A 111,425-nucleotide genomic window follows, 5' to 3' on the forward strand; every position below is an offset into this window, starting at 1 on the left:
CAACTTCTCCATATCACTCTTCTTCACCCTCCTCACAGCCAAAATCCCAGCCTTCGCCAAGTAGTACTGAGCCACATCATCAATACCCTTCTGGCAGAACACCACAGTAGCACCAGCCTCCTTAATCTTCTCGATCTTCCTCCTCAAGATCTCTGTTTCCTCGTCTAGGAAGAGCTTGAGCTGATCAGGTGAAGTGATGTTAATCTTGGCTGTCCACTCAGGCTTTTCGATCTCCAGCGGGGCGTCAAGCAGAGCAATCTTCGCGTTCTCAACACGCTTAGGCATCGCGGGGTGCACAACCTCCTTGTCCAGGACAATTCCATGGACGAGAACCGTATCGAGGAGGCTTTCGCCTCTCTTCTTCTCGACCTTTATATCATCTAGGCTTACGTCATACTTACCGTCCTTCTTGGTAGCTACCTGCAGTGCCGCGTCGACAACCAGCTTCGCAAGATAATCCTTAAACTCGGCAACAACTTTGCTGGAAAGCGCCGTTTTAGCGACATTCTCAAGGATGTTTCTGTCGAGAGGATCAACCTTTTCAGCAATCGCGTCTACTGTGTTGAGAGCTTCGACGAGTGCTTTCTCAAAACCCTCAGTAATTATGCTCGGGTGAATATCCTGCTCGATAAGCTCCCCAGCATGAGTAAGCAGTAAGCCAGCCAAGACGACGACAGTGGTAGTACCGTCACCCACTTCATCGTCTTGCGCTTTGGCGACTTCTACGAGCATCTTAGCAGCGGGGTGCTGAACCTCCATCTCTTTCAGAATAGTTGCTCCGTCACCGGTGATCGTCGCATTCCCGAATGAGTCGACGAGTAGCTTATCCATTCCCCGTGGACCTAGCGAGCTTGCAAGAGCTTCAGCTATCACCCGTGCAGCGTAGATGTTCGCTCTGCGGGCATCTCGCCCAGTAGTTCTCTGGGTTCCCTCCTTAAGTATGAGGACGGGGATCTGGGAAACCGGCTGAGACATATCCGTTCGAGCCAACCAAATTATCGCTTCTATAAATTTTTTTCTCTGGGGCTCTCTCGCCGCTCTCTACGGCAGCTGAATGGGCAGGAGTAGCCTAAAAGCCCCTACGTACGGTACTACCACCGCAGCTTTCCCCACCATCTCCTCAGGCTTTGGCTGGTAGCTGTCCTCGTAAGCATTGGCATCGCCTTTCATCACGTAAGATCCGGCTAGAGTTTCGCCAAGCACCCTGTGGACAATGATTGTTCCCTGCTGGCTTCTGTAGAGTGCTATGTCGCCCGGAAGGTACTTGTCCTTTTTCACCACCACGACAATGTCTCCCACGTGGAGTGTAGGCTCCATAGACCAGCTCGACACGACGGCTAGCGGTACGATGTTCCACTGCTTCATCAAAGGTGCGAGCACTATTGCTGCTAGCAAAAGGATAGCTAGGGTCGCTATGAAGGGTAAAATGTCACTGCTGGGTTCACTTTTCGTGCGGAGCCGTTTTTCACCGTGTCCCACGCGGTGGCGGTAACGCGCCGAAACATATACTTCTCGCTAATGGGCACTAAGCATTTATAGGGCTTTAAATAACCCCTTTAAAAGAGGGGTGGGAGCATCGCCCGAGAACCTGTGTACGAGATACAGAACGTTGTGGCATCCGTTACCTTGAATCAGCGTTTAGACCTTGAAAAAATTGCTGAGAAAATCCCCCATGCCGAGTATAGCCCGGAACATCCCGGATCTCCGGATCCGGGATCCGAGAGTTTCCGGGGCTCGTGCTGAGGCTCACCAGGCCTAAGACTGCTACGCTAATATTCTCTAGTGGGAAGATGGTTTGTACTGGTGCTAAGTCAGAGGCAGAAGTCTACAAAGCCGTAAAAAGTATAGTTAAGCTATTGAAGCAGTACGGGATAGACATAAGGAACGAGCCGATAATAGAGATTCAGAACATTGTTGCCAGCGCTAACCTGAGAGCGAGCGTGGACCTAGAGAAAGCGGCATTCATGCTCGAGAACGCGATGTACGAGCCCGAGCAGTTCCCAGGTCTTATATACAGGATGAGAGAGCCTAAAGTCGTGTTGCTGATATTCTCCAGCGGCAAGGTGGTCTGCACTGGTGCAAAGAAGGAGGAAGAGGTTCGAGAGGCCGTCATGAAGGTATACAATACTCTGAAGGAGTACGGGGTGCTTCTTGAAGAGTAATCGGCGCGAAATTGTAATAATCCTTTATGTGGGAGCTTCAGTAGCTCGAGCTTGAGAGGTGATAGTTATCACGTTCATCGTGAGAGAAGCTCAGCGGGAGGATCTCTCCAAAGTAATTAAGATCAACAGGGAGGTTTTGCCGGAGAACTACCCACCTTTCTACTTCGAACTTCACCTGAACCAGTTCGGCAAAGCTTTCCTGGTCGCAGAAGAGAACGGTGAAGTGCTAGGCTACATCATGTGCAGAGTTGAGTACGATAACCTGTACACAAACCCGAGCAAGGTAGGGAAAAGAGGACACATAATCTCTTTAGCCGTGGTAGAGAGTGCGAGACGCCGGGGGATCGGCACTGCGCTGATGATCGAGGCTATGGAGAGTATGAAGAAGTTTTACGGCGCTGAGGAGTACTACTTAGAGGTAAGAGTCAGCAACGAGCCAGCGATTCGCCTATACAAGAAGCTCGGCTACAGCGTGATCAAGGTCATTCCCAACTACTACCTTGACGGCGAGGACGCCTACTTGATGGCTAGGCCTGCGTAATGCATAAAGAATTTATTATCCGCTACTCTTCAAGAGCTCCGAGGAGCTATGCCTATAAGGGACTCTGAGAAGCTTCAGCTCGCTCTAGACCACCACTTCCGGGTAAAGATTTGCAGGAGGTGTAATGCCCGCAACCCTTGGGATGCTGAGCGCTGCAGAAGGTGCAAGAGCAGAGACCTGCGGCCGAAAAGGTATAAGAAGTAACTGATGATCTTCTACCCACTCTACTCCGGCGAGCCCGGCCAGAAGTTGACCGCTGCTGGCACTCGCTTCTCACCCAGCCTATGTAGCGATTTTATCGTGAAAGATATGTGAAAATGCGGGCACATGTAGAGGTGGTAGGGCTAAGACTCAGGTGAGGGATCGTGCTCTATCTCTTATCGGTAAAGTACGATGGCAGGAGCGGCAAAACTAAGATGGTGTTCTACGATGATGAGAAAGAAACTCTAGTCGAGATACTTGACCGGTCTAACCACAAACCCTACCTTCTCACGGACCTCAGCCCGGAGGAGGTTGTTCAGAGGTATCCTGAGGTCGTACGTCATCGGGGTTTTTTCAGAATAGATATCGTAGAGAAGTACGATGCTCTCGAGGATAGACTCGTCTTAATGAGCAAGATCGAAGCGCAGGATCCCTTATCTATCGGAGGCTCTCCGCATAGCATTAGAGAGATTCTTAAGGGCCACGCTTGGGAGGCGAAGATTAAGTATCACCACTGCTACATTTACGATAGGAGCTTAATCCCCGGAATGCCTTACGAGATAGTTGACGGCGAACTTAAGCTTGTGAGAAAGCACGCTGACGAAAACCTGGCCCGGATCATCGAAGAGCTTTACTCGAAAGATAAAGTCTTGGCAGCAGAAGCGCTTGAGTGGGCTGAGGTGCTAAGTGCTCCTGTGCCGCGTATTAAGCGTGTGGCTGTAGACATAGAGGTTGAGTCTCCTAGGGACAGAGTCCCCAACGCCCAGGAAGCTAACTACAGGGTTATTGCTTTCTCGTACTGCGCGTCGGATGGACGGAAGGGTGTTTTTCTCCTGAAAAGAGAGGAAGGCTTGCAAGAAGAGGTGAAGGTAGATGGCGAAGTGGTTTTCTTCGATGACGAGAAGAGTCTTATTGAAGCCATTTTCAACCTCTTATCTTCGTATCCTTTAGTGATCACCTTCAATGGCGATAATTTCGACTTACCCTACCTTTACAACAGGGCGCTTAAGCTGGGAGTACCAGAGGAGAAGAACCCTATCGAGTGGTCTCCTAAGATGGAGTATGCAGGGTTGAAAAGGGGTTTACACATAGACTTGTACAAGTTTTTCACTAACCGCTCCATGAGAGTGTATGCCTTCGGAAACAAGTATCGGGAAGGGAGAACTCTAGACGAAATATCCACGGCGCTTCTCGGGAAAGGCAAGGTTCAGAGAGATTCTGCGATCGCTAGCATGAGTTATGGGAAGCTTGCGGAGTATAGCTTGCGAGACGCAGAGCTCACCTACGAGCTCACGGCATTCAACGATGATCTTGTAATCAACTTAATAGTCATGATGATGAGAATTTCTAAGCTTCCAATTGAGGATCTTACACGTCATAATATCTCGGCATGGATAAGAAACATGCTGTATTACGAGCACAGACAGAGGGGATGGCTGATCCCCAACCCTGAAGATATAGTGAGAAAGAAGGGCCAGGTCTCCACGAGAGCTATAATTAAAGGTAAGAAGTACATGGGAGCTATCGTCCTTAACCCCTTGCCGGGGGTTTACTTCAACGTCGTTGTCGTGGATTTCGCGAGCCTGTACCCTAGCGTGATCAAGACATGGAATCTCAGCTACGAGACTGTTAGATGCTCCCACGAGGATTGCAAGAGCAACAGTATACCCGGCACGACTCACTGGGTGTGCCGCCGCCGACGAGGCATGATGTCCAGCATAATCGGCATTCTCAGAGATCTCAGAGTATATGTTTTCAAGCGGCTAGCCAAAACCGCTGGCAGTCGCGAAGAGAGGCAGAAAGCGGAGGTTGTTCAATCCGCTCTGAAGGTTTTCCTCAACGCTAGCTATGGGGTATTCGGAGCCGATAGCTTCCCCCTCTACTGCCCACCTCTAGCAGAGAGCACGGCCGCGCTGGGCCGATACTCGATCCTGCGCACGATGGAGAAGGCAGTCTCGCTAGGTATCCCAGTGGTGTACGGCGACACAGACAGCCTGTTCCTCTGGAGCCCCTCCCCCCAGGCTGTCGAGGAGCTAGTTCAGTCTGTGCTCTCGGAGCTTCAGATCGACTTGAGCGTGGACAAAGAGTACGCGTGGGTGGTTTTCAGCAGGAGGAAGAAAAACTACCTTGGGATGCTGGCCGACGGGCAAGTCGACGTAAAGGGTCTTACCGGAAAGAAGAGGAATACTCCAGACTACGTGAAGGAGATTTTCAGGGAGGTTATCGAAGCTCTCTCCTCAGCCTCCGACGTTGCAGCATTTGAGAAAAGCGTTGACAAGGTTAAAGATATTCTCAGAGATTCGATAGACGATCTAAAGCGGGGGAAAGTTCCTCTTAACCTTCTCGCGTTTAAGGTGGCTCTCACTAAGCCTCTGTCGAGCTACACGAAGACCACACCGCAGCACGTGAAAGCTGCGAGGCTTCTAATCACCCACCTCAAGAAGCTTGGGATCGAGCGATCTATCGAAGTGGGGGATGTGATCAGCTACGTAAAGACGAGTGATAAAATGGGAGTGAAGCCTGTGGAGCTAGCTCGAATAGACGAGGTGGATCACGAGAAGTACATCGAAATAATCAGGACCACTTTGGAGCAGGTGCTCGAAGCGCTGGACATCCGCTTCGAAGAGCTACTGGAGAAATACTCGATTGAGTACTTCGCCGCTGCGCAAAGCTAGCCGAGAGCTGCTAGAATCTTCTTCTTTGCCTCCTCGAAGTCGGGTTCCGTTCCGGCGATAGGGACGCGGGTGAGCACATGCCTTATTGTTCCATCGTCGAATTCCACAAATACCTGGGGTATGTCGGCACCCCCGAGCTCATCTTTCTCTCCGTGCTTCATGAGAAAGATGTAGTCCTCTACTTTCTCCTCGAACCCGATACCCTTCTCGGCTGCTATATCCTGGCAGATTTTTTTGAGTTTGTCGTTGAAAGCTGCCCAAGGAGCTCCAACAAGTATCAGTTTTGTAGCTCGAGCCGTTGCCACCACCGCGGCAAGCAGCAAAGCACGGTAAATAAGCATTTAGCTGCCTAGTCTTCTTCGCGAAGCATATCGCTTATGCTCTTTACCTCCCCACCCTTCTTGTAGACTATTCTCGTCTCTAGCCTTATAGGCATACCTATCTCGTAGAAAACCCAGTACACCGTTTCAGCATTCAGCTTCCCCCTGATCCTGCCCGCGTGTATTAGCGCACCTAACCTCTCCCCCACCTTCTTTGCAGCCTCGCCATACTGCTTGACAGCTCTGTTGAACATCTCTCTCCCGTCATCCGTTAAACTGCTAGTGAACACTGTGAGGAAATCGATCTTCTTCTCCTGCTTCGGAGCGCTCTGTTGCAATGCCCGCCGCTGTAGCTCGAGGAGCATGCGCCGCTTAATAATCTCGATATCCTCGCTCATGCCACGTCACCGATAAAGTGATTAGCAGATACCTAGGAATTAAAATTGCCGGGCGCTCCAGGTCACCGCTCGAGAGGCTACGGAGGCCGCGATGAAAAGCCGGTAACCCGCGCCCGGCACAAGCGAAAAGGATAAACCCCTTCAAAACCAGCTGTTAGGCAGGGCCGGTAGCTCAGCAAGGTAGAGCGGCGGTCGAGCTGGCCGATGCTCCAGACCCGTAGGTCGGGGGTTCAAGTCCCTCCCGGCCCACCAAGCCAGATAGTTCCGTTTTCATGCTCTTTCTACGTAGGCCGAGAGTGTTCACAAGCCAGGGTCTTTTACGTGCCCATCCTAGTCTCCTAACTAGATAGATAGTGTCCAATATTCATCGCCGAGGTAATGAACGTTAGTTATAGCTTTACCTTTCATCATTTGAGGTATATTTTTCGACTCGACGAGCGCTACACCGATAGCTATCGGGCGACCTTTCTCCAGTTCTTTAACCACAACCTTGCCTCCTGTACTAAACTCCCCCTCTATCTTTCTGATACCAGGGGCCATCACGTCAGCCCCGTTGAGTATGCGGGAAACAGCTCCTGTGTCTACGTATACGCTTGGCAACTTGGGGCTCACGCCAGCTTTGTAGATGTAATATAAGGCGGGCAAAAGCCCGTGCACCTTATGTTCTAGCATCGCGGGGACTCCGTCCAGGAAGTACACCGCCTCTATATCGCCTTCGCGTATCTTTGCGACTTCAACCAGGTTGCACTTCTCGATAGCTTCCTTGTAGCTCTCGCCGAGCTCACTAAGCGCCTTCTCCGCTAGCTCTCTCCTGTCCCTCTTGCTGAGACTGTACCTGCTCGTAATCCTCAGCTTCGATTGGTGCGACACGTACTACACCCTCAACGGTGTAGTAGGTGATCACACCCTCCTTATCAACTATCGCCACTACCAGCTCTCTATCGCTCTCCAGAGCTCTCCTGTGCATCTCTTCGAAGTCGGAGAAGCTTATCTTGGATCCTTCGTGAAGTACCCTGACTAGGAATCTTCTTGCGCCGTCTTTCTTCTTCCAGTCTACCAAGAACTCGGATTTGGAGACACCCGGCATAACGACGAGTGCTCTGTTACGCAGATCCGTGTAGACGTTCAGCTTAATCCAGAAGTCAGGATCGTAAGAGCTGCCAACAGACAGAAGGTCTGAGAAGCTTAGCTTGCCTCCTTTCTCATCCTCGACTACAAGCAATCCTCTGTAGGTGAGGTACGCGGCCTCTATTAGGTCGAGCTGCAGCTCTGTCTCGCGAGAAAGTCCGTAGCCTCTCGCCGAGAGAAAGTCTATCGCGCTCTTGTCGGTAACTATAATTTTCTGGCCTCTGATCTTTCCCTGAAAGGGTCCTTGCACCTCGCCCGGAGAGCTGCCTCCTTCAGCATTACTCGAGCTCAGTTATACCACCCTTACACTTTCTGCGTTCTTGGGTGCTATTACCTCAGCTTTAAAGTCGAATTTCTTTCGGAACCACTCGCTCGTCAAGTAGCTTCGGAACTCAGCAATTTTACTACTCTCGCCGTGATTGAGTACCACTAGCCTGGGTGAGGGCTCCATTCGTCTTAAAAAGTTCTCCAACTGCCGCCTATCGCTGTGCCCCGAGAACCCTTCAAGCCTGTAGACCTGCATCTGTAGCTCTACTGTGGCAACGCGCCCTGTGTCTTCAACAAAGGAGAGTTTTCTCAACCCCTGCAAGATCTTTCTACCTAGAGTCCCCTCCGCCTGGTAGCTTACGAAGACGAGGCTGCTATTCGCGTCGCTTGCAAGCAGCCTGAGGTAGTCTAGCACAGGGCCGCCGGTGAGCATGCCTGAGGTTGCCAGAATTATGCTTGGGCGCTTGCTCACCACCTCCTCTCTCTCCTCTCCGCGTATCACGTGTACGTTCTCATACGTGAAGGGGCTCTCACCGCTGTAGACGAGCTTCCTGATCTCTGCGGATAAGTGCTCGGGAAACGCCATGTGCACCGCGGATACTTCGTCCACCATCCCCTCTATGAATATAGGCAGCTGGGGCAGAAGATTCTTCTTCATTAGGTTAATAAGCCCCACCAGGACTTCCTGTGCTCTACCGACTGCCAGAACCGGTATTAGAACAACCCCTCCTTTCTCGGCAGTATCTTTAACTATTTTAGCTAGATCGAGCAGCGAGTCCTCCTCGCTGGGGAGGACATCGTTCTTGCTTCCGTAGGTCGTCTCCATGATCAGTACTTCTGCGCGCGGGAACTTGCTGTGCGCCGGATCGAGGAGTAGAGTTCGTGCATACTTCATATCGCCCGTGTATACTACGTTCACGAGCCCCTCTCCAATGTGTAGGTGCGCCATGGCGGAGCCCAGTATGTGACCAGCTCTGTACAGGGTTAGCCGAACACCTGGAGCGATGTCGGTTACCTCCCCGTATGAGAGCGTGTAAGCGTTGAGAAGCACAGAGTTTACCTCCCGCATGGAGTAGAGTTCGCGCTTCCCCTCTCGGCTGGAGACCTTGATGTAATCCTCGTAGAGGAGCTTGATGAGGTGGAGCGTTGGCTCGGTCATGTACACGGGACCCTTGTAGCCGTACTTGTAGAGAAGGGGTAGGGCACCGCAGTGGTCTAAGTGGGCATGCGTAATAATCACCGCGTCCAGAGAGTCGACATCAAACTCCGGCAGGTCGAAGAGCGGAAGCTCATCTCTCTCGTTTGTCGGCTTGAGCCCAGCATCGAGGAGAATATTGGACTCGGGCGTCTGGACGAGGAGAGCGCTTCTGCCAACTTCCTGGAATGCTCCTAGGGCTACCAACCTGACACGGTCAATCTCAAAAAGCGGCTTCCTGTATATTCTATCTCCCAGCCTGTGCAGAATCTTTTTACGTTCCTCGGAGTTTGCTCTGTACAGGTCGCGAAGATCCTGGATAGTTCTACAGCGCACTGGCAAACTTCGCACAACTTTAGGGTACCAGAGAGTTTCGATGAATATCTCCTGAACCAGCGCTGGGTCAAGTTTCTCAGGTGCTAGGACTTCTATCTCAACTTCTCCCGTCACTTCGTTGAAGTGTATATCTCGTAGGCCGACCTCGCTAGGTATCTTCTGCTTGATGATTTCCCTCGTCTCTTTCTCCTCCCTTCTCAGCTCAGGATCTCCTCTGACGACCAGTCTCTTCTTTATGGCCTTGGCTATCTTCTTCACCAGCTCGCCATCGTTTTCCAGGAAAACCCTGGGGTTTCGAGTGTAGATGACTACTTTGGCTCCTTCGAAGTCTACTCCCACTATGCCAGCAGTGGGAGGGACGTTGCTAAAGATACCTTCACGTACTTCCTTGACTGCCTCCCAGATATCCTCCAACCTTGACACCTCAGAAAAGTGCTGATGAACTGCGAGTTTGCGAGTAGTTGCGTGGTAATATATCTTGCCTTATCTCTGAGTAAAGTACCTTATCCCTTCACTGCTTACTACTGCTATGTCCACTCCTTCACCACTACCAGGGTCTCTCGATAGCGCCGCTCGCACCGCTTTCGCAGCAAGCTCGACAGCTTCTTCGACGGAAATATTCTCGCGGTAACCGCTCTCGAGAACAGATATCGCGAAGGGGGAGCCAGAGCCTGAAGCGGTGAATTTCTCCCGGGTTACAGAGCCTAAAAGGTCAACTAAGTACAGAGATGGACCCTCGCTGTCAACACCGCCCACGAGCATCTCTACGGCCAGAATTGGTCTATAGCTGAAGAGAATCAGAGACGCTAGGTTCGCGATGCTCCTAATAGGCATGGGCTCACCCAGCACCGTGCTGTAGTACCGTGCTTCGGCTCGCAGCCGATCAACAAGCTGCTGGGCATCACCAACCGTGCCAGCTATCGTCACGGCTGCATGTCTATCCACTTCGAGTATCTTTCTCACATCCTTGCTCGCTATGTAGTACCCGCTTGTTGCTCTCTTGTCGGCAGCCAAAACTACGAAGCTAGGTCCCGCTAGCCCGATTGTTGTAGTACCTTTAAAGGGCTCAAATCTCTGCATAGCTGTTCTACGGATCGAATTGGGGGATGGGTGGATAAATACGCACTGCTGTACCGGGTTCCCCCCTGCTCTGCCGACCTCATGCTCTTCGCGGTTTTTCGGCGGCTCTAGCCGATGCTTCTGCACGCTTATTGAAAATTTTTCGAAGCTCTGGGCCTAACCTTTAATTTAAGCGTTAATTGATGGGCTAGACCTCGATAATACCAAATCATTTTAACTTCTTTCGCACTTATCAGCGTGGGCAGGATGGGTAGAAGGGCTCTCTCAATGGTCACAGAGCCTTTCGCGCGTAAAGGAGCTGTGTTTCAGCCCCTGCTCACCGGGAAATGTCTCTCATGTCAATTCTTCAATGTTTGCATAGGAACGATGCGTCCTTTAGTTAGCTACCGGGTTGTAGAGGTGAGAAAGCACTTCAACCTATGCCCTGCTCTCTCAGAGAGACTCCAGGTGGTTCTCGTGGAGGAGCTCCCCGTGAGGCTCGTCGTAGAGATCCCTTTTGTAGCTCCCGGCGCGGTAATCCAGTACAGGAAGCCGAACTGCCCCGATATTCCAGCCTGCGACACTGTAAGCGTTGGTGATGGGGAGAGAATAAGGCTTCTACAGGGCCTGCAGAGGATTCGCGAGAGATTGTGGCTTGTTGAAGCAGAGCTACTCGACCCTCCCTCTCCACGGCTCTGGCTACTCGCTAAGCAGAAGCTTCTCCGCCGCTCGAGCTAGCTTTCTCACTCTGGGACTGCGCTGCCTGAGCTTCATCTTCAGCCTTCCCGATCCTCTCCTCCTCTACTAGGCGGATGACTGTTATCCCGCTGAAGTATTTTTCAAGGTCCCTGATGAATCCGCTTAACAGGATGTGAGCGTTGCTGTAAGCAAAAATGGCTAGAGGAACCTTAATTTCCGCAGTATTGCCCTGCAAGCTTACCGATACCCGCTCGCGGGGTAATCCCCGGAACCATCTCCGCAACAGTTCTACTATCTTCTCGGAATCTTCGCGAAGTACCTTCCTAACTGCAAGCTTAGCTTTCACTTTCTTTCCTGCGTAAGGGTTGTTGAAGTCCACTGTTACTCTCCCAGCCCCCACCCTGATTATGCGTCCGCGTCGCCCCTCAATCTCAATCTCTTCTCCTACTCTCGGCACCACGCCTCTGCTGCTCAGCTCCTTAGCTGGGAGAATTATTACGTTTCTCGGATCTCTTTCTCCGAAGGCGTCACGCGGCTCGAGCACAATCTCCCTAGCTTCACCCTCTTTCATGCCGCTGAGAGCCTCCTCTATCGCTTGGAGCAATCTTCCCTCACCGAGTATTACCAGCTCAGGCTCGCTTTCGCCCGCAGCCTCTTCCCCCCTCTCGGAGCTCGTTGTAACGATTACCCTCTCACCGGTCTCTTCGAGCACGCTGAGCGTGTAGTCTACTAAGAGGAAGTCACCCTTCGCAGCGCCTTGCCCGCTCATTTCCGATCGCTTGTGCTTCTCTGACAATTACCTTTTTGTACTTTACTTCGGACGCTTCGCGCACCTGGTAGCGCGGGGGTGAAAGCATACTATTTATAGGAGCTGCAATCTCACAAGAAACAGCGGTTCTGGTGAGGTAGATGTCCAAAGACCACGTTGACGAGATTGAGTTGAAAGTACTGGAGGTTAGGCAGCACGAGGCAGGCAGGGGTAGGGTGCGCATTGATGAAGACGCAATGGAGCTGCTCGGCATAAGCGCCGGGGACGTCGTCGAGATCGAGGGTAAGCGCAAGACGGTTGCGATAGCTTGGCCTGGCTATGCCGAGGACAAGGGAAAGGAAGTTATCCGGATGGATGGCTGGACGAGGAAGAACGCTGGAGTGAGCATCGGCGATAAGGTGAAGGTTAGGAAGGCTGAGGTTAAGCCAGCCATCCTCGTGAGACTAGCACCAGCCTCTATGACTCTCGCTGTGGATGAAAACTTTGTAGCCTACGTGAAGAAAAGGCTTCTCGACCGACCCATAATCGAGGGTGATGTGATTCAAATTCCTGTTCTCGGCCAGGTGATACACTTCAACGTTGTTAGCATTAAGCCTAAGGGCGTAGTGGTAGTTACCGAGAAGACTCAGTTAAAGATTCTCGAAAGGCCGGTTGACCTTGGCAGGATTCCGAGAGTAACTTACGATGATATCGGCGACTTAGAGGAGGCGAAGCAGAAGATTCGGGAGATGGTCGAGCTGCCTCTGCGGCACCCAGAGCTATTCAAGAGGCTGGGCATCGACCCGCCTAAGGGTATTCTGCTCTATGGTCCACCGGGCACGGGTAAGACCCTCCTGGCTAAAGCCGTGGCGAACGAGACTGATGCGTACTTCATCGCCATCAACGGCCCCGAGATTATGAGCAAGTTCTACGGTGAGAGTGAGCAGCGGCTTAGAGAAATTTTCGAGGAAGCTAAGGAGCACGCGCCTGCGATTATCTTTATCGACGAGATTGATGCTATAGCGCCGAAACGTGAAGAAGTAACTGGTGAAGTTGAGAAAAGAGTCGTTGCACAGCTCCTAGCACTCATGGACGGGCTGGAAGCTCGAGGAGATGTGATAGTCATTGGGGCTACCAATAGGCCTAACGCGCTGGACCCCGCCCTGAGGAGGCCCGGGAGGTTCGACCGGGAGATTGAGATCGGGATTCCCGATAAGAGAGGGAGGCTTGAGATCCTGAAGGTGCACACTCGAAGCATGCCTTTAGCCAAAGACGTAGACCTGGAGAAGCTGGCCGAGATAACTCACGGCTACGTAGGAGCAGATCTAGCGGCCCTTTGCCGGGAGGCTGCCATGAAGGCTCTGAGGCGAGTGCTTCCCTTGCTCGACCTCGAGAGAGAGGAGATCCCTCTTGAGGTGCTCGAGACGATAGAGGTCAAGATGGAGGACTTCATGAGTGCATTCAGAGAGATTACCCCGAGTGCTCTCCGCGAGATCGAGGTGGAGGTTCCCACGGTTCGCTGGGACGATATCGGTGGGCTTGAGGATGTGAAGCAGCAGCTTAGAGAAGCGGTCGAGTGGCCGCTCAAACACCCTGAGGCTTACGAGCGCTTGGGCATCGACCCGCCTAAGGGTATTCTGCTCTATGGTCCACCGGGCACGGGTAAGACCCTCCTAGCCAAAGCCGTAGCCACGGAGAGCGAAGCAAACTTTGTCAGCATAAAAGGACCTGAGGTTTACAGCAAGTGGGTTGGCGAAAGCGAGAGAGCTATCAGGGAGCTATTCCGCAAAGCCAGGCAGGTTGCCCCCAGTGTCGTATTCATAGATGAGATAGATGCTCTTGCACCTGTTCGCGGGCTTGTCACAGCTGACTCTGGCGTCACAGAGCGCGTTGTTAGCCAGTTGTTGACGGAGATGGATGGTTTGGAGAGGCTTGAGGGTGTGGTGGTGATTGGTGCGACGAATCGTCCGGATATTTTGGATCCTGCTTTGCTCCGCCCCGGCCGTTTCGACCGCTTAATTTACGTGCCGCCGCCCGACGAGAAAGCTCGCTTCGAGATTTTGAAAGTTCACACGAGGAGAATGCCTCTCGCAGAAGACGTTAACCTCGCAGAACTAGCAAAACGCACAGAAGGCTACACAGGCGCGGACATAGAGCTGCTTGTCAGGGAGGCTGGGCTGCTAGCCCTCAGAGAGAGCATCAACGTCGACAAGGTGTACGCTCGCCACTTCGAGGAAGCTCTCAAAAGGGTTAAACCGTCCCTCACTCCAGATCTCATTAAATTCTACGAGACATGGAACGAGAGATTCAGAAGAGCTGCACGGCCACAGCTCACGGTTTCGGGTTTCTACGTGTGAAATGTATGTGCGAGATCTACTCAGTGATCCTTTACGAGCTGAAGAGAAACGGCGGCTCCATGAACGAGAAAGAGCTCTACGAAGCGGTTGCTAAGCGTCTAGAGGATTTCGAGATCGAGCTGACGCCCAGAGACTTAAACAAAGCTTTACTTGTGTTAGAAGCGCGCGGGTTGATCACAGTTGCCGTGTTAAAAAAGAATATGAGGATGGTTAAGCTACTTTCTGCATGAGGTGCTGTGGGGGTCAACCTCCGGGAGCTAGCAGAGCCTGTCACTACCGAGATACCTTTGGAGCAGCTTTCCGGCCGAGTCGTAGCTCTTGATGCTTATAACATGCTCTACCAGTTTCTAGCTACCATTAGGCAGAAAGACGGAACCCCGCTGATGGACTCTAAAGGAAATATCACAAGCCATCTCAACGGTCTTTTCTACCGGACCGCGAACTTCATCGAGCTCGGGATAAAGGTGGTCTACGTTTTCGATGGAAAACCTCCTGAGCTGAAAGCGAAAGAGCTTGAGAGAAGGTACAGGCTACGTGCCGAAGCAGAGCAAAAGTACTTGGAGGCTCTAGAGCGGGGAGAAGTTGAGGAAGCCCGCATTTACGCTCAGCAGGCTAGCAGGCTCACGACATCTATGGTCGAAGATGCTAAGAAGCTGCTATCATACATGGGAGTGCCGGTGGTTCAAGCCCCCAGCGAGGGAGAAGCGCAAGCAGCCTTCATGACTATTAAGGGTGATGCTTGGGCTGCGGGAAGCCAAGACTACGACTCTCTTCTATTCGGAGGGCGAAGGCTTGTTAGGAACCTCGGGATAACCGGGAAAAGGAAGCTTCCTAGGAAGGATGTCTACGTCGAGGTGAAGCCGGAGCTTATCGAGCTCGAGAAGCTACTCGGCGAGTACGGAATAACGAGAGAGCAGCTAGTCGTGATTGGGATCCTCGTGGGCACTGACTACGCGCCTGAAGGTGTTAAGGGTATCGGTGCTAAGAGAGCCTTGAAGCTTGTCAAGGAGCTGAAAACACCCGATAGAGTTTTCAAAGCTGTGGAGTGGACTCACGATGTACCTCCTGAGAAGATTTTAGAGTGGTTTCTCCATCCGGAGGTCACTAGCGAGTACCGGCTCGAGTGGAGAGAGCCCGATGGAGAGAAGATACACAAGCTCCTCGTTGATGAGCACGACTTCTCTCCTGAAAGAGTTGAGAACGCTGTTCAGCGTTTAGAGAAAGCCTTCAAAACGCACTTCCGTCAGACTTCTCTTGAAAGCTGGTTCACGTAGTATGGATAACCTCATCGCTGTCGATCGATTAGAGGCGAGAGGTCACCCCAACATCAGAGCTACTCACAAGTCCACGCTTGAAATAACGCGGGATCAAACCCTCACACTACGTGGCGACTGCATAATAGCTGTTGCAGCTACCAAGGCGGCCGCCGACCTCCATCCGCAGCTTAAGCAGGCGATAAGGTCAGGTGAGAGAATAACTCTCCTCTTTATCGCGGAGGAGCCGGGCTTGGTTGAAACCGTAACAGGGAGGGGGCACTCCGCGCTTACTTTAGAAGACTCAAAATCCATAGTGGTGAGGAGAAGCTCCTATGTCGATAGCCGAACAATAGCTGTTAACGCTGATAAAGCTGCCTGGAACATAGACCGAAAGCTTGTAGCTTACTTGAAGCAGCCTGATGCAACTCTCAAAGTGTACATAGTGGTGCATAGAGGCGAGTTCAGCCTCGACTTTATTCGCGAGCTTCACATGTGAAGCTTTAAGAAAAGTTGGCGCCCCGGCCGGGAGTTCCGCCGGTTTAAGTTCCCGGTTTCGAACCCGGGTTCTGCGGCTCGACAGGCCGCCACTCCAGGGGCTAGCCTTCCTGGACCACTAGACGACCGGGGCCCAGCTCCTTCTCAACTAGCGGTAGACTTATACTTTTCTTCGGGAAAGGCAGAAGTTGCGATGCATAAAAATAATTTATTTTTTATAATTATCAAAGTTAAATTGTAAAAATCATTTCAAAAAATAAAAAATTAACGAAAGCATTAAATTACATAAAGGTAAAACTTCATTCGTGACGTACTTTCTCTACCATGGTAGGGTAGTCTTCGACCTCCAATCGCGAAGTCCTTTTGCGAAAAATTCAAAAGAAACTAGGAGAAGGAGCAATGGGGCCCGTGGCTCAGCCAGGTAGAGCCGGTGCACCTAAAGCACCCGGCTGATAACCGGGGGGTCCCGGGTTCAAATCCCGGCGGGCCCACCATTGATATTTAACGAAATGTGCTCGTTCACTTGCAAGCAGGTTTAGAGCTCATTTAAGTTATCTAACTTCACCGTTTCAGCACAGCGACTGAACCAGAGACGACCCGCACCCAGCTGCCACGGTCGGCTTTTCAGCATGGGCTTGAGGCGCTTGCTGCGCTAAGAAGGAGAGGTTGGTGCGGGGGCCGGGATTCGAACCCGGGCAGGCCGACGCCAGCGGAGCTCTTATCCGCTGCGGATCCTAAGTTTGGGCCGTTTTCGCGACCGCCCCCTTTGTCCTAGCTCGGGCACCCCCGCACTTCGGGAGAATTTACCAGTAGAAGTTTAAATCTTCTCCGCTAGGTGTGAGGGGTGAGGCTAGACGCCTTCGATTCTCTTGATATACTCCTCTTCGTCGGTAACCGTGAGCTCTTGTCTTAAGCTCAGCTGTTGCTCGATTTTCCTCTGTCTTCTCACGAGCTTGGTTACGTACCCGGCTATCTGGTTTCGAAGAGTTTTTGAGGGTATTTCTGCCACCTGCATTAGAACCTCTTTATTGTGTTCAAAGTCGTCTGTGAATAGGTTCGCGTATCTCACGAGCATCTCCCTTGCCGTTCTTTTAACCAGCTTTATTCTTACATTACCCATGCTGAACCCGCTCTTCACGACAGCCTGATGGTAAATAAGTTTTCGCGAGGGACGAGCGTCTCTCGAAATACAATTTCTCTTTTGACCACACAGAGAGAGGATAACTTTTTTTATTCCTACTACTAAGTAGCTTGATGACGCAGAAGCCGTCTTCGAGAAGAAAAGACCATGAAATCCCTCTCGCTCCTTTGGACAGGATACTTCACCAGGCCGGAGCCGAGCGTGTCAGCGAAGAAGCGGCGATGGTGCTCAGAGACTTCCTGGAGAAGCTAGCACGAGAAATAGCTAGAGAGTCTGTAGAGGCCTCCAGACACGCCGAGAGGAAGACTGTCACAGAGGAGGATGTGAAGTTTGCTATAAGCAGGGTGCAGAGGGTTCTGTGCGCGAACCTCGAGATCGCGGCACTCACCCGTGAGAAGTAGCAGCCCAGAAACCGTGCTACGAAAAAGCTAAAAGGAGGGGCGGTGGTTCCCCACGCGGCCGGGGTAGCTCAGCCAGGTGGAGCATCCGGCTGTTAACCGAGTAGAGCGGGAGGAGACCGGAGGGTCCCGGGTTCAAATCCCGGCCCCGGCGCCACTTCCCTTCTTCACGCTTTTAACCTGTTTTTCGCAATAGAAGGTGTACTGCAGAGCTCTTCTTCCGATCTCTGGAGTGCTCGAGAGCTGTAGTACGTTTGTAGGATAGTTGAGTTATCCGGCGGTGTCAACGAATCACGAAATTTCTTGCGAAGCGCCGTGTTAGCTCCAGGTGAGAAGAAAGTGGAAAAGTGCGTGATAGCAGCTGCGCTAATAGTTCTGGCGCTCGCCCCGCTACTTGTTAATGCTGAAGCGCTCAAGTCGCCGGATTTCTACGCCAGAATCGATGTGCTGGTGACCACAGAGGAAATCGTGGAGATAGATTTCGGAGCCAAAAGCGATGTTCTCCTGGTCAGCGCAACCACCTTACCGGGTTTCACCTTGGAGCGTTTCGTGGCGGTTTTCGAGGGCGGTGCGCCAAAAGGGATCGTTCCAGTAGTGTACGATAAGAGGAGTGAAAACATGGGGGTGCTTGCCTCTCTCGTATCTTACACAGGTGAGATAAAACTATCCTCAAATGGGTACAACGGCACGTGTAAAGTCAGGTTAATCACTGTTCAGAGGAAAACGAGCTGGCAGGCTATCAGGGGGGACATCACGCTGGATACTTCGGAGTACAGGGGTGCAGGCTTCGATAACGTGGTGGTGAGAGTAACGATCGATAACTATGCTCCCTACATAGTGAAAGATGTTCTCGACCAGCAGGGCAACTCTCTCTTCAGCGTCGAATTTCAGAAAACTGTGGAGGCTAGCGCGGTGAAATTCGACTTAAAGCACGTGGAGCTTAAAGTCTCGAAGCTGGGCTTCGGGAAGTACACGGTGAAGCTTCAGAGAAACGAGGCTTTCGCGCTGCCCGGCGCGATGCTGGTTATCGAGGACTCCTATACCGAGTACACAGTGGCGCCTAAGTCCACGAAGGCTTTAACGCTTAAGAACAAGCTCGACTGGAAGCCTCTCGGCTGGATCATTGTCGCTTACAGCGTTGCGCCAGGACCTATGAGAGAGCCTCAGGTAAAGATTGAAGGAGATATCGTAGACCTTGCTGCGGAGAGAAGAGATCAGATAGACGTTAGAGGAGCCTCGTTGCTGATCCCACCTTTCCTGCTCCACTACTGGATAGAAGCTTACACGGTTTACGGCGCTACCGTGAAGATCACGAACTTAGGGCGGGACGATATCCGAATAATAGCTGTGCCCGTTTACTACCGCGAGGTGGGAGTGTGGACTCCAAGGGGCTTAGAGGTTTCAGTGAGCTCTAGGGATCTCGGCGACGCATACGCAGCGTTTATAGTCGTCCAGGTACCAAGTCTCGCGAGAATTACAAGCCTTACGCTTCCAAGCGGTCAAGTGTTGGAGAGGCTAGGGAACTACACTTCGGGGTGGGGCAGCGAGTGGCGGAGCATAGTGGTCGAGGAGCACGAGGCTGCGGTTCAGGTGAAGAATGGGGCGCAAGTCGAGGAGGGAACCTACTTCTTCAGCATCGAGTGGCCGACTCTGCTTGTGAAGCCCGTTGACTCCAAGAGAAGACCCGTCATCGGCGCTGAAGTCGTCGTGGAAGGACCCGTTAAGATAACCGCTGTGAGCGAGGCTGATGGAGCCGCTAGGGTTAAGCCCTACGCTCCAGGGGTTTACACGGTAGCTATTAACTACAGGGGCGCGAAAGTAGGCGAAGCCACGCTCGCTACGCTCACCGGCTCCGAGCTGCTCATACCGTGCTCGCTCTACGACCTACAGGTGAACGTCAAGACCGCGCTGAGCTCTCCCGTTTCCGGCGCAGTCGTATCCGTAGAGAGTCAGGGAGGCTTTAAGCAGGAGCTGGAGACCGACGACTCCGGAAAGGTGGTCTTCACTCAGCTTCCGGGCGGGACCTACACCGTAAGGGCAGAGTACAAGGGTGTTTCAGCCCAGCAAACGGTGAACTTAAATGCCGACGCGTCGGTGGACTTGAACCTCTGGATACTCTTCGAGCTCCCGCTGATAGGCCCGGTGACTGCCGCTACAGCAGCTGCTGCTGGAGCTGTTACAGCAGTGGTGGCTGGAGCGGCCTTCTCTAGAAGGCGAAGGGAGGTTGCCGAGATCGACATCGGCTGAAAGCGGAGCTGCATAGTATGTACGTAAAGAGCTTGTACTTACCTTTGCTCTGTTTTTCCCGCTCGCGCTCTAAACCTGAGGATGTGCTTCTTGCTCTTCAGAGGAAGGGTCTTCTCTCATTCTCTCTGAGAAGCCGTTGGGCGGGCTGCGAGACCTGGCGTGCCAGGACGCACTTCGGAGATGTTCTCATCACGCTTAACAATGAAGAGAAGCTTATAGTGGAGTCGGAGGAGAAGAAAGCTCTCGATTTTTTCCTAAAATCGTTTTTTCTAGAGGTTTCTGCCCTCTGTAGAGCGGAACCAGAGCTGGTGATAGTATTCCTAGGTGATCAACTCCTACCGGTTGGAGGAAGCAGGCTGGCGGCTTTTCTTTCTCGAGGAGCTCTTGGTGTGCTTGTTTTCGCGGCCGTGGTCACATGCCTCGAAGCTCCCCTCTCAGCCCTTGGCATACCTTTCCTGCTCTCGACCGCTCTCGCCTTCTCGATTTCTCTGCCCATTGCGCTGCTTCTGGGACCGGCTGTGGCCTTACGAGCGTTACCTAGGTGGAGGATGCCGCACGGCCAGCCCCTGAGGATAATTGTGGCGAAGCTGGTATCGCTAGATAGTGATGTCGAGCTCGCCGCCTCTTTCGCAAAGCTGAGTCTTGCCAAAAAACCTGGAGAGCTAACGCCCGATGCTGTGATCTCCGAGCTTGAGAGCTGGGGGGTACCGGTCAGGGGGGTTTCCGTTCTCGAGTTTCCCAGCCCTGCTGCACGCTTCTGCAACGGTGGCGAGTGCCCCGAGTTTTTCCTAACAACTTCCCGAAGGGTGCTAGCAGTCAGCTACAGCGCCCTAGGCGGATCAAAGGTGGTGCTCGGGGTAGATGCGCTTATCGACCTCGACCAGGATGAGGTGCATGCCGTAGTGGCGCACGAGCTGAGCCACATTAAGCACGGTGATTCTGCTACTCTTACCCTTGTGGCATCGCTTGTAGGGCTCCTCCTGCTAGCAGGCCTAGAGGTCTTGCTGCTTAACATACCGGCTCTTATAGCCGTTTTTCTTGCCGGAGTTTATGCGGTCACGCTGCTGTGGAGAGCTCTAGAACTCCGGGCGGACCTGGAGGCTGCCCTCAAGGCGGGGCGGGCGCCCCTGAGGAGAGCGTTAATTAAACTGGAATACCCTTCTCTAGCTAAGAGCTCCTCTCCTCATAGAAGAATTCTAAGTGTTTTCCTACCTACTGCGCACCCACCGGTGTGGCTTAGGCTCGCCGCGCTCGAGAAAGCCTGTCTTCAGAAGAACCTCTTTAGGGAGGCTTTGAAGATCATAGCTAGCTCGCTTTTCCTTGCGGTAGAGGCGCACGAGAGCTTGCCTAATCCGCCTAAGCGGGGTCTGCCGCTTTGCTGCAGCTGAGCAGAGAAGTTAAGCAGTATTACAATCGTAACTGTTTCTTAATCATCTTCTCAAGCCTCGGAACCGCTTTACTACAACCTCCCCACTTAGAGAGAGCGGGTGGCGGATGAGCGTCCGAGCTAATCTGCTGAAAGCTTTAGGAATTCTGGAGGATTTAGCGCTGAACGGCGGCTTGGAGGAGAAGCACAGAAAGCTGCTCCTCCAGGTGATTAAGCTCATCTCCGAGGTGCAAGACGAAGTTGTCAGCGCGAAAAGCAAGGTGCGCGACCTCACGTACACTCTCCGTGAGTTGAGCGAGCTCCTCGGCCTCGAGGTGAACCTTACGAATCCCAAGCTGGCTGTCGAGGACGATATCCTACAAGCTATTGAAAACAGCTCTATGGCTGAGCTGGAGCTGGAGGACGAGAGGGTAGTCGTCAAAAAGCTTATTTCAGCTCGAGCTGAGGCATAAGGGAGGTTGTTGTCCTGAATGCCGGGTGTGCCAGGGTTAAACTCTTTAAAACGCTCCAGAGATCCGGAGCACACACCACCTCGACCGCCTAGGGATGAAAAATTTGAAAAGCTTCTCGGGAAGGCGAGAGAGAAAGCTCTGCAATGGTCCCTCGCGACAGCTGTGCTAACTACAGCACCCGCGATGGTACTGCTCATCGCCGTGAAGACCGGCGCAGTGGCCCTGGAGCCGGGAGACTTGATCCTTCTCGGGATTATCCCTGCCCTGGCGGTTTTCGCATTTCTATCCATGTACACGCTGCTGAACATCTCTCTACCCTCTCTCCTAGAAGCCTACTCATTCAAGATCTACTCCCGTCTTGCTGAAGGAAGCGCTGCGCCGCAGCAAGCAGCGCTGCAGGCTCCTGCTCAGCGCCCACCCGTTCAGCGCTTGCCCAGCCCAGTGATTGCACCAGCTCCCGCTGTCGCACCGGCTCCCGCTCGCGCGCAGCCTTCGGGCCAGGCGAAAGCCGTAAAGCCTACGCCTATTACCCGCGAGGAGGGCGTCTTCGCTGCGCCGTCAACGCAACCCACGGCCACGCCGCATCCCGCTGCCTTCTCTCCGGCTTCTCTTTCTTCTCCAAGGTGCCCCAACTGCGGAAGGGAGCTACCCTACGGGGATTTACACCTCATATGCCCATTCTGCGGGGCGAGATTAAAGTAGCGAAAAGCGTTTTCGGCTACTTCTCTACTCTAGCTCCGCGCCGGGGATAGCCTCACCAGGAGAAGTAGCGCTAGTGCCCCCGATGCGAGTAGCACCGCTCTAGTGAGAGAGCTATCTTGCAGCTCACTTACGTCTATTCGCAGCCACACCTGGGTTGCCCCTTCTACACCGTACACGATAAGATAGTCGTTTGGGTTGCTCTCTCTTATCCTGTATAGGACGATAATGTTATCGAGCACGTTAAGGCTCGAGCCGGATATCTTGTCTCTAGCAGATTCACCGGCACTCGCTGTCAGATCAACGGGTACGATCCCGCTCGAGAAATTCACGACGGAGAATATGTGAGGGTGGGCGCCAACCAGGGAGTATCTTAAACCTTGAGAACTAAGCTCCTGGCTTGCGCTAGGGTCAACTATGTAGGCGTACACGAGGGCAGCGTCGAGGCCTTGAATCTTTAGAAGCGCTGCGGCGAAAGCATGTACATCTCCGCAGGGACCCGTAAGGTTTTCGAGGAAAGATGAGGGGCAGCGGACACCCCCTACCGTGCTCTCTGAGTACTTGAACCTTTCTAGAATCCACTGAATCACGCTCAGCAAGTAGTGTGCCGGTGTTTCAGCTCGGCTTCTCAGCTCCCACGAGATCCTCTCAACGTCCTCGAACTTCACCCTGCTAGAGTTGCATCTCCAAAACGAGTTTCGGGGCAGCCTTCCGCGCGCCTCCTCCCACGAAGCTCCAGCAGGCAGCTCGAACTTTGCTCTAAATGGAGGGGATAGGGTTCTCACCTTTTGCACTAACGTCAGGTTGAGGGACCCACTGAAAGATAGAGGTCCAGGATCAGCGTACTCGTTTCCTTCGGGATCAACCATCACCGAGTAGCTCGCCGGAACCCCGTTCACGTAGAGTTCGGCGGTCACCCTTTCCTGTACCCCCTCGAGGGTCGGGACTAGTATCATGTGCTTCGAGTATACGCTGCTGTCTACAACACCGCTACCGTAAGCGATGTACTGAATTCTGATCACGAAAGTCCTGCTACTGAGAGGCGCCATCAACCAGAGAGCCAGTGCTAGCAGCGCTAGGCTACGTCCACGCCAGCTCATCCCCCCTCCAGGTGAGAGGGGAGGGGGAAATATTAATCAGAGTTCTTCAAAACACAGGACGGCTGGAGATGTCGTCAAGGAAAGGATACATCACAAGGGTCTCGGGTCCCGTGGTTTTTGCAAAAGGAATCAGCGACATTAAGCTCGGAGAAGTGGTCTACGTAGGTGAGGAAGGACTTCTAGGAGAGGTTGTACGCATTTCCCAGGACTACTTTGCGATACAGGTTTACGAGGATACAAGTGGGATTCGCCCCAGAGAGCCGGTCACGGCTACCGGTAAGCTTCTAGTTGCTGAGCTAGGGCCGGGCCTCATGGGAATGGTGTTCGACGGCGTTCAGAGACCTCTCGAGGACATAAGGAGGCTAGTAGGAGACTTTGTGAGGAGAGGGGTCAAGGTGCCTTCCCTTTCTCGAAGCAAGAGGTGGCACTTTAAGCCCAGAGTTGCTCCAGGTGATAAAGTCGAGGCAGGTGATATCCTGGGTGTTGTGCAGGAGACTCCCTTGATTGAACATCGCGTGATGGTGCCTCCGGGACTCAGCGGCACTGTTAAGGAGGTTGCTCCTGAAGGTGACTACACTATTGAAGAGCCCGTTGTTTTCCTCGAAAGTGGTGGAGCGGCTGTCGAGCTGACAATGAGGCAGGAGTGGCCTGTGAGGCGTCCTCGCCCCTACAGGGAAAGGCTTTCAAGCGAGGTTCCCTTGCTGATCGGGCAGCGAATTATTGATACTTTCTTCCCAATCGCGAAGGGTGGGGCTGGCGCAATACCAGGAGGCTTCGGCACCGGGAAGACAGTAACTCTTCACAAAGTCTCGATGTACAGTGACTCGCAGATAGTTGTCTACATCGGCTGCGGGGAGAGGGGTAACGAGATCGCGGAAATGCTTAAAGAGTTTCCCGAGCTAGTAGATCCGAAATCAGGAAGACCTATTATCGAGCGCAGCATCATTATCGCGAATACTTCCAACATGCCGGTCTCCGCGAGGGAGGCCTCCATCTACATGGGTGTAACCATTGCGGAGTACTACAGGGATCAGGGCTACGACGTCACGCTGATTGCCGATTCAACAAGCAGGTGGGCGGAAGCTTTGAGGGAAATCGCTGGAAGGCTAGGAGAACTGCCGGTCGAGCGAGGTTACCCGGCCTATCTGCCCGACAAGATAGCGGAGTTCTACGAGAGGGGGGGTAGGGTTAAGGTGTTGGGGAGGCCCGAGCGAGAAGGCTCCGTTACCATTCTCGGGGCTGTGTCGCCTCCTGGGGGAGACTACAACGAGCCTGTGACTATTCATACCCTCCGCTTCGTCGGCACTATGTGGGCGCTGGACACGGAGCTCGCTTACAGGCGGCACTTCCCAGCAATCAACTGGCTAAGGAGCTTCAGCCAGTACGCAGATATTGTTGAGCGCTGGTGGGTGAAGAACGTTGCCCCGGACTTTCCGCAGTACAGGAGGAGAGCTTTGAGATTGCTCACAGTGGCTAGCGAAGTGGAAGCTATAGCGTCCGTTGTAGGTGAGGGTGCGCTTCCTGACGATCAAAGGCTGCTCCTGATAACTTCTGAAATACTAAAGGAGGGTTTCCTGAGGCAGACCGCGCTGTCGGGTGAGGACGTGTTCTGCAGGCCCGAGAAGCAGTACTTGCTGCTTAAGATGATGATAGACTTTTACGACCGAGCTTATGATCTCGTGCGGAAGAGAGTATCCGTGGAGGAGATCTTGAAGCTGCCTGAGATCTACGAGATGATGAGGGTGAAGGAGGATGAGAGGGGCATCGAGGCTGTGAAAGAGCTCTACGACAGAGTTATGAGTAGGCTTGAGGAGATTGCGAAGAGGCATGGCATCTCCTTTGAGGAGAGATCTGTAGAGGTGGTAGCCGGTGTCTAGCGTCTCCCTGATAAGTTTACTCGAGCAAATTCCCGGAAAAGTCTACAGAGGCGTAAGGGAGATTCGGGGCAGCTTGCTCGTTCTCGATGGTGTAGAGGAGGCGGCCTACGACGAAATAGTGAGAATTTACGGAAAGGACGGGCGCGAAAGGGTTGGAAGGGTTCTCGAGACGAGTATAGGAAGCGCGGTGATACAAGTTCTCGGTGATAGGGAGGGTCTGGAGACGGATACCATAGTGAAGCTGACTGGGTCGACTTTCAAAGTTAGGCTCTCGGAAGATGTTCTCGGCAGGATTTTCAACGGTCGCTTCGAGCCGCTGGACGGCTTACCTCCCATTGCGACTGGAGAGCTCCGAGATATCACGGGAGCGCCTATAAACCCGGTAGCTAGGGAGTATCCTCACGACTTCATACAGACAGGAGTCTCGGTAATTGACGGGCTATTCAGCCTTGTGAGAGGTCAGAAGCTCCCGATATTTAGTGTCTCGGGCCTCCCTCACAACCTACTGGCTGCTCAGATCGCACGCCAAGCAACTGTCCGCGGCGAGGGTGAGCAGTTCGCTGTAGTGTTCGCTGGAATCGGGTTGAGGAAAACAGAGGCCGAGTTCTTCATGGAGCAGTTCAGAGAGACAGGCGCCATTGAGAGGCTCACCGCGGTGATTAACCTCGCTGAAGACCCGGCTGTCGAGAGATTAATGACGCCTCGCATAGCGCTAACAGTAGCTGAGTACCTCGCTTTCGATCTAGGGATGCACGTGCTCGTCATAATGACGGATATGACCAACTACTGTGAAGCTCTCAGGGAGGTCAGCTCCGCGAGGGGCGAGATCCCCGGAAGGCTCGGATACCCAGGATACCTTTACAGCGACCTGGCATCGATGTACGAGAGGGCAGGAGTCATTAAAGGCCGAAAAGGCAGCATAACGCTCTTCCCCATACTCACCATGCCCGGAGGCGACCTCAGACACCCCATCCCGGACCTCACCGGCTACATCACTGAAGGCCAGATCTTCCTGAGCCAGGAGCTCTACAGCCAGGGTCTCTACCCACCGGTGAACATCTTACCCAGCTTAAGCAGGTTGATGAAAGCTGGCATAGGACCCGGGAAAACCAGAGAGGACCACAGGTATCTCGCAGACCAGCTGTACGATGCCTATTCGAGAGGTGTGAGAGCCCGCGACCTCGCGCGAGTTATCGGGGAGATAGGTCTCAGCGAGAGGATGAGAAGGTTCCTCAAGTTCGCTGAGGAGTTCGAGGCGAAGTTCGTGAACCAGGGATTCTACGAGAATAGGAGCGTCGAGGAGACGCTGGACAGGGGCTGGGAGGTCCTCTCCGTCCTACCTGAGGAAGAGCTTGTCAGGATACCTCAGAAGATCATCGAGAAGTACCACCCGAAGTACAGGAGTTGAGACCCATGCTGAGCGAGCTAAAGTTTCTCCCAGCCTCCAGAGGGGCTTTGCAGCTTTTAAGGAGGAGATTAGAGCTCGTGAAGAGGGGTAAAGATATTCTCCAGATGAGGAGGGATCAGCTCGCCAAGGAGCTTCTCTCGATCATGGAGTACCTACGCAAGCGCGCGGAAGCCGAGAGGGAGTTTTTCGAGGCTGCCCGCAGAGTATCGCTGCTCCGCGTGGTTAGGGGCGATTACGATTTCAAGTCCACAGCTTCTCTAGTGAAACCTCCCAAGATCGTCTTCGTGATAACTAGCTACCAGGGAGTACCCGTCCCTCAGGCGAGGATAGCTGAGAGGCCGGACTACTCGAAAGTAGCAGATCCTGAGTACCGCGAGGCTGTCGAGAAGTTATGGGGTGCTGTGGAGAAGCTCATAGAGGTTGCTAACAGTGAAGTAGCGGTAGAGAGAATTGGAGAGCAGTTATCCTATATAAACAGGGTTGTGAATAGCTTGGAGAAGAACACCATACCCGCGCTAACCGATGCTCTCCGGAGGATCGAGGAGAGGGTTATCGAAGAGGAGTTGGAGGACTTCGTCAGGATTAGATTGCTAGCGGGTGGTTGAACGCATGGAAGTGTATACTGCAGTAAGGGCTCACGGGCTGAAGGCGAGGCTGTTGACGAAGCAGGATTACGAAGCACTACTTAAGGGTGCTAGAAAGCTTTGGGATTTTCCGGACTATTCGCAGGTATCCGAGAAAGATCCGATCGAAATGAAGCTTGAGAAAGTTTACGCTGTATATGTTCGAAGAATGAATCTTCTTGCTAAATCGACTCCTACGCTTTTCGACTTTATACGCGCTCTACTAGATAGATTGGAAGTTGAGAACATTAAGATACAGATAAGGTACATTCTGGGTTTTCAGAGGCCTGTTATTTACTACCCCTACGGTCACTTTCTGGGACCTGCTAAGCTGAAATCACTCCACTCGGAGTCCTCCTTATGGCGGGAACTCTCGAACTCTCCCTTCAAGCTACCCGAGGATTTTTCCTTCAGAACTCAGCTTCCAGCGGAGAGGGAGGTTTTAGTCGACATGCTTTACCTCCGCTACTTATCAGATGAGATCAGGGGGTTGAAGATGACAAGGGATGCCCGCTCAGCTCTCGAAGATTTGCTATCTCTGGAATATACTCTAAGGTATGTGCTTTGGGAGAAAGCCTTGGGGGGAAGCACCACCAAGGAGATGCTAAAGGCTGTAGAGCTACCTCTTCAACTTTTGGAGGGCTTCCTAACCGAACTGAGGGCGAGATCCGTGTCGGATGTTATTGTTCACGGCATGAGGGAGGTCTTAAGGAAGGCTCGGGCAGAGGCTCTAAAATACCCTCTCGGCGCCGTCTACATATATATTTTCAACATCCTTGCGCTTGTAGAGGCTCAAAACATTGAGAAAATACTACTAGGTCAGGAGCTCGGACTCGCGGAAGAAGTCATAGACAGACATCTATATCTCTAGCTAAGGCACGCTATTTTCAAATCTTCCCGAGAATTAGTATGGCTACTAGGAGGCCGTAGATCGCTATTCCCTCCGCGAGTCCACCCATTATTAGTATCCAGGTGGCTAATCTAGGGTTCTCAGCTGCTGCAGCGAAGCCCGCTGTCGCTACTCCTCTAAGCGCTATTCCGGATGCGATAGTTGAGCTCGTAACAGCGATCGCAGCACTAAGCATTGCTATAGCGTCAGCTAGCCCTAACCCTCCTGCCGCTTCGGCTGAAGGAGACATCTTCTGTGCCGTTCTGATAGTTACTGCAGCGAAAACGCTCGCTGATGCTATCATTATTGCTACTCCGAAAGCTGCGAGAACAGCTGTTGCCAGGGTTCTTGGTTTTAGCATCATACGCCTTAATGTGACCCATTATCCAAAAATAATTTACTCTCTTCGCGAAGGTTCGTGCCTAAGGAGCTTTTCCAAAGCTTATGAGGGGCTTGAACTCCACTCCTTCTCCTTTGAAGAACTTGCTGGAGAACTCGTAGTAAGTAAGCCTTAGCGCCTGGATTCCGACAGCCAGCGCCTCGATGGCGAGAACTAGTAAGTTAGCAATAATCAAACTAGTTATCTCACCGAACATCGTGCTCATGCTCTCAGCTAGAATACCGAATGCCTCGTGAGCCATGGCGAACGCAGCTAACCTTATGTACGAAAGCGAGTTCGCCGGAAGGGCTATTATCATCTCTACAACTTCGGACACCGAATGCATGAGTTTCTCCTTCTCACCCTTGACCTCAGCTTCATAGACACCGAAAGCCATAACGGAGATCAGAGAGCACGCTATGCAGAGAAGCAGGGGCTTCAAGCTTGGATCCGAGAGAAGAGCTAAATCGAACCCGCTTGTAGCCAACCTGTAAGCTACGATGATTCCTGAAGCATAGAAGAGAATCCCCATTCCTCCCATCCCGCTGAATAGCGCTCCTAAGCGGTCGCCGTACATCAGGAGATTAACAACATTTAAGATCATTCCGAGAAGGAGCTGCGCTGCGCCAAACCACAGCGCGATTGCCACGATCTCGTAGACGTCGTGGACGGGACTTATCACGGGGTGGGCAAGAGGCTTCAGAAATACGACGAATCCATAGAGCAAACCGAAGGCTATGCTCGAAGCTCCTGCTAGCAGTGCTAACGCGCCAAGCGATGCAGCGCCTTCTTCAGTTATGCCTAGCAGCCTATAGCGGGTTTTCAGCAACCATGCGCCAAAAAGCGATAATAAAATCCCTTGACCTACATCTCCGAACATCATGCCGTACATGGCCGCGAAGAGTACTGTGAAGAACAGAGTCGGGTTAAGCTCCCAGTAAGCCGGTACTCCTCGCATGAGGGTGATCGAATGAAGATATTTCCACAATCCCCGGCTTTCAACGTATGTTGGGGCTTTTTCACGCCTAGCTATGTCCACTACTTTAAAGTAGAGGACCTGTGGGACGCGTTCGCTTACAAGCTTATGCAGAGTCTCTTTATATTTTGAAGGGATGTATCCTTCTACGACGGTTATTCGTCTACTTCGGAGGACCCTGATTTCACGAATCATTGGTTGAACTTTAAGTATAACTTCAAGCTGATCGGCGCTTCCTACGACGTAGCATGCATTTCTCAGCAAAGATGATAGCTTTTCAATGATGGGCCCCGTCTTGTTGCTAACTTCCGAAAGCGGAAGATGCGATAAACTTTCAAGGTCTGATGCAATTTCTAAAACTCCAGCGCTAACTTCGTCTGCAGAAGTTATCACGTTTTTCAGGAGCTCTGAAACACTCTCCGCCGGCGGCGGGGGTAATTCTCCCTTGATAAGCTGCTCGAAAGCGCTCCAGACGGATGCCGCCTCTTCATCCCCGACTTGCGCTAGTATCCTAGACACACTAGCTTTGTCTTTTCTAAACTGTAACAGCAGTAAATCTGAAATGATTATACTCTTCATCTCCTCAAGTCTTAAGGATATGTTTTTCTCAAGCTTCTTCAGCCCCTCATCCGTAAAAGGTACAACGAAATTCACGGCTTTATCCTCCAGCTGCTCTGCCAGCCCCTTCAAAAGCCCCTCTGGGCCTTTTAGAGCTGCTACATGATAGTCTTTAGTAGATTCAGAAAAGAGTATCGATGTTCCGTAAACAGATAGTTTATTACTTTGAATTAATTCCTTTAATTTATTATCGCCGCAAATTAAAAGGAAGAAGTCCTGCCCCGTAGGTCGTAGCTCAACTATGAGAGCTTCTCCCCTCAGTAACGAATTGTATATTAAAGTGTTTCTAATGAGTTCCTCTTCTAAGTCGAGATGAGCAGCCACTTTCTTAATTAGTTTCAGTTTAATAACCTCGTTCTGAAGTATATTTTTAATGATAGTATGTATTTCTCCAGGTTTAGTGTTCTCCGTAAGAGCAAGAAGCTTTCCATTCAAATATGCTTTAGCTGCAATATACATCGTAAAAGTTTTTAATGTTATTTCTTCTATTTTGGGCAGCAAGTTACGTACATCTTCTACAGCTTTTTTAGCGCTCTCGAGGACATCTACACGGGCTGCTTTCTCAAACTCAACAGCATCGCGAAGAGCCGATGCTGTGTCTACTAGCAGGTCTAGAAGCTCTTTTCTCAACCTAGCCTCCTCCTCCTCAATCCTGGCCTTAACGGTTTCTAGCTTGCCGAAGAACCACGGCGGGATGCTGAAGTCTTTTCCATAAACTTTCTTTATTTTTTCTACTGCGGAGGCTTTTTCCTGCGTATAAATGGGGAGCAACGCGTATGTATGAGGCATTAATCGTATTCTTCTAACAACTGCTCCAATTTTTGATAAATCCAGGAAAGCGCTGGCGAGGTCCTCCTCCTCTAAGAAAACCAAGTCGACTATAGTGCCGTAACGGGCTTTCCCTATCGTTTCTGGCTGTATGCCTAGAGCCTCGAGCCTATCGGCTAGTATACGAAGCGCTTGCAGATTTTTCAGCTGGTTCGCTTTTTCCTCGATTTTTGCGAGCAGTATGTCTCCCGGCCTTAAAACTTTCCTAGCAGCAGCTAGTGCTTCATCCACATTTAGCGAAGCGTATGTGACCCCACCCTCAAGGACCTCTATGAGGTACCCAGGCAGAAGATGTCTAGTTTCAAGAGGTTCTTCGAGATGGATTTTTCCTACGCTTGTAAGTGCTTTGAGAAGCTCTTCTTCATACTGTGAGCGAACCGCAATTCTGAAGTACGCGAGCTTCTCTGGCATCAGCGACATACATTTACTCCTCCTTCAAGAAGACTCTACTTATTTATTAAGTTCCTGCTTCGCGCATCTCTTCCTCCTCTGTTCTTCTAACACTGCAGGATAGAAGGATGGCTGGCATATTTTTGCTTCATTAAAGCCAATACAACTACATTAACAAGTTAAGGTTTCTGCGTGACAAATTTTTCTCTGAATTCAAGATAGCTTTTCATGTAGCTAGAATAGCTTCCTTTTCTGAGCAGGTAAGAGCCGAATCTCCAAAGCGCGTTTAATGCTTTTACGGCCCGCTCGGGGGTTGGGTAGGCGGGAATACCGAGTCTGTCGTACTCTCTTCTCATCAGCACCGCTGCGTCACTCCAGCCAGTGTCAACGGCGAGAACAGGTTTATCGAACCTCCGCGAAATCTCAGCAACTTTCCTCGCGAGCTCGACAGGATCAGGTATTCCCGGTACCTGATGGAGCGAAAGCACGAGCACCGAGTCGATTTCGTCGCTAGAGAGCAGTACCGTTAAAGCCGCTGTGAACATCTCGTCCGTCGCGGATCCTGTGAGGTCAACGGGATTCGCGATCGGCGCATAGCCGGGTATGACCCCTTTTCTCTGCAGGGCTTCGAGCTCCTCGCGCGCCCAGCCTCTCAGCTCCGGCACAGTTAAGCCCAGCATCTCCGCCATATCTGTGGCCATTACTCCCGCGCCTCCACCATCTGTCAGTATTCCAACTCTTGGACCTCTGGGGGGCGGCTGGTATAGTAAGGCTTTAGCAAAGTCGAAGAGCTCCTCTAGATCAGCTGCCCTTACGATACCGCAACGTTCGAAAGCGGCGTTATAAACTTCATCAACTCCCGCTAGAGCTGCCGTGTGCGACGCCGCCGCCCTTCTCCCGGCCGCCGTCCTACCAGCTTTCAGGGCAACAACGGGTTTCTCCTTCGTCACTTCGCTAGCTACTTTGACGAACTCCCGCCCTCTTCTCACGTTCTCGAGGTAGAGGAGGATAACCCTTGTGGAGTGGTCGGCTCTAAGAGCTTCCAGCAGCTCAACTTCGTCTACATCGACCTTGTTACCGATGCTGAAGAAGTGCGAGAGACCTATCCCTTCACCTGCCATGTAGTCGAGTGCTGCTGTACCTACGGCGCCGCTCTGCGATATCAGCGCGACGTATCCTCGGGCTGGCCGTGGTGCGCTTTCCAGCACCCGCCCGTCTTTCAGCTCTTTCGTGCTAGGAATGAAGAGCGTGTCAAGGCCGCTCCAAGGAGAGAAAATGCCGATGCAGTTCGGCCCAATAATCCTCACACCCGCTTTCCGGGCTGCCTCGAGGAGTTCACGCTCGAGCTCTACGTTTCCCACTTCGCTGAATCCTGCAGTGATGACTACTGCCGAGCGGATACCCTTAGCTCCCAGCTCCAAGACCACTTCAGGTACGAATTTTGCCGGTACCACTATGATAGCGAGGTCAACAGAGTCGGGTAACTCCCTCACGGACTTGTAGCACCTCACTCCCAAGATCGAGTCCGCGTTGGGGTTCACTGGGTAAACGTCGGCTCTGAGAACGCCTCGCTGCCTGTTCTCTAGGAGCATGCGCAGAATCACATGGCCAGGTTTCTCGGGCTCGCGGGATGCTCCTACAACTGCAACTCCCCGAGGGTTGAAGAAGCTTGCCAGTTTCTCCATCCTTTACCTATACCTATGCGTGGCTCACTTAATTTAATTTTACTTCATTGCAGCCGGTCGGAATTCTAGCAGAAAAACAGTACTTTTGAAGCAATGCATACCGTACCACCGGGACGCTTTGTTAAGAGAAAGTATGCCTTGGCGGTGATAACGTTGGAAAACATTAAATACTTACCTAGTGACAACTTTTGCGGAAGGCTATACAATAAAACAAAAATTATCACTTTCGCTAGAAATCTTGCTTCCGAGATATACAGTTGGGAGGCTTGGAGAGGTGGTGTCCCTTAGTGGTTGCGAGAGCACTTACTCGCACAGAGCATACCACCTCTCTCCTCCGCAAGCTTGAGCAGGAGTACCTATCCGACCTCTCCTGGGAGAAGAGGGAGAATGCTAATCACACAGTAAGCTACAGCAATTTCCGGAACTACCTCTTCGAGAAGCTGATCAAGAGCAAAGACGAGCTTTCGCAGTTCTTGCCCCCTCAAGCCGTCGAGCGGCACTTCAGCGGAGATATACACGTTCATAAGCTTCCCGATAGCCTCTGGATACCTTACTGCGCTGGCTGGAGCTACCGCAAGATCTTGGAGAAAGGGCTTCGAACACCCTCCATTGTTTCAGCACCGGCTAAGCACTTCGACACTGCCGTGGCTCACCTCGTGAACTTCTTCTTCATGGGTGCTCAGGAGTGGACAGGGGCTCAGGCGGTCAGCGCCTTTGACCTCTATACCGCTCCCTTTGTTAAAGCGGATAAACTCAGCTACACTCAAGTTAAGCAGATCTTGCAAGGTATGCTTTTCGAGCTCAACTACCCCGCGCGCTCAGGCTACCAGAGCCCCTTCACGAACATCACGCTGGTTGCGGACGTTAGCTCGGGGATGCTGGAGGGGGACGCGATCGTCGGAGGCGTTAAGGTTGGTTCGCTCAGCGATTACGTGGAGGAGGCTTTGAAAGTAGACGAAGCTCTATTCGACCTCTATGCTCACGGAGATGCTCTTGGACAACCCTTCACGTTCCCTATACCCACTCTCATGCTTACCAGGAATTTCGATTGGAACGGTAGGAGGTGGGGTGAGCTTTCCGACAAGATTTTCGAGGCCGTTGCCAAGAAGGGGACTGTGTACTTCCTAAACGGCTACGCGAGCAACGTTGAAGCCCTGTACGCGATGTGCTGCAGGTTGACGATAGATGTGAATCACGCAGTCCTCAAGAGCAAGGCTACCCTCAGCCTGAAGCTGAGCAGGGTGGACGCGGAGGAGGCTTACGAGAGCTTTCTGAAGGCTCGCGAGGCTTCCAGAGCCTATGGTATATGGGCGATGCCGGACGCTACCGGCAGCATAGGGGTTGTCACGTTGAACATGCCGAGGATCGCTTACTACAGTAAGGGAGAGTGGAGCGTTTTCGAGGAGCTTCTTGACGCGGCTCTCCAGAGCGCAAGGAGCGTGCTGCGCGCGTGGCGCGAGAGGTACAAGCTTTCCCTAGAGGCTGGCTTTATGCCGCTAACTAAGGAGTACTTAGGGCACTTCAACTACCATTTCGGGACGGTGGGTCTGATCGGCCTGCCTGAGGCCGCGGCGAACTTCCTCCGCGACCCGTTCCTGTGGGTTGAGGGTAGCTTCAGGAGAATGAGGGAGGCTCTCGAAGTGGAGAAGAAGATGGTGGAGCTCGTGCGCTCAAGGGTTGAAGAGTTCGAGCGTCTAGACGGCACTCTCTACAACGTGGAAGAGGTGCCAGGCGAGAGCGCAGGCTATCGCCTTGCCAGCTCTGACGCGCGCGTCCTGAAGGATGCTTGCATACCGTCTGATGGCAGCGCACCCTTCTACAGCAACAGTGTCGTGCCCTACTACGCCGATATCCCGCTGTACCAGCGTGCTCAGTGGGAGGGGGAAGTGCAGCAGCTCTTCACGGGCGGCGTCATGATGCACCTATTCCTCGGCGAGCAGCCTGACCCTGAAGCATTGAAGAAGCTTGTCTACCGCCTCGCCGTTTCGACGAAGCTAGTTTACTTCAGCATAACGCCCACGATAACTGTCTGCCACGGGTGCGGGACGAGCATGACCGGGTACTACCCTACCTGCCCGAAGTGCGGAGGAGACCGGGTAGACCACTGGAGCAGGATAGTGGGCTACTATAGGCCTGTGAGGAACTGGAACCCCGGCAAGAAGGCGGAATTTAAGCTGAGAGTTACCTACTGACCTGGCTTTAGGTCAGCCGCCTCGCAGTTCAATTATCTTCATTTCCTTACCTTTAACGAGAAGCGCTTTAGGGGATGATATAGGGTAGAACCCGCAGCTAAATATGCTCAGCAGTTTCCCCCCGAAGAACCAGCGGTAACCCTCCGGAAAAGGCTCGTGTGCCCGTATAACGAGCTGAAGCCCGTTATCGTCCATGAACCTCTGAAGGGGGCGCAACCCGAAGAGGAATGCACCAGGGCCTCTAGGGCTTGGCTCGAATTCCTCAACCTCTTCATCGGGATCATTCCACAGGATCTGGAAGGCTAGCGGGTTTAGAGGCTCCTCGTCGCCTTTAGGCAACTCTTCAATCTGATTAAGTGTTTCAAGACCGCGCGCCACTCCCCCGTGAACGCTGAAAATTTCACCGTTAACTAAAGCAGCGTAACTCATATTCGAGAATATTTTCACGAATAACTGATAAATCTCCCTATTATAACGTGAAAGTACAGTCCTCTTGAACCCGTACACCTCGTTCATGAAAGGAGACTCGTGGTTCCCTCTCAGAAGCACGATGGAATCCGGTTTCTCCAGCTTTACCTCCAGCAACGTGACGATATTTTCCAGCTGGTATAACCCTCTGTCGACGTAGTCTCCCAGGAAAACCTTCACCTCCGCCTCATGCTTCAAAGCTGAGAGTGTCGAGGCTAGATCGCCGTGGGTATCCCCCACGAAAAGCACGCTCGAAGCCTGAACGTCCACTACCTGCTTCTCGAGGCTAAGCAGTTTCTCAGCTTCTGCTAGAAGCTCGACAAGCTTTCTCTCTTCGAGTAGCTTTTCCATCATTTCGAGCCACTAGCTTAACGGGTCGCCCTTACAGTGCACCATGCCCCTTACTCTGCGCACGAAGTTCCGGCACGTGTAGCACTGCAGGAACGGTACCTGCTTCCTTAGAACAGGGCACTGCACAGCCTCCTTCTCCATCTCGCTGAGCATTTTCCTCGGGACTTTCCCAAGGGTTTCCTTCACGTGCCTGGCGAGTTCCTTATCAACCCTGAGCGGCACGTCAAGCCTCTCTATCGCAACTTCGTACCTGTACCCCATCGAAAAAGCGCCGGCCGAGCTCTCCTCTTAAATTTTGCTTTAAGTCTGCTCTGCTTTAGGTCCGCCGCTCCCCCGCGTTCTCCGCAGCATGAACGCTGCTAACCCTTCGCTGCGGACGCGGTTGAAGAGACCTCCTAATCCGCTCTCGCCCAGCGTTGCGAGGACCTCTTCCCAGTCGAAGAAGTACAGGGCTACCATCACTACGATGAAGAACGCTAACGCTAGGAGAAAGCTAGTCATAATGTCGCCTCCTATGTGTCTTATCACGACTCCCGTGCCAGCGGTAGCTATGCTTATTACGATCTTACCCGCAAGGACGCCGACAAAGAACTTCAGGGGGCTGTAGTTCATCAAGCCTAAAGGAACGATTATCACGTCGTCCGGTGAGGGAGTAGCAGCGAAGATGAACACACCGAGCGCACCGTAGTTCCCTATAAGCCTGCCGAGCTTCTCGTACCGCCTCGCTGTTTCTCTGCTGAGAACCACGTTACGCGCGAGTTTGCTCGAATAGAATACGAGAAGTTTACCTAGGGCCGCGCCGGTACCGCTAACCACGCCCACGAGGAAGGGGTTCACCTGCGGTAGCAAAGAGGCATAGAAGTACACCGCTGCCAGGTAAGGAATGGGGAAGAAGGGGACGAGGTTCCCGATGATGGAGATCACGAAAATACCCAGGTATCCTCCAATCCCGCTCGCTATATCGATCAACCAACGCAACAGTGGATACATGCCCTTGATCCGCCCAAGATGAATTTATTCTCACCGTGGCTACAGAGGAGAATGCGGCGGTAGGAATAAACGCTTGCTGCTCAGTCTTTCTCCGTGGACGCTCAGAGAAGAGTGAAAATTGTAGTTACGGTGGGGCCTGCCTCCTGGCTTGAGGAGACTCTTCAAGCGATAGGCCGGGAGGGAGTAGAGGGGTTCCGGTTTAACTTCTCTCACTTCGACCACGAGAACTTCCGTCGGGCAGCATCCTACCTGCGGAGCTTAGAGAATCCTCTGCGACCACTAACGCTTATCGCCGACCTCCAGGGCCCTGTAGTTAGGCTTGGCGAGTTTAGCGAGCTCCCGGTTAAGGCTGGCGATACCGTGAAGTTTGTTCCGGCTGGGGAGGCAGGCGAAGGAGTGCCTGTCGACAAGGTTATCTTCAGCGTCGCTGCGGAGAATGACATTCTCTCCGTTGAAGCCGGCCGCTTAGCGTTCCGCGTTCTGCGCAACGATGGCCACGTTATCGCAGCGCAAGCCTTGGTCGACGGCCTGCTCAAGCCCAGAAAAACCCTCGCGATAAAAGGCAAGGACCTTCCTCTCCCCTCGCTAACACAGAAGGATCTCAAAGACCTTAAATTCGCGGTGGAGGCGGGCTTCGATGCGGTGGCGCTCAGCTTTGTGAGAAGAGCGGAGGACGTTGCGCGTGCACGAGAAGTCCTCGAGGATCTCGGTGCGAGCGATGTTAGGCTCATCGCGAAGATAGAGACCGGGAGCGCGGTGGAGAACATCGACAGGATTCTCGACCTGGCCGATGGTATTCTCGTCGCTAGGGGTGATCTCGCCAACTACTACGACCTGGAGAAAATTTACAGTGTGCAGCAGTTCCTTATTTCGAAAGCTAGGCAGCGCGGAAAACCTTCCATAGTAGCTACACAGCTTCTCGAGTCGATGATAGACAACCCTGTTCCCACGAGGTCCGAGGTTGTGGACGTCGTCACCGCCGTGAAAATGGGGGCGGACGCGCTTATGCTAGCTGGGGAGACCGCGGCCGGGAAGTACCCCCTCGAAGCTGTGCGGTGGCTCAAGAAGATAGCTCTCGAGGCCGCGCAGTTCCACGAGGAGGAGGCTGTTGAACCAGGATCTAGCGAAGCTTACGAGGTGATAGCCCGCGGGGTAGTTGCTCTAGCCGACATAATCTCGGGCAAGATTCTCGCTTTCTCTGAAGGGGGGAACACGGCGAGAAGGCTGGCGAAGTACAAGCCGCGGGGCCCAGTTATAGTCTACACGAACCGGCTTTCTACAGCAAGGTACGCAAACCTACTTAGGGGTTTGATCCCGGTGTATATGCCAGATCTTTCGAAGACCGACGTGAATCTCTTTGAGCGCATGCTTGAGCACGCTGTTTCCGTCGGTTTAGTGTCTGCCGGGGACATAGTCGTCTTCACCGCTGGAAGGCGCCCGGGAGCTACGGACTTAATAACTGTAGAGAAAGTCAAGCCGAAGCTTTGATCCGCGCCGGTGTTCATCCTCCCTTCGGCTGTTGCTGGCCTCTGGGGCCCGGTCCTTCGGCTCCCGTGATTTTGGCCGCGGGGAACCGGGGCAGGCTCATGGGGTCGGCCGCTTTAGGGCGGCCTGCTCGCCCGCCTCTCAGCGTGCCTTCGCCGATGCGCTGCTTGGCGGGGTTGTGCCTCCTCGAAGTTCTACGCTGTCGGGTTTAGGAGGAGGGTGAGTGCTGAGGAGGTGGCGGTGGCGCTGAAGGTGGAGAACATTATCCCGCTGAGAGACGTGAGACTCGTCACGGAGGAGGGTGTAGCTTTCCTCCACGCGGGAAAGCTCCTCAACGAAAAAATCAAGCGAGTATTGGAAGAGGCTCTACCGCGCTAAGAGTTCTCCTACGATTTTTTCTCTACTGGATCTTTTTTCTCTCGACAAGGTTCTAGGGTTACGTGAGGCTGCTCGGAGCGTGGAGGCTTAGGAATATTAGAAGAAGCAAGGTGGCGAAGAAGTTTATCTTTGAGCGGTGCGTCGGAGAGATGTGAGTGTTTTCGCTGTACACGGGGCTGCGGAGAGTAAATATTTGTGAGCCGCGCGTTTGACTAGGCAGTAAAACTAGAGGTGGTTGAGAGAGATATGAACATCTCTTATGCTTCCTCCGTACCTAGTCAAGAGATGATGGAGCGACCGCCGAAGCTTTGAACAGAAGTCTCTCACCCGGCCCCTCAGCATAGCTGCCTCATCTTCCTCGAGCTCCGTGAGGACGTAGTCCACCTCTCCCCGCGCGATGACTAGGCCTCCCTCGTCATCCTGAGGAAAAGCGTAGGGAAGCTCGGTAGTGCCGTAACGGGTGTGGAGGGAGAGCCCCTTGACTAGAGGAATCTCACTTAAGGAGAGGCCCTCGCAGACTTTCCTAGCAACGTATGCTGCACCATTCACGGTGAGCTGGTGGGGTCCCAGACCCCTAGCCAGCGCCCTCTTCATTCTCAGCGTGAGCTCCTTTCTTGTACGCCCGCTAGGGGGGTGCGACCCCATGATCCCCCCGATGATCACGAATGTTAAACCGGTGAAATCCTCCGCACTGAGCTGGCTCTCCGCAGCGGGGTCCAAGACTATAACCTTGGCGTCGCTAGGAATCTTATCCTCCAGCTCCACAATACTCTTCTCACTTAGCAGACTAGCTACCGGCGTGAGGACCTCCCTCTCGCACTTACGTCTAACGCGCGTTATCCACAGGTTGCTGCGTCCCACGATTTCGGAAATGTGGAGTAGTTCGAGAAAGAGCCACGGGCTCAGGAAGGGCTCCATCACTTCGACCACGAAAATGGCTCTGCAGGAACCATTCCGGAAGGGAAAAGTTGAAGGTGCGGTTGTCGTCATTCGCTGACCCCCTCAGCCGCGTTTTACAGTCACCCGAACTCCTACCTTACACGGGTCACCATCGGGGGCGGGAATTAAACGCGGGGAGGCTATAAATCCGCTCACTGCTCAGGCTTCTCGACTTCTTCGATCTCTGTGATGAAGTACCCGCTGTTCTGGTTCACGATCACTGAAAGCCATGCTCTTACTTCCAGACCCTTGCTCTTGCTAGTCTTGAAGACTACTCTCTTGTTGCCGAAAACGTCCTCCACGACGGAGTAGCTTACTCCGGCTTCTTTCAGGGCCTTCGAGCCCCTCTTTTTTAGCAACTGGTAAGGTATGCTGAAAGTGTACTCGTTCTCCCCCTCTACGACCAGGATTTCCTCCTCCATTAGCGGCCATCTCGACCACGTGTCTTCAGGCAGCATACCCCCTTTCTTCTCCCGCGGAAAGTTAAGTCCATCACTTGAAAAAACAGGAAGCGATATAGCGTTTTCTTGACGGTAAGGCAATTAAGTAGTTCCCCGGAGGTTAACTGCGAAAGCAGATGCCCGTAGAATACGATGAAGAGCTGGTCCGCGAGCTGAGGAGGGTGTTTGCAGGACTTGAGAATCCAGTGCAGCTGAAGTACTTCGTAGACCCCGAGTCAGAGTGCATGTACTGCGACGATATAGAGCAGATACTGGAGCTTATCGTTAGGGCTTCCGATGGGAGAGTTAAAGTCTTGAGCTTCAAGAGCGGGGATAGGGAGGCGGTAAAGTACGAGGTTGACATGTACCCAGCTCTCCTTGTTCACGGAGTTGAAGAATGGAATGTCAGGTTTTTCGGGATACCGGCAGGTCACGAGTTCGGCGCGCTCGTTGAGGATATTGTAGACGCTTCCACTGGCCGCCCGGATGTGTCGCCTAGCGTGGTAGATGCGCTCACCAGGTACGTTACCAAGCCCACTAGGATCATGGTATTCGTCACGCCTACATGCCCGTACTGTCCTCTAGCGGTTCGCGCCGCCCACCGCTTCGCGATGGTTAACAAGATGATATACGGCGACATGATAGAGTCTATCGAGTTCTCCGACCTCGCGGACAGGTACGGAGTTTACGCCGTTCCAAAGATCGTGGTGAAGGTAGGGGGCGAGGATAAAGTCGAGTTCGAGGGTGCGGCGCCGGACCCCTTATTCGTCGCCAAGATACTGGAAGCGCACTCGGTGGAGCTGCCCGGCGAGCTAGAGAGGGAGCTTTCCAGCTTCGGAAGTCCCGGGTATTTCTAGGTAGCGGGCTAAGGGAAAGTTTTATCTGTCTACAAGTGCAGCAAGGTAAGACTCTCGCGATGAGCGAGCGGCTGCCGAAGGTTTACGACTTCAAGGCCGTTGAAGAGAAGTGGCAGAGGATCTGGGAAGAGCGGGGAATCTACAGGTTTGACAGGGAGGATAGGGGAAGGCCCGCTTTCTCCATCGATACTCCGCCGCCATACCCTAGCGGTGAGCTGCACGTCGGGAACGCCCTGAACTTCGTCTACATAGATTTCGTAGCGCGCTACAAGAGGATGAAGGGGTACAATGTCTTCTTCCCCCAAGGTTGGGACTGCCACGGCTTACCCACCGAGGTTAGAGTTGAGAGGACTACAGGGAGGAAGAAGAGCGAGTTTGCTCCTGAGGAGTTTCTCAGGCTCTGCAGAGAGTATACGCTGAAGTGGATAGGCGAAATGCGGAAGGACCTGAAGGCGCTGGGCCTCAGCATCGACTGGTCTACGGAGTACATGACGATGGATCCCGATTACTGGCGCCGCACGCAGCACAGCTTCATCGCTATGTACCGAAGAGGTCTCGTGTACAGGGGCGAGCACCCCGTAGTGTGGTGTCCCCGCTGTGAAACCGCGATCGCAGAAGCTGAGGTCGAGTACGTTGAGAGGAGCAAGCCCCTCTACTACGTTAGGTTCAGGATAAAGGAGAGCGGTGAAGACCTGGTAGTAGCGACTACGAGACCTGAGCTGTTAGGCTCGTGTGTAGCCGTGCTCGTCCATCCTGACGATAGCAGGTACGCTCACTTAGTCGGCAAGCACGCGGTAGTACCCTTGTACGGGAGGGAAGTGCCTATCCTGGCGGACGAGGGTGTTGATCGAGAGTTCGGGACTGGAGCGGTTATGGTCTGCACGTACGGGGATAAGAGCGACGTGAGGTGGCAGAAGAAGTACTCTCTACCGGTAATAATTTCGATAGATGACCGTGGAGTAATGAACGACAACGCGGGCCCCCTGGCTGGCTTGAAGGTGGAGGAGGCGCGAGCTAGAGTTGCTGAAATTCTAAAGGAGAAGGGTCTTCTCGTGAAAGTCGAGAGCATCAGCAGCACGATAGGTACTTGCTGGCGGTGCCACACGCCCGTCGAGATTCTCCCGAAGAAGCAGTGGTTCGTTAAGTCTACAGAGCTGTCTCAGAAGGTGCTGGAGGAGGCGAGGAAAGTTAGGTGGATACCTGACTACATGTATAAGAGGCTCGAGAACTGGGTTCAGAGTCTTGACTGGGACTGGGTAATCTCGAGGCAGAGGCTCTTCGCCACGCCTATCCCGGTCTACTACTGCTCGAACTGCGGAGCCGAGCTCGTGGTTGGCGAGGAGCATCTGCCGATCGACCCGAGGTTCGACCCGCCGCCTTTCGAGAAGTGTCCCAAGTGCGGGTCCAGGGAGCTTGTGGGCGAGAGAGATGTTATGGATACGTGGATGGATTCAAGCATCACGGCGGCCGTTCACGCGGGGTGGCCCGACAGACTCGACGAGAGGCTTTTCCCAGCTGATTTACAGCCGAACGGCTACGACATCATACGCACCTGGGACTACTACCTCATCCTGAGGGGTGTAGCGCTCTTCGGGGTCAGCCAGTTCAAGGAGGCTCTCATCAACGGTATGGTAAGAGGTACGGACGGGAGGATGATGCATAAGAGCTACGGCAACTATGTTGCAGCGCGCGAAGTGCTTGAAAAGTACGGTGCTGACAGCTTCAGGCTGTGGATCGCGCTCGCCGCTGCTACTGGGCAGGACGTTAGGTTCTCGTGGGAGGGTGTCGACTATGCTCACCGCTTCCTCGTTAAAGTCTGGAACGCGGCGAGGCTAGCCGAGGCCTACTTGAGGGAATTCACGCCGGCCCGCGCGCTCAGCGGCCTCAAGCCGGTCGATCACTGGATTCTCAGGGAGCTAGCATCCACGGTCTCGAGGGTCACAAAGCACCTAGAGGAGTACAACTTCCAGGGAGCCGCGCAGGAGCTTGTCGAGTTCGCGTGGCATAAGCTGTGCGACCACTACCTTGAAGCCATCAAGTACAGGCTTTCAGCTAACGACCCCGCAGCTAGAGAGGTGCTATACGCGGTTCTCCTCCAGCTTCTTCAAATGCTCTCTGTGTTCGCACCCCACATCTCCGAGGAGATATACCATACGATTTACCGCGATAAGGAGGGCTTGGACAGCATTACTCTCTCCCGCTGGCCCGAGCCCGTCTCCTACAGCGAGCAGGAGGCGAAAGTGGGAGAGCTTGCCATAGCTACGATAGCAGAGGCTCGACGCGCGAAACACGACTCGCGAATACCCCTGGGAGCTAGGATTAAAGCTGTCCACCTGTACTCCTCGGAGTTTGCAGCGCTGCTCAGATCGGTGACAGAGGATATTAAGGGTACTCTTCGTGCCGAGCAAGTGGTTATCCATGAGGAAGGAGAAGGCGAGAGAGTAGTACCCGAGTTTCCAAGCGTGAGCCTCACCATCGAACCTTAGTTTTCCTCAGCTAGGGCAGCTATGAGGCTCAAGCACCTAATGTTTTCGCGCGAGTACCTAAGCAAGCTTTTGAGCGGAGAGAAGCGCGTAACGATAAGAGCCAGGAACCCTAACGTAAAGAGAGGTGATACTGCGCTAGTGCACTCCGCAGGCTTACTCGTAGGGAAAGTTCGAATAGTCAGCGTCGCCTCGAAGAGGGTGAGGGACCTCTCTGAGATCGAGGCTAAGGAGGATGGCTTCCCCTCTTTGGAGGAGCTTAAAAAGGCACTCAGGAGGCACTACCCTAACCTGCGCGACGACAGCTTCGTCTACGTAGTTAGATTCGAATGGATAGAGCGCTATGATCCACCGCTAAGCGAGAAGGGCTTTGCGTGGCCTTACAGGCTCTCTCCGCGGGAGGTGGCCCGGCTAGCTCTCTCTTCAGGGATAGAGCTCGGCGAGGAGGAGAAGGAGATCCTGCAGGTACTTGCAGCCGAAGGATCCGTGAGGAGGACAGCTGCAAAACTTGGCGGTATGAGGCTCCGACCGCTTGTGAGAGGAGTTTTACGCAGAGTTGCTGCAGAGCTCGAGGAGCGCGGATTTATTTCGAGGGAGCTCAGCATTAAGTAGTTATAGTCTCGTCGTGGAGCGTTTCTGTGGAGACACCGAGGTACTTGGGCCCTATTCACCATCCAGCGCTGGGTGTTAGGATACCTGAAGTCCTCCTTGAAGGGGTGTTTAGGGCGCTCAGTAGAACAGCTACCGCTGCGGGGATTATGCTGTCCTACCACCGCGAAACAGCTCCAGAGTACGTGATAAACGCGCCACCAGGTGTGTACGAGGTAACAAGGGGGCACACGGGGACTTCGATCAGGAGCTACATTCTGAGTGCTGTGGAGAAAGCGAGAAAGAATGGAGTGGTTATCGAAGCTGAAGCTGACCACTTAGCTGCGATAACTACGAGCGTTAGAGCTGTGATGAGGATAAGCGGAGCTGGCGCGCTCCAGGCACCGAGCGCCTCTCTCGAAGAAGCGCTGAGGTACGTAGAGGATGAGGTCAGGGAAGCTGCGGACACGCGTTTCATAAACTTCTTCACACTCGACGCTTGCGATTATATCGATTACAGAGCTGATAAGCTTGACTCCCGTGAAGTTGAAAGCTTTTTCGAGCAGATATACGATGACCACGCTGAAATAGTTAAGCGCTACACTTCTCACCCTTTCAGGTTTATCACCGAGGATGGAGGAGTTGTAGAGCTGAGGCTCAGAAGAGAGGATGTCGCGCGAATCGCTGTCAAGCTGCATAAGCCTCTAGAGGTTATCAAAAGGATGTATGACATCGTTAAAAGCTATGTCACGTGGCCTGTAGGCTTCGAGATAGCTTTCGATGAGACACCTTACCTCACACGGGCAGAGGAGCTCTTGTTCCTGCTCCAAGAGTTAAGGTTGAGGGGGATCCAGCCGGACTTTGTTGCTCCTAACGTGGGTTTCGAGAAGAGAGCCGACTATGCGGGCGATATTAAGGAGCTGGAGTCGAGGGTTTCTGTGCTGGCTTCTATAGCGAGAGCTTTCGGCTCGCTGCTATCGTTCCATAGTGGTAGCGGAAGCTCACCTTGGTCCGGCAAAGGTCCGGGTGTCTACAAAGCTCTGCTTAGGGCTACGGGAAGGAAGCTTAAGTACAAGGTTTCGGGCGTGTACATGGAGCTCGTTTTTCACGTGCTGAGCCGGCAGCCTCAGGGGAGCCCGGCCAGGAGGCTTTACGAGGAGATTTACCAGGCGGTGGTCGACTACTTGGAGGAGCAGGTAGAGGCGAGGGGTGAGCTGTACTCAGAGACTTTGGAGAAGCAGCTGAAGAGCTACTTTGCCCGTATTCAGGCTGGTGAAAAGTACCCTGTGGACGCTGAAGTTTTTAGGCACTACTCTTTTCTGGCTTTCAACCTGCGGGAGGGAGGCCGAAGGATTTACAGGGAGAGGTTGGTGGAGCTGTACCAAGAGGACGAGCAGCTGAAGCGCGCTATAGACCGTGAAGTTGCTGAGCTAACTTCGCGGCTTATCGATGGGCTCGAGTTTGCAGGAAACATCTCGCTACTCCGCTAACCCTGTGCCGGCTCGCATTTCTCTGCTGTCCTGGGAGTCAGTGCGTTAAGATGCGTCCACCTGAACTTCAGGCGGGGTTCTCGGGCCTGGCGGGCTGTGCATCCGCGAGAAGTTTCCGCGAGCTCTAGAGCTCGCGTTGAATATAAGGGGGTGAATGCGTTGACTATGCCGTCATGCCTCAAAGGAGGAGGAAAGAGGCCGGCGATCAGCCTCCTGCAACAGCGGATCTGACGAGCTTCTTTACGCAACCGGTTGGTAAGGAGGTGGAGCAGCCTCACCTAAGGGAGGATGTCGAGGCTTTAGTGCTGGCTCTTTTGAAGAGTAGGGGGCTGCTCACTCGGAGCGAGCTATACGAGTGGGCGAAGAAGCGAGGTATCAAGCCCGTTGAGCTATACAGGTCCCTTTCTTCTCTCCTGAGCAAGGGTCTCTTGGGCCGCAGGTTCGATGCCGAGAGAGAAGAATACGTGTTTTACCTCGCTCGGTGATCTTTCCCATAGAAGCGGGAGCTAGCTACTTGGTGGATCTAAAGCGCTTTTTCACCTCCTGGTATTCCTCCTGCGGCACTCGGGAGGCTAGTCGCTTGCCTTCATCGGTTAGCACGATTTCGAACCCTCTGAGGACGATTAGCCCCTTATCCCTTAATCCTCGGAGAGCTTCAGCGAAACCTTCGCGTACCCTAGAGAAGTTGGGGTTACTGCGCGGCATGAATTCTTCTGTGATGAACTCTGCTAGGAAATCCTCTGCTCCCTCTCCTCCCATTGCTTGAAAGTACATTTTGCCGCCGTACTCGTAGTACATGTACGCTAGGAGAAATCTTTCCACACCTGTTACAGCGCTCATGAGGACCGTGCCCCTTGCCTCAAGCCTGTTTAAAAAACTGTTTTCATCAGCTACTGCGATCGGCTGTAGAGCTTAGGAGTTGTAGCCTACGGCTCTAGAGAAGCTTGCTGCAGGAACCCTTACGAGATTTCACAGCAGGTTTACTCGCTTAAGTGTCGTCCACCGGGCTACAGCGAGGAAAAGTTAATATCTCGTAGGAGGGAGATAGCATACGCTGCGGCCGTAGTCTAGCCTGGCAGGATGGCGGCCTCCCATGACGCTGGGCGGAGAAAGCCGCAGATCCCGGGTTCAAATCCCGGCGGCCGCACCAGCAATTTCTCGACTTTAACCTGAAGCTTGGCTGCTACCTAGCTGTGCGCCGGTGCTCCAGCGCAAGTATTAACGCCTCTTGAACGGTTTGTGCACAGTATGCATAGAGCTTTGCGTCTAAAGAGCACTAGGGAAGCGAGAAGTGCTATGGCGTACCCTTGGGGGTACGTGGTATTTGAGGATCCCCCCGAGTCGGTGCGGTTTGCAGCCGAGCTCATCGGGGATAGCATCGTGGTTACTGTCGGCGACGTAGTCAGCTGGAATTTTGCCAAATACTTTCGCTCCGACCTGATGGTCATTGACCGGAGAAGTAGGAGAGTCGCCACCGAGCGCCATCCCTCGCTTTCAGTGAGAATTTACACGTGTGAGAATCCGCCCTCAACTCTCTCCTCCGAATGTTGGGAAGCACTCTCGAGAGCCTTATCCGATGTAAACCGCGGTCTACGTGCTGCCGTGCTCGTGAACGGGGAGGAGGATCTCCTCGCCATCCCCGCGATAATCCTCTGCCCCAAAGGGGGCTGGGTTGTCTACGGGAACTGGAAAGGTTTCCTCTGCCTTATCCCGTGCACTCCCCTGTTCAAGAGGATCGCGAGTACCCTCCTCGAAAGCTTCTTCGAGAAGGAGGGAGCGGACGAGCGAGACATTGCTCCTTAGCGATGTGGCGGGAACGTTGGCTAAGCGCGCGAACCTGAATATGGGGATAGAGTAACCAGCTTGCTCGCAGCACACGTACACGATCGCTGCGGCTACGTTCTCGCGGCTGCGCCCAGTCACACTTTTTCGAACTACTTGTAGGATTTTCAAAGCTCTCCGCAGTAATTCTTCACTATTAACAGGTATAACGTGAGATGCGATTCTCGCGTAACGTGCAACAAGCTCGGTCCACGAAGCGTCATGCAGCCGGCCGCACTCGCGAAGATGGGCAAGAGCCCGCATCACGTCTCCAACGCTGATCCTAAAACCGCTTTCTCTTAGGTGAGCTACGACAGATTTAAGATTCACGCGTTTCCCCCTCTCTCTAGCTAGCAGGTACGCGAGTGCTATGAGGAGTGCTGCTCGGCTTACCGGTAGACTTTCCTTTGGAATCTTCCTCACCAACCGGTAGAACTCTTCCAGCACGATATCGCGCTCTGCGGGGGTCAGGTGTGCTACTCTCTGGAGCTCTGCAGCGAGCCTCCGGGCCCTACTCATCGCAGCAAAAAGCGCAGTGTGGCTGAGCTGAATCTGCCTCCACCTTAGAGTGCTCGAGTCAAGGATGAAGCTGCCGTAACTCCAGCGATCTGGAGCTAGATGGCTATGCTCACCTTCATCGAAGACGACGTCCTGATACACGAGGCCGCACTGCTGGCAAACGTACGTTCCCTTGTCTATAACCAGCACGCTGCCGCATTTCTCGCATTTCACGCGCTCAGCGAGGCGAGTATTCTCTATATAGCATAAAGGAGGGTCCGGCCGGGGTCGCCACCAGAAAGGTAAAAAACTTTTCGCAGCTCTGCGTGGGTGGGCGCGGATGACTTAGCGGATTGGCGGAGGAGTGCTGGGGCTACTGGTCAGTCTATCACAGGCATTGTGAGAGTTCTTCTCACGCCTGAGATTCGCCTGATATGATTCGTCACAGTTTCTCTGATCTCGAGATCGCTTTCTCCTGTTACTTTCACGATAATGTCGTACACTCCGTAAAGCATGTGAGCCTCGGCTACGCCCGGTGTCCGGCGGAGCTCCTCTAGAACCTTGCTCTCCTTCCCGATGTCGCAGTTTATCAGAACGTATGCTATCTTTACCATCACAGGTATAGGGTTCTCGGGCTTTTTAAACCCTTGGGCCTTCCCGACTCGGGCCCCCATTTCACCGGGGCCCTTGTCACCGGTCACGAGGCCCCGCTGAGGGGAACCCCTCCCCGCGGCGGAACCGCGGGGGAAACCCCCGAGGGCCGCTTTCCGCGGCCCGGTTGGCCCCGGGGGCGGCTGGAGGCTGGAGCTGGGTCTCTGGCGGTTCCGCGCCGAAGCTGTGCTTCCTCACAGCTTGACCTCTATCCTCACCTCTGGGAGCCCCCAGAACTTCGGCGGTAGCTTGGGCTCGAGGCCGAGCGTTTTGACTGCCCGCAGCCACACGTTGAGGGCGGTGAGCCTCTGCCTATCCATCGTGAGGCCGCAGCGCGGTTAAACCCTCTCCTTCCTGCTCAACCCCCTTCTGGACCCACGCTAGAGATGGGAAAGGGGGTTAAAACGGTGATCCAGCGGCCCGCGAACCTCTTAGCCAGCGCGTCGAGGATCTCCTCCTCACTCCCGTACATCTCCAGCTCCTCTTCGTCCGTCAGCCTGGCGTGCACGAGCATGAGAACCCCTTCACTTCAACCACCAGCTCCTCGTGGGGCCGGAGCCTTACGGCCCGCAGAACCGGCTTGCCCCTCGCAGCTCTGTGGAGATCACGGTGCCCGGAGGCTACCAGTTCACCGGCTCGTACCCCTCAGGCTTGTGCACCAGCACGCTCCCGTCCTGCTTCACAATGATGACGCGCTCCCCCGGCCCAAGCGTCGAAGAGGCATGTAAGCCTCCTCAAGCCTGGCCACGTAGTGCAGGCTCACCCCGTCCTCCAACAACGTGAGAGGCCCAGGAGCTAGCCTGCCCAACTCCCTCACCAACCTCCTCAAGGAGCGCGCCCTCGGGCAGGAGCCCGCCTCCAGGAGCAGCCTGCACTTGAGAGCGAGCTGAAGGCGGCAAGATCCCACTCCCCGACGCTGATAAGGTGCTCGGCGTTCCGCAAGAAGCCCTCAGCCCGCCCGCAGAGGAGCCTTACCTCCTCAAGCGACAGCCGCATCACCCTCATGACCGTCTAGGCTTGATGATTAATTTGCGTGGTGTGCGCGGAACGATGAGGATCGAAAGGCGGCGGTACGCATATAACTATGTAGCTATAAAGTTGAATGGTGATGTTGTTGAAGAGGTACGCGACGATCTCTGTCCCCGCTGAGGTGAAGGAGGTGCTGGAGAAGGCGAAGGGGGACATGGAGTGGGGAGAGTTTCTCCTCAAGCTCTACCTGGAGGCTAGGAGGATCAAGAGGGAGAACGCTTTCAGAGAGCTGGCTGAGCTGCTGAGCGGAGAGGATCTTGAGGCGATCGCCCAGTCATCGGAGGAGTTCAGGAAGGGGTTCGCGCTCGGATGAAGCTGTTTGACACGAGCTGGCTCATCGAGCTGTTCAGGAGGAAGTCGTTCGAGGAGGGCGCGATATCGATCGTGACTTTAATCGAAGTCCTCAGAGGGGTTCCTGCGGGAAAGCGCGATGCCGTAAAGAGGCTTCTCGAGGAGAGCTTCGACGTCATCAACCTCGACAACGATGTCGTAAGGGTCTACTGCGAGCTATACGATGAGCTCAAGAAGCGGGGGTCACCTGTACCGGACGCCGACCTACTCATCGCTTCGACAGCGATCGCCCATAACCTCGTGCTGAAGTCTAAGGATAGGCACTTCAAGGAGCTGGTAAGCCACGGCTTGAAGCTGGAGCTTGTCGAATAATTTATGCGAGAAGCCCGCGCGGCTTCCGGGTGCTCTCAGCGGGCTTCAGTGACCATCTCACGAACCTCTTCTAGCGCAATCCTGTCCATATGGATACGGTCAGAGGCATTGGCAGCAGGCTTCTCGAGCAGAACAGCGCGCGGGAGTTAGGTTTATAAGTGGTTTATGACAGGGTAATTTGACAGGTGGCAAATATGGAAGCTCAGAAAATTGAGCTGGTTAAAAGCCTCTTGAGGAGGCTGCACGAGGGGGCGAACGTAGAGGAGTTGAAGAGGGAGTTCAGGCAAGTCTTATCAACGGTGCAGCCCTGGGAGATACCTCTTATCGAGCAGCAGCTAGTGAAGGAGGGGGTACCGATCTCCGAGATTCTGAAGCTCTGCGACCTACACGTGGACCTCTTCCGGGAGTACCTAGCCGGAAGGGAGCTGAGGGAGGTGCCGGAGGGTCACCCGCTGGACCTCCTCCTCAAGGAGAACGAGCTGCTGCTGAAGCTGTCGGAGCAATTGAGCGTTGTAGCCGGAGCCTTGCAGTCCGCGCGCGACGAGGAGTTGAAGCCTCTCTTCGAGCAGATGAAAGCCCTGCTACGCGGCCTGCGCGGGATTAGGACCCACTACAGGAAGGTTCAGATGCTCATCTTCCCCTACTTGGAAAGGAGGGGGATCGTAGCGATCCCCCGGGTTCTCTGGGGCCGCGAGGATGGGGTTATCGTGAAGCTAAGGGTTCTCCTCAAGAAGGTTGAGGGTGAGCTCTCGCCCAGTGAGGTAAGGATGGTGGCCGAGGAGGCTCTGAAGCTGGCTAGAGAAGTGTCGGAGCTCGTCTTCAGGGAGAACAAGATCCTCTACCCCGCTGTTTTCACCCTCTTCGGCGAGGGTGAGTGGGCCGCGATCGCTGAAGAGGCAGAGAAAATCGGCTACTTGGTGAAGCCCGAGAGAAAGTGGGAGCCGGGGGCGGAGCCCCTGCTCCCATACCAGGTGGACCCCCAGATCAGCGGTGAAGCCGTTGAGAGGCTGCCGCCCGAGTTCAGGGAGACGGCTCTCCTGAGGCTAGAGCCCGACGTGTACCAGCTGAAGCGCGAAGGAGACCTCGACCTACGTACGGGCTTCCTCACCCCAGGAGAGGTGAAGGGCATCTTCGAAGCGCTGCCCATTGAAGTCACCTTCGCTGACGCAAGCGATAGGGTTAGGTTCTACTGTGACGGCCGTCTCCCCTCAGTGTTCGTCAGGACGAGGACTATCCTCGGCAGGAGGCTGCTCTTCTGCCACCCACCGCGCCTCGAGAGGCTAGTGAACGAAACCGTGGAAGCGCTGAAGAGGGGTGAGGCCGACTACAGGGAGTTCTGGACGAGGATCGGCGATCGGGTAGTCAGAGTCTTCATCTCTGCTGTCCGGGACGAGGGGGGTAACTACCTCGGAGCGGTGGAAGTGGTTGAGGACTTCACTGAAGTGCTAAAGAATCCGGAGGAAGTGCTGAAGAAGGTGGTGGTGCTCTGATCCCGGTGCTCGAGCTGGGTGCGAGATACATCACTCCCTACATCATGAGGAGGCTCGTGGAGGCGCTCGTCAATGAGCACGGCCTTAGCAGGGTTAAGGCTGCAGCAGCCCTGGGCATCTCACCTTCGGCGGTGACGCGCTACCTGAAGGGGGAGAGGGGGTCGCAGATAGACTTGAGAGACCGCAGTGACGTTGAAGAGCTCATCTCACGCCTAGCTTCTCGAGCCGCCTCACACCCGCTGAGCGAGCTCGAGCTCCAACTGGAGGTGGCCAGGATCGCGCTGTACATCATGGGTAAGGGGTACGCTTGCCCCCTCCACTTCAGGCTTGAACCCTCACCGAGATCCACCGGCTGCAGGGTTTGCCTAAGCCTCTTCGGCCCCAGCACCCCCAACTCCTCTCCTTCAGCGGGTGAACACCAGCTCTAAGGCCGCCTCCGTGCGAGTCACCAGGATCAGAACGGCTGCCACGACCACCACAATACAGGCTCCGCCGAGCACTGGGGATATGAAGTGGAGCGGAGTTGCTAGGAGCAGCGAGTCCAGGAGCACTATCAGCTCGAACGACAGGAACCTAGTCACTCTGCTCGGGCTGGCTAAGCTGAGGAAATAAACCAGGTTCACGGTCCCCAGTAGACTTCAACGGCTATCCCCGCGAGGAAGATGAGCGCTACTATGGGCAGTATCTGCTCTGACGAGGGGGCGCTGGTGGTGAGGACGGCGAGCGGGGAGGTGCTCACCCTCGGCGGTGAGGGGCTGGAGGCGCTTAAGCTCCCTCCGGTTGAGAGGTGGTGCGATTTCCCGTGCGGGGTGCTCGAGAGGGCTGCTAGAGCAATGGAGGGGGAGTGGGGGTTCGCGGGACTCGAGCTGGAGGGCGACTTGCTGACGGTGAGCTTCAACGGCTTGAGGTGGAGGGCTGTGCTGGGAGGCTGCAGCTGCAGCTTCAAAGCGGAGGTGAACGTGCACACGCTGAGGAAGATCCACGAGGTCTTCAGAGCCGCGGGGCTGAAGCCGGTGAGCGTAGCGTTCAACACCCTGGGGCGCACGGTGCTGATGAGGCTGAGGGGCGGGTGGCTCACCCTCTACAAGCCTTCGCCACGGGGTGAAAGCATGGAGCGGCTGGCGTGCGGCGAAGGCAGGAAAGGGCTGAGGGCGAGGCTAGAGGAGTGGGTCGAGAAGCGCGGAGCCGAGCTCCAGGAGCTTTTCGGCGAGTACGGGTTCGGGGGTTGGCGCTCGGAGGCTGCTGCGCCGCGCAGTGAGGAACGCTGTCTTCTTCAGCCTGCCCCGCAGCCTGCTGAGCTAGTACAGCTCGCTGATCGAAGAGGTTAGGGAGGGCTTGAGGAAGCTGGAGACGAGGTTTGGGTTGAGCTGATGTTCTACGGCAGCATAGGCGCCGAAGAGGCTACCCTAGCGCTGGCGGCAAAGCGCCTCATTCCCCCCAGGGGAAGTGAAGGTCATCGCAGAGGGTGCTTCCACTTTTCAGGTGGGCAGCCTCCTCGATGAGACAATCAGGCGGGCACGGGAGGAGGCTATGCCGAGCTGAGAGCTCGCTAAATGATTTTCTCTCTTCTTATGCTCTAGTAGAGCGGTGTAGCGGCGCCTCCGCGCGGGGTGAAGGTTTAAAATCGCGGAAGTAATCTCTATAGGGAACTCGCACCCGACATGTTCATCCACCCGCATGCCTCATAGAAAAGACGGTCACAGGTATGGCGAAAAGGAATAATTTAAATGTTCAGCAGGACTGCCGATGCTGAAGACGAATCCCGAGCTTGAGATGTTTACCCGCAGGCTAGCGCCACCGCTCTTCGGAAGGGAGAGTAAACCTGAAGAGAGCAGGTTGATCGTGGTAGGAGCGCCTTTCGACTCCTCCGCAACCACAGTTCCAGGCCAGAGAGCTGCGCCGCGAAGGATACGCGAAATCTCCCTAGAGCTCGAAACCTTCGACTTTGAGCTAGAGATGGATGCCGAGGATGCCCCCTTCTACGATGCAGGCGACTTGCCCCTAGAGGTGGACTTCAGCTCATTCATGGGGATTCTCTACCGGGTAGCTTCGGAAGTCTTTTCGAAAGGTAAGATACTGGCTCTCATAGGAGGTGATCACCTGGTAACGCTCCCCTCAGTTAAAGCTGCGCTATCCACTCTCGGCACTACTCATCTGCTCGTCCTAGATGCCCACTTAGATCTGAGGGACGAGTACCCTCTCGGCACCAAGTATAGCCACGCCACCGTGATGCGAAGATTGCTCGAGGAGAATAGCGATCTGAGAATTACTTACTTCAAACCTAGAGCACTGTCTAAGGAAGAGTACTCCTTCCTAGCTTCCTGCAGTCGGGTGAGAGTGGTGAGAAGGGTCGAGGAGCTGCTCGAGGATTTCGAGAGCAGCCAGAGGATCTACCTCTCCATAGATATAGATGTCGTAGACCCTGCTTTCGCTCCAGGCGTAGGAGTTCCCGAACCGCTCGGCCTTTACCCCCAAGAGGTCGCCCAGGTACTCGACCGTTTTCTTGAAGCTCACGGCAGGCGAGTAATAGGATTTGACCTAGTTGAAGTGAACCCCGTTCTCGACGTCAGTAACGTGACATCCGCGCTAGCGGCAAAACTTTTGATGAAGATCATTGTCAGGATCTTTACGCTTAAGTAAAGAATCAGTAGAGTTCTATTTCAACGCCATAAGCACTCCCCTCCATGCTTACTATAACGTCGATGTTGTTAAGCCCCTCAGTTCTGCTCAAAGCTGAAACGAAGTCACCTATCTTGGTCAGCAGCTCGCTGGGAGACTCGCCGACACCACTAAAACTCACACGCACCTTCTTGTCTTCGATTTTCACATCGAGAGAGTCCGACCCCTTGAACAGTGCGCGCAATTTCTTCTCTATGTCGGCTTTCGTAATCACGTGCCCCTCGACCCCCCAGCTGAAAGCCGCGTTAAAAACCTATCCCTAAGCCAGTGCAGCCAGCCTACCATCTAACGCGATGAAAGCTGGAGCAGTAGGGAATTCCTTACGCTCAAGCCGACTTCAACTAGCGTGATAGATAGCATGGGGCCCGGGCCGGGATTCGAACCCGGGTTCACCAGGGCCACAGCCTGGCATGCTAGCCGCTACACCACCCGGGCCTCGACTGCCTTTGCCCACCTCCCCCTTCATAGGCTTTTCGCCTCCAGGGCCCGCCTTTCGGCCTCCTGGTAGCTGCGGTCAGCACAGCAGCTTTAAACCTTCACCCCGCCTCGGGGGTTAAACGGATCATCAGCTTAGACTTGAACAGCTCGTACGGCTTGGCGGCGTTGGTCATCGACTTCGACAACGGGGGGAGGGTGGCGAGGGTGGTCCCCCGCCGCTGGCAGCCTCCTAACACTACTCTTCACGAAAAAATTGTTGCAGCCCTTCAGAGCGCCGCCGAGAGAGGAGCTCCGAAGCTCCCTGAATCAGAGCCGCTAAGAGGGAAGGTGGAGAAGGTGCTTAAGCGGTTTGGAACACTGACAACGGAGAGGGCCTTTGCGCTCGCCGATCTGCATGAGTCGGTTTTCACGGGTCCCGCGGAAAGCGTATTAACTGTGGCATGTTAAAGTATTCTCGCGATGATGACTTGAACCCGTAAGGAGAGGTGACTTAGGCCGTCGCTTCTGAGCGCTTTAGGCTTTGGGCTCTACCAGTACTCGCTTAACGCGTCTGCGGGTGCGCCAGTAGTGGTACTCGAGAGCTATGATGATGAGGAGGAGCATTAGGCCCACGAAGCCTACAACGAGTAGGATAAAGTCCCAGACTCCGAGAACGATCTCCATATCCTAACCCAGTAACCTTTACTACAGGCCAGCTCGATATACCTAACTGTGGGTATTACGCGGGAGCGCTTCAGAGAGTTGATCCTGGTTAGGCTCGGCGAGATCACGCTGAAGGGGAGGACCAGGGAGAAGTTCGAAGCCATACTCATAAGAAATATGCGCAGCGCGCTGAAGTCGGGCGGCATCGAAGCTAGAGTTGAGAGAGGTTTCGGGAGAATCTTTGTTTACTCGGGGCGGGAGGCTGTACCCCTGCTCAGAAGGGTTTTCGGCATCTGGTCCCTATCGCCTGCCGTAGAGGTTGAGTACAGCACGCTGGAGGAGCTGCTGAGCATCAGCGAGGAGGTTTTTCGCGAAGCTGTTCGAGGGAAAACCTTCGCTGTTAGGGCGAGGAGGATTGGAGTAAGCGCTTTCACCTCTAGAGATATAGAGCGCGAGGTTGGATCCAGGCTCCTCCGCTACTCCGCGGGAGTAGACCTCGAGAAGCCTGAGGTGACGGCGTACATTGAGGTGAGAGGGAGGAGGGCTTACCTCTACACGGAGGTGGTGCGAGCTTACGGTGGTCTCCCGGTAGGCTCAGAAGGGCGTGTTCTTGCACTCATCTCGGGGGGTTTCGACTCCGCGGTAGCGGCTTGGTACATGCTTAAGAGAGGGGCTGAAGTGCACTACCTCTTCTGCAACATGGGAGGAGAGCTGGCAAAACTCTACACGGCTAGGGTTGCTAAGGTGATGGCAGACAACTGGAGCTACGGTTACTCCCCAAAACTCTACGTTGCGGATTTCCGACCCCTTTTAGCGGATCTCGCCAGGAAAGTTGACCACAGAGTGCTCGGCGTGGTTCTCAAGAGGTTTATGTATAGAGCAGCCGAGCTTATCGCCCGGGAGATAGGTGCTCACGCGATAGTGACGGGCGAGAGCCTAGGCCAGGTGTCATCCCAAACCTTAGTGAACCTCCACGCTATTGACAGGGCCGTAGCGATGCCGGTTCTCCGGCCTCTGATAGGGTTCGACAAAGAGGAAATCATAAGGTTGGCGCGAGAGATCGGGGTCTACGAGGAGGCGTCGCTAGTGAGAGAAATCTGCGGAGCCTACTCCTACCAACCTAGGACGGCATGCAGCCTAGAAGAGGTGCTAGTGGAAGAGAGCAAGGTGGGCTCGCGACACCTCGAGAGCATCTTAGGCTCTATGGAAGTGCTTAACCTTCGAGACCTCAGCTGGGACGACCTGGCGATTCCCAACGTGGATATCGACAGCTTGCCGAGAGGAAGCGTAGTGCTAGACGTGAGACCAACCGAAAAGTATTCTGCTTGGCACATACCTGGAAGCATTAACGTGGATGCTGAGCGCGTCGTCGAGCTTGCCCAGAGAATGGGCCGGGATAGGACGTACGTGGTGGTGTGCGACGAGGGAGGGCTTAGCCGCGAGATCGCCCACAATCTTAGGCTTCTAGGCTTCACCGCGTACAGCCTGAGAGGCGGGATAAGGAGAGCGAGGAGGCAGTACAGCAAACTACTCGGGGCTGGCGAGAGGAATGGCTCTTAGGGTGAGGGTTGTTGGGATAGTTCAGGGGGTGGGTTTCCGCCCCCACGTCTACAGGTTGGCGAAGTCTCTCGGATTGAAAGGTTACGTGAAAAACCTCGGCGGCGCTGAGGTAGAGATATGGATCGAGGGGGATGGTGCAGCTCTCGAAGACTTTATTCGCGCGCTCCGCGAGAAAACCCCGAAAGCTTCAGAAATAGAGGAGATGGTGATTTTTCCAGAGGAGCCGAGAGGGTACTCGGACTTTACTATCGAGAAAAGTGAGGCGGAGAAGTCTAGGCTTTCGATGATCCCACCCGATTTCGGAGTCTGTAGCGACTGTCTACGTGAAGTCCTGAACCCGAATTCCCGCTGGTACCGCTACCCCTTCCATAGCTGTGCTTGGTGTGGGCCGCGCTTCACGGTCGTTTACCGTCCGCCCTACGACAGAGGTAACACGTCGTGGAAGGACTTCCCCCTCTGTCCCGAGTGCCTGAAGGAGTATGTAGACCCATCTAACTTGAGGAGGTTTCACATACAGGGCATCTCGTGCCCTCGCTGCGGTCCAAGGCTTCGGCTAGTCGATGGAAGGGGTGAGGAAGTTGAGGGCGACCCTATATCCACTGCCGCGAAGCTTGTAGACGAGCAGTTCATAGTCGCTGTGAAGGGTGTCGGCGGTTTTCACCTGGCGGCGCTGGCGACGGAGGACGATGTGGTGGCAAAGCTTAGAGCTAGAAAGCGGAGGAAGCGGAAGCCCCTCGCGGTAATGGCGCTCGACATCAAGACCGCTGAGAAAATCGTCGAAGTGTCAGAGAGGGCTCGAGAGGTTCTTGAAAGTCCGGCTCGACCCATAGTCATCCTGCCAAGGAGGGAGGAGGGCTACGTCTCAAAGCTTGTGGCTCCCAACTTGAAAACCCTAGGGGTTATGCTCGCCTATACTCCTCTCCACTACCTTCTCCTTCTCGAAACGAGGGATAAGTTTCTCGTAATGACGAGCGGTAACGAGAGCGGTGAGCCTATAATCAGGGATAACAGTGAAGCGCTGAGCAGGCTTGGCCACGTTGCCGACTTCTTCCTGATCCACGATAGAGAGATCGTGAATAGGGTGGACGATAGCGTGGTTCGCTTCACCGACGGCGACCTAACCATCATACGCCGGGCGAGAGGTTACGCGCCGAGATGGCTGAACCTCCCGAGAGAGGTGAAGAGAAGCGGGATAGCCACCGGAGCCATGCTGATGAACACAGCAGCGGTAGCCGCTGAAACTTACATCATTCCCACACAGCACATCGGAGACGTAGAAAACCTTGAGACGCTGGACTTTATGCGAGAAGCGCTCGAGTTCCTAGTGGACGCCTACAAGCTAAACTTGAAAGAAGCGCTGGTAGCCTCCGACAAGCACCCAGGCTACCCGACCAGAGCCTTCGCCCTCGAATTAGCGGAGAAGTGGTGCGCTGATTACCTTGAGGTTCAGCACCATGTTGCTCACATAGCAGCGGGAATGCTGGAGCACAAGCTTGAGGAGAGCGTGGGCATCGCTATCGATGGAGTAGGTTATGGCGACGACGGCCAAGTTTGGGGAGGCGAAGTGATACATCTTTCAAGCGGCTCTGGCTACTGCCGCGTAGGCCACCTCGAGTACTTTCCCCTGCCTGGCGGCGACCGAGCGGCAGAGTACCCTGCGAGGATCCTCCTCGGTGTGCTTGTGGAAACCCTGGGCCCCGAAGAGGGGTTCAGGAGCTTCGTGGAGAAAGGTTACCACACCTTCCTCCCCGGAGGGTTCAGCGAAGCTATGGCTGCACTCTCTCAAACGAGCAAAGCCCCTCTTGCCTCAAGCACGGGGCGCTTCCTAGACGCTGTAGCGGCTGCACTCGGGGTTGCGCACGAGAGAAGCTACGAAGGGGAGCCTGCGATCACGCTGGAGGAGTTTAGCTGGGGAGGAGAGCTTGTGCCGCTCCCCATAGAAGTAGAGGGGGGAGTTGTGCTCGTGAAGGAGTTTCTTGCGGAGCTAGCTTCAGGCGCCTACGCTTCGTTCCACCCCAAAGACGTAGCTAGGAGCGCTCAGCAGCTACTGGGGAGGGCTCTCGCCACGGTAGCCCGCGAGGAGGGGGCCAGGAGAGTGGTGGTGAGCGGGGGCGCCGCCCTCAACAGCTATATCGTTAAGGGCATTAGGGAAGTTCTCGGAAGGGATGCCGTCCTCCTTCCGCGTAAGCTCCCTCCAGGTGATGGGGGTTTGTCAGCTGGCCAGCTGTACTACGCTTTTCTGGAGAAGCTGCTGTAGCCGCGCGCTCTTTTCACAGCACCTCTGAAGGCCAAAGCTAGAACTTTAAGCTTCCACGCGTACAGTTGCCGATGACCGTCTACGCGCTCGAAAGCTCAGGTGGCTTAGCCGCTAGGCTGGCTGCGGGTACTGGCGACAGGCTCGTCTTTGTCGAAAAGAAGGAGTTTCCCGACGGCGAGACATACGTTAGAATACCTGAGAAGCCCGAGGGTGTTGCCGTGCTCGTAGGATCCCTGTACCCACCTCAGGACAAGAGGCTCGTGGAACTCCTACTCGCTACGGAGGCTCTTTCGGCGGTAAGCCCAGACAGAGTCGTCCTGGTCGTACCCTACCTGGCTTACGCAAGGCAGGATAGGAGATTCCTGGAAGGTGAGCCCATCAGCGTGAAAGTTGTCTTGAAGAGCCTTGAAGCCGCTGGCGCCTCCGGCCTCATAGTTGTCGACGTCCACAAGCCATCATCACTTGAGGAGTACCTGAGCATCCCTCACAGGAACGTTGTACCCAGCAGGGAAATTGCAGAGTACTTCTCGGGCAAGCTCTCCAACCCTCTCGTCCTAGCTCCCGACGCTGGAGCTCTCGAGAGGGCGCGTGCCGTGGCAGAGCACCTGGGAGCCGAGTACGACTACATCGTGAAGGAGCGCGACAGGGTTAGCGGTGAGGTGAAAGTTCGGCCGAGAAGCTTTGACGTGAGGGGCAGGGATGTCTTAATCGTCGACGATATAGTGAGCACTGGAGGGACAATGGCGCTTGCTGCGCGCGAAGCTCTAAAGCAGGGTGCTGCAGGAGTTTTCGCCGCTTGCTCTCACGCTGTCATGGTTCGGGGTGCACTCGACCTTATGCTCAGCTCGGGAATAAAAGAAGTTGTAGCAACGGACACTGTCCCATCACAGGTCTCCAAGATCACTGTCGCCCCTTCCCTGGTAGAAGGACTCCGGTCCCTCCTCGACGAGATGTTATAGGCACAGTCCTCTCGTCTCAGGAAAGCTTATTTCTGAGTAGACACTACGACTTTCCCGTGGCGATAGACCAGGTTCAGTTTCTCGAGGAGCTTGTTCGAATACCTTCCGTCTCCGCTTTTGGCGAAAGAGGGGTTGTCAGGCAGAACTACCGGAAAGCAGCAGACACCGTCGCCAGATACGCGGCTGAAGCGGGGCTCGAAGTGAAGGTAGAGGACCTTCTCGGAGGCGAAATCCCCACGGTACTGGTCAGCCTGCCGGAGAAAGCCTCAGGAAAGCCTTCGGTGGCGTTCGTCACGCATTACGACGTCGTTCCAGCTCGAGCCCCTTGGCTCGTGGAGGGACGTGAGGTCGACCCCTTCGAACCTCTCGTGATCGGCGGCAAGGTTTACGGCAGGGGGGCTGCCGACGACAAGTCGGCTATCGTTGCCACCATCTGCGGGCTTGCAGATATAGGCAGCGCGCGCGAGTTGCGGTACAACCCGGTAGTAGTCGTCACCGGTGATGAGGAAGTTGGCGGAACGGGTGTGCGCGCGCTTCTCGACAAAGGGTACAGGTGGGACAGGGTGATCATCGTCGACTCCGGTTCCGAGTACGTGAGCATCGGAGCTAGCGGTGTGATAGCGGGCTGGATCAAGGTTACCGGGCGCTCCGGCCACGCAGGCTACCCACATCAGGCTCGAAACGCTGCAGAAGAGCTTTTCGAGCTCCTCAGCGAGCTCAAGAGCTTTAAAGTGAAGCGGGCGAGCAAGCTTTCGAGGCTGCCGGCTCCGCCTGGGAGCCCTGTGAGCAGGGTTTGGGGGAGGTTTTCTCTCACGATACTGAAGCTTCCTCCCTCAGAGCCTGAGAAGCACAACAGAATCCCCGGAGAGGCGTGGGCTGGCTTCGACATGAGGCTCCTCCCTGAGGAGAGTGTAGAGGAAGGTTTACGCGAGCTTTTCGAGGCCTTCTCCTCGGCGATCGCCACTTCGAGAGTTCAAGCAGTGCTCGAGGTGGTCGCGGCTCAGAGGGGATGGTACGCGAAGAACGAGGAATTCGTATCCGAGGTCCTAGCTGCAGCTAGGCAGGCCTACAGGGATGCTGGGCTCGAAGGTGATGTGGGTCTAGCCGGCGAGCTTGGCGGCAACGACGGTACCTACTTCGATGCGAAAGGCATGGACGTAGTAGCTTTCGGGACGATACGCAGCGGCACCAACATACACTCTGAGGGAGAGTTCGTCTACGTCAAAGACATTGAAATGTACCGCTACTTTATGAGGCGCCTGCTCTCGGGGTGATTCTTTGAAAGTATCCGTGAAGTACATCGCGCTATACCGCGACCTCGCCGGGACCTCTGAGGAGATCATAGAGCTGCCAGGAGAGTCGAGCGTTAGAGACCTTCTCGAGGCCGTAGCGCTGAAGCACCACGCGCTCGGCGAGTATCTGGGCAGCGGGGAGGCAGTCGTCCTCGTGGACGGAAAAGCCGCCCAGATGAGTGATAGGCTGCGAGACGGCTGCGAAGTCGTGGTTATGCCGCCAATCTCTGGGGGCTCGAACTACGGCTTTGTCGAGAAGATCGATCCTGCCAAGTACCTTGAAGCTTTCCTGAGCGGTTTGAGCGACGATGTAGGCGCGGTAGCGGTTTTCATTGGTCGGGTGAAAAGCGTTATCGATGACAAGCAAGTTGAAAACTTGGAGTACGAGGTTCTCGAACCTCACTCAACCGAAGCGTTGGCCAGCATAGGAGAAGAGGAGGCTAGGAAGCATGCACTTCGCTCTGTGTGCATCTACCACAAGAAAGGGAGCGCTCTACCGGGCGAACCAGTCCTCTTCATAGCAGTCGCGTCCAGAGGCCGCAGGGAGGCTCTCGCAGCTCTTGCAGAGATCCTGGAGAGAGTTAAGCACGAAGCTTTCGTCTGGAAGCTGGAGAGAAGAGAAGACGGAGAGTACTGGATCCTCGGCGATTCTAGAAGAGTTCCTCGCGGGAGGGCTCCTTAACCTTCTCAACAACTCTTATCTCCGTGATCTCGGTGGTTGGGTACTGCCCTCTCTCATCTTTCTCCATGCTTTTCACCATGTCCCAAACGGTGAGAAGAGCCACTGCGACACCGGCGAGGGCTTCCATTTCCACACCTGTTTTAGCTGTAGACTTCACCGTCACCACCGCCTCGACTCCGTTGTCGGCAACGCGCAGATCCACGTCGACGCCTGTTATCGGAATTGGATGACACAGGGGGATGATCTCCCAAGTTTTCTTTACAGCGAGTATCGCAGCAGCCTTAGCTACGGTCAGCACGTCTCCTTTGGGAACCCTCCCCTGCTTTATAGCCTCCAGCGTCTCGTTCCTTAGCTTGATGAAGCCTCGGGCTACAGCTTGCCGGAAGGAAACCTCCTTCTCGGTTATGTCAACCATTTTGACGCTCATAGCTCGTCACCGGCTTCGGGCTAGACTGAGCAGGTGTCCAGCTTCAGGTATTATTAAGCTTTGAAGAGCTTTCTCTACGGCTTTCGGTGAACCAGGAACGCAGAAGATTACTTTACCTTTGAGGATCCCCGCCGTGGCGGATGAGAGGAATGCAGATGAGGTTACATCGAAGAAGCTTAAAAGCCTGAATACATCGCCGAAACCTTCCAGCTCTTTCTCGAAAGCACTCCTGAGCGTTAAAACCGTTATATCGCTGGGTGCTGGGCCGGTACCCCCGCTGAAAATTATCACATCTATATCCTCCCTGTACACGAGCTCTGCTAGAGTCCGGAGAATTAGCCGCGGGTCGTCTGGGATCAGTCTGTAAGCTACAACCGGGAAACCTTTCTGGGAGAGCAAGCTGGCAGCAACGGCAAAGGACTCGTCCTCAACTACTTTCCCCTCTCTCTTGGCTTCGTACCTAGAAGTGCTCACGGTGACAAATGCGAATCGAATTTCACTGGGGCTTTTCTCCTTGTGCTTCTCGTGAGGGTAGCTCATCACCAGTACCAACCGAGGCCGACATAAGTGGTTTTTTAATAGAGTGAGCCTTTGCTTTCCGGTGCCTGTGAACGAGCTGAGCGGCTATGGAGAGGAGGTGATAGGGCTTCTCAAGCGCACAGGAGCAGGCCTATTCTCGAGAGTGAGGGTAAAGCTCCGGGACGGCTTAGAGCTTGAAGGGCTGGTTATGCCCAGGCCGCGTGTTGGCGACAGCAGGGTGCTCATCCTAAAGCTTGAGAACGGGTACAACGTCGGCGTCGCTGTCGACAGGATCGAGGACCTCAAGCTCGAAGAGCAGTACTCGGCGGAAGCCCAGCCCCTCGCCCCCTCACGGGAAGCTTCGCTTAAGGGGAACCTCCCCAAGGTGGTGTTCTTGGGAACAGGCGGCACCATCGCATCCAGGGTGGACTACGTCACCGGTGCTGTTTACCCCTATTTCACCGCAGAGGAGCTCTACTCCATGATACCCGAGCTAGAAGATATAGCGGTCGTGCAGACGGAGACTCTTTTCAGTATTTTCAGCGAGGATATGACTCCTAGGCACTGGTCTAAGCTGGCTCAGAGCATCGCGGAGATCTACGAAAAGGAGGCGCCTGCCGGTGTGGTAGTCGCTCACGGTACTGATACCATGCACTACAGCGCCTCAGCCATAGCGTTCGCGGCGAGACAGCTTCCAGGGCCCGTTGTGTTCACAGGAGCTCAGAGATCCTCAGACAGGCCTTCGAGCGATGCTGCGCTGAACGTTATCGGCGCTACGCTCACTGCGGTTGCAGCCCCCTTCGCTGAGTCAGTTATAGCTATGCATGGAGGCTCCGGAGACGAGCACGTGCTCGTGCACAGGGGGGTGCGTGCCAGGAAAATGCACTCAAGCCGGAGAGACGCATTCATGAGCGTCAACAGCTTACCGCTTGCAAAGGTGGAGCTAGCGGCTCGCAAGCTGGTTCTGCTGCAGAAAGAGTACAAGCCCAGAGCCGACGAAGTGGAGGTTTACCCCAAGTTCTGCGAGAAGGTAGCGCTAGTTAAATTCTATCCGGGGATGGAGCCCGACGTCTTCGAGTACCTCCGCGAGCGGGGCTACAGAGGCATCGTTATTGAAGGAACGGGGCTCGGGCACGTGCGCACTTCCCTCATAGAGAGCATAGCTAGCCTCGTGAAGGAAGGAGTTTTCGTCGTGATGACGACCCAGTGCCTCTGGGGGCGAGTGAATATGAACGTTTATAGAACTGGAGTAGAGCTGCTCAGAGCTGGGGTTGTCCCGGCTGAGGACATGCTGCCTGAAACGGCATTCGTTAAGCTCAGCTGGGTGCTCGGTCAAGCAGAAGATCTCGACGAGGCCAGAAAACTATTCACAAAGAACCTGGCTTACGAAGTGAGCAGCCGGTCGGAGTTCGCCACCTATCCTGGGGCTGACTGGTGGGAGCGATGCAGGTGAAAGAGCTTCCCGGCATCAAGTGCGGAATTGAAATCCACCAGATGCTTGATACTCGCGAGAAGCTCTTCTGCTCCTGCCCCACGGAGATCGTTAAGGATCCTGGAGACTTAACGGTCTGGAGAAGGCTTAGGGTGGCTAAGAGCGAGATCGGCGAGATAGACCCCGCGGCACTTTTCGAGTACGAGAAGGGCCTGAGCTTCATTTACGAGGGCTACAACTCCAGAACCTGTCTCGTGGAGCTCGACGAGGAGCCTCCTCACGAGCTGAACAGAGAGGCTCTAGAGCTGGCCTTAAAGTTCGCTCTCATGGTGGGAGCGCGCATCGTCGACGAGCTGCACGTTATGCGAAAGATCGTCATCGATGGCTCCAACACGACAGGCTTTCAGCGGACAGTCCTCGTAGCTTTGGGCGGTGAAGTTAGAGTCGGCGATAAGACTGTACCTTTGCAGACAATATGCCTGGAGGAGGATGCTGCTAGAAAAGTCTCGGAGGATAAGGAGAAGAGAACTGTAACTTACAGACTGGACAGGCTGGGAGTGCCTCTTATAGAGGTGGCGACAGCGCCTGTGATCACAAGCCCTGAGGAGGCTCGCGAGGTGGCTCTTCGTATAGGCCTCTTGCTTCGGTCTCTCGGGCGCGTGAAGAGGGGGTTGGGCACGATAAGGCAGGACCTCAACGTGTCGGTTGAAGGGGGTGCAAAGGTCGAGATTAAAGGCGTGCAGTACCTGGATCTCATCCCAAAGGTTGTGCTCTACGAGGCGCTGCGCCAGAAGAATCTGCTTGAGATAAGAAATGAGCTCAGGCAGCGGGGCGTTGACGAGAGCATGCTTGCTTTTAACCCCGTGGAGGTTACCGAGATCTTCCAGCAAACTAGATCAAAGGTAGCTAGACAAGCTCTCGCAGCAGGGGGCGTAGCGCTGGCGCTAAAGCTACCCGGGTTCGCTGGCCTTCTGGGAAGGGAAATACAGCCGGGCAGGAGGTTCGGCACAGAGCTCGCGGACAGGGCTAGGTATAGGGCTGAGGTCGGGGGCTTGTTTCACAGCGACGAGCTCCCTGGCTACGGAATCACGGGTGAAGAAGTGGACAGCGTCAAGAAGAAGCTCGAGTGCGGTGAAAGAGACGCGTTTGTGCTGGTATTCGAGAAGAGAGAAAGAGCCCTCGAGGCTTTAAGAGCAGCCTGGGAGCGCGCCGTCGAGGCTCTGCGCGGCGTTCCCGAGGAGACGCGTGCCGCGAACCCCGACGGTACGACCCGCTACATGCGGCCGAGACCAGGTAGTGCGAGGATGTACCCCGAGACCGACGTACGGCCCGTACGCGTGGACAGGGAGTGGCTCGAGAAGCTGCGCCTAGAGCTTCCTGAACCGCCTGAGAAGACCCTAGAGAAGCTACGCGAGAAGTATTCCTTGCCGGAGAGCATTGCGTGGATGCTTTTCGACACTCAGCAGCTCTACCTCTTTGAAGAGTTAGTCACCAAAACCGGCGCCCCACCCACTCTGGTGGCTAGTACACTGACCAACACCATGGTGAGCTTACGTAGAGAGGGTGTCCCCGTGGAGAACGTGACAGAGGAGCACCTTGCTGCCCTCTTTAAGCTCGTGGTGGAAGGGCGAATAGCGAAGGAAGCGATACCCGATGTGCTTAAGGAGCTTGCTCTAAACCCGGAAGAGGGCGTGGATGAGGCTGTCACTAAGGTAGGTGTGACAGCCCTAAGCGTTGAGAAGCTGCGCGAGATAGTTGCAGGCGTGATTGCAGAGAACGCAGGGTACGTGCGCGAGAAGGGTGAGAAAGCTTTCGGGAAGATCATGGGCGTAGTTATGGAGAAGGTTCGAGGGAAAGTGGACGGGAAAATCGTCGCAGAGGTTGTCCGCGAAGAGATTCAGAGATTCCTCAAGGCTTCCGTCGCTGAAGCTGCTTAGCCTTCCTCACCTCGACAAGCTTTTCTGCGATGATCGTAACTACCTGGGATTTCCTCCTCCCCTCGGCCCGGACTAGGATGCGCCCAGGCTCCTCGAACCAGCAAGCAGGGTACTTGGCGTTACCCTCGACAGCAAGAACCTGGAAGCCAGCCTTTCTAGCAGCCTCCTCGAGCTCAGAGAGAGTCGGCTTCTCAACTGCTAGGGCCTTCGGCACGCGGCGCCCCTTACTCCTCGGGTGCCTGGCGTCGAAATAGGCAAGCCAGATGATAAAACCCTCCCTCTTCTTCAACCGTGAGCACCGGCGCGGATCACTCTACGAGAACAGCGTTCACCACGCCGTCCTGTCCGGGCCTCGAAGTTACCTTCGCTTTACCTACAGAAGTCTGTATCAAAGCCCCCTTGGTTAAAATGCCTCTCCTAGCCAGGTTCCGGTCGGCTGGATTATCGATGAGCTTGATGATCTTAGCCTTCACAGTCTTTCCCTCCTTGGGCACGTAGACGTTCGCTTCCGCCGCAACTTTAACCCTGATCTTCACCCCTCCGCCTTTCGTGCGGGTGATTCTTACGGAAGTTTTCTCACCGATGGTAGTCAGGGTCGGGTACCGGCCAATCCAGTACTTCCTTTTCACCTTGACGTGTCTCCCCTTCACGCCTCCCGTGATTTTCTTCAGATCGTTTCCGTGGTAAACCCCCATGGTCGCCTCCAAACCCGCTCGACAACCGGTTTTTTAACTGTTTCTCCGGGCCCCGCAGCGAAAGAGGCTTAAGCTTTAGCTCGCACTCTCAATGAGCCGATTTGGCAAGGATCGTAGAGGAGATCGGTAGAGTTAGGCTGGTGCTCACAGAGCGTGTAGAAGCGAGGATTCTAATCTCGGGCTTCCACGGCGTGGGTCATGTCGGCTGGATAGCTACCCGCTATATTGCCGACAAGCTCGGTACCAGGAGGGTGGGCATCGTGCTAACGCCTGACATGCCTGCATTCGTCTCTGTAGTAAAGAACAGCGTCGCAGCCCCCTACGAGCTCCACCTTAAGGACGACTACCTCTTGTTCGTCACCAATACGCCTCTCGCGCAGCGCGACCTGAGTAGGGTGCCGCTAGCCCTCGCAGAGTACGCGCTAAAGGCTGGAGTTGAAGAGACGATACTCTTCGGGGGTCTCGACAAGCGGTTTGCAGCTGAAAACGACGACTCGGTACGAATAGCGCCGACGAGGAAGTACGTTGAGAAGCATTCGAACGATTTAGGCTGGCTGAAAGTGATCGAAGAAGGTCTTGGGATCGTAGGCCCGCTCGCGCTAATGCTCACATTCTACGAAGCGTACGACAGTTCCGCTGTAGCGATACTGCCCTATGCCTCCCCCGATAGGCCTGACCCCCTCGCTGCCAGCAGGGCTATAGAGGTCGCGAACAAGCTCCTCTCACTGAGCGTAGACACTGAGGAGCTTCGAGAAGAAGCGGTGCTTCTGGAAAGGAGGATTGAAGAGATTCAGCGGAGAATAAGCGAGATTATGCGTGAGCGGGAGCCCCCCTCCTATCACGTGTGAAAGCGCTGAGACTCTCGACGATTGCACGCACTCTAGCCGCGACTTCTCTGTGTTCTCTCAAAGCTTCCTGGTAGTTTTCGAGCAGGATCGGCACGAACACTATTTCTTCGCTCTTGAAGAGCTCTCCCATCCTTCTAACCACCCTCTCCGGAAGGGAGTAGTGCACTAGCACTACCCCCCTGTACCCCTTGTTGAGAACGTACCAGACGACGTCAGAGACTATCTCCTCAGCGCTCGAGTCCAAGATGCGTCTTGAAGCCTCGTACTGCGACAAGGGGTACACTCCGTCAAGCTCGAGAGGTATCACGGAGAATGCCAGAGACAGGACAGCAGGGTCGCAGAGATCCGTCAGCCCTGGTTCATCCGCAAGAATCTCCTTAATGAGCCCGAACCGAGTAAAGGGTTTCTGCGGAGTCTCCTCGAACAGGAGCAGGAGATCCTGCTTTCTCGCAAACCTACTGAACAGCCTTTCCTGGTGCCTTACGACCTCTGGCCTGTACCTGCTGAGTGAACTCAGGAAGAAAATTCCTCGGACTGGCTGCCTGGTCGCCGGATGCTTTCTCTCGATGAATCGCACGTACTTTACGAACTCTCTGAGGGCATCCATCAGCGCGGGATGAGCTGACGCTCTTCTCTCTACGAGCTCCCACAGCCTACCCTCTCTTATAGCTTCCCGTATCCTTCTCAGCTCGCCGGAGAGCACGTGCAAGTTGTGCTCGGCTATCAGCGCTACCCTCTCCTGTCTGGGAGTCTTTCTCAGCTCGAGCGCAGAGTACTTAGAGCATACAGGGCAGCTGCACGGCAGCTCGCTGAGCTCCGATAGCCTTAGCGTCCCTGAGGGCGTCATGAGGCGATCATCTCTAGCGTAGAGAGCATAAGATGCCGAATCGAAGGTATCGACACCCATAGCGACAGCGAGTGCGAGCATCATCGGGTGACCAGCTCCGAACAGGTGGAGGGGCGCGCCCCAGGGGAGGTTAAGTCGAGCGGTCATAACCAGCCTGACAAGCTCCTTGTAATCGTACCCCTCCATCAGCTGCGTAGGTCCTCCAACCGCGTAGAGGCTGGCGGGGAGCTTGGCCAGCTCGCTCGCAGCGTAGGCGACGAGAGGAGTGTGAGTGCCTCCTTGAACCGGAGCTACGAGAAGCATGCCCCTCAAGTCCAGCTCCAGAGCTTCGCGTACACGTTTGATGGTCTCGTCTACCTCTCGGGCTGCCTGCTCGTAGGGCGTGTCCTTCCTCGTGGGTATGTCCAGCACAACCCCGATGTCCGACCCTATGTCCAGCTGGTACTCGACAATCTCACGGGGGCTCACCTCCACTTTCCCGTAAACCATCAGCTGGTAAGCGCCCGAATCCGTGAACACGGGATTCTGGACTCCCAGAATCCCGTGTACTCCAACCTCCTTAGCTAGCTCCCCGTAGTTGCGCAGTATAATGTAGGAGTTCGTCATCAGCATCGGAAAGCCGAGACTGCTGATCCTGCTAGGCTCGAGAACGGGTTTCGCAGGGTTGATGACAGGTGTCAACGTAGGCGTCTCGACAACACCTCTACGCGTGTAGAGACGCCCTATTCGGCCGAAGAGATCGATCTCCTCGACTTCGAAGACGTCAGCCCACATCCTGCTCTGAGCCGTCAGGAAGGCAAGCCTATAAATAGTCCTCATTATGCAGCTTCACAGTATCTATGATCGCGCGAGTAGGGAAAATTTCCAGGCTAGATTACGCTAGAGTTGCGCGCATCGCGCTGGAAGCCGAGTGGGGGGAGGTGGAGGTCGAGATCCCTGAGAGAGTTCTCCGGGAGGCTGGGCTCGCGTTGAGCGAGGGAGATTCCGTCAACGTCGAAGTGGCTAAGGAAGCTGGCAGCCTCGACGAGTGGGATGTGGTGATGGGCGGCGAAGTCTACCTTAAGGCCAGCAACCCGTTCAGAGTTTACGCCTCTTTGGGTGGTTTACAGCTAGTGCTGAAGAGCGAGAGGGACTACGAGCGTTTCCAGGTGGGCGAGAAAGTATACGTGAAGCTGAGAAAGACTCGCTGAGGGTGAGAGTGTTTGGTCACGACGAAAGAGCTGGAGAAGCTGCTAGAGTGGACACGCAGCAAGGGGGCCCGCGTAGAGATCTCGTTCAAGGAGACTGCTTACAAGTTACGGGTGAACACCATGTACAGGGCTGTAGACCCCTCGGGCGACGTAGTGCCGTGGACCCGCGCTTTCGGGACAAAGGCCCCGGTGGATGTACTCAACTCTTTATCGGTGAAGCGAATACTGGTGAACGTTAGGGGTAAGGAGGAGGAATACCGCAGTTTAAACGATCTGTTACGCGCGATTGGCCCGTAGGGTGCGGTGTTTTCTCCCTGCCGTCTAATGAAAGGTGCCCCGAGAAGCTTCAGTTCTTCTGTATTAAACGTGGATAACTTCTTGGCACATTACTAGATAAAAACCCTTATGAACTCCTTTTTCAAGGAGTAATCAGCCCGGTGAGCACAAAGTGCCACGAATAGTGTCTGAACGAAACCTCACACTTGCCGAAGTTAAGGAACTGTTGGAGAAGGAGGAATCTAAGAGGTCTCTCTCTACTCTGGAGAGGTACACGCTGGACTACGCGAGAAGGTTCTCTAAGATTGAGGACCCGGTTTCGGCCCGGAAAGCTGTTGAGCAGCTGATGGCGGAGATGGGGCTTCCGGAGGAGATAGCGGTTCAGCTTGTAAATATTGCTCCATCGGATCCGGGGGAGGTTAGGCTAATTCTTTCTCCTTTAAATAGAATTTTCACCGAAGATGAGTTAAGGAGAGTTTTAGAGATCATTCGCCAATACCTGAGCTAAAACCCCTAATGAGGTGGGACTTTGTCTACGCGGGATTTTAGGAGAAAGCCTCCCGAGACTACAGCTTATGTGCTTGACGTTTTGCCTTACGGGGATCCAATAAGGCGGATAAATCATCCGCTAGTCCAGTGCATTGGTGAAGAGAAATTAATCCTGATGGAGCTCCGTCCTCTAGTGAGTACACCTCCTATGCTGAAACCCGGGGAGAAGATAAATCTCATGGACAGCTTAGAGAGCCAGATACTCTCGTTCGAGAGAGTGATCAAGTATAGCGATCTTAGCTCGACGGCTAGAAACAATCTGCGGGACGTACTGGTTATGCTGGTTAGAGAGCACGACAAGAGGTTTGTGGATTTTTTCAACAGGGCTCAGCCTCTCTCAAAGCGAACCCACGAGCTGGAGCTGCTGAAAGGTATAGGTAAGAAAACCCTGTGGAAGATTCTGGAGGAGAGAAGGAAGAAGCCTTTCGAGAGCTTTGAAGACATCGAGAAAAGGATCGGCATAGACCCGGTGAAGCTGATCGTGGAAAGAGTAATAGAGGAGCTGAAGGAGCCTCAAACCCGCTACCTCTTTGTAAGACCTTTGCGCTGGTACACGCCAGAGGAGGAGAGGTGGAGAGAAGGGCGCTGGCAGCGGTGAAGGGGTTTTTCAGCAGCATAAATAAAGGGACCGTGAGCCGGGGTTTCGGTGTTTTCTCATGGAGATAAGTGAGGATTTGAGAAAAGCGGAGATGATCCTTAGGGACGGAGTGAGCTTGTGTGACAGCTGCCTGGGAAGATTGTTCGGCATGAGGGGGTACGGCCTCACGAACGAGCAGCGGGGACGGGCGATCAAGACACTACTGCTTATGAAGGCTTTCTCGCAGACCTCTAAGGCTACGGACAAGGAGCTCGTAACTATTCTAGCGGAAAGCGGCTTTGAGCCGGCGCAGACGCTCGCAAGAAGGCTGAAGCTGCCCTTTGAGGAGAGGCGGTGCTACCTCTGCAACAATATATGCGAGAAAACCGGAGAAATTGCCAAAATCCTGGCCGAATCGCTTAGAGGTTACGAGTTCGAAACTTTCCAGATAGGTGTACGCTTACCTCTACCCGTTATAAGCAGGGAGGAGAGGCTTTGGAGGCTTTACGGTCTAACCGACGCGGAGTCTCTGAAGAACGAGATCAGCAGAGAGGTGGGGAAGGCGCTGCAGGCGCTGATGGGCCGCAGCTACGCTGTCGAGAAGCCTGAGATGCTAGTAATTCTCGACTTCCGCGAGCTATCCCTGGAGCATCTACAGGTAGAGCTTCACCCATCACCTCTCTACATCTGCGGGAGGTACTTGAAGCTCGCCAGAGGCCTCCCCCAGAACCCTTGGCCCTACCCCGATGGTCGGATAGCCTACAACACTTCGATCGAGGAGTTGATAGTAGCACCTATGGTGAAGTTCTTCGAAGCTAGTGGGGCGAAGTTTCACGCAGCCGGCAGGGAGGATATAGACGCTCGCACACTAGGCTCTGGCAGACCCTTTGTTGTAGAGCTGAAAAAACCGAAGATGCGGCTGCTGAACCTGGAGGAGCTGGAGAAGATTATCAACGAGAACGCTGGCGGGCTTATCGAGGTTCACCAGCTGAGGTACTGCTCCGGCGAGAGCGTTAGGAAGTACAAGAGCCTGGCCGAGCTCGCTAAGAAGACTTACGTTGCGAGAGTCAGGTTCGCCGGTCCCGTGAGCGTAGAGAAGCTGGTTGAGCTGGAGAGAACCATGTCGGGCGTAGTCGTGGAGCAGAGAACACCGCTGCGTGTCCTCCACAGGAGGGTGAATAAGCTCAGAAGAAAGCTCGTCTACAGGGTCGAAGCAAAGCAGCTTTCACCAGTCGAAGTAGAGTTCACGATTGAGGCGCAAGGCGGTCTCTACATCAAGGAGTTTATTCACGGTGATGAAGGGCGCACAAAGCCCAGCGTAGCCGATTTTCTCGGCGTACCTGTGGAGAGTATCGAGCTAGACGTGGTCAACATTGAAGAGCCCTGAGCGCGCACTCGGAGAATGGCTTCCGCAACGAATAAATACGCTCTTCCTCATTCGCGTGGGGGTTCGCTTTGCGGCACTCGAAAGGTTACAGAAACCGGGGAAGGAAAGTCCTAAGGCACCACCCGAGGGAGAGAGGTTACCGCGGGTTGAGCAGGCTGATGTACCAGTACTCGATAGGCGACTACGTGGTCATCGACATCGACCCGACCTTCGTGGAAACAGCCCCCCACAGAAGGTACCAGGGCCTCGTGGGCCGCGTAGTTGAGAAGAGGGGGCGGGCCTACGTGATCGAGGTTAGGGTAGGTGGTAAGGTCAAGAAAGTCATCACCACGCCGGACCACATCATCCCCCACAAACCGGCCGCTGCTCAGTGAAAGAGAGCTCGCCAACCACCCTGCTCTTCTGAGGTGCGTCGCAAAACGCTTAAATGAGCCGTCTAGTACTCCAGGAGGGGGTAGGAGATGCCGTCCCACGGGAGCCTCACAAAAGCGGGAAAAGTCAGGAACGCTACTCCCAAGATCCCTCCGAAGCCCAAAAAGAACCTATTCCCGAGAAGGAGGAACGAGAGGAACTATAGAAGGCGTATTCTCTACGCGCAGTCTTCGGAGGTCTAAACCTCGACCTTCACTTCGTCGAATCCCGAGACTACCGAGTTCACCAGCTCCACGAGCCCGTCCTCCAGCGTGTACCCTTTCCTCAGCAGCTCCGCTAGCTTTCGAATGCCTCTTTCTGCATCGAGAATGCCGCCGAGCCAGGCGTAGCCGAGGAGAGCCTCGACAACCTCAGCTTTCTCGACTCCTCTGACTTTCACGCATTTTTCCGCTAGCTGCGACCGCGCGTAGGTTACCGCCAGGATTTTGCCGGAAACTTTCGTGCCTACGGGCTTCCCTTCGTGGAGGGTCAGCGCTGCGGAGACGAGGAAGTTTACGTAAGCGTCGCCCAGCTTAGCGAGCTTCAAGTTTAAGCTTAAAATTCTCATTACCGCTCCAGATGGGGGAAGCCTGCTTCCAGCTGCTTTTTAAGCGCCTCTATCTTCTCGTGAAGCCTGACCGCTGCCTCCGTTAAAGCGTCGAGCGGAGTCTTGCTGCCGTCAGTAGCGATGAACAGGTACGCTACGTCAACTAGCGGGTGCTCAATTCTGTAGGCAGCGGTCACTCTAGGATCACTGTTTAGCTCGTCAACAAGCATGTTGAGTATTGTGTGCCCCTCACCGCGAAGGCGCACTTCAAGCCTGTCCTTAGCGTAGCTGACGACCTCGACTTGCAGGCTCATACTAAACCCCTTGCGCTCTCACCGACCACGTAGTAGTATATTTTATGCGATCGCCCGCCTTCGTAGAACGTCTCCACTTTGACCGGTTTCCACCCCACGATCTCGAAATCATGAGAGACAATCCGCGTTGTTGGCTTTAACTCCATGAACAGCTTTGGCCTAAGCTTTTCGTTCACGCTCGTTAAAAGGTAGAGGAAGACGACATCTGCTGGGGGGAACTTCACCTCGTAGAAGCTTCCGTGAATGAGGAGGACTTTATCATCCACACCGGCTGTAGTAACATTCTTCATCGCAAGCTCGAAGAGGTCTTTACGTATCTCTATTCCTACAGCTCTGGCTTTAAACTCCTTTGCCGCTATGACAAGTGTGCGGCCATCGCCGCAGCCGGGCTCGAGGAGCAGCTCTCCCGGTTGAAGGTTCGCCAGCTTCAGAGCGTAGCGTATGAGCTCCGGCGGGCTGGGCACGAAGGGGACCGCGGGGACGGTTCCGCTCACGTACAAGCACCTGCAGTGCACCCCTATACGTTTTTCCTCCTAGGTCCGCGGGATGGGAGCCTAAGCGAAGCTCCGCCTCGGGGTGGTGAAGACGCTTAGATATTTGTAAGCAAACAATATAACTTTGACTGGGGTGACTTCCGCGATGATTAGCGGGGAGTCTAGCAAAGTTAAGTTAACCGAGAAGCAGATGGAGCTGCTCAGGTTTCTCTTCAACAGGAGTAAGCCTTTAAGAGTTCACACGGTCGAGCTGAGCCAGAGGAAGATTTCCAGCGAGCTTGGCATATCGAGGCAAGCCCTCAACATTCACTTGCGGAGGCTCCGCGAGCTGAAGTTTGTGAGAACTGGCAGAGGCTTTATAGATGTAACAGATCGCGCCCTAAGCTACTTGGGCAGGCAGGAGGGAGAGGCTTTCATCTTTCTGCGCCTGGACCCTCCTAAGCGGCTGCAGGCTTACGATACTCTGAAGAAGCTTCCCGTGGACAAGGTCTTCAGAGTCACTGGAGATATTGACGTCATCATCCAGGTCTCGCAGTCCGTTCTCGACGAGGTGCTCAACACCATTAACACGCTGGATGGTGTGAGGGAGACGAGAACCTACGTGGTTATAGAGACTTTGAAGTGAGCCGGCTTCGAGCTCAGAGTTCTAAACCGAGCTCGACGAGGAAGCCCCTCAAGTTCCTGTCAGCCTTGTAGCGCTTCAGCAACCCCCGCAGAGCCTCCCGAGGAAGCTGTATGCCAGCGCAGCGACTTATAACACTGTATTCATGCCCGGCTTTTAGCAGAAAGCTGAAGAATTGGGTCAGGTTCGACCTGTTAGGGTTGAAAGTAGCTGACTCGAAGTCGATAATCACGGGTAGGAGTTCTCTCTCGCTAACGAGCACGTGATCCTCGAACCTGCTCAACTCGTTGTGCGCTAAACCTATGCTGTCTAGCATCATAAGCTGCTGAGCAAGCTTCAGCAGAACGATCCTCAGAGGCTCTCCGCAATTTCTCTCCGCGAAAACCCGAATCGGCACGCCCTCGACGTACTCCCTGACGATGAAATTTCTCGAGTAGGCGTAGAGCCGGGGCCCCACCCCAACCTTGTTAGCCGCTTTGAGAGCCTCAGCCTCCCAGAGAAGGCTCTCCCTCCGGGAGTCTGAACGCCTAATCTTCACAGCCACCTCCCTTCCGTCTGCAAACCGCCCCTTCACAACGATGCTGGAGGTCCCTTTACCCACGACCCTGATGCCTCTAACCTCCGCGCCCCCCTCCTCAGCGATCTCCGCCACTCCAAGTAGCTTCATCTCGGTAAACCGCTGCAAGCAGCAGTCGTGCGTCGATGAAGGGTAGCATAGGATTAGGCACCACTTTCCTATTTCTGAAGGCACAGCATCCACTCCTCAACACCCGTGAGCCAAGAGTACAGCTTCCTCCTATCCTCTCTCGTGCGACACCGCTCAACGACCTGGCCGAGATCTAAGAGCTCCCACCTTACTCCCTCGTAGCTACTAAGAACCCTGCTGACGACATCCTCGGCTCTGCGCGTCTTCCGGGGGGCAACGACTACCCAGCGTTTCCCCTCTACGTAGGGGCCGCTGCCGCGCGAAACCCATTTCTCTAGAAAAGAGATGGAGTTGGGGCTCCACACCGGGGGGCCAAGGTGCTTCTTGAACTGCGGCAGCTCCCCGCTCTCCAGCTCTAGGGCGAGCAGGGGGCTATTCGCAGTCTCGATAAGCCTTTGCCTGTACACAGTGAACCCCTCCCTCTCTAGAGCTCTTCGAAGCTTCCGCAGAATGCGCGCGAGCTTACCTTTCGCAGCGTCGAGCGGCATCCCTGGAGGAGCCTCAGCGGCTATGAAGAGGAAGGATCTGCTCTCCGGTGAGCTCTGCAGCAGCGCATCATCGGGGGCTAGCTCGGGCGGCTCCAGGAAACAGCACAGTAACTCTTCTTTAAGGGTAGCCAGCCTCGCTACCGCGATCAGCTTGAGCATCGCCTCCTGGGAGACTGCTGCCGCGGCGTTTCTCACAGGATCTACTGGGTCGAGGACTACGAGCGGTGCACCCCTAAACTTCTCCTCTCCAACGCCCTCCGGTATGAACGTTTTTCCCGGCTTCCACCCGGCAGCTGCTCGAAGAAGAGGTACTAGGCCGCCGTAGTGCACTACCAGAATTTCCGCGAGAAAGCCTGAGAATCCTCCCACCCAAGTCTCAGCGCCATATACGCCTATATTCTTGAGAAGTTTCTTGAACAGCCTGATATCTGCTTTGAGCTGGGGATTCTCGGAGAGGGCACTGCGGATGAATGCTGTGTGGTGCGGCGTCCTGTCTACGGGGCTTATCAACTCAGCAGGGGAGGAGGTCTTGTACGCCGGAACGACCTCGACCTCTATGCTCTCAAGCTTAAGCACGTAGTAGGGGTGCGATGCATACCTTACTTGGAGGCTTGCACCCAACTCTTCTGCAGCTAACCGGGAAACAATCCTCGTGGTTTCCTGCAGCGTCTCCAACCCCACTCCCTTCTCGAAAAGAAGGAAGATGTCAATGTCAACATCCCCGGGCAGCCAGGTATCTCTTGCAAAAGATCCTTGCAGCTCGATAGAAGAGACCTGAGTCCTGCGACCAGCAAGCTCTAGGGCCCTCCAGAGTGCCTCTGTCACTCTAGTGGCCTCTCTCTCCAACCGGGTCTTCTCCTCTACGGACGGTTCAAGCCTCTCAGAGATCTCGCGTAGGCAATCCTCGAGCCTCAAGGTGTTTTCAGCTCTCGGTGAGCGCATACTTCTCGATCGTCGTGTAGATGGGCCCACTGGGGGTTAAAGTGCTTCTTAAAAGGTAGAAGCAGTCTACCGGCTGTTCCCCAAGCACTGCCTCCGAGAGCCCTGCGAGAATCTTCCTGGCTTCGGGTGTCAGCGGTCCCTTAAGCCTGGCTATAGTCAAGTGCGGCGTGAACCGCTCCTCAGGCTCCTCCTTACCGAGCTTGAGAGAATTCACTACCCTGTTAACTGCTCGGGCTAATTCCTCGAGTTGCAGAGCACCTTTCTCAACTCCAAGCCACAGCACTCTTGGGGACGACATTGTGGGGAAGCCGCCCACCCCCTTCAAGAGCATGGTGAACGGCTTGTACCTAATACCGGCTAGCTTCTGCCTAAGCAGCTCAACGCCGGCCTGAGGTACCTCCCCTATAAACCTGAGAGTTATGTGAAGGTTCTCGGGCTCCACGAACTTAGCTCTCAGCCCGGCTCTCCCCAGATCCTGTTGTATCTGAGAGACCCTACCCACTACTAGCGGGTTGTCAACTTTCACTGCTACGAATACTCTCAGAAGCTCCCCTGTCCTCCTCATTCAACCACCGATTCAGGAGAGGACAGCTCAAGATATCCCTTTCACCGTACGCGCAGTGGCGCAAGTTGGGGCAGTAGAAGCATGGAACCTCGTCTAGAAAGTCGGGGAGCTGCAGCTCTCTTTCTGCGGAGGGCACGGCTCGAACTAGGTAGCTTCGCCGTCCTTTGTAGATTATCTCCTCGCGCTTTACTAAGCCTTGGCGTTCTAGACGCCTCAGAATTCTCATTCCCAGCCTGCTGTCAAGACCTATTTTCCTCCATAGGTCGCGCTGCATTATCCCTGTATCTCCAGCCTCCAGCACGGTTTCGTACACTTTCTTCTCCATCATCTCGTACTTTACCGAGTACTCTTCCAGCCGCTCTACATCTTCCTCCTCGAACGCTCTCTGTCTCGAAGGCATCAGTACACCACTCCAAAGCCTTTAACCAGTCCTCACTTTTATCATTGCCTCTAATCCTTCAAACTGACCGGGAGATAGAGAATATGTGCTAGCTGAGGGGAGGAGAAGATAGCGCCGCTTCCTGTTCGCTTGAAACTCATCATCTATACCGGAGACGCTAAGGGACAACTTAAAGCGGCAAGCTTTTGGCTTTGCGTGCACAGGAGACTGAGGAGGGGTAATGTAATGCATTTACTAGTTTTCGCCATAGGACCTGCAGGCTCCGGCAAGTCTACTTTCACTGCACAGTTCAGAGACTGGTTAGCCACTCAAAACATACCTGTGACGACCTTAAACTTGGATCCCGCGGTAGAGGAGCTCGCGTACCTACCCGACATAGACATTAGGGAGTATGTTTTCGTGAGGAATGTTCAGGAGAAGTACAAGCTCGGGCCCAACGGCGCGATAATCGCGTCGGTGGACCTTTCAGTAGAGTACCTAGGCGAAGTGAGCAGGCAGATTGACGAGGCACCGGACGGGTACATTCTCGTGGATACGCCCGGCCAGATGGAGATATTCATGTACAGGCAGAGCGGGGAGATAATAGCTGAAACTCTCTGCGAGAGCGGGAGGCGCTGTGCTGCTGCTGTAATTCTGGATGCGACGATATCGCTTTCACCCTCGGATTTCATCTCCCAGGTTTTCCTGGCAGCATCATCCTTCTATAGGCTCAACCTCCCGACGATAGCTCTGGTGAACAAAGTTGACATGCTTTCTCCAGAAGACAGGGAGAAGCTTGAAGAGTGGATCTCCAACATAGTGTCTCTCGAGGAGCACTTGCTCTGGGCGCAGTCCGCCAGGCTGAGCTCTTTCACGAGCTCAGTTCTCAGAGTTCTCCACGACTTCATGCAGCTCGTTCCCTTCATCCCCGTCTCCTCGAGGACCTCGGAGAACTTTGAAACCGTGTACTACTTCCTTCAGCAGATCTACATGGGGGGCGAGGACTTTAGCGCGCCAGCCGAAGTCGATGGTGTTTAGCAGGAGCCGGGAGGGCTCCAGAGAACTGGGAAGGAGCTTACCCGACAAACTCTAAAAGCTTCTCGGCTGAAGGGGAGGAGGTGATGTACCTCCCAACTACGTAAATATCAGGCTTGAAGTGAGACTCGATAGTGCGCTTTAGCTCCGGCGTGAGACCGCCAGCTATGGAGACTCTGACGCCTGGAGCCCTGGATCTCACAAGGTTCACAAGGGAAGACAGCTCCTGGAAGAAGGAGGGGTGGGCGGCCCCCTCGTCTATCCCTCTGTGGAAGCTGACGATCACCTTCGCCGGCTCGACGCCTCCTGCCTCGATCTCTTTCAGAATTTCCTCGAGCTTACTCCTAGCTGCGTGCGGCGTTAAGCCTAGGAAATCTATTGAGACTCCTTTCTTTCTCTCTGCAGCCGCCTCGATAACAGCGCGCACCGTGCTCAACGGCGCTACAGCAAGCACTGTAGTGTAGTCGGCTCCATGCTCGTAAGCGAGAGATGCTTCGAGTTTCCCTACGTCAGCTGTTTTCATGTCGGCTAAGAGGGGGATTCCAGGGGCCGCTATTTTCAGCTTAGACAGGATGCCTACGCCCGCTGTTTTGATGAGCGGAGTCCCTGCTTCGATGATCACGTCGCTCGGGGATATCCTTCCGGTCTTGCAGCTCTCGTGAATGAGCCCTGCTATCTTGAGAGCCTCCCTTTCTTCTGTAACATCGATAGCAACCTGGATTACAGACCTTCTCTGGTTCATAGCGATAACGTAGGTGGCAGCCACTATTTGATGTTTACATCCGCTTGGGGGGTTCTATCCCCAGCAGGCGGAGACCGTTGCGGAGAACTATACCCACCATCCTAACTAGTGCCAGCCGGGTGACAACCTTACTCTCGGTTGGAGCCCTGAGTACCGGGCAGGTATCGTAGTACCTGTTGAACTCGACCGCCAACTGGTTGAGGTAAGAGGCGACCATGTCTGGTCTCAGCTGGTCAGCCGACCTGGAGACAACATCCGGGAAGTCTCCCAATAGCAGCAGAACACCGCGCTCTTCCTCCCCTGCATCGATTAGGCTCACCTTCTCGAGGTCATACCCCTGCTCGGCAGCCTTCTGCAGTATGCCTGCAGCTCTAACGTAAGAGTACTGAACGAAAGGCCCGCTGTTTTGTTCGAAGTCGAGAACCCTCTCCCAGGAGAACGTCAGCACTTTAGAGGGGGACGAGCTGAGGAAGTAAAACTTCAGAGCACCGATCCCCACACGCTCAGCATCCTCATGGGTTCCGAGACCCCGTTTCTCGATCTCCGCTTTAGCCCTGCTTACAGCCTCGTCTATGAGGCTATCCGCTGAGATGTAAACCCCTCTCCTGCTCGACATCCTAACGCCCGGCAGGCTCACCATCTCGTGGGAGTAGTGAACCAGTCTGCTACCGATATCCTCGTACCCCAGAGCGAAGAGCGCGAGCCTGAGCTGAGCCTGAGCAAGTGTCTGCTCTGCGGCGATAACGTTCACCACCAGGTCTGCTCTAGCTAGCTTCCACTCGGAGTAGGCGATATCGCGTGTAACGTAGAGAGTGGTACCGTCGGAGCGTGTCAAAGTCATCGGCGTGACAACCAACCCCTCAGCGATGCCCGCTTTCTTGCGGACCTCGGCGTCGGAAGCCAAGAGATCAGCCCTAAACACGAGAGCGCCGTCGCGCGTCTCGACCAGACCGGTCTTCACCAGCTTCTCAATTACTCTCTGAGTAGCCCCGCTCCAGACGGTGATCTCGCTTTCCCAATCCCAGCTGTCGAAGTGTATACTCAGCCGGTCGAGAGTCTGCTTGATCCCGGCCAGGCACCTCTCGACGACACTCCTGATAGCTTTAACCGCATCCTCCTCAAAATTCTCGTACCTCTCGCCGAGGCTTCTGGCTGCACGCTCAATGTCCTGGCCGAGCCGCCCCACCTCGTCCACTAGCTTGTTGAAAGCTTCGGGATGCTTCCTGCTGTACTCGTGAAGCCTGGCAGTATACTCCGATATCTTCGCGTTTATCTCCGCAACGCGGCTCGGGTCTCGTGTTGAGCGCAGCTCGCTCTTCAGTTTCTCCAGCTCGAGGAGGAGGTTAACCATTGTGTACACATCACCGACGAAATGGTCTGGCTTCCCCTTCTCGTAGGAGCCGGCGACCTTGTAGCCGAGCGCCGCGAAAGTCACCTGCAGCCCGACGTCGTCTACGTAAAAGTGGGTGTACACTTCGTGCCCCCTGCTGCGGAGGAGCCTCGCCAGGGCGTCACCGAGAATAGCGTTTCTCAGGTGGCCGATGTGAAGGGGGTGTATGGGGTTCGCGCTAGTGTGCTCGACGATTATCTTCAGCCTCTTCCCGCTGGGCACGCTTCCGTACTCGTCACCGTAGAAGAAGATCGAAGACTCGACAAGCTTTGAGTAATCCTTCAAGTTCACAGTGAAGTTGAGGAACGTGTTCTTAGCAGAATACGCGGCAAGCATGCTCGGCAGCCGCCGAGGGCTGAGAACGCTCACCAGCTCCTCAATACTCTTACCTGCTTGTGCGCAAACTTTGGAAAGCTGCGCGGAAACGTCTCCGAAAGCTCGCCTCTCTCTGCGCACTTCAATCGCAGTTTCCTCTACCGGGATTCCTCCCTCGCGTAGCCCCTCGAGTAAGAAGCCTCTCACCTGGTCTAGCAGAACGCCTAAAGGGTTCCTCGGCGGCAAGCTACCCACAGACATGCTCCCACCCTCGAAGAAGGCAGGCTTTAAATAAGCTACCGCGCCGCGCGAAGAAAGCAATTAAAAAGGGCTTGAAAAAAAGAATCCCCGGCGGGCCCGTCGTCTAGCGGCAGGATGCCGCCCTTACAGGGCGTGGCCAACACCTAGGATCGGCGGTGGTCCCGGGTTCGAACCCCGGCGGGCCCACCATGCTCATTTTTCCCTTAGGCGCACTTCCAGCTCCCTGAATCTAGGAGAAGATGCGGTTTTCCCGAAATCCCAGCAACTTCTCAGGAGTGAGAAAACCACCTAGTGGTGCGGCCGCCGGGATTTGAACCCGGGCTCTCCGCGCCTGAAGGCTCTGCGGCGTGGAAGGCCGCCATCCTACCAGACTAGACCACGGCCGCTGATAATGGAGAGGTCTTGAGGCATTTTAATTTTCCTCCGCTTTCCTCGCGCCGGGACATCGGAGGTAAAGCCTGTTCACCCGGAAGAGCATCGCCTCGGAGTGCTCCTGAGCTATCCTCGGATCCCCGCTAAAGTTGGAAGAGAAATGGTAGCCCGGCGGGGATTCGAACCCCGGATCTCCGCGCCTGAAGGCTCTGCGGGGCCAGAGCCCGCCATGCTTGGCCGCTACACCACCGGGCTTCCAGCCACCATAATTATGGAAGGTTGTTTTAAGGTTTACTTCGCCTTTCTCGAAGCGCTGCGCTTGTTCTCTGAACTCAGAGTGGAAACCGGTTGTTGAAGCTGGCAAAGCGCTTTTAACCCTGTGCTCTTCTGTGCGCGTGGACTGGATGAGGGTCAACAACCTCAAGGGGGTCGCTGTTTACCGTATCGACGAAGACGATGAGATCACTTGGCTCGACTGCCAGATAGCCGGCTTAAAGGTTGTTAGGGCTCGAGGAGACTTCGACAGCTACTTCCGCAAGCTGCGGGAGGTGATTCAAGAGCTTGGCTCGCTGAAAGGTTACGAGTACCTTCGCGAGTACACTCTGAGGTACAGGGCCCGCCGTAGACAGGGCCGCGGCTTCCTAATCTTCGCGGTATTCGCTTTTAGAGGGAGGAGAGTCGTAGGGGCTGTCTTAGGCTCCACGAGACCGGGGCTTTTGAGAACTCTCGATAAGAAACTTGCGAGCTTGGGCTGGCAGCGGTTATTCTTCTTGGAAATGAAGCTGCCGAGCAAGCACGCGCCGAGGCTCGGTAGCACCCGCTCGCGAGGCAGCGGAGTCTAGCCTTAGTTAGGAGAACGCAAAGAATATACCTGGGGAGTCTCACTGTATCCCTCGGCGGGGGTGCCCGAGCTAGGTCAAAGGGGGCGGACTGAGGTCCTTGAAAGGGGGTCAGAGCTCCGCTGGCGCTGGCCTGCCCGGGTTCGAATCCCGGCCCCCGCACCATCCTCCTCTTTTAGCTACCGGTGATCTGAGTAATGTGCACAGCATCAGGGAGGGGTTACCGGTTCACCGAGCGCAGAGGAGTTGTTCTGACGCCGAAATCTGCCGAGCTCCTCCTCTCGAGGGAAGGAGTCTTCAGAGTACCCGTTGACTTCGGCACAAGGTACGTGGAGGCTCTCTCTAGCGGAGAAGAGGCGACGCTGGCTGTGGGGAGCGTAGCTGTGAGCTTGAGAAGAGAGTTGCTCGAGCGCACCCTAAAGGCTGAGAAGCTTCTCTTCGTCAGCCCTCAGGAGGCGTATTTTCTCGAAGTTCGAGCCAACCGGTACTACAAGCTCAAGTACCTTGGGGAAGGCGTAGCCCCTACTGTCGAGATCGATGGTATCCACATGCACAACATTGTCGGCACAGATCCTCTGAGCGATGCGCGGAGAAAAGTAGCGCTAATCGGGGTGAGAGAGGGGCAGAGAGTGCTTGACGTATGCACAGGTCTCGGCTACACGGCGATCGTTTCAGCTTCACGCGGAGCAGAAGTAACGAGCATCGAGCTCGATGTCAACGTCTTGTGGCTTGCGGAGCACAACCCTTTCTCTCGAGGTCTTTCGAGGGTCGAAATATTGCTGGGCAACGCCTACGATGTTCTCGACGGGCTGGAGGATCAAAGCTTCGATGCCGTAGTTCACGATCCTCCTACCTTCGCTTTCGCCGGCGAGCTGTACGGCCTAGACTTTTACGGGAAGCTCTACAGAGTCATGAAGCCTGGTGCTCGACTGTTCCATTACACCGGTGCTCCGGGGAAGCACCGCGGGGTGGATGTTCAGAAAGGCGTGGCGGCAAGGCTCCGCGCCGCCGGCTTTAGGGTAGAGAGAGTTATCAAAGAGTATGGTATAGTTGCAGCGAAACCACCTTGAGAGGGGTCAGACAAACGCCTTCTCGTCACAGCTCAGCATAACTCTGATTCTTCATCCCAAAACTTGTACAGACCAGCGGCGTATTTAGCTTTCCCAGCCAGGCGAGAAGGATCCTATGCGGTTCTACCGCTCACCTTCTCGTGGATGGCGGGCCGGCCGGGATTTGAACCCGGGTCCTACGGGTCTCCTCCACGCTTCTGGATAAAAGCTTCGACAGGGCTAGAGGAGCCCACCGTCGCTCTTCCGTGCTGAGCTACCGGCCCTGCACTTCTGCCTTCTCTAAGAGAGGTATTTGTGCTTTCCGGTCAAGAGCTACCACGTCGTTTCTGATGAGTGACTGGAGAACCTCAACGAGCTTCTCCACAGGAACTCGCACCTGCTCGCGAGTGTCCCGAAATCTGACAGTGACGGTGTTCTCAGCGAGCGTTTGCCCGTCCACGGTTACGCAGTAAGGCACTCCGATCTCGTCTGCTTTCGCGTAGCGCCGCCCTATGCTGCCGTCTTCATCGTAGTAGGTTCGGAGGTGCTCGCGGAGTACACGGTATATCTCCCTAGCCTTGACGTCGAGCCCATCTCTCTTTACGAGCGGGAAAACCGCCACCTTGAATGGGGCAATGCTCGGCTTCAACCTGAGGTAAATCCTGCCTTTCTCCCTGGTGTAGGACTCGGTCAGCAGCGCGAGGATTATGCGCTCAAGCCCGAACGAAGGCTCTATCACGTAAGGGATTACTTTCTCACCATCGTCTACTATGTGGAGGCTCTCGCCGCTGTACTCCTGGTGCCTCCTTAGGTCGTAGTCTGACCTGTTCGAGATGCCAACTATCTCCTTCCAGCCCATGTACGGGAAGTAGTACTCGATATCGAAAGTCTGGACGGCGTAGTGCGCGAGCTCGCTTTTCACGTGTTCGCGAACCCGAAGCTTCTTCGGGTCTAGACCGATGCTGTGGAGCCAGCGCAGGCTTTCACCCACCCAGTATGCGTGCCAGACGGTGCTAATGTACCCGCTCTCCACAGCCTCGCCGAGCTTGATTACCTTAACGCCGCTCTCACCCTTCTCCTGGACCTCAGCCGGGAGAAGCTGAATCTCTAAGCTCCTGACCTCGTCGAAGTAAGGGCAGGAGTTCAGCTTCTTCGGGTTAACGAAGTACTCTATCTCTAGCTGGTTGAACTCGCGCAGCCTGAAAAGGAAGTTCCTGGGGGAGATCTCGTTCCTAAAAGCTCTCCCGTACTGGGCGATCCCGAAGGGGAGCGTAGCCCCCATCGCGAAAACGATGTTCTTGAAGTTGATGAAAATCAGCTGAGCGGTTTCAGGCCTGAGGTAAGCTACGAGGGGCTGCTCGCGGCGCGGCCCTACAGTTGTCGTAAACATCAAGTTGAAGGGCTTAGGGTCTGATAGCTCGCCGCCACAAGCTGGGCACTTCACACCGTGATCCTTTATCGCCCGGGCGAGACCTGCTGCAGATAGATCACTTACCTTGATTCCTAGCTCCTCCAGCAACGCGTCAGCCCTGTACTCGCTGCCGCATCGCGTGCAGGTTACTAGGATATCGAGAAAGCTCTCAACGTGCCCACTAGCCTCCCAAGTTCGAGGGTGCGTGATTATGCTACCATCAAGCCCGTAAACATCGTCTCTAAGCTCGACGAACCACCGCCACCAGCTGTTCAGAACGTTCCGCTTCAGCTCGATGCCCAGGGGGCCGTAGTCGTAGAAGCCGCTTAGCCCCCCGTAAATCCTGCCTGACTGGAAGAAGAAGCCCCTGCGGGCGCACAGGTCTACGATCTCGTCTAGCGTGATCTGCTTCTCGAGCTCTGGCGATGCCATCCACTTACCACCGGCCAGCTATAGACACCCTGTCTTACACAAGGTTTAAAAAGTATGCTGATGCTCGCAGATTTTAGACGTGCACCTGACGGGTTTCCTCCTATGCCGCGTAAGGTTGATATTTTAAGGCACAAGCTGGTACCCCAGCATATTCTTCTCAGTCAAGAGGAAGCCAAGAGAATTCTCCGGAAACTCGGCCTCAAGAAAAGCGAGCTACCGTGGATATACTCCACAGATCCTGTCGCGAGGGCTCTCAAGGCAAAGCCGGGTGACGTGATCATGATCATCAGAAAAAGTCCTACAGCCGGCGAGGCTGTAGCTTTCAGAGTAGTTGTGAAAGGGTGAGGGATATGCCGGCGGAGGCGGTGGCTGGGCTAACAAGAGAAGAACTATGGGAGCTGGTTAAAGCATACGTTAGAGAAGCGGGTGTCGTGAGGCAGCATATTGACTCGTACAACGCTTTCCTGGAGCGGGGGCTCCAGCAGATCGTAGACGAAGTAGGTGGGATAAAGGTTGAGGCTCACGGAGTCGAGGTTAGGTTTGGAAGGATCGAAGTAGGTAACCCGGTTTTCAAGGAAGCTGATGGATCTGAACTGAACCTTACTCCGATGATCGCGAGGCTTAGGAACATAACTTATGCTGCGCCCCTCTACCTCTACGTATCGTTCTACGTAGACGGTGAGGAGCGGCGAAGGGAAAGGGTATTCATCGGCATGCTTCCTATAATGGTTAAGAGCAGCAAATGCGTGCTATCTAAGGCGACCCCCGAGGAGCAGGTGAAGCTCGGCGAGGATCCCTACGACCCGGGAGGCTACTTCATCATTAACGGATCCGAAAGAGTCGTAGTAATGCAGGAGGATCTGGCGGTTAATAGAGTTCTCGTTGATTACGGGGGCGAGAGCAGCTCCGTGACTCACACCGCGAAAGTTTTCTCTGTAGCGGCAGGCTACAGAGTCCCCGTAAGGTTGGAGAGAACTAAAGACGGGCTACTTTACGTATCCTTCCCGGCGTGCCCCACTCGAATCCCTGTTGTCGTGATTATGCGCGCACTAGGCCTGAGAAGCGACAGGGATATAGTCTCTGCGATCAGCTCGCACCCGAGAGTCCAGCAGGAGTTCCTCCCGGTGCTCATCGAGCAATCGAAGATCGCTCAAACTGAGGAGGACGCACTAGACTATATAGGTTCCCGTGTCTCGCCCGGACAACCCAGAGACGTGAGGCTGCAGAGGGCTCAGCAGGTTCTCGACGAGAACTTCCTGCCGCACATAGGGAGGAGTCCCGCGGCCCGCGTCGCCAAAGCTTTCTTCGTGGGTCAAATGGTGGCCCGTCTCCTCGAGCTTAAGCTGGGCTTAAGAGGCCCAGACGACAAGGACCACCTAGCCAATAAGAGGATACGGCACGTTGGCGAGCTTCTCGCGATCGTTTTCCGCCAAGCTTTCCGGCAGCTAGTGAAGGAGATGCAGTACTCGCTCGAGAGACACATGACGAAGGAGAGGGACATCAGCATAGTCAGCATAGTTAGGCCCGACATCATAACGGACCGGCTAAGGCACGCTTTAGCGACTGGAAACTGGCCTGGCGGCCGATCTGGTGTAAGCCAGATACTTGACCGCACGAACTACTTGGCTACATTGTCGCACTTGAGGCGAGTCGTCTCGCCTCTCTCGAGAACCCAGCCTCACTTCGAGGCTAGGGAGCTTCACGGGACACAGTGGGGCAGGTTATGCCCGGTTGAATCTCCTGAAGGACAGAACTGCGGTCTAGTCAAGAATCTAGCGCTAATGGCCACCCTCTCGAACGGCTACAGCGAGGAGGAAGTCTACACTCTGCTCGTCACTAGGCTGGGTGTCGTTCCCCTAGAGAAAGCATCGGGGGCTCTACTGAGGGGCGCGCGAGTATTTCTGAACGGCCGCCTCATAGGGTACGCGGAGAATGGAGCTAAACTGGCCGCAACAATTCGTGAGCTGAGGAGGCAGGGGAGAATAAGTCACGAGATTAACGTAGCTTACTACGATCTCGGTGAGCTCAAAGAGGTTTACGTTAACTGCGACGCTGGGCGTCTCCGCCGCCCTCTGATCATTGTGGAGAATGGCGAACCAAAGCTGAAGCGCGCTCACATCGAGCTCCTCAGGAGGGGGGAGTGGGGCTGGCAAGACCTCATCGATAACGGTATAATTGAGTACCTGGATGCAGAGGAGGAGGAGAACGCCTACATCGCCGAAGACGTATCCAAGGTGACCCCGGAGCACACCCACGCCGAGATAGTGCCCGCCGCGATTCTCGGGATAATCGCCATGACTATACCTTTCATAGAGTACAACCAGTCGCCGAGAAACTCGTACCAGGCGGCGATGGCTAAGCAGTCCCTCGGCATTCCGACCTTGAATTACCGTCTGCGCATGGATCCGAGAATGCACGTAATGTACTACCCGCAGAAGCCGCTCGTAAAGACGCGGATTTTCGACCTTTTACCGCTGGATGACCTGCCCTACGGCACGAACATGGTCGTCGCTGTTCTCACGGGCTCCGGCTACAATATCCAGGACGCGGTGGTGATAAACAAAGCTTCAGTCGAGCGCGGCATGACGCGCTCAGTCTTCATGAGAACCTACGAAGCTGAGGAGAGGAAGTACCCCGGAGGTATAGAGGATCGCTTCGAGAAACCTTCGCCCGAGCAGGAGCCTTTAGATATGAAGCCTCTAGAGGCTTACTCAGCGCTTGACCCGCTCGACGGTATCGCTTATGTAGAGTCAGACCTCAAAGGAGGGCAGGTGGTCATCGGGAGGACCAGCCCGCCCAGATTCTACACGAGCAGCTTTGAGCCGAGAGTTGGGACCAGGAGAAAGGATACGTCGATAGTGCTTCGCCACGGAGAGAAGGGCACCGTAGATAGGGTACTCATAATGGAGAGCCCTGAAGGCATCAAGCTAGTTAAGGTTCGTGTACGCGACCTGAGACCGACGGAAGTTGGAGACAAGTTCGCGTCGAGACACGGGCAGAAGGGGGTCGTCGGGCTGCTAGTCCCGCAGGAAGACATGCCGTTCACTGAGGATGGCATCGTCCCCGATCTCATAATCAACCCGCACGCCATACCCTCGAGGATGACTGTGGGGCAGCTTCTCGAAGCTTTGGCGGGCAAAGCGGCCGCTCTCTCGGGAAGGAGGATCGATGCCACGGCATTCGAGCCGACCTCTCTCGACGATATCAGAGAGATCCTCAAGGCTTATGGTTTCCGCAGCGACGGCAAAGAGGTCCTCTACAACGGCATCACGGGCGAGAGGTTGGAGGCAGAGATATTCATCGGCGTCGTGTTCTACGAGAAGCTTCACCACTTAGTGGCTGATAAAATGCACGCAAGGGCCAGAGGCAGGGTTCAGATACTCACAAGGCAACCTACCGAGGGTAGAGCCAGAGAGGGTGGGCTCAGGTTCGGAGAGATGGAGAAAGACTGCCTCATCGGCCACGGGTCAGCCATGCTGCTTAGAGAGCGCCTGGTGACGAGCTCCGACCGCACGACTATATGGGTCTGCGAGAACTGCGGGTACATGGGTTGGCTTGACGCGAGGAAGAATGCGCCGTTCTGCCCGCTCTGCGGCGATAAGGGCAGGTTAAGCCCGGTAGAAGTTTCGTATGCTTTCAAGCTACTCATTCAGGAGCTCATGGGTCTCGGGATCTCGGTAAAACTAAGGCTTAAAGATAAGACCTCGAGGTGATGCTGTTGAAGCAGACAAAGGTAGTTGCCGGAATAAAGATCGGGATTCTATCCCCCGAGGTTATACGCAAGATAGCAGTAATGCGCATCGAGACGTCAGAGCTCTACGACGAGGAAGGATTCCCGGTGCCCGGAGGGCCCATGGATAGAAGGCTGGGCCCCATCGAGCCCGGGGCTGTGTGCCAAACGTGCGGTAACAGGTCGGTGAACTGTCCCGGACACTTCGGCTACATCGACCTCGTGAGACCGGTAATCCACCCCGAGTTCTCAGCACATATAGCTAACCTCCTGAAGGCAACCTGCCGAAGCTGCGGGCGGGTGAAGCTTCCAGCCGAAAAGCTCGAAGCTGTAGGAAGAATAATGGAGAAGCTGGGCGAAAAGTGGCCTTCGCTCAAGCGCAAGTACGCTCAGAGAGTTATCAAGGAAGCTTCGAAGCAGACGGTCTGCCCTCACTGCGGCGCCCAGCAGTACAAGATAAAGCTGGAGAAGCCCTACACGTTCTACGAGCAGAGGGAGGTCGGCGTCGTCAAGCTCACACCGCTGGAAGTCAGGGAGAGGCTGGAGCGGATACCCGACTCAGACCTTCGGGTTCTAGGGCTAGACCCTAAGGAGAGTAGACCCGAGTGGATGGTGCTCACAGTCCTGCCTGTAGTCCCGCCATCCGTAAGGCCGTCCATCACCTTGGAGTCGGGCGAGAGGTCCGAAGACGATTTGACCCACAAGCTCGTGGACATAATCAGAGCTAACCAGAGGCTTAAGGAAAATATAGAGGCGGGTTCTCCCTCTCTCGTCATCGAAGACCTCTGGAACCTCCTGCAGTATCACGTGGCTACCTACTTCGATAACGAGCTGCCCGGCATTTCCGCTGCCCGGCACAGGTCGGGTAGACCTCTGAGAACCCTTGCGCAGAGGCTGAAGGGCAAGGAGGGGAGGTTCAGGGGCAGCTTGGCCGGCAAGCGCGTTGACTTCTCCGCGCGCACGGTAATCTCCCCCGACCCCAACCTAGGGATCAATGAGGTGGGCGTTCCCATAGAGGTGGCTAAGGTCTTGACCGTCCCCGAGAGAGTGACACCGTGGAACCTGGAGAAGCTAAGGCAGCTGGTTAGGAACGGCCCCGACAAGTGGCCAGGCGCCAACTACATAATCAAGCCGGACGGCTCCCGCGTCGACCTACGCTACGCGAAGCACCTGGATGAAATCGCTGATACGTTGAAGCCCGGCTACATTGTTGAGAGGCACCTCATGGACGGCGATGTAGTGCTCTTCAACAGGCAGCCCTCCCTCCACAGAATGTCCATTATGGCTCACATAGTCAGAGTGCTGCCCTACAAGACCTTCCGCCTCAACTTGCTCGTCACGATACCCTATAACGCCGACTTCGATGGCGACGAGATGAACCTCCACGTTCCTCAGACCGAGGAGTCTCAAGCCGAGGCCAAAACCCTCATGCTCGTGCAGGAGCACATAATGACTCCAAGGTACGGTGCGCCGATAGTCGGAGGCCTGCACGACTACATAACGGGAGCTTACCTGCTCACCAGAAAGGATACTGTGCTCGACAGGAGAGCCGCGTCCAACCTCATTTACTTCGGTGGACGCCCCCCAACTCTACCGGAGCCTGCGATCCTGAAGCCGGGTCCCTACTGGACCGGTAAGCAGATTGTCAGCGTATTCCTCCCCGAGGATATGAACTACGTGGGTAGGGCGGCTGTGGCCCCGGCGAGCGGCGCATGCAACGAAGAGCACTGCGACAACGATGGTTATATCCTAGTCAAGAGGGGGAAGCTTCTCTTGGGAGTGTTCGATAAGCAAGCCATAGGGGCCGAGAAGCATGGCACTCTGCTGCACGAGATAGTAGTCGCTTACGGTAACGAGAAGGGTCGCGAGATGATGGACTCCCTTTTCAAAGTCTTCCTAGCGTACTTGGACATGTATGGCTTCACGATGGGTCTAGACAGCGTGATAATACCCGAGGAGGCTACGCGCGAAATAGAGGAGGCTATCAAGGAATCTGAGAAGCGCGTTGAGGAGCTTATCGACGCGTACAGGCGGGGCGAACTGGTGCCCATGCCCGGCAAGACACGCCGGGAGACCCTCGAAGAAATGATAATGAGCGTGCTGGCTGAAGCGCGCACGAAGGCGGGCGAGATCGCTAGCAGGTACCTGGGCATGACCAACCACGCTGTAATCATGGCTAAGACGGGCGCTAGAGGAAGCATGCTCAACTTGACGCAAATGGCAGCAATCGTGGGGCAGCAGTCGGTGAGAGGTAAGCGTATCGAGCGCGGTTTCACTGGTAGGCCTATAGCACACTTCCGTGCCGGAACCCTGGCTCCCGAGGCTAAGGGCTTCGTGAAAAGCGGCTTCGCCGACGGCCTCAGCCCCGTAGAGTTCTTCTTCCACGCCGTCTCGGGCAGAGAGGGGCTCGTTGACACCGCCGTGAGAACGGCGCAGAGCGGCTACATGTACCGGCGCCTGCAGAACGCTATGCAGGACTTCTACGTAGCTTACGACGGTACTGTAAGGAATAGTGAGGGCGTGGTCATACAGTTCCGCTACGGGGAAGACGGCGTCGATCCGTCCCGAAGCGATCACGGGAAACCGGTCAACGTCGCTAAGCTAGTTAAGAGGGTGATAGCTCTAAGAGGTGAGGGTTGATGCCGGAGCCCATAACCCAGGAGGAGCTCAGATGCGAGGTCGAGAAGTACCACGATGTGCTCCCTGAGTCGCTGAGGCAGGAGCTCTACACCGCAATACTCGAGCATAAGCTGTCCCGAGAAGAAGCCCTATCCGTGATCAATGAGACTGTGAAGCGGTACTTCTCCAGCCTAGTTCACCCCGGCGAGGCTGTTGGCACGGTTGCGGCGCAGTCGATCGGCGAGCCTGCCACTCAGATGACGCTTAGAACCTTCCACTTCGCCGGGGTTAGAGAGCTCAACGTGACCCTGGGTCTCCCCAGGCTCATCGAGATCGTCGACCTCAGAAGAGAGCCTTCTACCCCGATGATGGAGATCTACCTCGAGCCCGAGGTCGCGAAGGACGAGCAAGCCGCGCTTAGAATCGCTAAGCAGATCGAGCTCACTACGGTTGAGAACCTGTGCAAGTCCGCGACCATCGACTACTACGAATCTGCTATCATACTGGAGCTCGACCCGGAGATGATGGAGAACAGGGAAGTTACCCTGGACGAGCTGCTCAAAGTGCTCGAGAAGGTGAAGGGCAAGAAGGGGTCTATCGAGGTTTCAGAGGACGGGAGTGTTGTGACAATTCGGCTCAATATCGACGACGTGGTGAGGCTGAGGCGCGCCTACGAGAGAGTTCTCAGCCAGAGAGTGAAAGGCCTAAAAGGCATCCGCCACGCGATCGTCAAGCCGATCCGAAACGAGAGAGGAGAGCTCGTGGAGTACGTAATACTTACTGAGGGCAGTAACCTGCAGGGCGTTCTTTCCGTTCCTGGCGTCGACGCTACACGTACAACAACCAACAACATCCAGGAGATATACGAGGTGTTGGGCATCGAGGCCGCTAGGGCCGCGATAATAGAGGAGATCAAGAAGGTGCTCGACGAGCACGGCCTCGACGTAGACTACAGGCACATAATGCTCGTGGCCGACGCGATGACGTACACAGGCGTTGTGCGGCAGGTGGGAAGGCACGGCGTGGCGGGTGAGAAGGGCAGCGTTCTCGCGCGGGCCAGCTTCGAGGTTACCGTTAAAAACCTCGTAGAGGCAGCCCTGCTGGGAGAGGAGGATACGCTGCGCGGAGTCATAGAAAATGTTATTACGGGCAGCAAGCCAATTCCTATCGGCACCGGCTCCGTCAGGTTGAAAATTAAGCCCGCGGAGATCGCCGGCACTGGAGGTGGTGCTTAATGTCGGCAGAATTAGCGAGAGAGCTGCAGACTGCTCTGAGAACCGGGAAAGTCGTCTTGGGCTACCGGAGGACTCTTAAAGAGCTGGTAAACGATAGGGCTAAACTAGTCGTCATTGCGAAGAATGCTCCAAGCCACATCTCAGAGGAGCTGAAGCGCTACGCCTCGATCGCCAAGATCCCTGTCCTGGTATTCGAGGGGTCCAGCCGCGAGCTCGGGTCAGTGTGCCGCAAGCCGTTCATGGTTTCTGCACTGGCCGTACTGGACCCTGGGGAAAGCACTATCCTCCAAATGGCTAAGGGAGAGTAGGTTCATGAGGGAAGGGACCTTCAAGCTAACGAACGAGGAGCTGCAGCTAATGAGAGTGTTCGAAGAGATAACGAGTGTTGTGCCTCTTGACTGCGTGTACGATCCACAGTTCGACCGTTACATATTTATTGTCGGTAGAGGGCAGGCCGCGGTAGCTGTCGGCAAGAACGGGTCTAAAGTGCGTCTTCTCAAAGGCGTTCTCAAAAAAGAAGTGGAGATCGTTGAAGGAGGCGAGAACATTGAAGAGCTCGTAAAGTCCGCACTCTTCCCGGCGAAGATCGCGGGGGTAGTGGTCCATGAGAACGGAGCTCAGAGAGTAGTTATAGCTAAGGTGACTCGGGATTCTTTGGGCTTCGCTATAGGCAGGAACGGCAGGAACGTGCACAGGGCTCGGATTCTCCTGCGCAGGTACTTCGGGGTCAGCGACATAAGAGTGATGCAGCATCCCTAGTCGAGTTACGCGTACAGCATAATGTATTTAATGCACGGAGCCTGCACGAGGCTTGCGGTGTATTAGATGCCGGGCAAGAAGTCCCCTCTAGGGCTGTATGCGGCGCGCAAGTTAGTCAACAAGAGGAAGAAGTTTAGGTGGAGCGACTTAGAGTACAAGAGGAGAGTCCTCCAGCTGAAAAAGAAGGTTGACCCTCTTGAAGGCGCTCCCATGGCGCGTGGAATAGTTATAGAGAAAGTGGGGATCGAGAGCAGGCAGCCTAACAGCGCTGTGAGAAAGTGTGTGCGTGTTCAGCTCATAAAGAACGGGAAGGTTGTCACCGCCTTCCTGCCAGGAGACGGCGCTCTTCTCTTCGTCAATGAGCACGACGAGGTAGTTATCGAGGGGATCGGTGGGCCAGAGGGGAGAGCCTACGGCGACCTGCCAGGTGTCAGGTGGAAGGTTATTAAGGTCAATGGAGTTTCGCTCAAAGAGATTCTGCGCGGTAGGAAGCAGAAGCCCATGAGGTAGCTGCAATGCCCCCCAAGCTCACTATCGTCTCCAAGAAGGATGAGAAACTCGTAGTAGAGCTTGAAGGCGTAACCCCTGCCCTCGCGAACTCGATTAGGAGAGCGCTCATCGCCGAGGTACCTGTTCTGGCGATCGACGAAGTCATCGTGGCGGAGAATTCCTCGGTTCTCTGGGACGAGATGATAGCCCACAGGCTCTCTCTCATCCCGCTGAAGATGAGCGAGGAGACTTATGATGCTCTGCTGGACTGCTACCTCAGAGGGGAGGATTGCAGCGTTATCTTCACTCTAGAAGAGAAAGCTTCAGAGAGAGCGAGGACCGTGCTCAGCGGGCACTTGAGATTCGAGGGTGTTGAGGGTGTCGCTGCGCCCCCGGAGGCTTTCCAGGTAGAGCCTGTCTCGAAGAACATACCCGTGGTGAAGCTGGCAAAGGGTCAAGGTATCTCTCTGACCGCTATAGCCAGGATGGGTGTCGGGCGGGAGCACGCGAAGTGGCAGCCGGTAGCGGCTGTCGGCTACAAGCACAAGCCTGTGATCAGGGTTCTCCGCAACCCCGACGAGGCCACTGCTACTAAGATTCTCGAGGTATGCCCCAGAAAGGTCTTCGGCTACCTGGATGGCAATCTGGTTGTTGCTCAGCCCACATCCTGCAACTTGTGCGGTGAGTGCGCTGAGAAGTTCCCGGAGTACGTGGAGGTTAGCGGTGACCCGACATCTATCAGGCTGAGCATCGAAGGGCTGGGCACTATACCTGTGGAGAAGATCCTCCACGTTGCCTTAGAAATGCTGGACAGGAAGTTGGCGCGGCTGGTCGACAGCATAAGGGAGGCTGCTCAGCAGAGCTCCGGTTAGCCGGGGAAACTTTTTAAGCTCTTTGAACTTGGGAGGTAGGTCGCTCATGAAGAGGACGGGTCCCACAAACATACACTTGCGCCTGCTAATTAAAAAGCTGAAGCAAGCCAGTCGCGCGCATAAAGCTCCCGTTTGGCGTGCAGTGGCTTACCACCTCAGCAAGCCGAGACGCGAGAGGGTTGAAGTCAACCTTAGCCGGATAAACAGGTACGCTGAGGACGGCGACATGGTAGTAGTCCCGGGTAAGGTTCTCGGCAGTGGGGAGCTGACTAAGAAGGTTACGGTTGCCGCGTGGAAGTTCAGCAGAACCGCTATGGTTAAATTGAGGAGCACCGGGGAGGCAATCACTATAGAAGAGTTGCTGCAGCGCAACCCTGAGGGGAAGGGGGTGAAGATAATCACCTAGGTGGCGCGTATGCAGGAGAACTTGCTCGTAATCGACGGCGAAGGACACGTTGCTGGAAGGCTCGCTAGCATCGTGGCTAAGAGGCTTCTCCGAGGAGAGAGCATAGTCGTCGTTAACGCCGAGAAGCTGGTGATAACGGGTAAGCGGGAGAGAGTTTTTGAGCAGCACTACAAAAGGTGGGCAGAGTGGAGGACCTACTACAACCCTGAGAAGAGGGGCCCGAAGTACCCGAGGATGCCCGACCGGCTGTTTAAGAGGATGGTAAGGGGTATGCTCCCCGACAAGCCGAAGGGGAGAGAAGCGTTGAGAAGGCTTAAAGTGTACATCGGCGTGCCCAGCGAGTTTTCCTCCCGCGAGAAAGCGAAGATCCCCGAAGCGCTCTTCAATAACCCCTTCATACCCTACGTGACGCTTGGTGAGCTCTGCAGAATGCTCTCTCAAAGGAGCTTTGAGGGTGGTGTAGGATGAGCGTGAAGATAGTGTTGGCTTCGGCTAGGAGGAAGACAGCTAGGGCTAGGGCTATCGTCCGCGAAGGGCGCGGCAGAGTCTTGGTGAACGGTGTGCCTCTGGAGGTTCTCGAACCCGAGCTTGTAAGGCTAAAGATCATGGAGCCGATCGTCCTGGCGGGCAAGCTCGCAAGCCAAGTCGATATATACGTTGAAACCTCGGGGGGAGGCGTGATGGGGCAAGCCTCAGCAGCTAGAACTGCAGTAGCTCGCGCGCTCGTCGAGTGGACTGGCAGCGAGGAGCTCAAGAAGCTGTACCTAGACTACGACAGAAACCTTCTCGTTGAAGACCCCCGGCAGGCGGAGCCCAAGAAGCCCAGAGGCAGATCGGCTAGAGCTAAGCGCCAGAAGAGCTACCGCTAGCCTTTGAAGTACTCTTCTACTCCGCTGTACACCAGGATCTTGTCGATCACTTCCACGTGAGAGAGGAACATCCTCCGGCAGCAGTACCTCGTCACCCCCATCTCATCTAAGACTTTGCCGGCGTCCTCGCCTTTCTGGACCCTCTGGGCGAACTCGTACCACTTATCGGCTATCAGGGCTCCGCAAGTGAAGCAGCGTATCGGGATTATCATCCCCACCAGCCCTCTTCGCCACAGCCGTCTGTAAATAACTTTATGCTCTAGGGTCGACTTCCCGAATGTGGTAACAGTGTCTAGGATAAATGCGAGAGATGCCTACAAGTTCGTTCTCTCGTCGCAGAGGCCGGTGGCTCTGCTCTTGCCTGATGCCGTGGCTCCGGATTTCGAGAAGCAGATTAGAGCTGTCGCGCTTTCAGAGGGTGCTTTCTTCTATAGTGTGAGCTGCTCTGATGACGGTCACAGCGGTAAGCTGCATGTTACTGATTCACTGCTTAAGGAGATCTTAGAGGAAGAGGTGGGAGCCCTTTCCGCTCTTCTCTTGAAGTCGGCCGCCTCACCACAGGTGGCGAGGAACCGGGCCTTCCTCCTCCTCGCAGAGGATGGAGTGCGCTCTCTCAGCCAGCTGAAGGGAATATTCTACCTGCTGGAACTCCTCGAAGAGCATGAAAAATCGAGCGAGTGCGAGCCCTCAGAGAATCTCTTCGTGAGAGGGTGCAAACCGCTGAAACTCATGTACGCGGTCAAACTTCTAGCCGGGGCTTGCAGGAAGAGGGAACACCCCACTCTGATCTTCGTCAATGCTAGAGAGAGTGCGAGGCAGCTAGCCGCCGTCAAGCTCCCGAAAGAGGCAAGGCTCCTCTTGCTCTGGCCGCTGTCCAGCGTCCCGCGGCCCTGCGAGCTGGATGTTATCGCGCCGAGAAGCGTTTTGCGGGAAGCTTGGCCCGCGAGCCGCGGAGTCCCCCTGGTGAAGGTGGGAGCCGACTACGCCGCTGCGCGCTGCTGAGAACCATGCCGGTTGGTGGGCCCGCCGGGATTCGAACCCGGGATTTGGCGGGCTCAGCGAACTGCCCTCCACCACCGTGTCAGGGTGGCTTCAGGAGGCTTATCTTATCCTAGCCACTAGACGACGGGCCCCGCTGCCTCACTGCCACCTCTCAACTTTAAACCTTTTGTTCCGAACTCCGGGAGCCATAGGTTTAAAAGGGGGGCTTCGCGAGGAGAAGGGGTACTATGGAAGCTGGTGGGCTTGAAGTAGCTGTGGGAGAGCTGCTGATCCCGCTGGAGATGTACCTAGCGGCAGGCGTGAGAATAGGAACCAAGATGAAAAGCAAGTTCATGGAGCCCTACATCTTCAGCGTACGCCCAGACGGCCTCTACCTTCTCGACGTGAAGAAGACCGACGAGAGAATCAGGCTAGCGGCAAAATTCATCGCCCGGTACCCGCCCGAGAAAGTGGTTGTAGTCGCCGGGAGGCAGTACGCGCACAGACCGGCCAGGAAGTTCTGCGGCCTCGTGGGCTGCAAGGCGATCACCGGGAGGGTTCCTCCAGGAACCTTCACGAACCCATCTCTCCAGTCCTTCACAGAGGCTTCGCTGATGGTTATCACGGACCCCCGTGTCGACGAGCAAGCGCTGACGGAGGCGGGGACTATGGGGATCCCCGTTATCGCCTTCTGCGACACCGACTCGCCCACGAGCTTCGTAGACTTAGTCATCCCCACAAACAACAGGGGCAGGAAGGCTTTAGCGCTCGTCTTCTGGCTGCTCGCGAGGGAGGTGCTCAGAGCCCGCGGAGAGATACCTCCGGACGGCGAGCTTCCCGTGCCCGTCTCCGAGTTCGAGGCCCGAGTCCTCCTGACCGGTGAGGTGGTCTAGCCCCAGCGCCGAGTCCTCCTGACCGGTGAGGTGGTCTAGCCCCAGCGTGCAGTTAAATAAGCTGCTCCTACAAGCTTCTTCTGGAAGGGTGTATGAGGAAGCGGTACCCGTCTCAGGCGGGGTACTTTTACCCGAAATCCGAGGAAGAGCTCCGCAGCGCTCTGAAGGCCGCTTTCCTCCACGGCTTGGGACCCGGTTTCCTCCCGGAGGTTTCCGCGGGCTTCACGGGAGAGGTCATCGGCGCCGTAGTCCCCCACGCGGGGTACATCTACTCGGGGCACGTAGCGGCTCACGCGTACGCTAGGCTCGCCTCCGCAGGCTCTCCTAATCACGTGTTCATCATTGGGCCTAACCACCACGGCATCGGCGCCCCCGTGGCTGTCGACGAGCATGAAGCGTGGGTTACACCTCTCGGCGAGGTGGAGGTGGATTTAGAGGTGGCTAAGGAGCTCGCAGCCTCTGAGGAGCTGATCCGCTTCGACTTCTCGGCTCACGTCTACGAGCACTCGATAGAGGTGCAGGTGCCATTCCTCCAGTTCGTTTTCGGGAAAGGCTTCCGCATCATACCGATCTCGATGCTACGCCAAGATCACCGCGCTGCCGCGAGAGTTGGGCAGGCGGTAGCTAGGGTTATCCGCGAGCACGGGCTCAAGGCGTACGTGCTTGCGAGCAGTGACATGAGCCACTACATCCCGGCAGAGGTGGCGCGCAAAAAGGACTTCAAAGCCATCGAGAGGATTCAGAGGCTGGATGTTCAGGGGCTCTACGACGTGGTTATAGAGGAAGATATCTCGATGTGCGGCTACGGCCCCGTGATGGTGCTCATGAAGGTAGCCCAGGAGCTGGGCTACACCGAGGTCCGGCTGCTCAAGTACGCGGACTCGGGAGACGTCACTGGGGACAAGAGCGAGGTCGTGGCTTACGCCGCCCTATCCTTTGAAAAGCCGGGCTTGGCGCGGAAACCGTAGAGGCCGCTGCCCCTCTCTATCGGGGCTTTGAGTCTGCGCCGCCGCGCAGCGGAGCCCCCCAGCCCCTCCGAGCGGGTAAAGGTGAAACGTTTAAAGCGCACGTAGGGTGTGTCCCGCGCCGCACCTATGAGCATCTCCACGCGTAAGGATGATCACGTGCTGCTCTCAGTCAAAGAGCGCGTGACGTCGAGCGCTACGACTCTTCTGGAGGACGTTATTTTCGTGCACCACACGATTCCCCGGTGCGCATTAGCTGACATCAGCTTGGAGTCGGACTTCCTCGGGAAGGCTGTGAGCGCGCCGGTCATGATCAGCGGGATGACGGGTGGTTCCCCGCTGGCAGAGAAGATTAACCGCTCGCTGGCTGCGGTTGCGCAGAAGCTGAAGATTCCCTTGGGTGTGGGCAGCCAGCGGGCAGCTCTCGTCGACAGGGAGCTGGCGAGGACGTTTTCCGTTGTACGCGATGTAGCTCCTGACATTCCCGTGGTCGCGAACATCGGCGCTAGCCAAGTTTCTCGCGGGCTTAGCGCGAGCCAGGTGCTCGAGCTTGTCGAGATGGTGCGCGCCGATGCGCTGGCAGTTCACTTGAACCCCCTCCAGGAGGCTCTCCAGCCCGAGGGCGAGCCGGATATGAGGTCGTTCATCGAGAACCTGAGACAGCTCGCCAGGGAGTCCCCGGTACCCGTGCTGCTTAAGCAGACTGGGGAGGGCTTCTCGCGCGAAGCCGCTCTAATGGTCAAGGGCCTCGTTAAGGGCATAGACGTGGGCGGGGCTGGTGGAACCTCTTTCGCGGTGATAGAAGGCCTCAGGGCGAGGTTGAGGGGGCTTGACGAGCTGGAGGAAATGGCTTCAACGTTCGCCTCTTGGGGTATCCCCACGGCTGCGAGCATCCTTGAAGTGCGCAGCGCGCTGCCCGATATCTTTCTCATCGCTTCGGGTGGCTTGACTACGGGGGTGGATGTCGCGAAGGCTCTCAGGCTGGGTGCGGACTTCGCAGGCATAGCGAGGCCTGTACTCCTGAAGCTGTATTACGGCGGCGAGCAAGCTGCGGAAAGGTACCTTCGGAGAGTTGTGAGCGAACTAAGAGTTGCGGTTTTCCTCACGGGCAGCTGCTCGCTTGAGGAGCTGCGGAAAGCCCCCGTAATTGTTAAAGGCCTCCTGAAGGAGTGGGTTCTCCAGAGGGGGTTGGAGATCCCTCGAGGGGCTGGCTATGGGTGACTGCGCTGGGGGAGGGTTCCAGATTCTCGAGCACACGGCGGATGTTCTCATCAGGGCTTGGGGCTCGACGCTGGATGAAGCTTTGAGTCACGCCGTGCTGGGAATGTACGAGGTGATGACAGATCTCAGCAGCATCAGACCCTCTGAGATGAGGGTTGTGGAGGCTGAGGGGGTCGACCTCGAGAACCTCCTGTACAACCTTATCGAGAAGCTGATAATACTGTTCGATGAGGAAGCTTTCCTCATCTCCAGCGTCGAGAGCTGCCAGCTCACACAGCGGGACGGTGCCTGGCACGTAGTCCTCGAAGCTCGCGGCGAGAGGTACGATCCTGAGAGGCACGAGTCGAGAGTCCTCGTGAAGGCGGCGACGTACCACATGATGAGAATCTGGAGCGAAGAAGGCTGCTGGTTCATCCAGTACGTGGTCGATATCTAACGGCTCAGCCGAAGCTCAGCACTATCCTCTTCAGGGTCAGCGTGGGCACCCTCTCTCTACCCCTCTCCTCGAACCTCACCAGCTTGTACTTTTCGAGAAACTTCAAGTCGCGGTACACGTTTGGGACAGAACGGCCCAGAATGCTTGCGAGCCGCGTTATGCTCTCTCCCCGGCTTCTGGATAGTACTTCAACGAGCTCTCTCATTCTCTTGGATAGCAGGCGGTGAACGACGTCAGCCGGAATCTCCTCCCTTATCGTCTTGTGCAGAGCTTCGTCCCCTTCTTCCTCGTACATCAGGTAAAGCTTCTCAAACTTCGCCTCTCTAACAGCGCTGTCGAAATCCTCCCGCGTTAGCTCCCTCTCGACTACCGCTCTCACGGGTTTTTTATCATCAGATGATAAAAAAGCTTATCCAAGCTGCGCAGCTTACTTCACGGTGGTTTAGGTGGTACCACCTCTCCGCAAGATAACAGACTACATGTGGGAGATCCCCGAGAAGTATAAGCCGGGCATGCTCGTCCCTGCGCTCGTGATCGCTGACGAAGTGCTTCTCAGCAAGATGAAAGAGGATCTGACCCTCGAGCAAGCGGCCAACGTGTCCCACCTCCCCGGCATCTACAAGTACTCGATAGTGCTCCCCGACGGGCACCAGGGCTACGGTTTCCCCATCGGTGGAGTAGCTGCTTTCGACGCTGAAGAGGGCGTGCTAAGCCCAGGAGGGGTCGGGTACGACATTAATTGCGGGGTTAGAGTGCTGAGAACCGAGCTCGACGAGAAGGATGTGAGGCCCAGGCTCAGGGACCTCGCCAGGGTTCTCTTCCGCAAGATCCCGTCGGGGCTGGGGAGCACTAGCGGCCTTAACCTAAGCTTCCCGGAGCTCGACAAAGTCCTGGAGGAGGGCGTCGAGTGGGCGCTCGAGAGGGGTTACGGGTGGAGGGAGGACGCCGACCACATCGAGGAGGGCGGCAGCATGAAGGGCGCTAGAGCGGACGCGGTATCTAGGGAGGCGAAGCAGCGCGGCAGGAACCAGCTGGGTACGCTGGGGAGCGGCAACCACTTCCTTGAGATACAGCGAGTCGATAAGATCTACGACCCGAGTGTCGCGAAAGAGCTGGGCATAGAGAGGGAGGGCCAGATAACCGTGATGATCCACACCGGAAGCAGGGGGCTAGGGCACCAGGTTGCCAGCGACTACTTGAAGGTCATGGAGCGGCTAGTCCACAAGTACAAGGTTCCCCTCCCCGACCGCGAGCTGGTCTCAGTGCCCACCACGGCTCCTGAGGCGCAGGACTACTTCGCTGCGATGGCAGCTGCTGCGAACTTCGCCTGGACGAACCGCCAGGTGATCACGCACTGGGTTAGGGAGAGCTTCGGGGAGGTTTTCGGCCGCGACCCCGACCAACTGGGCATGGAGGTGATCTACGACGTAGCGCACAACATAGCTAAGCTGGAGGAGCACGTAGTCGACGGGAAGAGAGTGAAAGTCTACGTTCACCGCAAGGGCGCGACGAGAAGCTTCCCGCCAGGCCACCCAGCGGTACCGAAGGACTACCAGGGTGTAGGACAGCCCGTGCTGATTCCAGGCTCGATGGGCACAGCGAGCTACATCCTCGTAGGGACGCAGAGAGCTATGGAGCTCACCTTCGGCTCAGCACCCCACGGGGCCGGCAGGATGCAGAGCAGGGCTGAGGCGCGCCGCGCTGTGAGAGGCCAGGAGATCAAGTCCCAGCTGGAAAGGAGGGGCATAGTGGTCGAGGCGGCTAGCTTGGCTGTAGTCGCGGAGGAGGCTCCGGACGCCTACAAGGACGTGGACAGGGTCGTCCAGGTAGCGGATGCTGTCGGCATAGCCAGGAAGATCGTGAGAATGGTCCCCATAGCCGTCGTCAAGGGGTAGTTTCTCGAAACTCTCGCTCGCGCTGGAAGCCGAAAAAGCTTTTAACGAACATACAGGTGAGAGCGGGGACTATGTCTCAGGAGCTGCGAGAGCTTCGCACACTCGACGGGGAGGAGATAAAGCTCTTCGGCAAGTGGAGCCTATCGGAGGTCGAGGTACGGGACAAGAGCCTGGAAGCTTACATCTCCCTGAAGCCGGTTCTAGTCCCGCACTCGGAGGGAAGGCACGCTAAGAGAAGGTTCGGCAAGGCGAGAGTCTCCATCGTCGAGAGGCTCGCCAACACCATGATGCGGCCCGGCAGGAATGCCGGCAAGAAAATGCTGGCTCTTAACATCGTGAAGAGAGCTTTCGAGATCATCGAGCTTAAGACCGGTAAAAATCCGGTTCAGGTTCTGGTCTGGGCAATCGAGAACGCTTCCCCGAGAGAAGAGACCACTAGGGTTATCTACGGCGGTATACTCTACCACGTCTCTGTAGACGTCTCTCCTCAGAGGCGCGTTGACTTAGCTCTCAGGTTTATTAGCGAGGGGGCTCGGGCCTGCTCCTTCAACAACACCAAGCCGATTGAGGAGTGCCTTGCCGACGAGATAATCGCGGCAGCTTACGGCGACTCCTCGAGCTACGCTCTGAGGAGGAAGGAGGAGATAGAGAGAATCGCCATGGCCGCAAGGTAGGGTTTTCCTCTGGCCACGTTTTCGTTTTCTGCTCGAGAGATACTCTTATACATATGTGCTTGCTGCTACCCTTGGTATGTCCGAGGTATGGGTAGAGAAGTACAGGCCTAGAACGCTCGACGAGATTGTCGATCAAGAAGAGATCGTGAGGAGATTGAAGGAGTTCGTGAAGTCGAGGAGCATGCCCCACCTGCTGTTCGCAGGCCCCCCGGGTACCGGTAAGACTACAGCCGCTTTAGCGCTAGCCCACGACCTCTACGGGGAGAGCTGGAGAGACAATACCCTCGAGCTGAACGCGAGCGACGAGAGAGGTATAGACGTCATAAGAAGCAGGATAAAGGACTATGCAAGGACTCTGCCCATCGGCGACGTCCCCTTCAAGCTCGTGATACTCGACGAGGCGGACAACATGACAGGTGACGCGCAGCAGGCTTTGAGGAGAACGATGGAGCTCTTCAGCAGGAACACGCGCTTTATCCTCATCGCTAACTACGCCTCGAAGATCATCGAGCCGATACAGTCGCGCTGCGCAGTTTTCCGCTTCCAGCCGCTGCCGAAAGGCTCCGCTATCGAGAGGCTCCGCTGGATAGCCTCCCAGGAGAATCTTAACGTAGACGAGGACGCTCTGGAAGCTATCTGGGAGGAGAGCCAGGGAGACCTCCGCAGGGCGATAAACACGCTCCAAGCAGCCTCTGTGATCAGCAGGAACGTTACCGCTGAGGTCGTCTACGAGGCTCTGGGGAAAGTGCGGCCCAAGGAAGTGAGGGAGATGATCGACTACGCGGTGAAAGGCGACCTCGCGGAAGCTAGGGAGAAGCTCAGAGCCCTCCTCTACAGCTACGGCCTCTCCGGCCTCGACATCATCCGCCTAATCCACCGCGAAGTTCTGTCCTCGAAGTCCCCCCTCAGGCTGAGCAGCGCTACCCTCGCGGACCTGCTCGTCCTCATCGGCGAGGCGAACTACAGGATAGTCGAGGGGGCTGACGACGAAATACAGCTGATGGCCCTCCTATCGAAGCTCGCGCTGCTCTCTTCTAAAGGTGCGCAGTAGGGCTATGCCAGCAGAAGAGCTGCCCTGGACCGAGAAGTACCGTCCCCGGCGCATCGTGGACGTTGCCGGGAACGAGGAGGCCAAGAAGAAGTACGCTGCTTGGATCAATAGCTGGGTTCGCGGCAAGCCAACCAAGAAGGCTGCCCTGCTCTACGGTCCGCCAGGGTGCGGTAAGACGAGCATTGTGCACGCAACGGCGAACGAGTTCGGGTGGGAGCTCATCGAGCTCAACGCCAGCGATGAGCGGTCGAGGGCAGCTATCCAGACTAGAGTCCTCGCAGCGGCTAGGCTAGCTCCAGTTACGGGCTACTCGGGGAAGATAGTGCTCCTCGACGAGGTGGACGGCATATCCACTAGGGAAGATTCCGGCGGGCTCGACGCCATCCTGGAGCTCATCGAGCAGAGCGCGTACCCTGTGGTGCTCACCGCGAATGATCCTTGGGACCCGAAGCTGAGACCGCTGAGAGATGTTTGCGAGCTCATAGAGTTCAAGCGGCTGGGCAAGAGGGATATCGTGAAGGTTTTAGAGAGCATATGCAGCAAGGAAGGCATAGCCTGCGACAAGGAGATTCTCTCAGCCATAGCTGACAACGCGAAAGGCGATCTGAGAGCGGCGATCAACGACCTGCAGACGCTAGCGATGGGGAGGAAGACCCTCTCTCTCGCCGACCTGCGGGTTATAGGGGAGAGAGCCGAGCAGGAGAGCATGTTCGAGATCGTGAGAACAGTCCTCACAGCGAAGAGCCCGGAGCAAGCCCTTTCCGTAACGAGGCTTCCATCGCTGGACTACGAGATGCTGCTCCAGTGGCTGAGCGAGAACATCATCTACCAGTACGAGCCCAGCCTAGTGGCGATTGCGGACGCCTACAACGCTCTTTCCTGGGCTGACATCTTCCTGAACAGGATGAAGCGCGAGCAGCAGTGGGCTTTGCTCACCTACGTGCTGGAGCTCATGACTGCCGGTGTAGCGAGCGCGCGGGAGAGGCCGCCTTTCAAGTTCGTGAAGTACAACTTCCCCGAGAAGATAAGGTTCCTGGCTCGGGTGAAGGAGAAGCGGGAAAAGTTCGTCAAGGCGACTAGGCTGGCTGCGCGGACGCTGCACGTCTCCACGAGCACTTTCAGGACGGAAATTCTTCCTTTCATCAAGGTGATTTACGAGCACGACCCCGGGAAAGCGAAGGAGATCCTGGAGAGCCTGGGGGTCAAGAAGGAGGATTTCTCCCTAGTGCTCGAGTAGAGGGCTACCGCCTGCCGGAGGAGAGCTCTCTCTCGATAAGCTTCGTCAGCAGTCCCTCCAGGTAGTTTAGAGGGATTCTCGTTATTCCAACGAAGCTAATCTGAGTTGTCCTGCCGCGCGTCTCCCCGCTCTCAACCCTCGCGTCTATGACTCCGATCTTCTTCAACCTCTGCACCCTTTCCCATATGCTCGTGTGCCGCAGAGGCTTCTCATCGTACCTCCCGCATAGGTCCTCGTACTCGAGCTCAACGTCCCCCATGCTAACGTAGGCGCGGCTGGGCTCGAGGAGCAGAACCCTAGTTATCGCCAGGAGGATCAGCTTCTCGTGAAGATCCAGCTTCTCGAAAACCTCCTCGTCGAGCTCCGCGGGGAGAACGCCTCGACTTATCACCTCGCGGACATCTGCAGGGAGGATCCCCTCCCTCCCCTCGCTCTCGGCTTTCAGCGCCGCGAAGTACAGGATCTTGAGAGCCATTCTCGCGTCGCCGTAACCTCTCCCGGTAGAGGGGTCGTAGCCGACGGCGGAAGCTATCATGTCCACTACATCGTCCGAGACTGCGGTTTCACGTATAGCCTTGTCCGCGAGCACCCTGTTCCAGAGGATATCCCTGAGCTGAGCAGCCGTGTAGGGGTCGAACTTGAGCCTGGTGGACGCTAAAGAGCTCCTCACAGCATCTTCAATGTAGAGAGAGCTCTCGTCGAAGCGCCTGAAAATCACTACGAGGCCGATGCCGATCCTCGTACCGTGCAGCTCCGGAAGCCTGAGAAGCGTGTAAAGGATGGCGTTACCGTCCTCCTCGCGGGCGAGAACATCCGCCTCGTCGAGTATGACGAGGAGGTTGTAGTCGTTACGGGCCAGGAAGTCGAAGATGTAGCTTGCCAGCTCGTCAGCCGAGAACCCTCTCCGCGGTATCGTGAGCCCCGCGTCACTGCCGATTTTCCGGAGCACCTGGTACCGTGTCCGCTGCTCTTGAGCATTCACGTAGCTCACCACGAGAGGAGGTATTCTCTTCCTCTCGCGGGCCTCGCTCGCCAGAAAGCTGCCGATTTTCCTGGCAACTGCCGTCTTACCTGTTCCCGCTGGCCCATCGTAGATCACGCTGAGTACAACGTACTTCTCGCCCTTGATGACGGGCTTCAGGATGCGAAGCGAGTCCTCGATCTGGTTCTCCCTGTGCTGAAGCTTCACAGGGACGTACTCGGTGCTTAGTTTACGCTCGTCGAGAATTATCCTTCGAGGAGCAAAACCCTCTCCTGCGAAACTCATCGCTCCTCTACCTCAGACCCGCCCACTAAAGAGCCTCTCCCTCTCAATAAAGTCTTTCTACAGCGCTCGAGCCACGCTTCTCTCTCACTTCGCGCCAGCACCCCTTCAAGGCAGCACGTGAAGGGATTTAGAGGGATGCACAGCCAAGAAAAAAGGTGATATCCCCATTCTACCCCTTTCTCACGTGTCAGCGGCTCAAAAGGTCATCGTCGTGGCCGGGCCGAAAGGGGCCGGCAAGTCTACGCTCATTAAAGCTCTTTTTCCAGAACTCCCCGTACGCTTCACGGAGCCCTTCCTTTACAGAGTTTACGAGACTTCGAAAGGATGCCGCATCGTCGAGGTTCAAGCCAAAGATGAAGCTCTGCGCGTACTGCTCGCAGCACCGCCTTGGAGAATCTCGGTAGGCATCGCGCTCGTTGATGCTACTCAGCAGGTCGCAGTCAACCCGCTAGTAGTCAGCCTATTCGCAGAGGCGCCCGCCAAGGCTCTGGTCCTCAACAAAGCAGACCAGGCACCTCCAGAAAGGGTGCGCGAAGCGCAGCGGGAAGCGGAGAGGCTGGGGATGGAGTTCTTCACGCTATCGGCAGCTTCAGGGCAGGGCGTCGAGGAGCTTCGAGCGTGGATCCAAACCGGAGAGAGGCCCAGAGCCGCGCCGCCAGCGCCCGCCCCAGCCCCCCTAGCTCCTCCCCCTTCGAGGACAGCACTCTTCCCCGTCGACCTAGTCCCGGTGCCTAGCGGGAAGGAGCCGAGAAAAGGCGAGCTCAGCGAGGAGGAGTTGAGGTTCCTCAGGGCCTGCGATGGAGAGAGAAGCCTGAGCGAGCTCGCGTCCGCTCTGGGTCTACCGTACGGCAAAGCTAAGAGCATCGTAGACAAGCTTTTCTCCACAGGGTATTTAAGAGAACTTCGGGTGAGGTCTCGCGTATGAGCTCGGAGATCGCGAAGCTCGCTCTAAGGCTTCAGAAGATGATGTTCCCGACAGTCCACGTCCTGGTGCCGAAGGTCCTGTTCACATACCTTGTGTCCTCTGTGCTTCGAGAGCACGGAAACCCCGCGGACGCTAACAGGGAGCTTTTCAAGCACGGGGTATGGAGCGGCAGCACCGCACTCCTGCACCTCTCATCCCCTTCAGCGCTCCGCAGCCTGTGGCCCAAGGATGGCCGTGCGGAAGGCGTTCAGCGCTTCATCGAAGTCTACGGGCAAGCAGCTTGGAACATCTTCGCCGGCTACCTTCCGAGAATCAGCACCGAAGCCGTCGACAAGCGGGGCTTCGTATGGGCGCTTATCGAGGAGAACCCCGACAAAGACGCGTTCTACAAGGTGGCAACCCCGGAGGGAGTCGACCCCCTCTACTTCATAGCCGGAGCCTACGAGGGAGCCACGCTCACCGCTTTCCGCCTCCTGGAAGTGGAGAGAGAGTGGTACAGCATGTGGAGGCCCGTGAAGGGCGGTATCGCGGGCTTCTACGCCAGGAAAACGCTCCAGGTAGCAGAGGTCGTAAACTACGCTACGCGGCGAAACCCATCCTTCTTCGAGCTCGTGAAGTGGAGGGACAGCGCACTATTCGCGGCCGAGCTGCTAGGCTACGAAGTGCCGAGCGAAGAAGCAGTGCGGCGGTAACGGGTGGGGAGAGCGCTCTCGCCGCTCTCCTCGCGCCGGGCAGGTTCAAGGCTCGGCTCGCTACTCGTCTCTCGGCTTGCGCCGGAGTTACAAGGGTTACCCAGGCGCTTCGTAGACTTCTCGCAGAGAGCACTCCCCCGAGGGCGAAGCTTCTGCTCGAACCTGCCTGGCTGCCATCTGTTTTCATAGACTTCAATGCGGTCAAATAAGAGTCCTAGAGAGAAAACCTATAGTGGCGGAACCCGGCTCTTTTCTCAGCTCGAAGTCTCGCCTACTCATCGCTGTAGGAAAGTAAGGCTCGCCGCGAGCACCGAGCTACTTTCTCCTTCTCAACGAGAATTTGTACTCGCAGTACTCGTCTCCTTTAGCGACGCACTTCTCCTCTCTTGCGACCATCTCTTCGAAGGTGACTCCCCAGCGCTCGGCCAGCCAGCCGGCCAGCATCCCCCTCACAAAGCTCCCTCTAGGCTCCCCCGCGCCTCTGAAGAGCTCGCACTCGAACGAGTGGTGAACGCGGGCAACTGCTTCGCGAGCAGCATCATCGACCCTAATAATCTCGAGGATCCCGTAGCCGAACATCTGGAAAAAGGCTTCAGCAACCCTCTCTAACACCTCGGGAGGCTGGGCAAGCTCCTTGTGAGCCTTAAACGCGCTGCGGCCGGCTTCGAAACCAGCTGAGTAGAGCAGCACAGCGTAAGCTGAGCCGAAGCGCTCCCACCCGCTCTTGACCAACCCCTCGTAGACAATATCTCTCATGATTACCGCTCTCCCTCCACCAAAGAGGATTGGAAAGCTGAGCTTGTCGATAGCGACGCCGTCCGCGAGGGGCGGCTCCACTACAACCTCTTCGCAGAACTTCACTTTTCCTCTAATTTCTTCTGCTATTCTCGAGGCTAGATCCTCAACCCCTTTAAGGTCAGCAATAACAATCAACCTTACAGCATCGCCTACAGCCACCGCCTTAACATGAAGGATACTCACACCTTTATCCGCGAAAATCTGCCCTACCTCAGCTATGATGCCGGTAGCATACACCGCCCCACCTCCCAGCTTCACGTGGAAGATATAGGGCCTGGTCTCCGGCTTAACGGCGAATCGGCCGACCTCATATGGGAGAGTTTTAACAGTTCTGGGTACAGCAACCTTACTAGCCACCAGGCTTCCGCCCCCCCCCCGAATGGATATAGATAAACTATTAAATGTTTAGCTGCATGTCATCGCTAGTTTAAAATACCGCTGGAAAGCTGCAGCGTCTTCAGCCATGTGCACATTGTTGAACAGCACGTAGGTCTCCAGAAGCTTCACGTACTCGGCAACGATGGCCGATAGTTTCTCGAAATCTCTCTCGCTGTACTTGTACCGGTAGTTCACCTCTCCCGGCCCAACCCCGTGCAGCCGGAAGTAGACAACCTCTCTGGCGACGGTGGGCTTCGTCTTGAAGGGGTCTACCACGTGCACCACCCTGCTGAAGCGCGAGAGGAGCGCGCCCACCTTATCGAGGTTGGCCAGCCAGCTGCCCCGCGGCTCCCAGCCGATCACGAAGTCTTTCTGCTCCGCAGCCGAGAAAAACTCCGCAGCGTTCCTGTAGTTCTCCTCGCTGTAGCCGAAGCTGGGCGGCGTCTGCACAACAACGACTCTCGCGCCGAGCGCTCTAGCACCTCTGACCACCAGCTCCCAAGCTTCGAAAACCTCCTTCGTCGGCCTGAGAAACCCGTACTTGTCCGAGAAGCTGCTGTCAGGCCTCACCTTAGCCTTCTTCCACGTCGGCGAATCGAGAGGGTGCGTGACCGCCTGCCACGCTTTCATAGCGAACGCGAAGCCCTCGGGAGCCTCGCGCCGAAGCCTCTCGAGCTTCTCGGGATCAGGCGGGTTGTAGAACGTGTCCTGCAGCTCTACCACGTTGAAGGTAGCGTAGTACCTGGAGCGAGCCATGCACCAGCCGCAGCACCCGACGT

The 111,425-nt window shown here is 55.3% G+C and carries 122 protein-coding genes and 13 tRNA genes; 80 read left to right on the forward strand and 55 right to left on the reverse strand.

Going from position 1 to position 111,425, the window contains the following annotated elements:
• Both thsB and QXU72_00010 read right to left on the reverse strand, forming a co-directional pair.
• On the reverse strand, positions 1-990 hold a 990-nt coding region (gene thsB / locus QXU72_00005), incomplete at its 3' end, for a thermosome subunit beta (protein MEM0493638.1).
• A 51-nt stretch (positions 991-1,041) separates the two neighbouring features.
• Positions 1,042-1,479, reverse strand: coding sequence for a signal peptidase I (locus QXU72_00010; GenBank protein MEM0493639.1), 438 nt, complete (start codon positions 1,477-1,479; stop codon positions 1,042-1,044).
• Between the two features lie 236 nt (positions 1,480-1,715).
• Here QXU72_00010 and QXU72_00015 point away from each other — a divergent pair, with 236 nt between their 5' ends.
• From QXU72_00015 to QXU72_00030, 4 genes are all read left to right on the forward strand, one after another.
• On the forward strand, positions 1,716-2,162 hold the full coding sequence (locus tag QXU72_00015) for a TATA-box-binding protein (protein ID MEM0493640.1): 447 nt from the start codon (positions 1,716-1,718) through the stop codon (positions 2,160-2,162).
• A gap of 58 nt (positions 2,163-2,220) precedes the next feature.
• Positions 2,221-2,703: a ribosomal protein S18-alanine N-acetyltransferase gene (gene rimI, locus QXU72_00020; protein MEM0493641.1), complete on the forward strand. Its 483-nt coding sequence runs from the start codon at positions 2,221-2,223 to the stop codon at positions 2,701-2,703.
• Positions 2,704-2,751: 48 nt separating this feature from the next.
• Positions 2,752-2,907 (forward strand): 50S ribosomal protein L40e, encoded by a 156-nt coding sequence (locus tag QXU72_00025; protein ID MEM0493642.1) that lies wholly within the window; start codon positions 2,752-2,754, stop codon positions 2,905-2,907.
• Positions 2,908-3,068: 161 nt separating this feature from the next.
• Positions 3,069-5,579 (forward strand): DNA-directed DNA polymerase I, encoded by a 2,511-nt coding sequence (locus QXU72_00030; GenBank protein MEM0493643.1) that lies wholly within the window; start codon positions 3,069-3,071, stop codon positions 5,577-5,579.
• Here QXU72_00030 and QXU72_00035 read toward each other — a convergent pair.
• Complete coding sequence (locus tag QXU72_00035; protein ID MEM0493644.1) at positions 5,576-5,887, reverse strand: hypothetical protein; 312 nt, start codon at positions 5,885-5,887, stop codon at positions 5,576-5,578. The two genes, QXU72_00030 and QXU72_00035, sit on opposite strands and share 4 nt — an antisense overlap.
• A 41-nt stretch (positions 5,888-5,928) precedes the next feature.
• Positions 5,929-6,297 (reverse strand): hypothetical protein, encoded by a 369-nt coding sequence (locus tag QXU72_00040; protein ID MEM0493645.1) that lies wholly within the window; start codon positions 6,295-6,297, stop codon positions 5,929-5,931.
• Between the two features lie 161 nt (positions 6,298-6,458).
• On the opposite strand from QXU72_00040, the gene QXU72_00045 reads away from it, so the two are divergent.
• A tRNA-Trp gene (locus QXU72_00045) sits at positions 6,459-6,549 on the forward strand.
• A gap of 90 nt (positions 6,550-6,639) precedes the next feature.
• On the opposite strand, the gene QXU72_00050 is transcribed toward QXU72_00045, so the two are convergent.
• From QXU72_00050 to QXU72_00065, 4 genes are all read right to left on the reverse strand, one after another.
• Positions 6,640-7,167: a DUF1947 domain-containing protein gene (locus QXU72_00050; protein ID MEM0493646.1), complete on the reverse strand. Its 528-nt coding sequence runs from the start codon at positions 7,165-7,167 to the stop codon at positions 6,640-6,642.
• A complete protein-coding gene (locus QXU72_00055) occupies positions 7,082-7,675 on the reverse strand; it encodes a hypothetical protein (protein ID MEM0493647.1) in 594 nt (197 codons plus the stop codon). The genes QXU72_00050 and QXU72_00055 overlap by 86 nt, the downstream gene beginning before the upstream one ends.
• A 42-nt stretch (positions 7,676-7,717) precedes the next feature.
• Positions 7,718-9,637 carry a beta-CASP ribonuclease aCPSF1 gene (locus QXU72_00060; GenBank protein ID MEM0493648.1) on the reverse strand — a complete coding sequence of 640 codons (1,920 nt, stop codon included), beginning with the start codon at positions 9,635-9,637 and terminating at the stop codon, positions 7,718-7,720.
• A gap of 69 nt (positions 9,638-9,706) precedes the next feature.
• Positions 9,707-10,303: a proteasome subunit beta gene (locus QXU72_00065; GenBank protein ID MEM0493649.1), complete on the reverse strand. Its 597-nt coding sequence runs from the start codon at positions 10,301-10,303 to the stop codon at positions 9,707-9,709.
• Positions 10,304-10,549: 246 nt separating this feature from the next.
• On the opposite strand from QXU72_00065, the gene QXU72_00070 reads away from it, so the two are divergent.
• Entirely contained in the window at positions 10,550-11,020 is a 471-nt protein-coding gene (locus QXU72_00070) for a UPF0179 family protein (GenBank protein ID MEM0493650.1), read from the forward strand.
• Here QXU72_00070 and QXU72_00075 read toward each other — a convergent pair.
• Positions 10,989-11,750, reverse strand: a complete 762-nt coding sequence (locus tag QXU72_00075; GenBank protein MEM0493651.1) for a peptidylprolyl isomerase — start codon at positions 11,748-11,750, stop codon at positions 10,989-10,991. The genes QXU72_00070 and QXU72_00075 overlap by 32 nt on opposite strands.
• Positions 11,751-11,890: 140 nt before the next feature.
• On the opposite strand from QXU72_00075, the gene QXU72_00080 reads away from it, so the two are divergent.
• From QXU72_00080 to QXU72_00095, 4 genes are read left to right on the forward strand one after another with little or no spacing between them, the layout of a single operon-like run.
• On the forward strand, positions 11,891-14,086 hold the full coding sequence (locus tag QXU72_00080) for a CDC48 family AAA ATPase (GenBank protein MEM0493652.1): 2,196 nt from the start codon (positions 11,891-11,893) through the stop codon (positions 14,084-14,086).
• 5 nt (positions 14,087-14,091) lie between these two features.
• On the forward strand, positions 14,092-14,316 hold the full coding sequence (locus tag QXU72_00085; GenBank protein ID MEM0493653.1) for a hypothetical protein: 225 nt from the start codon (positions 14,092-14,094) through the stop codon (positions 14,314-14,316).
• Between the two features lie 6 nt (positions 14,317-14,322).
• Complete coding sequence (fen, locus tag QXU72_00090) at positions 14,323-15,360, forward strand: flap endonuclease-1 (protein ID MEM0493654.1); 1,038 nt, start codon at positions 14,323-14,325, stop codon at positions 15,358-15,360.
• Position 15,361: 1 nt separating this feature from the next.
• Entirely contained in the window at positions 15,362-15,838 is a 477-nt protein-coding gene (locus QXU72_00095) for a DUF371 domain-containing protein (GenBank protein MEM0493655.1), read from the forward strand.
• 15 nt (positions 15,839-15,853) lie between these two features.
• Here the strand turns inward: QXU72_00095 and QXU72_00100 are convergent.
• Positions 15,854-15,970: transfer RNA gene (locus tag QXU72_00100), tRNA-Asp, on the reverse strand.
• Between the two features lie 269 nt (positions 15,971-16,239).
• Between QXU72_00100 and QXU72_00105 the strand changes: the two genes are divergently transcribed.
• Positions 16,240-16,331, forward strand: a tRNA-Ile gene (locus QXU72_00105).
• A 173-nt stretch (positions 16,332-16,504) separates the two neighbouring features.
• Here QXU72_00105 and QXU72_00110 read toward each other — a convergent pair.
• Both QXU72_00110 and QXU72_00115 read right to left on the reverse strand, forming a co-directional pair.
• A tRNA-Leu gene (locus tag QXU72_00110) sits at positions 16,505-16,627 on the reverse strand.
• A gap of 60 nt (positions 16,628-16,687) precedes the next feature.
• Positions 16,688-16,975, reverse strand: a complete 288-nt coding sequence (locus tag QXU72_00115; protein MEM0493656.1) for a 30S ribosomal protein S17e — start codon at positions 16,973-16,975, stop codon at positions 16,688-16,690.
• Between the two features lie 116 nt (positions 16,976-17,091).
• On the opposite strand from QXU72_00115, the gene QXU72_00120 reads away from it, so the two are divergent.
• From QXU72_00120 to QXU72_00145, 6 genes are all read left to right on the forward strand, one after another.
• Entirely contained in the window at positions 17,092-17,379 is a 288-nt protein-coding gene (locus tag QXU72_00120; GenBank protein ID MEM0493657.1) for an NFYB/HAP3 family transcription factor subunit, read from the forward strand.
• A gap of 57 nt (positions 17,380-17,436) precedes the next feature.
• Positions 17,437-17,533, forward strand: a tRNA-Asn gene (locus QXU72_00125).
• 182 nt (positions 17,534-17,715) lie between these two features.
• Positions 17,716-19,623 (forward strand): carboxypeptidase-like regulatory domain-containing protein, encoded by a 1,908-nt coding sequence (locus QXU72_00130; protein ID MEM0493658.1) that lies wholly within the window; start codon positions 17,716-17,718, stop codon positions 19,621-19,623.
• A 17-nt stretch (positions 19,624-19,640) separates the two neighbouring features.
• Positions 19,641-21,011 carry a M48 family metalloprotease gene (locus tag QXU72_00135; protein ID MEM0493659.1) on the forward strand — a complete coding sequence of 457 codons (1,371 nt, stop codon included), beginning with the start codon at positions 19,641-19,643 and terminating at the stop codon, positions 21,009-21,011.
• A 106-nt stretch (positions 21,012-21,117) separates the two neighbouring features.
• Positions 21,118-21,462, forward strand: coding sequence for a hypothetical protein (locus QXU72_00140; protein ID MEM0493660.1), 345 nt, complete (start codon positions 21,118-21,120; stop codon positions 21,460-21,462).
• A gap of 18 nt (positions 21,463-21,480) precedes the next feature.
• Positions 21,481-22,164 (forward strand): hypothetical protein, encoded by a 684-nt coding sequence (locus QXU72_00145; protein ID MEM0493661.1) that lies wholly within the window; start codon positions 21,481-21,483, stop codon positions 22,162-22,164.
• Positions 22,165-22,193: 29 nt separating this feature from the next.
• Here QXU72_00145 and QXU72_00150 read toward each other — a convergent pair whose 3' ends face one another.
• On the reverse strand, positions 22,194-23,261 hold the full coding sequence (locus QXU72_00150; GenBank protein ID MEM0493662.1) for a transglutaminase family protein: 1,068 nt from the start codon (positions 23,259-23,261) through the stop codon (positions 22,194-22,196).
• Between the two features lie 68 nt (positions 23,262-23,329).
• On the opposite strand from QXU72_00150, the gene QXU72_00155 reads away from it, so the two are divergent.
• The 4 genes from QXU72_00155 to QXU72_00170 are packed head-to-tail and all read left to right on the forward strand — an operon-like array spanning position 23,330 to position 28,040.
• Entirely contained in the window at positions 23,330-25,138 is a 1,809-nt protein-coding gene (locus tag QXU72_00155; GenBank protein ID MEM0493663.1) for a V-type ATP synthase subunit A, read from the forward strand.
• Positions 25,131-26,546, forward strand: a complete 1,416-nt coding sequence (locus QXU72_00160) for a V-type ATP synthase subunit B (GenBank protein ID MEM0493664.1) — start codon at positions 25,131-25,133, stop codon at positions 26,544-26,546. Before QXU72_00155 ends, QXU72_00160 begins: the two co-directional genes overlap by 8 nt.
• A gap of 5 nt (positions 26,547-26,551) precedes the next feature.
• The gene (locus QXU72_00165; GenBank protein MEM0493665.1) at positions 26,552-27,151 is read left to right on the forward strand and encodes a V-type ATP synthase subunit D; all 600 of its coding nucleotides are present in this window, start codon (positions 26,552-26,554) and stop codon (positions 27,149-27,151) included.
• A 4-nt stretch (positions 27,152-27,155) separates the two neighbouring features.
• Entirely contained in the window at positions 27,156-28,040 is an 885-nt protein-coding gene (locus QXU72_00170; GenBank protein ID MEM0493666.1) for a hypothetical protein, read from the forward strand.
• 16 nt (positions 28,041-28,056) lie between these two features.
• On the opposite strand, the gene QXU72_00175 is transcribed toward QXU72_00170, so the two are convergent.
• From QXU72_00175 to QXU72_00185, 3 genes are all read right to left on the reverse strand, one after another.
• On the reverse strand, positions 28,057-28,422 hold the full coding sequence (locus tag QXU72_00175) for an ATP synthase subunit C (protein MEM0493667.1): 366 nt from the start codon (positions 28,420-28,422) through the stop codon (positions 28,057-28,059).
• 58 nt (positions 28,423-28,480) lie between these two features.
• Positions 28,481-31,279, reverse strand: a complete 2,799-nt coding sequence (locus tag QXU72_00180; GenBank protein ID MEM0493668.1) for a V-type ATPase 116kDa subunit family protein — start codon at positions 31,277-31,279, stop codon at positions 28,481-28,483.
• Positions 31,280-31,428: 149 nt separating this feature from the next.
• On the reverse strand, positions 31,429-32,934 hold the full coding sequence (locus QXU72_00185; protein ID MEM0493669.1) for a CoA-binding protein: 1,506 nt from the start codon (positions 32,932-32,934) through the stop codon (positions 31,429-31,431).
• A 287-nt stretch (positions 32,935-33,221) separates the two neighbouring features.
• Here QXU72_00185 and QXU72_00190 point away from each other — a divergent pair, with 287 nt between their 5' ends.
• On the forward strand, positions 33,222-35,126 hold the full coding sequence (locus QXU72_00190; GenBank protein ID MEM0493670.1) for an anaerobic ribonucleoside triphosphate reductase: 1,905 nt from the start codon (positions 33,222-33,224) through the stop codon (positions 35,124-35,126).
• A gap of 12 nt (positions 35,127-35,138) precedes the next feature.
• On the opposite strand, the gene QXU72_00195 is transcribed toward QXU72_00190, so the two are convergent.
• Genes QXU72_00195 through QXU72_00205 form a run of 3 tightly spaced genes read right to left on the reverse strand, consistent with a single transcriptional unit; the run spans position 35,139 to position 36,935 of the window.
• Positions 35,139-35,948 (reverse strand): metallophosphoesterase, encoded by an 810-nt coding sequence (locus tag QXU72_00195; GenBank protein MEM0493671.1) that lies wholly within the window; start codon positions 35,946-35,948, stop codon positions 35,139-35,141.
• Between the two features lie 9 nt (positions 35,949-35,957).
• Positions 35,958-36,206, reverse strand: coding sequence for a hypothetical protein (locus QXU72_00200; GenBank protein ID MEM0493672.1), 249 nt, complete (start codon positions 36,204-36,206; stop codon positions 35,958-35,960).
• Between the two features lie 39 nt (positions 36,207-36,245).
• Entirely contained in the window at positions 36,246-36,935 is a 690-nt protein-coding gene (locus tag QXU72_00205) for a VTT domain-containing protein (GenBank protein ID MEM0493673.1), read from the reverse strand.
• A gap of 93 nt (positions 36,936-37,028) precedes the next feature.
• Here QXU72_00205 and pyk point away from each other — a divergent pair, with 93 nt between their 5' ends.
• Positions 37,029-38,423: a pyruvate kinase gene (pyk, locus tag QXU72_00210; GenBank protein ID MEM0493674.1), complete on the forward strand. Its 1,395-nt coding sequence runs from the start codon at positions 37,029-37,031 to the stop codon at positions 38,421-38,423.
• A gap of 216 nt (positions 38,424-38,639) precedes the next feature.
• Positions 38,640-38,798 (forward strand): hypothetical protein, encoded by a 159-nt coding sequence (locus QXU72_00215; GenBank protein ID MEM0493675.1) that lies wholly within the window; start codon positions 38,640-38,642, stop codon positions 38,796-38,798.
• 225 nt (positions 38,799-39,023) lie between these two features.
• Here QXU72_00215 and QXU72_00220 read toward each other — a convergent pair whose 3' ends face one another.
• Positions 39,024-39,728, reverse strand: a complete 705-nt coding sequence (locus tag QXU72_00220) for an SAM-dependent methyltransferase (protein MEM0493676.1) — start codon at positions 39,726-39,728, stop codon at positions 39,024-39,026.
• A gap of 161 nt (positions 39,729-39,889) precedes the next feature.
• Positions 39,890-40,195, reverse strand: a complete 306-nt coding sequence (locus QXU72_00225) for a hypothetical protein (GenBank protein ID MEM0493677.1) — start codon at positions 40,193-40,195, stop codon at positions 39,890-39,892.
• A gap of 119 nt (positions 40,196-40,314) precedes the next feature.
• Between QXU72_00225 and QXU72_00230 the strand changes: the two genes are divergently transcribed.
• The 5 genes from QXU72_00230 (at position 40,315) to QXU72_00250 (ending at position 46,080) form a co-directional block, all read left to right on the forward strand.
• Complete coding sequence (locus tag QXU72_00230) at positions 40,315-41,034, forward strand: thioredoxin family protein (protein ID MEM0493678.1); 720 nt, start codon at positions 40,315-40,317, stop codon at positions 41,032-41,034.
• Between the two features lie 35 nt (positions 41,035-41,069).
• Positions 41,070-43,520: a valine--tRNA ligase gene (locus QXU72_00235; protein ID MEM0493679.1), complete on the forward strand. Its 2,451-nt coding sequence runs from the start codon at positions 41,070-41,072 to the stop codon at positions 43,518-43,520.
• Positions 43,521-43,559: 39 nt separating this feature from the next.
• The gene (locus QXU72_00240; protein MEM0493680.1) at positions 43,560-44,129 is read left to right on the forward strand and encodes an ASCH domain-containing protein; all 570 of its coding nucleotides are present in this window, start codon (positions 43,560-43,562) and stop codon (positions 44,127-44,129) included.
• A gap of 26 nt (positions 44,130-44,155) precedes the next feature.
• Positions 44,156-45,595: a tagaturonate epimerase family protein gene (locus tag QXU72_00245; GenBank protein MEM0493681.1), complete on the forward strand. Its 1,440-nt coding sequence runs from the start codon at positions 44,156-44,158 to the stop codon at positions 45,593-45,595.
• Positions 45,596-45,768: 173 nt separating this feature from the next.
• Positions 45,769-46,080: a hypothetical protein gene (locus QXU72_00250; protein MEM0493682.1), complete on the forward strand. Its 312-nt coding sequence runs from the start codon at positions 45,769-45,771 to the stop codon at positions 46,078-46,080.
• Positions 46,081-46,105: 25 nt separating this feature from the next.
• On the opposite strand, the gene QXU72_00255 is transcribed toward QXU72_00250, so the two are convergent.
• Positions 46,106-46,435 (reverse strand): hypothetical protein, encoded by a 330-nt coding sequence (locus QXU72_00255; GenBank protein ID MEM0493683.1) that lies wholly within the window; start codon positions 46,433-46,435, stop codon positions 46,106-46,108.
• A 216-nt stretch (positions 46,436-46,651) separates the two neighbouring features.
• On the opposite strand from QXU72_00255, the gene QXU72_00260 reads away from it, so the two are divergent.
• Positions 46,652-46,745, forward strand: a tRNA-Gly gene (locus QXU72_00260).
• Between the two features lie 440 nt (positions 46,746-47,185).
• Here QXU72_00260 and QXU72_00265 read toward each other — a convergent pair.
• The 5 genes from QXU72_00265 to QXU72_00285 form a co-directional block, all read right to left on the reverse strand.
• Entirely contained in the window at positions 47,186-48,148 is a 963-nt protein-coding gene (locus tag QXU72_00265) for a hypothetical protein (GenBank protein MEM0493684.1), read from the reverse strand.
• 146 nt (positions 48,149-48,294) lie between these two features.
• Positions 48,295-48,528 (reverse strand): Lrp/AsnC ligand binding domain-containing protein, encoded by a 234-nt coding sequence (locus QXU72_00270; protein ID MEM0493685.1) that lies wholly within the window; start codon positions 48,526-48,528, stop codon positions 48,295-48,297.
• 231 nt (positions 48,529-48,759) lie between these two features.
• A complete protein-coding gene (locus QXU72_00275; GenBank protein ID MEM0493686.1) occupies positions 48,760-48,885 on the reverse strand; it encodes a hypothetical protein in 126 nt (41 codons plus the stop codon).
• A 38-nt stretch (positions 48,886-48,923) separates the two neighbouring features.
• Positions 48,924-49,079 carry a hypothetical protein gene (locus tag QXU72_00280; protein ID MEM0493687.1) on the reverse strand — a complete coding sequence of 52 codons (156 nt, stop codon included), beginning with the start codon at positions 49,077-49,079 and terminating at the stop codon, positions 48,924-48,926.
• Positions 49,080-49,244: 165 nt separating this feature from the next.
• Positions 49,245-49,394, reverse strand: a complete 150-nt coding sequence (locus QXU72_00285; protein MEM0493688.1) for a hypothetical protein — start codon at positions 49,392-49,394, stop codon at positions 49,245-49,247.
• A gap of 279 nt (positions 49,395-49,673) precedes the next feature.
• Between QXU72_00285 and QXU72_00290 the strand changes: the two genes are divergently transcribed.
• The 4 genes from QXU72_00290 (at position 49,674) to QXU72_00305 (ending at position 52,175) form a co-directional block, all read left to right on the forward strand.
• A complete protein-coding gene (locus QXU72_00290) occupies positions 49,674-49,907 on the forward strand; it encodes an antitoxin VapB family protein (protein MEM0493689.1) in 234 nt (77 codons plus the stop codon).
• Positions 49,904-50,257, forward strand: coding sequence for a type II toxin-antitoxin system VapC family toxin (locus QXU72_00295; protein ID MEM0493690.1), 354 nt, complete (start codon positions 49,904-49,906; stop codon positions 50,255-50,257). Before QXU72_00290 ends, QXU72_00295 begins: the two co-directional genes overlap by 4 nt.
• Positions 50,258-50,451: 194 nt before the next feature.
• Positions 50,452-51,747 (forward strand): DUF438 domain-containing protein, encoded by a 1,296-nt coding sequence (locus QXU72_00300; protein MEM0493691.1) that lies wholly within the window; start codon positions 50,452-50,454, stop codon positions 51,745-51,747.
• A 5-nt stretch (positions 51,748-51,752) separates the two neighbouring features.
• Positions 51,753-52,175 (forward strand): helix-turn-helix domain-containing protein, encoded by a 423-nt coding sequence (locus QXU72_00305; GenBank protein MEM0493692.1) that lies wholly within the window; start codon positions 51,753-51,755, stop codon positions 52,173-52,175.
• Here QXU72_00305 and QXU72_00310 read toward each other — a convergent pair.
• On the reverse strand, positions 52,152-52,328 hold the full coding sequence (locus QXU72_00310) for a hypothetical protein (GenBank protein MEM0493693.1): 177 nt from the start codon (positions 52,326-52,328) through the stop codon (positions 52,152-52,154). The genes QXU72_00305 and QXU72_00310 overlap by 24 nt on opposite strands.
• 93 nt (positions 52,329-52,421) lie before the next feature.
• Here QXU72_00310 and QXU72_00315 point away from each other — a divergent pair, with 93 nt between their 5' ends.
• Positions 52,422-53,075 (forward strand): hypothetical protein, encoded by a 654-nt coding sequence (locus QXU72_00315; GenBank protein ID MEM0493694.1) that lies wholly within the window; start codon positions 52,422-52,424, stop codon positions 53,073-53,075.
• A 418-nt stretch (positions 53,076-53,493) separates the two neighbouring features.
• A complete protein-coding gene (gene speB / locus QXU72_00320; protein MEM0493695.1) occupies positions 53,494-54,387 on the forward strand; it encodes an agmatinase in 894 nt (297 codons plus the stop codon).
• 4 nt (positions 54,388-54,391) lie between these two features.
• On the opposite strand, the gene QXU72_00325 is transcribed toward speB, so the two are convergent.
• The gene (locus tag QXU72_00325; protein MEM0493696.1) at positions 54,392-54,640 is read right to left on the reverse strand and encodes a hypothetical protein; all 249 of its coding nucleotides are present in this window, start codon (positions 54,638-54,640) and stop codon (positions 54,392-54,394) included.
• 145 nt (positions 54,641-54,785) lie between these two features.
• Positions 54,786-54,861 (reverse strand) — tRNA-His (locus QXU72_00330).
• Positions 54,862-55,029: 168 nt separating this feature from the next.
• Here QXU72_00330 and QXU72_00335 point away from each other — a divergent pair.
• Positions 55,030-55,311, forward strand: a complete 282-nt coding sequence (locus QXU72_00335) for a hypothetical protein (GenBank protein ID MEM0493697.1) — start codon at positions 55,030-55,032, stop codon at positions 55,309-55,311.
• Positions 55,312-55,377: 66 nt separating this feature from the next.
• Here the strand turns inward: QXU72_00335 and QXU72_00340 are convergent, their stop codons facing one another.
• Positions 55,378-55,527 (reverse strand): hypothetical protein, encoded by a 150-nt coding sequence (locus QXU72_00340; protein ID MEM0493698.1) that lies wholly within the window; start codon positions 55,525-55,527, stop codon positions 55,378-55,380.
• A gap of 48 nt (positions 55,528-55,575) precedes the next feature.
• Between QXU72_00340 and thiI the strand changes: the two genes are divergently transcribed.
• From thiI to QXU72_00365, 5 genes are all read left to right on the forward strand, one after another.
• Positions 55,576-57,066, forward strand: coding sequence for a tRNA uracil 4-sulfurtransferase ThiI (gene thiI, locus QXU72_00345; protein MEM0493699.1), 1,491 nt, complete (start codon positions 55,576-55,578; stop codon positions 57,064-57,066).
• Positions 57,056-59,323, forward strand: a complete 2,268-nt coding sequence (hypF, locus tag QXU72_00350; GenBank protein MEM0493700.1) for a carbamoyltransferase HypF — start codon at positions 57,056-57,058, stop codon at positions 59,321-59,323. Before thiI ends, hypF begins: the two co-directional genes overlap by 11 nt.
• 71 nt (positions 59,324-59,394) lie before the next feature.
• Complete coding sequence (gene prs / locus QXU72_00355; protein ID MEM0493701.1) at positions 59,395-60,282, forward strand: ribose-phosphate diphosphokinase; 888 nt, start codon at positions 59,395-59,397, stop codon at positions 60,280-60,282.
• A 56-nt stretch (positions 60,283-60,338) separates the two neighbouring features.
• The gene (locus QXU72_00360; protein MEM0493702.1) at positions 60,339-61,556 is read left to right on the forward strand and encodes a M20/M25/M40 family metallo-hydrolase; all 1,218 of its coding nucleotides are present in this window, start codon (positions 60,339-60,341) and stop codon (positions 61,554-61,556) included.
• Between the two features lie 4 nt (positions 61,557-61,560).
• The gene (locus QXU72_00365; GenBank protein MEM0493703.1) at positions 61,561-62,256 is read left to right on the forward strand and encodes a molybdenum cofactor biosynthesis protein MoaE; all 696 of its coding nucleotides are present in this window, start codon (positions 61,561-61,563) and stop codon (positions 62,254-62,256) included.
• Here the strand turns inward: QXU72_00365 and moaC are convergent.
• Positions 62,225-62,683 carry a cyclic pyranopterin monophosphate synthase MoaC gene (gene moaC, locus QXU72_00370; protein MEM0493704.1) on the reverse strand — a complete coding sequence of 153 codons (459 nt, stop codon included), beginning with the start codon at positions 62,681-62,683 and terminating at the stop codon, positions 62,225-62,227. The two genes, QXU72_00365 and moaC, sit on opposite strands and share 32 nt — an antisense overlap.
• A gap of 6 nt (positions 62,684-62,689) precedes the next feature.
• A complete protein-coding gene (locus QXU72_00375) occupies positions 62,690-63,223 on the reverse strand; it encodes a molybdenum cofactor biosynthesis protein B (GenBank protein ID MEM0493705.1) in 534 nt (177 codons plus the stop codon).
• Between the two features lie 61 nt (positions 63,224-63,284).
• Between QXU72_00375 and gatD the strand changes: the two genes are divergently transcribed.
• Both gatD and gatE read left to right on the forward strand, forming a co-directional pair.
• Positions 63,285-64,655: a Glu-tRNA(Gln) amidotransferase subunit GatD gene (gene gatD / locus QXU72_00380; protein MEM0493706.1), complete on the forward strand. Its 1,371-nt coding sequence runs from the start codon at positions 63,285-63,287 to the stop codon at positions 64,653-64,655.
• Positions 64,646-66,571, forward strand: coding sequence for a Glu-tRNA(Gln) amidotransferase subunit GatE (gene gatE / locus QXU72_00385; GenBank protein ID MEM0493707.1), 1,926 nt, complete (start codon positions 64,646-64,648; stop codon positions 66,569-66,571). Before gatD ends, gatE begins: the two co-directional genes overlap by 10 nt.
• On the opposite strand, the gene QXU72_00390 is transcribed toward gatE, so the two are convergent.
• Both QXU72_00390 and QXU72_00395 read right to left on the reverse strand, forming a co-directional pair.
• Positions 66,543-66,860: a signal recognition particle subunit SRP19/SEC65 family protein gene (locus QXU72_00390; protein MEM0493708.1), complete on the reverse strand. Its 318-nt coding sequence runs from the start codon at positions 66,858-66,860 to the stop codon at positions 66,543-66,545. The genes gatE and QXU72_00390 overlap by 29 nt on opposite strands.
• Before the next feature lie 19 nt (positions 66,861-66,879).
• Positions 66,880-67,266 carry a 30S ribosomal protein S8e gene (locus QXU72_00395; protein MEM0493709.1) on the reverse strand — a complete coding sequence of 129 codons (387 nt, stop codon included), beginning with the start codon at positions 67,264-67,266 and terminating at the stop codon, positions 66,880-66,882.
• A gap of 101 nt (positions 67,267-67,367) precedes the next feature.
• On the opposite strand from QXU72_00395, the gene QXU72_00400 reads away from it, so the two are divergent.
• A complete protein-coding gene (locus QXU72_00400; GenBank protein ID MEM0493710.1) occupies positions 67,368-68,114 on the forward strand; it encodes a PAC2 family protein in 747 nt (248 codons plus the stop codon).
• Here QXU72_00400 and tgtA read toward each other — a convergent pair.
• Entirely contained in the window at positions 68,077-69,735 is a 1,659-nt protein-coding gene (gene tgtA / locus QXU72_00405) for a tRNA guanosine(15) transglycosylase TgtA (GenBank protein ID MEM0493711.1), read from the reverse strand. The genes QXU72_00400 and tgtA overlap by 38 nt on opposite strands.
• 65 nt (positions 69,736-69,800) lie before the next feature.
• Between tgtA and QXU72_00410 the strand changes: the two genes are divergently transcribed.
• The 7 genes from QXU72_00410 to QXU72_00440 all read left to right on the forward strand — a co-directional run bounded on the left by QXU72_00410 (position 69,801) and on the right by QXU72_00440 (position 73,554).
• Entirely contained in the window at positions 69,801-70,151 is a 351-nt protein-coding gene (locus tag QXU72_00410; protein MEM0493712.1) for a hypothetical protein, read from the forward strand.
• Between the two features lie 12 nt (positions 70,152-70,163).
• The gene (locus QXU72_00415) at positions 70,164-70,448 is read left to right on the forward strand and encodes a hypothetical protein (protein ID MEM0493713.1); all 285 of its coding nucleotides are present in this window, start codon (positions 70,164-70,166) and stop codon (positions 70,446-70,448) included.
• 151 nt (positions 70,449-70,599) lie between these two features.
• On the forward strand, positions 70,600-70,935 hold the full coding sequence (locus QXU72_00420) for an RNA polymerase Rpb4 family protein (protein MEM0493714.1): 336 nt from the start codon (positions 70,600-70,602) through the stop codon (positions 70,933-70,935).
• A gap of 21 nt (positions 70,936-70,956) precedes the next feature.
• Positions 70,957-71,574: a DUF655 domain-containing protein gene (locus QXU72_00425; GenBank protein ID MEM0493715.1), complete on the forward strand. Its 618-nt coding sequence runs from the start codon at positions 70,957-70,959 to the stop codon at positions 71,572-71,574.
• A gap of 58 nt (positions 71,575-71,632) precedes the next feature.
• On the forward strand, positions 71,633-72,940 hold the full coding sequence (locus QXU72_00430; protein ID MEM0493716.1) for a tRNA pseudouridine(54/55) synthase Pus10: 1,308 nt from the start codon (positions 71,633-71,635) through the stop codon (positions 72,938-72,940).
• A gap of 68 nt (positions 72,941-73,008) precedes the next feature.
• The gene (locus QXU72_00435) at positions 73,009-73,314 is read left to right on the forward strand and encodes a 50S ribosomal protein L21e (GenBank protein ID MEM0493717.1); all 306 of its coding nucleotides are present in this window, start codon (positions 73,009-73,011) and stop codon (positions 73,312-73,314) included.
• Between the two features lie 87 nt (positions 73,315-73,401).
• Positions 73,402-73,554, forward strand: a complete 153-nt coding sequence (locus QXU72_00440) for a 30S ribosomal protein S30e (GenBank protein ID MEM0493718.1) — start codon at positions 73,402-73,404, stop codon at positions 73,552-73,554.
• Here the strand turns inward: QXU72_00440 and QXU72_00445 are convergent.
• From QXU72_00445 to QXU72_00455, 3 genes are read right to left on the reverse strand one after another with little or no spacing between them, the layout of a single operon-like run.
• Positions 73,551-73,898 (reverse strand): ribonuclease III family protein, encoded by a 348-nt coding sequence (locus QXU72_00445; protein ID MEM0493719.1) that lies wholly within the window; start codon positions 73,896-73,898, stop codon positions 73,551-73,553. The genes QXU72_00440 and QXU72_00445 overlap by 4 nt on opposite strands.
• A gap of 20 nt (positions 73,899-73,918) precedes the next feature.
• Entirely contained in the window at positions 73,919-74,212 is a 294-nt protein-coding gene (locus QXU72_00450) for an RpoL/Rpb11 RNA polymerase subunit family protein (GenBank protein ID MEM0493720.1), read from the reverse strand.
• A complete protein-coding gene (locus QXU72_00455) occupies positions 74,209-74,706 on the reverse strand; it encodes a class I SAM-dependent methyltransferase (GenBank protein ID MEM0493721.1) in 498 nt (165 codons plus the stop codon). The genes QXU72_00450 and QXU72_00455 overlap by 4 nt, the downstream gene beginning before the upstream one ends.
• A gap of 145 nt (positions 74,707-74,851) precedes the next feature.
• Between QXU72_00455 and QXU72_00460 the strand changes: the two genes are divergently transcribed.
• Complete coding sequence (locus QXU72_00460) at positions 74,852-75,331, forward strand: Lrp/AsnC ligand binding domain-containing protein (GenBank protein MEM0493722.1); 480 nt, start codon at positions 74,852-74,854, stop codon at positions 75,329-75,331.
• A 13-nt stretch (positions 75,332-75,344) separates the two neighbouring features.
• Here QXU72_00460 and QXU72_00465 read toward each other — a convergent pair whose 3' ends face one another.
• From QXU72_00465 to QXU72_00480, 4 genes are all read right to left on the reverse strand, one after another.
• Positions 75,345-75,995, reverse strand: coding sequence for a hypothetical protein (locus QXU72_00465; protein MEM0493723.1), 651 nt, complete (start codon positions 75,993-75,995; stop codon positions 75,345-75,347).
• 68 nt (positions 75,996-76,063) lie between these two features.
• Complete coding sequence (cca, locus tag QXU72_00470) at positions 76,064-77,437, reverse strand: CCA tRNA nucleotidyltransferase (GenBank protein MEM0493724.1); 1,374 nt, start codon at positions 77,435-77,437, stop codon at positions 76,064-76,066.
• 7 nt (positions 77,438-77,444) lie between these two features.
• Positions 77,445-78,029 (reverse strand): RNA 2',3'-cyclic phosphodiesterase, encoded by a 585-nt coding sequence (gene thpR, locus QXU72_00475; protein ID MEM0493725.1) that lies wholly within the window; start codon positions 78,027-78,029, stop codon positions 77,445-77,447.
• The gene (locus tag QXU72_00480; GenBank protein ID MEM0493726.1) at positions 77,980-78,429 is read right to left on the reverse strand and encodes a hypothetical protein; all 450 of its coding nucleotides are present in this window, start codon (positions 78,427-78,429) and stop codon (positions 77,980-77,982) included. Before QXU72_00480 ends, thpR begins: the two co-directional genes overlap by 50 nt.
• A gap of 225 nt (positions 78,430-78,654) precedes the next feature.
• Here QXU72_00480 and QXU72_00485 point away from each other — a divergent pair, with 225 nt between their 5' ends.
• On the forward strand, positions 78,655-79,446 hold the full coding sequence (locus QXU72_00485) for an ATP/GTP-binding protein (protein MEM0493727.1): 792 nt from the start codon (positions 78,655-78,657) through the stop codon (positions 79,444-79,446).
• Between the two features lie 37 nt (positions 79,447-79,483).
• On the opposite strand, the gene QXU72_00490 is transcribed toward QXU72_00485, so the two are convergent.
• The gene (locus QXU72_00490; protein ID MEM0493728.1) at positions 79,484-80,209 is read right to left on the reverse strand and encodes an orotidine 5'-phosphate decarboxylase / HUMPS family protein; all 726 of its coding nucleotides are present in this window, start codon (positions 80,207-80,209) and stop codon (positions 79,484-79,486) included.
• Between the two features lie 10 nt (positions 80,210-80,219).
• Positions 80,220-82,151 carry an arginine--tRNA ligase gene (locus QXU72_00495; protein MEM0493729.1) on the reverse strand — a complete coding sequence of 644 codons (1,932 nt, stop codon included), beginning with the start codon at positions 82,149-82,151 and terminating at the stop codon, positions 80,220-80,222.
• A 92-nt stretch (positions 82,152-82,243) separates the two neighbouring features.
• On the opposite strand from QXU72_00495, the gene QXU72_00500 reads away from it, so the two are divergent.
• Positions 82,244-82,340: transfer RNA gene (locus QXU72_00500), tRNA-Val, on the forward strand.
• A gap of 103 nt (positions 82,341-82,443) precedes the next feature.
• On the opposite strand, the gene QXU72_00505 is transcribed toward QXU72_00500, so the two are convergent.
• Positions 82,444-82,537 (reverse strand) — tRNA-Gly (locus QXU72_00505).
• Between the two features lie 147 nt (positions 82,538-82,684).
• A tRNA-Gln gene (locus tag QXU72_00510) sits at positions 82,685-82,778 on the reverse strand.
• Positions 82,779-82,918: 140 nt separating this feature from the next.
• Here QXU72_00510 and QXU72_00515 point away from each other — a divergent pair.
• The 3 genes from QXU72_00515 (at position 82,919) to QXU72_00525 (ending at position 84,432) form a co-directional block, all read left to right on the forward strand.
• The gene (locus tag QXU72_00515) at positions 82,919-83,365 is read left to right on the forward strand and encodes a hypothetical protein (GenBank protein ID MEM0493730.1); all 447 of its coding nucleotides are present in this window, start codon (positions 82,919-82,921) and stop codon (positions 83,363-83,365) included.
• 54 nt (positions 83,366-83,419) lie between these two features.
• Positions 83,420-83,527 (forward strand) — tRNA-Leu (locus QXU72_00520).
• 32 nt (positions 83,528-83,559) lie between these two features.
• A complete protein-coding gene (locus tag QXU72_00525) occupies positions 83,560-84,432 on the forward strand; it encodes a methyltransferase domain-containing protein (GenBank protein ID MEM0493731.1) in 873 nt (290 codons plus the stop codon).
• 145 nt (positions 84,433-84,577) lie between these two features.
• Here the strand turns inward: QXU72_00525 and QXU72_00530 are convergent.
• Together QXU72_00530 and QXU72_00535 are read right to left on the reverse strand one after the other, a co-directional pair.
• Positions 84,578-84,695, reverse strand: a tRNA-Lys gene (locus QXU72_00530).
• Entirely contained in the window at positions 84,686-86,254 is a 1,569-nt protein-coding gene (locus QXU72_00535) for a glycine--tRNA ligase (protein ID MEM0493732.1), read from the reverse strand. The genes QXU72_00530 and QXU72_00535 overlap by 10 nt, the downstream gene beginning before the upstream one ends.
• A gap of 102 nt (positions 86,255-86,356) precedes the next feature.
• On the opposite strand from QXU72_00535, the gene QXU72_00540 reads away from it, so the two are divergent.
• The 11 genes from QXU72_00540 to QXU72_00590 all read left to right on the forward strand — a co-directional run bounded on the left by QXU72_00540 (position 86,357) and on the right by QXU72_00590 (position 97,233).
• Positions 86,357-86,599: a DNA-directed RNA polymerase subunit H gene (locus QXU72_00540; protein MEM0493733.1), complete on the forward strand. Its 243-nt coding sequence runs from the start codon at positions 86,357-86,359 to the stop codon at positions 86,597-86,599.
• A gap of 5 nt (positions 86,600-86,604) precedes the next feature.
• Positions 86,605-89,967, forward strand: coding sequence for a DNA-directed RNA polymerase subunit B (locus QXU72_00545; protein MEM0493734.1), 3,363 nt, complete (start codon positions 86,605-86,607; stop codon positions 89,965-89,967).
• Positions 89,967-92,624, forward strand: a complete 2,658-nt coding sequence (gene rpoA1, locus QXU72_00550) for a DNA-directed RNA polymerase subunit A' (GenBank protein MEM0493735.1) — start codon at positions 89,967-89,969, stop codon at positions 92,622-92,624. Before QXU72_00545 ends, rpoA1 begins: the two co-directional genes overlap by 1 nt.
• Positions 92,624-93,838, forward strand: coding sequence for a DNA-directed RNA polymerase subunit A'' (gene rpoA2, locus QXU72_00555; GenBank protein ID MEM0493736.1), 1,215 nt, complete (start codon positions 92,624-92,626; stop codon positions 93,836-93,838). The genes rpoA1 and rpoA2 overlap by 1 nt, the downstream gene beginning before the upstream one ends.
• A complete protein-coding gene (locus QXU72_00560) occupies positions 93,838-94,146 on the forward strand; it encodes a 50S ribosomal protein L30e (GenBank protein MEM0493737.1) in 309 nt (102 codons plus the stop codon). Before rpoA2 ends, QXU72_00560 begins: the two co-directional genes overlap by 1 nt.
• Before the next feature lie 4 nt (positions 94,147-94,150).
• On the forward strand, positions 94,151-94,597 hold the full coding sequence (locus tag QXU72_00565) for a NusA-like transcription termination signal-binding factor (GenBank protein ID MEM0493738.1): 447 nt from the start codon (positions 94,151-94,153) through the stop codon (positions 94,595-94,597).
• A 66-nt stretch (positions 94,598-94,663) separates the two neighbouring features.
• Positions 94,664-95,107, forward strand: a complete 444-nt coding sequence (locus QXU72_00570; protein ID MEM0493739.1) for a 30S ribosomal protein S12 — start codon at positions 94,664-94,666, stop codon at positions 95,105-95,107.
• 5 nt (positions 95,108-95,112) lie between these two features.
• A complete protein-coding gene (locus QXU72_00575) occupies positions 95,113-95,958 on the forward strand; it encodes a DNA-directed RNA polymerase subunit D (protein MEM0493740.1) in 846 nt (281 codons plus the stop codon).
• 46 nt (positions 95,959-96,004) lie between these two features.
• Complete coding sequence (locus tag QXU72_00580; protein ID MEM0493741.1) at positions 96,005-96,364, forward strand: 50S ribosomal protein L18e; 360 nt, start codon at positions 96,005-96,007, stop codon at positions 96,362-96,364.
• A gap of 9 nt (positions 96,365-96,373) precedes the next feature.
• Positions 96,374-96,832 carry a 50S ribosomal protein L13 gene (locus tag QXU72_00585; protein MEM0493742.1) on the forward strand — a complete coding sequence of 153 codons (459 nt, stop codon included), beginning with the start codon at positions 96,374-96,376 and terminating at the stop codon, positions 96,830-96,832.
• The gene (locus QXU72_00590) at positions 96,829-97,233 is read left to right on the forward strand and encodes a 30S ribosomal protein S9 (GenBank protein MEM0493743.1); all 405 of its coding nucleotides are present in this window, start codon (positions 96,829-96,831) and stop codon (positions 97,231-97,233) included. Before QXU72_00585 ends, QXU72_00590 begins: the two co-directional genes overlap by 4 nt.
• Here the strand turns inward: QXU72_00590 and QXU72_00595 are convergent.
• A complete protein-coding gene (locus tag QXU72_00595) occupies positions 97,230-97,445 on the reverse strand; it encodes a DNA-directed RNA polymerase subunit N (protein MEM0493744.1) in 216 nt (71 codons plus the stop codon). The two genes, QXU72_00590 and QXU72_00595, sit on opposite strands and share 4 nt — an antisense overlap.
• Before the next feature lie 76 nt (positions 97,446-97,521).
• Between QXU72_00595 and QXU72_00600 the strand changes: the two genes are divergently transcribed.
• Positions 97,522-98,235, forward strand: a complete 714-nt coding sequence (locus QXU72_00600; GenBank protein ID MEM0493745.1) for a hypothetical protein — start codon at positions 97,522-97,524, stop codon at positions 98,233-98,235.
• A 13-nt stretch (positions 98,236-98,248) separates the two neighbouring features.
• Here QXU72_00600 and QXU72_00605 read toward each other — a convergent pair.
• A tRNA-Val gene (locus QXU72_00605) sits at positions 98,249-98,366 on the reverse strand.
• 96 nt (positions 98,367-98,462) lie between these two features.
• On the opposite strand from QXU72_00605, the gene rpsB reads away from it, so the two are divergent.
• The 4 genes from rpsB (at position 98,463) to QXU72_00625 (ending at position 101,729) form a co-directional block, all read left to right on the forward strand.
• Complete coding sequence (rpsB, locus tag QXU72_00610) at positions 98,463-99,107, forward strand: 30S ribosomal protein S2 (protein MEM0493746.1); 645 nt, start codon at positions 98,463-98,465, stop codon at positions 99,105-99,107.
• Between the two features lie 92 nt (positions 99,108-99,199).
• The gene (gene amrB / locus QXU72_00615; protein ID MEM0493747.1) at positions 99,200-100,075 is read left to right on the forward strand and encodes an AmmeMemoRadiSam system protein B; all 876 of its coding nucleotides are present in this window, start codon (positions 99,200-99,202) and stop codon (positions 100,073-100,075) included.
• A gap of 126 nt (positions 100,076-100,201) precedes the next feature.
• The gene (gene fni, locus QXU72_00620) at positions 100,202-101,293 is read left to right on the forward strand and encodes a type 2 isopentenyl-diphosphate Delta-isomerase (protein MEM0493748.1); all 1,092 of its coding nucleotides are present in this window, start codon (positions 100,202-100,204) and stop codon (positions 101,291-101,293) included.
• A complete protein-coding gene (locus QXU72_00625) occupies positions 101,286-101,729 on the forward strand; it encodes an archease (protein MEM0493749.1) in 444 nt (147 codons plus the stop codon). The genes fni and QXU72_00625 overlap by 8 nt, the downstream gene beginning before the upstream one ends.
• Before the next feature lie 4 nt (positions 101,730-101,733).
• On the opposite strand, the gene QXU72_00630 is transcribed toward QXU72_00625, so the two are convergent.
• On the reverse strand, positions 101,734-102,108 hold the full coding sequence (locus tag QXU72_00630) for a hypothetical protein (protein MEM0493750.1): 375 nt from the start codon (positions 102,106-102,108) through the stop codon (positions 101,734-101,736).
• 67 nt (positions 102,109-102,175) lie between these two features.
• On the opposite strand from QXU72_00630, the gene QXU72_00635 reads away from it, so the two are divergent.
• The 4 genes from QXU72_00635 to QXU72_00650 all read left to right on the forward strand — a co-directional run bounded on the left by QXU72_00635 (position 102,176) and on the right by QXU72_00650 (position 106,586).
• The gene (locus QXU72_00635; GenBank protein ID MEM0493751.1) at positions 102,176-103,624 is read left to right on the forward strand and encodes an RtcB family protein; all 1,449 of its coding nucleotides are present in this window, start codon (positions 102,176-102,178) and stop codon (positions 103,622-103,624) included.
• A 71-nt stretch (positions 103,625-103,695) separates the two neighbouring features.
• Entirely contained in the window at positions 103,696-104,298 is a 603-nt protein-coding gene (locus QXU72_00640) for a 30S ribosomal protein S7 (protein MEM0493752.1), read from the forward strand.
• 76 nt (positions 104,299-104,374) lie between these two features.
• Positions 104,375-105,349, forward strand: a complete 975-nt coding sequence (locus QXU72_00645) for a replication factor C small subunit (GenBank protein MEM0493753.1) — start codon at positions 104,375-104,377, stop codon at positions 105,347-105,349.
• Between the two features lie 4 nt (positions 105,350-105,353).
• Positions 105,354-106,586: a replication factor C large subunit gene (locus QXU72_00650; protein MEM0493754.1), complete on the forward strand. Its 1,233-nt coding sequence runs from the start codon at positions 105,354-105,356 to the stop codon at positions 106,584-106,586.
• A gap of 4 nt (positions 106,587-106,590) precedes the next feature.
• Here the strand turns inward: QXU72_00650 and QXU72_00655 are convergent, their stop codons facing one another.
• On the reverse strand, positions 106,591-107,853 hold the full coding sequence (locus QXU72_00655; protein MEM0493755.1) for an AAA family ATPase: 1,263 nt from the start codon (positions 107,851-107,853) through the stop codon (positions 106,591-106,593).
• 184 nt (positions 107,854-108,037) lie between these two features.
• Between QXU72_00655 and QXU72_00660 the strand changes: the two genes are divergently transcribed.
• Positions 108,038-108,778, forward strand: a complete 741-nt coding sequence (locus QXU72_00660; protein MEM0493756.1) for a hypothetical protein — start codon at positions 108,038-108,040, stop codon at positions 108,776-108,778.
• Entirely contained in the window at positions 108,775-109,470 is a 696-nt protein-coding gene (locus tag QXU72_00665; GenBank protein MEM0493757.1) for a hypothetical protein, read from the forward strand. Before QXU72_00660 ends, QXU72_00665 begins: the two co-directional genes overlap by 4 nt.
• Positions 109,471-109,785: 315 nt before the next feature.
• Here QXU72_00665 and QXU72_00670 read toward each other — a convergent pair whose 3' ends face one another.
• Both QXU72_00670 and QXU72_00675 read right to left on the reverse strand, forming a co-directional pair.
• Positions 109,786-110,625: a hypothetical protein gene (locus QXU72_00670; GenBank protein MEM0493758.1), complete on the reverse strand. Its 840-nt coding sequence runs from the start codon at positions 110,623-110,625 to the stop codon at positions 109,786-109,788.
• A 48-nt stretch (positions 110,626-110,673) separates the two neighbouring features.
• Positions 110,674-111,402 carry a DUF72 domain-containing protein gene (locus QXU72_00675; GenBank protein MEM0493759.1) on the reverse strand — a complete coding sequence of 243 codons (729 nt, stop codon included), beginning with the start codon at positions 111,400-111,402 and terminating at the stop codon, positions 110,674-110,676.
• Positions 111,403-111,425: the final 23 nt, after the last annotated feature.

Source organism: Thermofilum sp., from assembly GCA_038741495.1.
Lineage (GTDB): Archaea > Thermoproteota > Thermoprotei > Thermofilales > Thermofilaceae > Thermofilum.

Coding starts and splice junctions, on each gene's coding strand:
- QXU72_00025 (MEM0493642.1), top strand. CDS start 2,752: ATGCCTATAAGGGACTCTGAGAAGCTTCAGCTCGCTCTAGACCACCAC.
- QXU72_00040 (MEM0493645.1), bottom strand. CDS start 6,297: ATGAGCGAGGATATCGAGATTATTAAGCGGCGCATGCTCCTCGAGCTA.
- QXU72_00065 (MEM0493649.1), bottom strand. CDS start 10,303: ATGCAGAGATTTGAGCCCTTTAAAGGTACTACAACAATCGGGCTAGCG.
- QXU72_00070 (MEM0493650.1), top strand. CDS start 10,550: ATGGGTAGAAGGGCTCTCTCAATGGTCACAGAGCCTTTCGCGCGTAAA.
- QXU72_00075 (MEM0493651.1), bottom strand. CDS start 11,750: ATGAGCGGGCAAGGCGCTGCGAAGGGTGACTTCCTCTTAGTAGACTAC.
- QXU72_00080 (MEM0493652.1), top strand. CDS start 11,891: ATGTCCAAAGACCACGTTGACGAGATTGAGTTGAAAGTACTGGAGGTT.
- QXU72_00085 (MEM0493653.1), top strand. CDS start 14,092: ATGTGCGAGATCTACTCAGTGATCCTTTACGAGCTGAAGAGAAACGGC.
- QXU72_00095 (MEM0493655.1), top strand. CDS start 15,362: ATGGATAACCTCATCGCTGTCGATCGATTAGAGGCGAGAGGTCACCCC.
- QXU72_00120 (MEM0493657.1), top strand. CDS start 17,092: ATGACGCAGAAGCCGTCTTCGAGAAGAAAAGACCATGAAATCCCTCTC.
- QXU72_00135 (MEM0493659.1), top strand. CDS start 19,641: ATGTACGTAAAGAGCTTGTACTTACCTTTGCTCTGTTTTTCCCGCTCG.
- QXU72_00140 (MEM0493660.1), top strand. CDS start 21,118: ATGAGCGTCCGAGCTAATCTGCTGAAAGCTTTAGGAATTCTGGAGGAT.
- QXU72_00145 (MEM0493661.1), top strand. CDS start 21,481: ATGCCGGGTGTGCCAGGGTTAAACTCTTTAAAACGCTCCAGAGATCCG.
- QXU72_00150 (MEM0493662.1), bottom strand. CDS start 23,261: ATGAGCTGGCGTGGACGTAGCCTAGCGCTGCTAGCACTGGCTCTCTGG.
- QXU72_00155 (MEM0493663.1), top strand. CDS start 23,330: ATGTCGTCAAGGAAAGGATACATCACAAGGGTCTCGGGTCCCGTGGTT.
- QXU72_00165 (MEM0493665.1), top strand. CDS start 26,552: ATGCTGAGCGAGCTAAAGTTTCTCCCAGCCTCCAGAGGGGCTTTGCAG.
- QXU72_00170 (MEM0493666.1), top strand. CDS start 27,156: ATGGAAGTGTATACTGCAGTAAGGGCTCACGGGCTGAAGGCGAGGCTG.
- QXU72_00175 (MEM0493667.1), bottom strand. CDS start 28,422: ATGATGCTAAAACCAAGAACCCTGGCAACAGCTGTTCTCGCAGCTTTC.
- QXU72_00180 (MEM0493668.1), bottom strand. CDS start 31,279: ATGTCGCTGATGCCAGAGAAGCTCGCGTACTTCAGAATTGCGGTTCGC.
- QXU72_00185 (MEM0493669.1), bottom strand. CDS start 32,934: ATGGAGAAACTGGCAAGCTTCTTCAACCCTCGGGGAGTTGCAGTTGTA.
- QXU72_00195 (MEM0493671.1), bottom strand. CDS start 35,948: ATGATGGAAAAGCTACTCGAAGAGAGAAAGCTTGTCGAGCTTCTAGCA.
- QXU72_00200 (MEM0493672.1), bottom strand. CDS start 36,206: ATGGGGTACAGGTACGAAGTTGCGATAGAGAGGCTTGACGTGCCGCTC.
- QXU72_00205 (MEM0493673.1), bottom strand. CDS start 36,935: ATGTATCCACTGTTGCGTTGGTTGATCGATATAGCGAGCGGGATTGGA.
- QXU72_00225 (MEM0493677.1), bottom strand. CDS start 40,195: ATGCTGCCTGAAGACACGTGGTCGAGATGGCCGCTAATGGAGGAGGAA.
- QXU72_00230 (MEM0493678.1), top strand. CDS start 40,315: ATGCCCGTAGAATACGATGAAGAGCTGGTCCGCGAGCTGAGGAGGGTG.
- QXU72_00240 (MEM0493680.1), top strand. CDS start 43,560: ATGTTTTCGCGCGAGTACCTAAGCAAGCTTTTGAGCGGAGAGAAGCGC.
- QXU72_00250 (MEM0493682.1), top strand. CDS start 45,769: ATGCCTCAAAGGAGGAGGAAAGAGGCCGGCGATCAGCCTCCTGCAACA.
- QXU72_00255 (MEM0493683.1), bottom strand. CDS start 46,435: ATGAGCGCTGTAACAGGTGTGGAAAGATTTCTCCTAGCGTACATGTAC.
- QXU72_00270 (MEM0493685.1), bottom strand. CDS start 48,528: ATGGTAAAGATAGCATACGTTCTGATAAACTGCGACATCGGGAAGGAG.
- QXU72_00275 (MEM0493686.1), bottom strand. CDS start 48,885: ATGGATAGGCAGAGGCTCACCGCCCTCAACGTGTGGCTGCGGGCAGTC.
- QXU72_00280 (MEM0493687.1), bottom strand. CDS start 49,079: ATGCTCGTGCACGCCAGGCTGACGGACGAAGAGGAGCTGGAGATGTAC.
- QXU72_00290 (MEM0493689.1), top strand. CDS start 49,674: ATGTTGTTGAAGAGGTACGCGACGATCTCTGTCCCCGCTGAGGTGAAG.
- QXU72_00295 (MEM0493690.1), top strand. CDS start 49,904: ATGAAGCTGTTTGACACGAGCTGGCTCATCGAGCTGTTCAGGAGGAAG.
- QXU72_00300 (MEM0493691.1), top strand. CDS start 50,452: ATGGAAGCTCAGAAAATTGAGCTGGTTAAAAGCCTCTTGAGGAGGCTG.
- QXU72_00315 (MEM0493694.1), top strand. CDS start 52,422: ATGGGCAGTATCTGCTCTGACGAGGGGGCGCTGGTGGTGAGGACGGCG.
- speB (MEM0493695.1), top strand. CDS start 53,494: ATGCTGAAGACGAATCCCGAGCTTGAGATGTTTACCCGCAGGCTAGCG.
- QXU72_00340 (MEM0493698.1), bottom strand. CDS start 55,527: ATGGAGATCGTTCTCGGAGTCTGGGACTTTATCCTACTCGTTGTAGGC.
- hypF (MEM0493700.1), top strand. CDS start 57,056: ATGGCTCTTAGGGTGAGGGTTGTTGGGATAGTTCAGGGGGTGGGTTTC.
- prs (MEM0493701.1), top strand. CDS start 59,395: ATGACCGTCTACGCGCTCGAAAGCTCAGGTGGCTTAGCCGCTAGGCTG.
- moaC (MEM0493704.1), bottom strand. CDS start 62,683: ATGAGCGTCAAAATGGTTGACATAACCGAGAAGGAGGTTTCCTTCCGG.
- QXU72_00375 (MEM0493705.1), bottom strand. CDS start 63,223: ATGAGCTACCCTCACGAGAAGCACAAGGAGAAAAGCCCCAGTGAAATT.
- gatE (MEM0493707.1), top strand. CDS start 64,646: ATGCAGGTGAAAGAGCTTCCCGGCATCAAGTGCGGAATTGAAATCCAC.
- QXU72_00395 (MEM0493709.1), bottom strand. CDS start 67,266: ATGGGGGTTTACCACGGAAACGATCTGAAGAAAATCACGGGAGGCGTG.
- tgtA (MEM0493711.1), bottom strand. CDS start 69,735: ATGTGGGCTGACGTCTTCGAAGTCGAGGAGATCGATCTCTTCGGCCGA.
- QXU72_00410 (MEM0493712.1), top strand. CDS start 69,801: ATGATCGCGCGAGTAGGGAAAATTTCCAGGCTAGATTACGCTAGAGTT.
- QXU72_00430 (MEM0493716.1), top strand. CDS start 71,633: ATGGAGATAAGTGAGGATTTGAGAAAAGCGGAGATGATCCTTAGGGAC.
- QXU72_00440 (MEM0493718.1), top strand. CDS start 73,402: ATGCCGTCCCACGGGAGCCTCACAAAAGCGGGAAAAGTCAGGAACGCT.
- QXU72_00450 (MEM0493720.1), bottom strand. CDS start 74,212: ATGAGCCTGCAAGTCGAGGTCGTCAGCTACGCTAAGGACAGGCTTGAA.
- QXU72_00460 (MEM0493722.1), top strand. CDS start 74,852: ATGATTAGCGGGGAGTCTAGCAAAGTTAAGTTAACCGAGAAGCAGATG.
- QXU72_00465 (MEM0493723.1), bottom strand. CDS start 75,995: ATGAAGCTACTTGGAGTGGCGGAGATCGCTGAGGAGGGGGGCGCGGAG.
- thpR (MEM0493725.1), bottom strand. CDS start 78,029: ATGAGGAGGACAGGGGAGCTTCTGAGAGTATTCGTAGCAGTGAAAGTT.
- QXU72_00480 (MEM0493726.1), bottom strand. CDS start 78,429: ATGCCTTCGAGACAGAGAGCGTTCGAGGAGGAAGATGTAGAGCGGCTG.
- QXU72_00485 (MEM0493727.1), top strand. CDS start 78,655: ATGCATTTACTAGTTTTCGCCATAGGACCTGCAGGCTCCGGCAAGTCT.
- QXU72_00495 (MEM0493729.1), bottom strand. CDS start 82,151: ATGTCTGTGGGTAGCTTGCCGCCGAGGAACCCTTTAGGCGTTCTGCTA.
- QXU72_00525 (MEM0493731.1), top strand. CDS start 83,560: ATGTGCACAGCATCAGGGAGGGGTTACCGGTTCACCGAGCGCAGAGGA.
- QXU72_00535 (MEM0493732.1), bottom strand. CDS start 86,254: ATGGCATCGCCAGAGCTCGAGAAGCAGATCACGCTAGACGAGATCGTA.
- QXU72_00540 (MEM0493733.1), top strand. CDS start 86,357: ATGCCGCGTAAGGTTGATATTTTAAGGCACAAGCTGGTACCCCAGCAT.
- QXU72_00545 (MEM0493734.1), top strand. CDS start 86,605: ATGCCGGCGGAGGCGGTGGCTGGGCTAACAAGAGAAGAACTATGGGAG.
- rpoA1 (MEM0493735.1), top strand. CDS start 89,967: ATGCTGTTGAAGCAGACAAAGGTAGTTGCCGGAATAAAGATCGGGATT.
- rpoA2 (MEM0493736.1), top strand. CDS start 92,624: ATGCCGGAGCCCATAACCCAGGAGGAGCTCAGATGCGAGGTCGAGAAG.
- QXU72_00560 (MEM0493737.1), top strand. CDS start 93,838: ATGTCGGCAGAATTAGCGAGAGAGCTGCAGACTGCTCTGAGAACCGGG.
- QXU72_00565 (MEM0493738.1), top strand. CDS start 94,151: ATGAGGGAAGGGACCTTCAAGCTAACGAACGAGGAGCTGCAGCTAATG.
- QXU72_00570 (MEM0493739.1), top strand. CDS start 94,664: ATGCCGGGCAAGAAGTCCCCTCTAGGGCTGTATGCGGCGCGCAAGTTA.
- QXU72_00575 (MEM0493740.1), top strand. CDS start 95,113: ATGCCCCCCAAGCTCACTATCGTCTCCAAGAAGGATGAGAAACTCGTA.
- QXU72_00580 (MEM0493741.1), top strand. CDS start 96,005: ATGAAGAGGACGGGTCCCACAAACATACACTTGCGCCTGCTAATTAAA.
- QXU72_00585 (MEM0493742.1), top strand. CDS start 96,374: ATGCAGGAGAACTTGCTCGTAATCGACGGCGAAGGACACGTTGCTGGA.
- QXU72_00590 (MEM0493743.1), top strand. CDS start 96,829: ATGAGCGTGAAGATAGTGTTGGCTTCGGCTAGGAGGAAGACAGCTAGG.
- QXU72_00595 (MEM0493744.1), bottom strand. CDS start 97,445: ATGATAATCCCGATACGCTGCTTCACTTGCGGAGCCCTGATAGCCGAT.
- rpsB (MEM0493746.1), top strand. CDS start 98,463: ATGGAAGCTGGTGGGCTTGAAGTAGCTGTGGGAGAGCTGCTGATCCCG.
- amrB (MEM0493747.1), top strand. CDS start 99,200: ATGAGGAAGCGGTACCCGTCTCAGGCGGGGTACTTTTACCCGAAATCC.
- fni (MEM0493748.1), top strand. CDS start 100,202: ATGAGCATCTCCACGCGTAAGGATGATCACGTGCTGCTCTCAGTCAAA.
- QXU72_00625 (MEM0493749.1), top strand. CDS start 101,286: ATGGGTGACTGCGCTGGGGGAGGGTTCCAGATTCTCGAGCACACGGCG.
- QXU72_00640 (MEM0493752.1), top strand. CDS start 103,696: ATGTCTCAGGAGCTGCGAGAGCTTCGCACACTCGACGGGGAGGAGATA.
- QXU72_00645 (MEM0493753.1), top strand. CDS start 104,375: ATGTCCGAGGTATGGGTAGAGAAGTACAGGCCTAGAACGCTCGACGAG.
- QXU72_00650 (MEM0493754.1), top strand. CDS start 105,354: ATGCCAGCAGAAGAGCTGCCCTGGACCGAGAAGTACCGTCCCCGGCGC.
- QXU72_00655 (MEM0493755.1), bottom strand. CDS start 107,853: ATGAGTTTCGCAGGAGAGGGTTTTGCTCCTCGAAGGATAATTCTCGAC.
- QXU72_00665 (MEM0493757.1), top strand. CDS start 108,775: ATGAGCTCGGAGATCGCGAAGCTCGCTCTAAGGCTTCAGAAGATGATG.
- QXU72_00675 (MEM0493759.1), bottom strand. CDS start 111,402: ATGGCTCGCTCCAGGTACTACGCTACCTTCAACGTGGTAGAGCTGCAG.